Source organism: Bacillus cereus group sp. BfR-BA-01310, assembly GCF_022664325.1.
Lineage (GTDB): Bacteria > Bacillota > Bacilli > Bacillales > Bacillaceae_G > Bacillus_A > Bacillus_A paramycoides.
Map to the genome: position 1 here is coordinate 56,998 of NZ_JAKUHD010000005.1, position 115,343 is coordinate 172,340.

Genomic DNA, 115,343 nt, shown 5'->3' on the forward strand with positions numbered 1-115,343 from the left:
GAGAAATTATGGAGAAAGACATTGCTTTGTAAGGGGCATATTTTATGATCATGAACAGAGAGGAGGATGCATAGCATATTGTGAGAATAGAGAAAAACAATGTAAAAGTGCTATGCAATTTAAAGAAATGAAGGGACGATTAAGGCCAGGTGATACGCTAGCAATTGGTTTAATGTTATTTGCATTATTTTTAGGAGCAGGAAATTTAATTTTTCCACCAGTTTTAGGGCAACAAGCTGGAGAAAATGTTTGGATTGCTACAATTGGATTCCTTGTAACGGGAGTCGGACTTCCCCTACTAGCTGTCACAGCTGTCGCGTTTGTAGAGGGGGACTTGAAAGCGTTATCTTCAAGAGTTCACCCTATATTTGCGTTTGTTTTTCCACTCGTTAGTTATTTAGCAATTGGACCATTCTTTGCAATCCCACGTACGGGGGCTGTTTCGTTTGAAATGGGGATGAAGCCGTTTTTATCAGAAGCAATGGTTTCAGAATGGTACATGCTATTTTTATTCACTATAGTTTTCTTCGGAATAACGTGGTATTTATCATTAAATCCATCTAAATTAGTTGATTGGTTTGGAAAGTTTCTTACACCATTATTAGTATTAATAGTTGCAGTTATTGTCGGAAAGGCAATTATTGATCCGATTGGAACTCCGGCTGCACCGTTAGCTGCTTATAAAGAAAATGCTTTCTTTGGTGGGTTTATTCAAGGGTATTTAACGATGGATGCAATTAGTGCTCTTGTTTTTGGAATTGTTGTTGTACAAGTTATTCGCTCTAAAGGGATAAAAGAGAGTGGACAAATTGCAAAAATAACAGTCGTATCAGGTATTATTGCTGTATTAGGCTTAACGTTAATATATTTATCACTTGCGTATCTCGGTTCTACAAGCACATCACTTGGTGTTTCAGAGAACGGTGGTCTTATTTTAACGAATGTTGTAAATGAGTTATATGGAACAAGTGGTAAAATTTTATTAGGTCTTGTTATTATACTCGCTTGTTTAACAACTTCTGTTGGATTAACATCTGCCTGTGCGGGCTTCTTTACAAACTTGTTCCCAAAACTTTCGCATAAAACGATTGTAACGATGGTATGTGTGTTTAGTTTAGTTGTATCTAACCTAGGATTAACACAATTAATCGCAGTAACTTTACCAGTGTTAATGATCATTTATCCAGTTGCAATTGTATTAATCGTACTTTCGTATTTCCATACATGGATTGGAAAGCGTAATACAATTTACATTGGAGCAATTTTAGGGGCATTATCAATTAGCTTGTTTAATGGTTTAGAAAGTGCAAATATAAAAATTGACGCAATTTCAAATGTACTGCAAATGCTACCTTTATATAAAGAAGGAATAGGATGGTTAATCCCATCATGTATTGGCGGGGTACTCGGTTACTTCTTCTATAAATCAAATGAATCAAGTGAATTACAAAAGAAAGGTGCTTAGGCGCCTTTCTTTTTTTGAAGGGGATTTTTGTATTTTGTCTAAGTAATAATTGGGAGGAATGATAAAATGGCTAATTTTGAAGATTTTTTGACTTTGGATATACGGGTTGGGACGGTGAGAATGGCTGAAGAATTTAAAGAGGCGAGGGTTCCTGCAATTAAGCTAGAAATTGATTTTGGCGAGCTAGGGATTAAGCAATCAAGCGCTCAAATTACTAAGAGATATAATCCAGAAGAGTTAATTGGTCAGCAAGTTGTTGCTGTTGTAAATTTCCCGCCAAAGCGTGTGGCAGGATTTAAATCCGAAGTACTTGTACTGGGTGGTGTTCCTGAAGCTGGCGATGTTGTTTTACTTCAGCCAAATATGGAACTACCGAATGGAACGAAAATTAGTTAGTGTGAAGGTAGGGGTTAATTTGGATATCGGACGAGAATATTTGCAATGTGCAATTTCGAATTTCAAAGCAACAAAGAAGCAAGGAGAACGGGCACTTTCTCAATTATCATATGAACAAATCATGTGGTCTTCTCATGAGGAGACGAATAGTATTGCTATTATTATTAAGCATCTACATGGTAATATGCGTTCCAGATGGACGGATTTTTTAACGTCGGATGGTGAAAAAACCGATCGTAATCGAGATGGTGAATTTGAGGGCGGCTACAATTCAAAACAAGAAGCTCTTGCTGCGTGGCAGGAAGGATGGGAATATGTTTTTAAAGCGATGGATAATTTAACACCGGATCAGATTTTGCAGAGAGTATACATTCGTGGAGAAGAACATACTGTCATGCAAGCGATTGAAAGGCAAATTTCACATTATGCTTTACATATTGGACAAATCATTTACATTGGTAAAATGTTAAAAGAAACCGATTGGGCGTGTTTAAGTATTCCTAGGGGGCAGTCTACCAGTTATTTAGAGAAATAACGCTCTACGTAAAAATAAGAAAGAAGCCGATATAATATAGGAATCAAAAAAATAAGCCAAATTATAGATGGCTCTGTGAACATTAGGATGCTGCCAGCGATAAGTCCATATATAATAAGAAAGAAACTAAAGAGTGTATTAATAGGGATAAAGCGAGAGGTAAATAGTTTCTGCTGCTTAAAACAAATATTGTGAAATAAATAAAAGCGGAAGTACCATGTAGCAGTAATAAGATCTTGCTTTCTCACTATTCTTTTTTTGCATGTATGACAGATGAACGGTGGCTGCATTTTATTACTCTCCATTTTCTATTTTCAGTAGTTTCGTAATAATTTGAGACAATATAAGGGACAAAGTGTATATTCCTACATATGCTCCGGAAATAAGGAATAATGGATTTAGTAAAATACCATGAATGCTCGTCATGAAAACAAGATGTTGTATTAAAACATCATATATATTAATAGAAATAATTGTCCCGAGTACATACAATGCTATGTACGCAAAAATATGAAGTGCAATACGAATTTTACGGTGTATAGCAAGTAAATAAAAAATAAATGATAGAACGATTGGTAATGTTCCTATTAATAGCTTCAATTCATTTCACCTCGTTAACAATATAGCCGAAATTTAAGCGGTCTATTCTCTAGAGCTTGTACATAACTTGAAATAGAGAGGGTGATAGTATGAATCGAGGTTTTTTTTATGTGAAATTAACGAGCGTACGCAAGTTAATTTTATTTATTATTACTACGGTATTAGCGACTTTTTTTCTTATTAGTATGATGGTAACTTCTATGAAAGAGACGAAGTCAACGTATTTATATAATTGGTTAAATGAGTTATCAATGAATGGTTACATGTATGTTCTTGGAAAAGAGAATCATTACTTTACACAAGAGTATCGGAATTTGAATCAAGACTTTTCTATTTCCTCATTCCTCTTTTCGATGGCAACGAATATACGTTTTGATGATGTACGTAGTTTTGTTGGAAAGGAACTTCCGGGATTTGGAAAGTATGATACGGAAATCGTTATAGCAGGTGAAGGAACAAATTACTCCAACTTACCAATAGAGTCGAGCGTTCCTCTTGAAGAAGTAGTGAAGGAACGGACTGGAGAAACTGGACAAGTTCCTAAGTCTGATCCGAATAAAGAGAAGAAACAGCCAGCTCAAACAACGGGGAAAAGGCAAGTTGCATTTATTTATCATACACATAGTTGGGAATCTTATTTGCCGTTACTGAACTTAACGAATGACCCAGATCCGAATAAAGCAACGAGTTCTGTAACGAATATTTCAATAGTCGGTGATCGTTTTCGGGAACAACTGGAAAGTGAAGGTATAGGTGCTACTAACGATAAGACTGATGTCGGCCAAAAGTTAATAAGTAAAGGGTTAAACAGTAATAGTTCTTACAAAATGTCACGAGAAATTGTACAACAAGCTATGACTGGAAATAAAGAACTTCAATACTTTTTTGATTTACACCGTGATAGTGCCCGGAAAAACGTCACGACAAAAACAATTGGAGATAAATCATATGCGAAGCTTGCTTTTGTAATTGGGAAAGGTAACAAAAACTATGAAAAAAACTTACAATTAGCAACGGCTTTACATGAGACGATTAGTAAGAAATATCCGGGAGTGAGCCGAGGTGTTATTCAAAAAGGTTTCCAAACAGGTAATGGTGTTTATAATCAAGACTTATCAGGACAGGCGATTTTAATTGAAGTTGGTGGCGTAGATAATACGGATGAAGAATTGAATAGATCAATTGATGTTCTTGCTAAAGCATTTGGAGAATATTTTTGGCAAGCTGAAAAAGTGAATGGATAAACGTAAGTGAGAAGCTTACGTTTTTTCTTTTTGAGTATAAGTTATGGTTAAAAAGATATGTCACATTATAGACATAATTTCCTATCATTATAGCAATATCGAAATTTGTCTATTTATAGTAAGGAATTTAGAAAGGGATTTTCGGAATAGTGGAGAAAATCTTTTTACAAGGAAAATTTTTAACTAACAGAATGGGTAGGGTGATCAAGGTGATCCGGGAGATTAAAGTAGAAGATGCAGCATCATTTTTACAATTAAGTAAGCAATTAGACGAAGAAACGAAATTTATGTTATATGAACCAGGAGAACGAAAAACTACAGTAGAGCAACAAGAAAAGATGGTCCACCGTTTTATAGAAAGTGAATATGCAAAAATATTTGTAGCAGTTGAAAATGGTAGATTAGTTGGATTTATTTTAGCTAATGGTAATGATGTTCAAAGAAAGAGACATGTTGCGACAATTGTCATTGGTATTTTACAAGAGTATAGTGGCCGAGGTATTGGAACAAGTTTGTTTAAAGAAGTAGAGAAGTGGGCAAGATTACATGATGTATGGCGTTTAGAATTAACGGTAATGGCCCACAATACAAGAGCTCAGGCACTATATAGTAAAATTGGATTTGAACAAGAAGGTGTCAAAAAATCTGCTCTTATCATCGATGGAAATGGTGTCGATGAGTATGAAATGGCCAAATTATTAAAATAAGAGGTCGTTATATGAAAAAAAGATGGACATTACTTGGTATCGTAGCAGTGATACTGATTGTTGGAGTAGCAGGGATAAATTATAAAATGTATAAGGATCAAGAGGCGCGGGAAGTAAATGTAAACAATATATTTCCAAAAGCAAAAGAAACGATTGCTAATATGGATGGGGATATCGCAGTCATTAATAATCCAAATTCGATGCTTGTACTTGTAAATAAAAGTAGGCGTTTACCAGATGGGTATAAGCCACCAGATTTAGTTATTCCAAAAGTACGTTACTCTAGTGAAGGTGATCAAGAGAAGAAAAAAATGAGGAAAGAGGCAGCGATGGCGCTAGAGCAAATGTTCCAGCAAGCTGATAAGGAGCGTATTTTCCTTTTTGCAGTCTCTGGATTTAGATCTTTTGATCGACAAAAAGCATTAAATACGATGTATAAAAAACAAGATGGTGAAGCAAAAACAGCGATGTCCAGTGCAGTTCCTGGTACGAGTGAACATCAAACAGGGTTAGCTATGGATATTACATCTCAATCTGCTAAATTTCAATTAGAAACAGTTTTTGGAGAGACGAAAGAAGGAAAGTGGCTTTCTGAAAATGCACATAAGTTTGGTTTCGTTATTCGGTATACGAAACAGAAAGAAGGGATTACCGGTTATCGATATGAACCGTGGCACGTACGATATGTGGGGAATCCGCAAGCTACATATTTATATGAAAACCAACTTACGCTTGAAGAAGTAACGAAGTAAATAATTGGGGGGAGAGGGCTAAGATGACGATGTTATATAAGAAAAAGGTACATGCATATGTTACAAGAGAAAAAGAAGGGATTATGCAATTACTCGTTTTTAAACATCGTGATATACCTGAAGCTGGTATCCAAGTACCAGGTGGGACAGTTGATGAAGGAGAAACGTTAACAGCAGCGATTTTACGTGAAGTACAAGAAGAATCGGGACTATGTCATTTATACATTGAGCGATTCCTTGCTGATTATATTATTTATGTGAAAGAAAAAAAGGAATATCAAAAACGTCATTTTTTCCATGTTTCATTAGTAACAGATGTGAAAGATACGTGGGAACATATAGTAAGTGATGGTGAAGAAGATAAAGGTTTAGCATTTTGTTATGAATGGGTTGATATTGCAAAATGTCCTGAATTAGCAGGTAAACAAGGAGAGTTTTTACATTTACTAGATGAGATATATGTAAAGTAATAACAGAGTCTGAAGCGGAAGTCGATTCGTTTCAGACTCTTTTTATTTTTCGGGAAATTAAAGGTTTTTAAATAGGTGAGTTGAATTTCTTTTAAGGGATAGTAGTTGTTTATACGAGGAGCGAAGAAAATGAAAAATTAATAGATACACTTCATAAAGAAAAGGGCTTATAAAAGGAGAATGAAAATGGAAATTCAGTTTAATACATTATTGCAAAAAGAATTAACAATTCATGATATACAAACTGCAATGGAAGAAGGAAAATTAACGTCGAAAGAATTAGTCATGTATTATCTTTATAGGATCGCAAAGTATGACCAAGATGGTCCGAAAATCAATTCTATTTTAGAAATAAATCCAGATGCTATCTTTATTGCAGAAGCGTTAGATCATGAAAGAAAGACAAAAGGTGTGAGAGGTCCATTACATGGTATACCAGTTTTACTGAAGGACAATATTGAAACGAATGATTCTATGCATACAAGTGCAGGGACAATTGCTCTTGAGCATAATATTAGTAGTCAAGACGCATTTCTTGTTACAAAACTGCGAGAAGCAGGTGCAATTATAATAGGGAAAGCAAATATGACAGAGTTGGCAAACGGAATGTCTTTTGAAATGTGGGCTGGATATAGCGCTAGGGGAGGTCAAACAATAAACCCTTACGGAACAGGAAAAGATGATATGTTTGTTGGAGGATCGAGTACAGGGTCTGCCGTGGCAGTTGCCGCTAACTTAACAGTACTATCTGTTGGAACAGAAACAGATGCTTCTATTTTAAGCCCAGCTGTTCAAAACTCTGTAGTTGGCATTAAACCGACAGTTGGTTTAATTAGCCGAAGAGGAATTATTCCTTTCACATATTCTCAAGATACAGCTGGGCCATTTGCTAGAACGGTAACAGATGCCGCTATTTTATTAGGGAACTTAACCGGAGTGGATGAGCTGGATGTAGCGACTCACAAAAGTGAAGGAAGGGCACAGCAGGATTATACGAAATATCTTAATATTAATGGCTTACATGGAGCTAAAATTGGGGTGTTTGACAAAGCGCCAGAAGATTATTATGAATCTGGCGAGTACGATGAACAATTGTTTAAAGAAACAATTCAAGTGTTACGTAGTGAAGGAGCGACAGTAATAGAAGATATCGATATTCCATCCTTTCATAGGGAATGGAGTTGGGGAGTACCTCTTTATGAACTGAAGCATAGCTTGGATAACTATCTTTCTAAATTACCTTCCAATATTCCAGTGCATTCGATTTCAGAACTAATCGATTTTAATAATCATATAGAAGAAAGGGCATTGAAATATGGACAAAATAAATTAGAAATAAGAAAAGATTTTCCTAATACGTTAAGAAATTCGGAATATTTAAATGCAAGATTAGAAGATATATACTTTTCACAAGAACAAGGAATTGATTTTGCATTAAAAAAATACAATCTTGATGCGATACTGTTCCCCTCCTATATAGGATCTACAATTTGTGCCAAAGCTGGTTATCCATCTATAGCAATGCCGGCTGGATATATGAAAAGCGGGAGGCCTTTTGGGATCACACTTGCAAGTACTGCTTTTAGTGAAGGGGTATTAATTAAACTAGCATACGCTTTTGAACAGGCGACAAAGCATAGAAAGATTCCCAATTTATCGTAAATGGAAAAAGAGAAGGCTGCTCAAAATGGATTTTTTGGGAGCAGCCTTCTCTTATTTTAATAGCTAAAAGTATTGTCGAATCGTTGATATATTGTAAGTTACGATAGATATATTTTAAAAATCGTTCATATAATTTCATGTACTATGGTGTAATGTAGTTGGAAGCTCCAATTACGGAAAACATTATATTTATGATATATATTAAATAGAAATCTCTTTCTTTTGTGACCTCTGATGTTTTAATAAACGAAAAGACAAACAAGCTGAACATAAAATAAGAAAAGAAGCAATGATATAAATAGTACGAACACCGAAAGTATCAGTAATTATGCCAACACTTAGCATAGAAAGACCAGAAGCGGTTGAGAGAAGAGCACCGTGAGCTGTGTACATCTTTGATAATAAAGAAGGAGCGACGCTTGATTGTAAAACTGTCGTTTGAGAAATATCTCTAATTTGATAACATGGTCCCATTAGAACGCAGAGGAATAGGGCAATAAATCCGCTGCTCGTAACACCGTATAAAAATGTAAGAATACTAAACAAAAGAGATCCTATCGCCATAGAGCGTATTAAATTATTTTGAATATATGTACTCATTTTCCATGCTAATATCCCGCCAATTAACGTTCCGACATAATAACTTGTATTAATATATCCCCACCATTCTTCGCCTTTATGTAAAGCGGTAGTTACATATGCCATCGTAATGGCACCGATCCATATCGTCCCTGCGAAAGTTTCAATTAAATCCATAAATGTAACGGTGCGTAGAGACGGGTGCTGAAATAATAGTTTCCAGCCCTCTAATAAAGCAATAGTTTTTGAAGAGGAGGGTTCTGCTACTCGTTCAGCTTGTATAGATTGTAATGAAAGGTGTAATGTAATACATCCGAAAATCATCAATATGTTATTAATCATGAGTGTCGAAGTAACACCAATGAGAAGAACAATTATACTTGTAAATGAGTAAGCAGCTGCTTGCACAATTTGTGTTGAAAAGGAAAAGATACTATTTACTTTTACTAACTTTTCTTTTGGCGTTAGGTGTGGAAGAATACTGTATAATAATGGAGCGCTCCAGCCGCTACATAATGAAATGAAGATGATGAAAGTTAAAAGAGAAATGATGTTTGTGGATAGCATAGGAAATAATATCATTAATAATAGTAAAAGAACTGTTTTAATCCATTGTAGAGTATATAGCAATGCATAAGATGGAAAACGATTCATTATAAGTGGTGCAGATGTGTTCGCGATAAGATTTGTGATTACTTGTAATAATGGAAAAAGAGCAGTAATTGTAGCTGATTTAGTTGTGATATAGATGTGAGTCGTAATAATCATTAAGTATACAATGTCAGCGAGGGTAATACACATTTTGGAGACTAAATAGTAAGCTAGTGAACGTTTTGGCAATAAGAATACCACCTTCCCAAAAAAATAATGCTTTTTTAGTTAGAATAATTATAATCTGAAAATTACGTTTTTGGAAGAATTAAATATTTTGTCATTTTTTGAAAGGGATTTTCATGTATAATGAAGAATATATTGATATAGTATTTTATTAATACTTGTTGTAACAGCGAATATGTATAATAACTTGTAGCAAACGCCCTCTGTGTGAGATAGGGCGGATAAACCATTCTTTTCTTCATATACATATAGAAATTGAGAAAGAAAGTGAGGGTTGCATATGGCTGGATGGGTGATTTGGTTTATAATAGCGGGTATTTTATTTATCGCAGAAATGTTGTCGATTACTTTTTACATGCTTTGGCTTGGAATTGGAGCTGTTGTCGGAGGTCTTATTGCCTTATTTGCTCCTGATGCACTATTTTTACAAGTTGTCGCTGGTGCGATTGTAAGTTTAACATTGACTTTCTTTACGAAAAGAATTTCAAAAAATTTTCGAGAAGCAAAAGGTTTTACTGATACAGTAGATAAACTTGTCGGTAAAAAGGGGATTGTTATGCAAGCGATTACAAGTGAAGTGAACGGTATTGTGAAAGTGGATGGAGATACTTGGACAGCTATTTCGGATGCTCCTATTGATACTGGAGAAAAAGTCGTTGTTATAAAGAGGCATAGTACTATTTTACAAGTAAAAAGGGAGAGTGAATAAATATGGTAGCATTAACGTTAACGATTATTTTCGCACTAATTGTAGTTACATTTGTTGCATTAACAATTAAAATTATTCCTCAGCAAAAAGTTGGGGTCGTTGAAAGATTTGGTAAGTTTCAGCGTATTATGCAGCCAGGATTAAATTTATTAATACCGATTGTAGATCGAGTTCGCGTATATCACGACTTACGTATTCAACAAACGAATGTACCGCCACAAAAGGTAATTACGAAAGATAATGTACAAGTAGAAATTGATACAATTATTTTCTATCAAATTGTTGAACCAGAACTTGCGACATACGGTATTTCCAATTATGAATATGGTGTTCGTAACATTACTTCTGCAACGATGCGTCAAATTATTGGTAAAATGGAACTGGATGAAACATTATCTGGTCGTGAAAAGATTTCAACAGAAATTCGCTTAGCGCTTGACGAAGCAACAGAAAAATGGGGCGTTCGTATTGAGCGTGTTGAAGTAGTAGATATTAACCCGCCAAAAGATGTGCAAGCATCAATGGAAAAACAAATGAAAGCAGAACGTAATAAACGTGCAATCATTTTAGAGGCTGAAGCAGCAAAACAAGATAAGGTCCTTCGTGCTGAAGGGGAAAAACAAAGTAAAATTTTAATGGCTGAAGGGGATAAAGAAGCGCGCATTCGTGAAGCAGAAGGTATTAAAGAAGCAAAAGAATTAGAAGCGCAAGGGGAAGCAAGAGCGATCGAGGAAATCGCAAAAGCAGAACAAAACCGAATTGAATTACTTCGTGAAGCGAATTTAGATGAACGTATACTTGCTTATAAATCATTTGAATCATTGATTGAGGTTGCGAAAGGGCCAGCAAATAAAGTCTTTATTCCGTCTAATGCAATTGAAACACTTGGTACTCTTGGTGCAATTGGTGAAATCTTTAAAGAAAAACAAGCGAAGAAGTTACCTTCGTCAGATGCAGAAAAAGAGAAATAAGCGTGAGAAAGAGAAATGGGATGCCATTTCTCTTTTTTGTGTGTATATTACATAAAGCTTGTACATATTCATGTATAAAGAAGGTGATACATTGAAAAAGTATCCAACTCGTATACATGGAAAGAGATTAATATATTTATTGTTTACATATGCATTTGTAGTGATTGTAATCGCATCTATTGTAACTTCTCTTTTACATACAATGAAATCTTATTACGCGAATCAATGGTTCGGAAAAGTATCGATGCAAGGTTTTGTTCAAATGATAGAAAGTGAGAATCATTATTTCGGAACAGATTATTTTAAAATAAATAAACGGGAGTCAGTTGGAAGTTTATTATTCTCTATCGCGACGGATTTGAAAATTAAAGACTTAAGAACGTTTGTCGGGAAAGAAGTACCAGGTATGTCGAAGTATTATTCTAACATTATCGTAGCTGGTGAAGGGACGAACTATACGAATATACCTAATGAATCTAGTGTACCAATTGAAGAAGTAACGAAAGAGCGAGAAGTAGCAAAAGATAAAGTCACAGAAGCGGAAAAGAAAAATCCAGTACAGAAAAGAAATGGAACGAAACAGGGTGAAAGTGCAGTATACATTTATCATACGCATAGTTGGGAATCGTTCTTTCCATTATTACCAGGAGCTACCGACCCATCGAGCCCGGACGTAAATGTGTCCTTACTAGGGGAACGTTTGAAGGAGCAGCTTGAAGGGCAAGGAATACCAGTAATTCATGATAAAACGAATATGGGGGATTTATTAGCGAGTAAAAAGTGGAAATGGTATCAAGCGTATAAAGCGTCTCATGGATATGTAAAAGAAACATTGGCGCAAAATAATAAAATTGCGTTTCCAATTGATATACATCGTGATGATCAGCGGAAAAAGGTAACAACAAAAGTAATTAACGGGAAATCGTATGCAAGATTATATTTTATAATTGGAATGGAAAATGGGAATCATACAGAGAATGAAAAAATTGCAAGGGCAATCAATAGTTATTTAGATGAAAATTATTACGGGTTAAGTAGAGGGATTTTTCCGAAGTATAAAAAGGACGGGGATGGAGTGTATAATCAAGATTTATCTAAAAATGCGATGCTAATCGAAGTTGGTGGTGTAGATAATACTTTAGATGAACTATATAATACCATTGATGTGTTAACGGAAGCGTTTAGTAAGTATTATTGGAATAATGCGGAGAAAGTGAATGGGTGAGGAACGGGAGACCGTTCCTTTTTCGTATTGCTTAAAAAAATATTAAGATTTCATAATGTGAAATAAGGGAGAAATTATACGAAATAAAATTGATATAATAATTGAAAATTCAGTCTTCTAATGAGGTTTCTAAACTTTTTAGTATATTATTATGGGAAATTGGAGGGGAAAGAATGGCAATTAGAACAGGGGAACAGTATATTGAAGGATTGCGAAAAAGAAATCCTGAAATTTGGATGGGTGGAAGAAAAGTAACAGATGTAGTAAATGAAGATGTTTTTCGCGAACCTATTTTACAAATTGCTAACTTATATGATATGCAGCACAATCCAGAATATCAGGATAAGATTACTCATATATGCGAAGAGACAGGAGAAAGGGTCTCAAATGCATTTTTAGTACCCAAAAATTATGAGGACTTAAAAGCGCGTCGTGAATTATTTGAAATATGGGCAAAAGCTACCTTTGGTTTAATGGGAAGAACACCTGATTTTTTAAATGTAACAGTTACTTCAATGGCAAGTAATGCGTGGTTTTTTGAGAAGTTCAATCCAGAATGGGGAGCGAATATAAAGAACTATTATAAACATATACGAGATAATGATTTATTTTTAACACATGCGATTATTAATCCGCAAAATGATCGGAGCAAGGCTTCTCATCAACAAGAAGATGAAACAATGCATTTAGGTGTAGTAAGTGAAACAGAGGAAGGGATGTATGTTAGTGGTGCTAAAATGTTAGCGACACTTGCCCCGATTACAGATGAGGTAATTATATACTCCTATCCAAGTTTTAAACCAGGTGATGAACGTCATGCAATTTCTTTTGCCGTTCCAATTGATGCACCGGGACTAAGGATTCTTTGTCGTGAGCCAATGCAAGATGGAAAACGTTCTCTATTTGATCATCCACTTGCATCAAGGTTTGAGGAAATGGATGCATTACTAGTATTTCATAATGTGTTTATCCCATGGGATAAAGTATTTATTTATCAAAGTGTAGAAGCTGGGAATCAATTGTATCCTAAAACGGGAATTGGTCATCAACCAGCGCATCAATCTGGAGTAAGAGGGTTAGTTAAGCTATCTTTCGCCGCTGAAGTAGCTATGAAATTAGCAGATTCGATAGGAGTAGACGGTTTTTTAAATGTACAAAACCAGTTAGCAGAGCTTATGCAAGATGTAGAAACGATACGTGCTCTCTTGCAAGTAGCTGAATATGAATATGAAACGAATCCATATGGAGAAGTTGTTCCTGCGAGGTTGCCGCTTGATACGATACGTAGTTTATTACCTAAAATGTATCCGCGGGCTATTGAAATCATTCAAACCATTGGTGCTGGTGGGCTATTGATGTCACCGACAGGCGCTGATTTTATGAACCCTGAGATTCAAGATGATATGCATAAATATTATATCGGGCGTGAAGGAGTCTCTTCTGAGGAACGTGTTCGCTTGTTTAAATTAGCTTGGGATTTATGTGGTGAAGCTTTTGGACAACGATTATTACAATATGAGCGTTACTATTCTGGGGATCCGGTGCGTAAAATGGGAATGTTTTATAGTGCGTACAAAAAACAACAATCGCTTTCTCTAGTGAAGAAAGCTTTGCAATCGAGTTCATCCGAAGGCGCTTTAAGCTAAATAAAAATGTTTACGCTTACATTTTTATTTGGAAAAGGAAGGAGCAACAGATGATAACAAGAATTTTACTGTTAGGATGTAAATCTTCTTATATTATTAACAACACGTAAAATAGAGAACTGTAACTGAAATAGGGGAGGTAAATGATTTGATCGCTTCTATCAGTAAAATTTGTAAAATTCTAAATTGTTTTACGAGTGATGAACCTGTACTAGGAAATTCTGAAATAGCGGAAAAACTAAATATGAATGCTAGTACGGTTCATCACCTTGTTCGTACGTTGTGTGAAGAAGGAATGCTCATTCAAGATGAGCAAAGAAAATATAGATTAGGTTGGAAATTGTTAGAGTGGGGAAATCAAGTAATGTTTCAGCAAGAGATTTATAGTGGAGCAATTCCGCTTGTAGAAGAGCTTGTAAGGAATTTTAATGGAACTGTGCATATTGGCATGTTTGATCGTGGTGATGTTGTATTTATTTTGAAAGTTTCATCAAAGGATTCCGTTCAAATTTCAACACATGTTGGATCAAGAGAGCCTGCGTATTGTACAAGTACAGGGAAAGTGTTGCTTTCATTTAATTCATCTCCCTTAGAATTTACTTCAGAAAAAAGGCTTTTACCACGAGCACCCAATACAATTACTTGCGTGAAACAATTCCAGACAGAGTTACAGACGATTCGTAAGCAAGGTTATTCAATTAGTGATAATGAAAATGAGCATGGATTGTATGGAATTGCAGCTCCCATTCGATCTTACACTGGGAGAACAATTGCAGCGCTTAATATTGTTGGACCTATATCGTATATGCAGGGAAGTAATCGTGAAATCATAATTCAAAGTGTGATGAATACGGCGAATTTAATTTCGAAGGAGTTTGGTTTTTTGGAAATTTAATTCCAAAAAAGAGAGGTGAGACTCATTTATATACATGATAACTGTATACCGGTATTAAAGAGATCAATTGTCTCAATTGGTGCTTTTGATGGCGTACATAAAGGTCATCAAGTTGTTATTAAAAACGCGATTCATAGAGCGAAAGAATTAAAGATTACAAATGTTGTGTATACATTTGATCCACCACCACGTTCTTATTTTCAAGGCGCTCGAATATTAACGCCAATTGATGAGAAGGTGAAACGTCTTCAGAATCTTGGTGTTGAACATATAGTTGCAATTCGTTTTGATGAGTCCTATGTAACAAAAAGGGCGAGTTATTTTGTTAAAGAGCTACAAAGGTTATGTCCTGTAGAAATTTATATTGGCCAAGATTTTAGATTTGGAAAAAATCGAGAGGGTGATATAGAGCTTCTACGAGAACACTTCAATATTTCTATAGTTGAAGATGTGTGTTGTGAAGAAGGTGAGCGGATCTCTTCAACAAGAATTAGAAATCATGTATGTCAAGGAGAGTTACAAAAGTCTAGCTCTTTACTCGGATGGTCTTTCAAAACGATATAAGTAGAAGGAATAATGAGGAGGAAGAAATATGTCAAAAACATTACAATCTTTTAATTTACTAAAATGGATTGATGAGAATAAAGATTTGTTGAAGCCGCCGGTAAATAATAAGGTTATTTGGCAGGACTCGGAATTTATCGCCATGATATTAGGTGGTCCAAATAGAAGACGTGATTTCCATGTAGATCCCTCAGATGAGTTTTTTTATCAAATTAAAGGTGACTGTTATGTGGAATGTATTACAGAGGAAGGTAAGCGTGAAGTCGTTACAGTAAAAGAAGGCGATGTATTTATGCTACCAGCTATGGTACCTCATTCACCACATCGCGTTGCTAACACATATGGGCTAGTAATTGAAAGAAAACGTAACCAAGGAGAACTCGAGGATTTCGTTTGGTTCTGTGACGAGTGTAATCATGAAATGCATCGTGTACGTGTTCAATTAAATGATATTGAGAAACAAGTAAAAGAAGCGATTCATAGTTTTAATTCAAATAAAGAAATTCGTGCATGTAAAAACTGTGGTTACATTATGCCGGAAGAAGTGGAGGAATGGAAGTGCGAATAGATTTTCATACACATATTATTCCTGAAACTTTTCCGGATTTTGAAGAGAAGTTTGGTGGCGGTCGTTGGCCAATATTAAATCGGACTTGTACATGTGGTGCAAGTATTATGGTTGGAGGCAAAAATTTTCGCGACGTGACAGATCAAGTATGGTGTCCTGAGAAAAGGATTGAAGATATGAACCGTGAAGGTGTCGATATTCAAGTTTTATCACCAATCCCTGTCACATTTTCGTATTGGGCAAAACCAGAGGAAGCTGAAAGTATGGCACGTATTCAAAATGATTTTATTGCAGAAACAGTTTTAGCATATCCAGATCGTTTTGTCGGATTAGGAACGGTTCCGATGCAAGATGGGGAAACTGCGGTTCGTGAAATGGAGCGGTGTATTACGGAATTAAATTTACATGGTATTGAAATTGGTACAAACGTAAATGGGAAAAATTTAGATGATCCATCATTTATTGAATTCTTTCGAATGGCCGAAAAGTGGCAAGTTCCAATTTTTATTCATCCATGGGAAACATTAGGGCGCGATAGAATGCCGCATCATAATTTTATGTATACAGTCGGGATGCCAAGTGAAACGGCTCTAGCGGCAGCTACACTTATATGGAGTGGGATTATGGAGAAGTTTCCACGGTTGAAGGTTTGTTTTGCGCATGGTGGAGGGTCTTTCCCATATATTTTGCCAAGATTAGATCAGGGGTGGAAAGTATGGCCACATTTGCGGTTGACTACACACCCTCCTAGTTATTATGCAAAGAAATTTTATTTTGATTCTTTAAATTACGATCCTATTAATTTGAAATATATGATTGAAAGATTTGGACATGAAAAAATTTTCATGGGTTCGGATTATCCATTTTTATTGCGAGAAATTGATCCAGGAAAAGTGATTGACGAGACATCCAGTTTATCTGAGGAACAAAAGGCAGCAATGCTTGGGGGAAATGCTGCGGAATTTTTAAATATTGATATAAAAAAACGAGGTGAAGCATATGCAGAGAGTACAAACACCTGAGAATAAATTAAGTGAGTTAGGTATCACACTACCAGCTATTCGTCCAGCAGTCGGAAATTATGTTAGTTGTGTAAAAGTGGGTAACTTATTGTTTACTGCTGGACAAGGTGTAGATGAGTATCATGGGAAATTAGGAAAGGATATACCAATTGATGAGGGATATAAAGCAGCAAGACAATCAATGTTGAATTTGTTAAGTGTTGTGAGAAACGAACTTGGTGATTTAAATAAGGTAAAACGAGTTGTAAAGATGCTTGGTTTTGTAAATTGTACAGAAGATTTTATCGATCAGCCAAAGGTAATGAATGGAGCATCGGATTTATTAGTTGATATTTTTGGGGAAAAGGGAAAACACGCCCGCTCTGCTGTCGGAATGGCTCAATTACCTAATAACACAACAATTGAAATTGAGATGGTTTTAGAAATTGAGGAATAGGAGGTAAGGAAGGTGAACAAAGAATTATTAGCTGAAAAACTGAAAGTAAAAGATGCGAAGTTGTTTATTGATGGACAATATGTGGATTCTATATCCGGCGAAACGTTTGATACGTTCAATCCAGCGACGAATAGAAAGCTTGCTTCTATAGCAAAGGCAAATGAAGAGGACACAAAAAGAGCAATTGATGTGGCAGAACGAACATTTAAAAGTGGTATTTGGAGTAAAATGCCTGTGGAAGAACGATCGAATATTTTATGCAAAATGTCGGATTTGATTATGGAAAGAGTGGATGAACTAGCGTATTTAGAAACTCTTGATGTTGGAAAACCAATTAAAGAAAGTAAAGGGTTCGATATACCACGCTCGGCTCATAATTTTCGCTTCTTTGCTGAAATGGCTAAATATATGGTGCATGAGCATTATGACAAACATAACTTTATGTCATATGCAAAGTATGCTCCAGCGGGAGTGACTAGTTTAATCATTCCTTGGAACTTGCCATTTATGCAAATGACGTGGAAAGCATCAGCTGCACTTGCTTCTGGTAATACTGTTGTTGTCAAACCAGCCTCGTATACCCCTTTAAGTGCAGTTATGCTCGGTGAAATTGCAAATGATGCTGGGCTACCTCCAGGTGTACTTAATATTATTACAGGTCCAGGAAATACTGTTGGGACAACAATGACAACACATCCGGCTGTAAGAAGAATTTCATTTGTTGGAGAAAGTAACACAGGAAAAACAATTATGCGTAATGCATCAGAAAACTTAATTCCGGTTTCATTAGAGTTAGGAGGTAAATCAGCAAATATCGTATTTGAAGATGCGGATTTAGATGAAGCAGTACAGGGATCCATTGAAGCTATTTATCGGAACCAAGGAGAAATTTGTTTAGCTGGTTCAAGATTACTTGTGCAAGAAAGTGTATATGAACAGTTTTTAGAGAAATTTGTAGCGGCTGTAAAAAGAATAAAAGTAGGAGATCCTCTTTCTGAAGATACCGATATGGGAGCGCTTGTATCAAAATCTCATTTAGAAACAGTTGATCGTTACGTAGAAATAGGGATTTCGGAAGGCGCAAAATTAGCCTATGGTGGAAAAAGAGTTAAAAGTTTAGTAGAAGGGAATTTTTATGAACCTACTATTCTATATGATGTTGATAACAGTATGCGTGTAGCGCAAGAAGAGATATTTGGCCCAGTTCTAGTTGTTATCCCATTTAAAACGGAGGAGGATGCAATTCGCATTGCGAACGATTCCGTTTATGGACTAGCTGGAGTTGTTTGGACGAACGATCTTAGACGAGCACAACGAGTTGTTTCACAAATTGATTCAGGCTTACTATGGATTAATTGTTGGTATGTCCGAGATTTACGTACTCCATTTGGAGGTTCGAAGGCTAGCGGGATTGGTAGAGAAGGTGGACGTCATAGTTTTGAATTTTATACAGAAGCTAAGACAGTTACGATGAAATTATAAAGTCAATGCTGCATCAGTGGAGTTTTATCCGACTATTTGTGAACAGTAAAGCTCCCACCTCAAAATTATGTGGAAACAAAGGAGCTAGGTGGGGGCTAATTAAAGTTTCGTTGATGTGCGATAAGTATAAAATTGAAAAATGGGGTGAGATGAGTGCAGTTATTAATTAAAGAATTAGCAGATGAACTAATACAAGCTGAAAATTCGTGTGTAGGGATTACTCCTTTTACAGAGAGGTATTCTAATTTATCAGTTTTGGATGCTTATAATATTCAACTTGAGGTTATAGAGAGGAAATTAGAGAGTGGGCGTAGCATAATTGGGAAGAAAATTGGTCTTACGAGTGTTGCAATGCAACAAATGCTTGGAGTAGATGAACCTGACTATGGACATTTACTAGATGATATGAAAATAGAAAATGGTAGTGAAATTTCAATAGACTCCTTTGTATCTCCAAAGATAGAAGCAGAAATAGGTTTTGTTTTAGCAGAAGACTTAAGCGGTCCTAACATTACATATGTTGATGTTCTAATGGCGACGAAATATGTCGTGCCTACACTTGAAATTATTGATAGTAGAATTGCCGATTGGAAGATTCAGCTTGCTGATACAGTGGCGGATAATGGGTCATCGGCAAAAGTTATAGTTGGTGATACATTCTCTAGCATTGATAAAGTAGATTTACGTACAACAGGAATGACACTTTATAAGAATAATTGTTTAATTGCTACAGGAGCTGGCGCAGCAGCATTAGGGCATCCTGCGCAAGCTGTTGCTTGGTTAGCTAATAAACTTCATGAATTTAATATTGGATTAAAAGCAGGTGAGTTAATTTTACCAGGTGCGTTATCTGGTGCAGTCGCAGTGAATAGTAAAGATAGTATTCAAGCTGATTTCGGTTCACTAGGATCGGTTTCTGTTAAATTCAAATAGATTAAAGCGGTGAAAAAGGGGGGATAGATGTGGAAAAAGTAAAGGCAGCTATTATTGGATCAGGTAATATTGGCACGGATTTAATGTATAAGTTAAGAAAAAGTGAAGTCATAGAGCTGAATGCCATGATTGGAATAGATTCAGAATCGGATGGTTTAAAGCGAGCAAAAGAAGAGGGATATGTGGTTTTTGATAACGGGATACAAGCAATTATTGATAAGCCGAGTATAGCTGATATTGTATTTGATGCAACTTCAGCTAAAGCACATAATTATCATGCAAAAGTATTAGGAGAGCTTGGGAAAAAAGTAATCGACTTAACACCTGCTGCATGTGGACCGTTCGTTTGCCCTGCTTTACAAAATAATGATTTTGTAGATAAGCAAAACGTTAATATGATTACGTGCGGGGGGCAAGCAACGATTCCGATTGTGCATGCTATTAATGAGGTGGCAAATGTTACATATGCAGAGATAGTTGCTACAATTTCAAGTTTAAGTGCAGGTCCAGGTACAAGGGCGAATATTGATGAATTCACAATTACGACAAGGCGTGGAATTGAAGAAATTGGCGGGGCAGATCAGGGGAAAGCACTCATTATATTAAATCCTGCGGACCCTCCTATTTTAATGAGAGATACAGTATATTGTGAAGTTAAGTATATGGATAAGGTTGCTATCCGAGAGGCGATTCAAAAGATGGTTGAAGTAGTTAGGACGTATGTTCCAGGTTATGCGTTAAAACAAGAGCCAATGTTTGATGGGAATCGTGTGACTGTATTTTTAGAGGTTGAAGGAGCTGGAGATTATTTTCCTCCTTATGCCGGTAATTTAGATATTATGACAGCAGCGGCATTAAAAGTTGGTGAAGAGTTTGCAGCGCAGATCATTTCAGAAATGAAAAGAGGTGTAATGAATGAGGCGAAATAGTAAAATGCCAATTAAAATAACGGAAGTTTGTTTACGTGATGGAAGTCATGTAATGAAACATCAATTTACAGAAGAACAAGTTCGTTCTGTAACAAGGGCATTAGATGAAGCTGGTATGCATTATATCGAAGTGAGTCATGGAGATGGTTTAGGAGGCTCCACATTACAATATGGAAAGTCGCTAATTAATGAAATGAAGCTGATTGAAGCAGCTGTAGATGAGTGCAAGCAAGCTAAAGTAGCTGTTTTGTTAATTCCTGGTATTGGAACTATCCATGAACTAAAACAAGCTGCAAATATTGGTGCGAAACTTGTTCGTGTAGCAACGCATGTAACAGAAGCGGATGTTTCAGCTCAGCATATTCAATTTGCACGTGAGTTAGGTATGGAAGTGTGCGGTTTTTTAATGATGGCACATTCTGCACCGGTTGAAAAGTTAGTAGAACAAGCAAAGCTGATGGAGGCCTATGGTGCAGAAGCGATTTATGTAACTGATTCAGCTGGTGCTTTATTGCCTCATGAAGTACGTGAACGTATTCGTGCATTACGTCAATCTTTAAATGTTGAAATTGGCTTCCATGGCCATAACAACCTTTCTGTTGCAGTAGCGAATACAGTGGCGGCAATTGAAGAAGGTGCGACACGTATTGATGGAAGTGTACGGTGTCTTGGAGCGGGGGCTGGAAATGCACAAACAGAAGTATTGCTCGCCGTTTTAGATCGTATGGGATATGAACTAGATATAGATCTGTATAAGATGATGGACTTAGCAGAGGACGTAGTCGCTCCGTTATTACCGGGACCGCAAGAAATTCAAAAAGGTAGTCTTGTAATGGGGTATGCTGGTGTATACTCTAGCTTTTTATTACATGCTGAAAGAGCGGCAAAGCGTTTTGGTGTAGACGCTCGTGATATTTTAATAGAACTTGGGAAAAGAAAAGTAGTTGGTGGACAAGAGGATATGATTTTAGATGTAGCGGCAGAATTAGCAAAGATAAAAACGGGGGTGTAAAAAGTGGCTTTAGTGAAAGGGGCAGATTTAGAAATTGTTGACTATTTACTTCAGGCTGAAAAGGAAAGGAAAGAAGTAGTGAAAGTAACGGATAAGCATCCTGATTTAACGGTGGATGATGCTTATAGATTACAAAAATGTTTAATTGAACAAAAAGTGAAGGAAGGTTCTAAAAGAGTTGGTGTAAAACTTGGATTAACGAGTAGGGCAAAACAACAAATGATGGGGATTGATGAAGCGATTTACGGGTATTTGTTACATGATATGATAGCGTTCGAATGGGAGCCGTTGCGATATGAAACATTAATTCATCCAAAAGTAGAACCAGAGGTTGCATTTTTAATAGGAGAGGATTTACAAGGTACAAATGTTACAGCCGATGATGTATTAAAGGCAACAAAATATGTCGCTCCAGCTTTAGAGATTATTGATAGCAGGTATTTAAATTTTAAATTTACATTACCTGATGTAATAGCAGATAATTGTTCATCTTCAAAGTTTTTATTAGGAAGTAGATGGATTGATGCTAAAAAAATAGATTTAGCTAGTATAGGGATGGTTATGTCGAAAAACGGAAAGATTGCTACAACTGGAACAGGGGCAGCTGTACTGGGGCATCCAGCAGAGGCGATTGCTTGGGCGGTAAATAAACTTGGTTTACAAAATGAAGGATTTAAAAAAGGTGATATCGTATTAAGTGGAGCATTGTCAGAAGCGATTGCATTCAAAGCAGGAGATTCTATTATTGCACAGTTTGATGACTTAGGAAGTGTAGCAATGTTTTGTGAATAAATAGTAAAGAGAGAGAGAAATGCCAATTATACAAATTCAAATAATAGAAGGTAGAGGACGAGAGCAAATTCAAAATCTTATTTCAGATGTTACAGAGGCGGTTGCAAAAAATTTAGATGTAGATGCTGGGCGTGTACGTGTTTTAGTAAATGAAATCCCTAGTTCACATTGGGGAGTAGGAGGAAAGTCGAAAGCTAGTTTAGAAAAAAGTTAGTTGGTAATAAAAGCAATTTTCATTCTTTTAGGAATGGGGATTGCTTTTATTATTTTGAAAAATCTTAATAATATGTTAAAATTTAACCTTGTTTAAAAGGAGATAAAGGGGAAATAGACATGCAAATACTACTAATACGCCACGGAGAATCAGAAGCTGATATTTTAAATGTACATGAAGGACGAGCTGATTTTGAATTAACAGAAAAGGGAAGACAGCAAGTGCAAAAACTTATCCAGAAAGTGAAAGCGGAATTTCCGCCAGATTTCATATGGGCAAGTACATTAAAACGTGCTCGTGAAACTGCTGAAACATTAGCGGAAGCAATGGGATGCCCAATTCAATTAGAAGAGGAATTAATGGAGTTTAATAATGGGGTACAAGCAGGTTTGTCATTTGAAGAAGCGAAGAAATATCCAGAGCCAAAGTATCTTCACGATCGTTTTGAAAACGGGGAATCATTTATTGAATTTAGAATGAGAATAGAAGGAATCTTTTCTAAAATCGTGACAGAGAATACATATGACCGGATTGCAATTGTTGCACATGGTGGTGTAATAAATAGTATATTACGTGCATTTTTCCAAATGCCAATTTCAATGGACTATTATTTTAAAATGGGAGATACAGGAATTAGTTTGATTGAACTTACGGATAAACAGAAAATAGTTCATTTTATAAATGATACAAACCATTTGGATGGAATGTAAGGGGCTATGTACAAAGTTGTATTTTTTGATGTGGACGGTACGTTGTTAAGTGAGATTGATAGAAGTATGCATGAAAGCACAAAAGAAGCGATACAAAGATTAATAGAAACGGGAATTCATGTAGTTGTTACAACAGGGAGACCATATAGTTTGTGCACACAATTTAAAGAACTAGGCATAAATACGTTTATTTCTGCAAATGGCGCACATATAAAGTGTGATGAAGAGGTTATACATAAAACGGTACTTTCTAGTGAAATTGTTCATGATATTTCAAATTTCGCTGAATTACATGGTCACAGTGTTTCTTATTTTACAGAGGAATTTGCAATGAATGGTATTGCCTCGAAAGATGAACGTGTAATACGAGCACTAAACGAAACGTTAAATTTAGAACAGTATCCTGACAAAGTCAGAAACTTGTTAGAAGAGGTTTATTGTGTATGTCTGTATGCTGATGAAACAGAAGCCCAAAAATTTTTAAAAAGATATCCAACGCTTACGTTTGAACGTTTTCATGGTTACGTTATGAATGTATTGGAAGATAGTAAAGTATCGAAGCTAACTGCAATTCAAAAGGTATTGGAACATCTGAAGATTTGTAAATCAGAAGCAATTGCTTTTGGTGACGGTGGAAATGATGTTGAGATGTTACAATATGTAGGATTAGGAATTGCGATGGGGAATGGTGGGGAAGAGTTAAAGAAAAGAGCGGATTTTGTTACAAAGAAGGCGAGCGAAGGTGGTATTGCTTTTGCTTTGAAGGAGTTTAAGATTATGTGAACTACTCACCACTTAGCAAAGCTTGAAGTGGGAGCTTCTCAGTTCCATGACGAAAGTAACCTTTCGTCTCCCTGAGCGTTACTTCGGGGTGTTCCACCCCTAGATGTCCAACGCTTGGATGCTCTCTTGGTACGGTTGATATTTTACGCAGGAACCGAATGGCTTGGTTTTCGCACTCTATTTTCTTCCTGCAACCTCATATATCAAGTTATCAAAGAACTTCATATAGCTAGTTTATCAAAAGTTTTTGGCTATGCCAAACCGAAAGAATTCTCCCACCTACCGTTGGGTTATCGCCCTTCACATGTTTGAGGAGGGAGAGTTCTTTCGGTAAATTCGTTAAAAAGATATCTTTATTCGAATAAAGATATCTTAGGATCATGAATATGCTCACATAATAAAATATGAATTTGCCCACGGTGATGATAAAAGTGTGCAATAATTTCAAGTAACCATTCAAATCGAGAATAAGAAATACCCCAATAGGCGGTCATAACTTCAGCTAATTCTTCATTGGAATAGGATAGAAAAGTTTTAGAAAGAAGATTGTACCCTTGTATCAATGTTTGCTGCATTTGAGTAATTGTTTTAGGTGTATGCTCTTTATAAAAAGTATGTAGCTCTTTTTCCTTAATACCATTTAAGATGAGAGAATCAGCATGACAAATAAGTGAAAGATGTGTACACATTTCAAATAGTGAACGCTTTGATTGAATCGGTGTTATTTGCAAATTGTTATCATTATATTGGTTGAGCATATGAATAAAACTATCAACAGCAACTTTAAGTTGATGCAACGCGGATTGGACAAACATTGTAATTTTCCTCGCCTCCGTATATAATAGTTTCTTAAGGGTATTATATCATACTCAAAATTCGGAAAATTCTAGTAGTTTGACTAGCATAGTGAAAAGTATTATATTGTAAAAGGTCATATGAAACGTGAAATAGAATGGAATGCAATTATTGAGTTAGGAGTTAGACCAATGAGTTTGAAATATGGAAGAGATACAATTGTTGAAGTTGACTTAAATGCTGTAAAACATAATGTAAAAGAATTTAAAAAACATGTAAACGATGAAAATATTGCGATGATGGCTGCTGTAAAAGCGAATGGGTATGGCCATGGGGCAGTTGAAGTTGCGAAAGCTACTATTGAAGCAGGAATAAACCAACTTGCTGTTGCATTTGTAGATGAAGCAATTGAATTAAGAGAAGCTGGAATCACTGTACCGATTTTAATTTTAGGCTATACACCAGTAGTGGCTGCAGAAGATGTAATTCAATATGACGTTATGATGACTGTTTATAGAGTAGAAGATTTACATGGTATAAATGAAATTGCAAATCGTCTTCAAAAGAAAGTGCGTATTCATGTGAAAATTGATACTGGAATGAGCCGTATCGGTTTACAAGAAGAAGAAGTTAAACCATTTTTTGAAGAGTTAAAACGTATGCGATATGTAGAAGTAGTAGGAATGTTTACACATTACTCTACCGCTGATGAAATAGATAAAACTTATACGAATATGCAAACAAGTTTGTTTGAGAAAGCTGTACATACAGCGGAAGCATTAGGAATTCATTTTCCATATATTCATAGTTCAAACAGTGCAGGATCAATGGAACTTAGTAACACATTTCAAAATATGGTTCGTGTCGGTATTGGAATTTACGGTATGTATCCTTCAAGAGAAGTGGATCATACAGTTGCTTCCTTACAGCCAGCGTTGTCTTTAAAATCAAAAGTAGCTCATGTTAAACATGCAAAGAAAAATCGTGGTGTTAGCTATGGGAATACGTATGTAACAACGGGTGGAGAATGGATTGCGACTGTACCGATTGGCTATGCAGATGGTTATAATCGTCAGTTATCTAATAAAGGGCAGGCGTTAATTAATGGAGTTCGAGTGCCGGTTATTGGTCGTGTTTGTATGGATCAGCTTATGCTAGATGTTACAAAAGCGATGCCAGTACAAGTAGGAGACGAAGTTGTATTCTACGGCAAACAAGGTGAAGAAGAGATTGCAGTAGAAGAAATAGCTGATATATTAGGTACTATTAACTATGAAGTTACATGTATGTTAGATAGAAGAATTCCGCGTGTATATAAAGAAAAGAATGAAACGACTACTGTTGTAAATATATTAAGAAAAAAATAATACAAAAAAACTGAATCGATATGATTCAGTTTTTTTATTTTTGACAAATGAAAAATGTTCTATTTGTACCGTGTAATTGTATATTGTTAAATCCTACAGATTTTAAAGAAGAAATTATTTCTTCTTTAGAGTAACAAGCTTCTTTAAAAGAAAAATCACTTCTTTTCCAAATATTATTTGTATCACGTTTAAATAATATAAAATTCATGTCCGCTCTTTTATTTTCACTATCATATGTAGAATCGATTATACAAACATATTCGCGTTCTGAAATATGAAAGGAAGCGCTCCAATTTTCAAGAAATCCTTTTTCCATATTCATATCAAATGCGAATGAGCCACCATCATATAGCGCAGAGTAAACGTTATGAAAAGTATTTTTTAGTTCATCTAATTTCATAATGTGGTTTAAGCTATCGCCGGCTGAGATGACATAGTGGAACTGCTCATCTACTTTGAAATGGCGCGCATCATCAACGATGAATGTTGCATCTGGTGCATTTTTGCGTGCATGTGCAATCATTTGAGCTGAACCGTCTATACCAGTTACAATGAAATTGTTATCAATGAATATTTTAGTAAGATGACCGGTTCCGCAGCAAAGATCTAATATGCGGGAGTCGGAACTGGCATATTGTAAAATAAATTTATGATAGGCTGGATAGGAGTGTTCGGCAAAATGCCCCCAATGCTTATTATAAATAGATGCGAAGATATCATAGTCCGAATAAATGATTTTATTAGCCATAATAAGTCTCCTCATTTTCCAACAATCCATAATAATCATACTTCGTCATAATCTCAAATCCACATTGTGTATAAAGTTTTAAAGCATTTTTATTTTTTGTTTCAACTTCTAATTCAATTGTTGAAACTCCTTTTGTAATGAGGGTATGCACCATATAGCTGAGGATTTCTTTGCCATATCCTTTGCCTTGATAAGATGGATGCACAGCAAATCCTGATAGTGTAGTAGAGTGTTTTTGCTCAGTAACAGTAATCGTTCCTATCACTTTTTCATCGATAAGAGCACGGTAAATTTGATGAGAAGATGAAGTCATCATCTTTTGTAGCCATGTGGACGTATTTTCTACTGAATCTCCAAAAGCTTTACTAGCGATTTCTATAAGATCAGGAAGTAATTCAGAAGGTGCAACGGTAAGGTTAATATTATTTTTCAGTGTTTTTTGTGTTTCGTTTGTTTTGAACTCCATACCGTACTCACTATATAAATAAGGCAAGTTCATTTGTTCTGCAAATGATTTCCCTGAAATAGAGTCACCATTAATTATAAGAAGGGCTTCATCTGTTTCTCTTTTTTGTATTTCGTTCATTGCAGTTTGTAAAAGGGTAGTGCCTATATGTTGTTTTCTATAGTTTGGATGAACAAATCCTATTAACTCCAGTTTAGTCGGTCTTTCAAAGTCATACATACTTAATGCACCAATTAATTGAGTATTATTATAAAATAGAAAATCATTTATCTCATCTTTATTACGAGCAGTTAAAAAGTTTACATGTAAATCTGACGAATAATCAATTTGATCGTGTTGTCCGCAAATATGAGCTAAATCTTTCATTTGCTGAATTTCGTTTGCTGTTAAAGATTTCTTTTTTTCAATATTCATTTCATAATCCCTCGCAATCGTTTTTAAAAATAGGATGGATGACGTAACCACTTTTCTAACTCCACACTCCCTTGAACAGATAATAAGCGATATATATATCGATAGGGTTGTCTACATTCTTCAAGACGAGGAATGGGCATAATGGTCTCATAACCTTGTTTAAAAGCACGTGCCTCTTTTTCTGTAAGTACATATTCTAATCCGATAAAATCGAACTCTCGTGGAGCAATTGCATAAGCTTCTGTATCTACTAAACCAGTAATGGATTGACCATCTGATAAAAACTGAGTAGGATCCATATCAATTAAAACGAGTGTAGATTCCTTTGGTATGGATAAGGAAGAGAGCTGTGATTCAAAAGTATGAAATGCGTTATGTATGCTCATGTTATCGGAATAAAACATATTCACAAGGTCGCTACTTACTTTTAAAATGTGAGACTTAAATTTTTCAAGTGGCACTTGGAAAGTACCAAAAGGGTTTCCTATGAAATTAGCTTTAAATGAATGAATCTCTGCTAGTCCTTTTCCAAGGCTGAATAAAATAGAATCAGGTTGTCCGATAAATGATTGCAGCGTACTTCCTGCTAGTTTTTCGGCGATAACATACTCTCGTCCATCTAAAACATGTTTTTGTAAAATAGTCGGGATGGGTAAGGTAGTATGCTTTTTCAATAATGTGTGTATCGTTTCTAAATGATGTACATTTCTTGGATCAATTCCAAATAGATTTTGGCATCCCCACCAAAAATCATCGTTTGGTTCCTCAGTCATTTTTGAAGAGCGAACGATGACTTCTTCAGTCTCTGTTTTTACGAGAAACACGTCGCTTGCATGGTCGTCATAGCCTGGATGTAGTGCTTGGGCGGATAGGATGGGGGAAGTGAATAGTTGTTGTAACATGCGAATTCTCCTTTTATTCTGTAAATTCGATAAACTAATTATATAACATAATGTAAGTATGAGGGGGATTTAGGATTGTAATTATTTCTGAATGAAAGCTAGCAATGCTACATAAGAATTACCAAAAAGGTGAAAAATATGTGTATATAAGCCGATTTCTTTGTATTTACAGAAAAACTACGTTAAAATAATACTAAGAAAATATATATGTTTTGGGGGTAATGAATGAAAAAAGTATTCGAATACATATTATTAACAATTGGATCTATTATTGTAGCTGGTTCACTAGAGCTTATTTTAGCGCCTAATGGACTAGTGGACGGAGGGGTAACTGCGATTGCTATTATGGCAAATAAGGTTGCAGGATTACCGCTTTACGGAGTGTTTTTAGGACTTAATATTCCTATTTTATTATTTACTGCAAAAGTAATGGGAAAGAAGTTCTTTATCCGTACGTCTTATGCAAATGTTGTTACAACACTCGGATTGATTTATTTAAAACCATTTCCAGCAATTACAACTTCGGAATTATTAATTGTACTTTACGGAGGAGTTCTATTTGGAGTGGGTGTTGGGATCGTTGTAAAAATGGGCGGAGCAATTGACGGATCAGAAATGTTAGCTGTTTGGATGAATAAGCATTTTAAAGTACCAATTAGTACATTTTTACTTGCTGTAAATGCAGTTATTTTTGTATTTGTTGCTATTTTATTTTCAATTGAGCAAGCGATGTTCTCATTAGCAATTTTCTATATTGTTACGAAAATGATAGATTTCATATTAGACGGTATTAATCAAGGAAAGAGCGTAATGATTATTTCGAATAAAAATAAAGAAATTGGCGAACTGCTTATGAAAGAATTACAACTGTCTGTTACGTATCTACATGGAGAAGGTGGTTTTTTAGGTGAGCATCAGAGAATCATTTATTGTATTACAAACCGTTTCATTTATCCAAAAATGAAAGATCTCGTTCTCTCTGTAGATCCAAGTGCTATAATTGAAGCTTCTTATTCAACAGAAACAACTGGTGTAAAGCGTCCAGGAAGGACAGCCCGATCAGGAGACGTATCAGAAAAATAGTGTGTAAAATAACTCCACATAAGTATAACTTATGTGGAGTTATTTTTAATTAGGGAACCAGGATTCTTTGAGTAATTTGACTACAGTTTCGATACTATCTTCGGGAATGCTGCCGAAACCGAGTAGTACATATGACGCCTTTCTTAAATTATGTACAGAATCATATGTAGAGAGTGGGTACAATTTGATTCGTTGCTTTGCAGCAGCATGAATAAGTTCTTGTTCGTTCATACCATTATGAACATGAAGTACGATATGTAGGCCGGATTGTTCGCCAAGTATTTGAACACGAGATCCCAGTTCATTTGTGACAGATTTAACTAGTAATGTGTGCTTTCTTTTATATAACGTACGACTACGGTTTAAATGACGCTCCCAATCACCATTTTGAATAAAGGTTGCAAAAGCAAGTTGCTGCATTGTGGAAACAGTTTGTTTAAACTTACCTCCGAGTTCATGATAGATTTTTAAAAGATGAGGGGGTAAAACGATATATCCCATTCGTAAAGAAGGTAAAAAAGATTTCGAGAAAGTCCCCATATAAATAACACGTTTATTTGAATCCAGCCCTTGTAAAGAGGGAATAGGTTTTCCTACATAGCGGAATTCTCCATCATAATCATCTTCAATAATATATCCTTTGCAATCATTGGCCCATCTTAATAATTCGAGTCTTCTAGATAACGGCATGATTATTCCAAGTGGAAATTGGTGAGATGGAGTGACGTATGCTACATTGGAACCCGATTCACGTAAAGCTGAAATATGAATCCCTTTATCATCTAAAGGAATAGGGTGAATAGGAAGGTCAGAACTTTGAATCATAGCAGTTATACGGTGGAATCCAGGGTTTTCGATACCATATTCTTTTTTAGAGCCGAGCAGTTGAAGTAGTAGCCAAAGAAGAGGTTGCGTACCGGCTCCGATAATAATTTGATCAGGTGAAGAATGTACCCCGCGGGCATGATATAAATATTTGGAAATATGCTCTCGAAGAACGAATTCACCTTGAGGGTCTTCTTTAGCAAATAAGTCATCTTCATACTGTAATAAGGTTTCATGTAAGGCCCTTTTCCAGTTTGTGATCGGAAAAGCTTTTTGATCAATAAGCCCTTGGCTACAATCATAGTCATATTGTTCTTCTATATTATTGTTAGTTTTGTATGCCTCAATTTGTTCACTTTTTGACATGATATTAATATCAACTTCGGCAACAAAAATACCTCGTTTCGGTTTACTTTCTACATATCCTTCAGCAATTAATTGTTGATAAGCAGATTCAACAGTAATACGGCTAACATTAAGTTGTAATGCTAAATTTCTATGAGAGGGAAGTCGTTTGCCGGCAGGGAGCGTTCCTTGAGAGATTTCTCGTTTTATATATTTGTAAATTTGTAAGTAAATTGGTGTTTTGCTTTTTAATTGTAATGGGATGGTAAAATCCATTTTATGAGTTCTCCTTTACATACTGGCCTTATAAAAAAGAATCGAACTGTCACTTAAGCAAGGGGCAGTTGCTTCCTATAATGATGATATAACATTTAGAAAATTTTATAAATAGTTAGGGGAGAGTCATAATGAATATTAGTGAAATAGTAACAGAAGCTGAGTTACACGATGTATTACCCGTTTTACAGCAATTACGAACGAAACTTTCAAAAGAAGAAGCAAGTTCTTTATTTCAAAAAATGAAAGAAGAAAATTATAAATTACTTTCGTTACGTAACGAAGAGGATGAGGTTGTTAGTCTCGCTGGTGTAGCGATTTGTACGAATTTTTATAATAAGAAGCACGTTTTCGTATATGATCTTGTCACAGCAGAAGCGCATCGATCAAAAGGGTATGGGAATGTTTTACTTTCTTATATAGAGGACTGGGGAATGGAAAATGGGTGTGAGTCTATCGATCTTACATCAGCGTTTCCTAGATTGGATGCCCACCGTTTTTATGAAAGAGAAGGGTATGATAAGGTGAGTTTTTCTTTTCATAAAAAATTATAAAGAAGGATAGGTTCTATATGACATAATATATAGAACCTATTTCATTTAGAAAGGTTTATAATTTGTTTTGTTGAATTGTTTCTATAAATGATAAAGAAAAGTTAGGAGCGCTTATACTTGGAAAAAATAAAGAAACTATCAATCCCTAATGATGTTAGAGTAATCGTAATATCTGATATTCATGGAGAATTACCTCTTTTAAAAGAATTACTACATAAAGTTAACTTTAAAGATGAAGATTATTTAATTATTAATGGAGATCTTTGTGAGAAAGGAAGAGATAGCAACGGCGTAGTAAACTATGTCATGAATCTCGTAAAGAGCAATTCAAATGTGCATGTTGTTGAAGGGAATTGTGAAGTTTTAGTTGATGCTCTTATTAATGAAAATCCTGGTCTCATGAATTATTTATGTACGAGAAAGCATTCGATTTTTAATGAATGGTTAGAGAAATTGCATTTTTCTATTCATGAAGATACTTCTATTGGAGAAGTGAAGGAAGTGTTAATGAGTCAATTTTCAAAAGAAATAAATTGGCTAACAGAGTTGCCAACAGCGATTGAAACAGAAGATTATATTTTTGTGCATGCTGGACTTGAAGATAGAGTAGATTGGAAAGAAACGGAGCGCAAAAATGCGATAGCAATGCCCGAATTTTTTAATCAATCACATAGAGCAAATAAGTATGTAGTAGTTGGTCATTGGCCTGTTGTAAACTATTCTGAAGAAGCACCGTCTAACAATCCGGTTATTGATAAGGAGAAAAAAATTATTGCAATTGACGGCGGAAATGCGATTAAAGAGGCGGGGCAATTAAATGCATTTATCATTCAGAGGGCAACTACAGGTGATACGTTTTCTTATACATATGTAGACTATTTTCCAGTGTATGAAGTAATTGCAGATTTTAATTCAGATTCAACAATGCAGGGCGGGGTTACATATCCGTATTATTACATTGAGCCTGTGGAGAAGATGCAAGATTACACAATATGCAGGCAAAAGAAAACGAATAAGTTACTCACTGTGAAAAATGAATACATTAAGCAACTTGAGTCAGGTGAATATACAGTGAAAACTGATATTTCTTGTGCGCAAATAAGTGTTAGAAAAGGGGATATTGTTTCACTTATTGATGGTAGCTGCGCGGGCTATGACTTAATAAAGAAAGATGGGATAGAAGGTTGGATAGAGAAAGGAATAATACTTGAAATGAATAAGAGTGAAAGTAAAATATTTAACTGAAATAGGAGGGATGTAACCTCCTATTTTTTATTCATCGTTTTACGATTTCGTATTTCAATTAACTTTTTTAATTAGTAGACTGCTTGCTGTCTTTTATAAGTAAATAAATCATACTCGATATAATGACAAGCGTCATTCCTAAAATAATTGCTAGTATTCCGTAACCTCTATACGGAGCAGGAACTATAAACGGAAGAATCGCTAAAAAAATACCTGCTATCATCATAGAAACACTACAAATATTGGAAGCTCTTTTTTCAAGATGTTTATGATTCCATTCCAATGAAACTGTTGATTTAGTTGTATCAATTTTGGAACTGAAATAGCCTATTAATATAAATAATAAACCTAAAGCTAAAAATATTAGATGATCAAGAGGAAGTGAGAAGCCAAGAGCAATGAGGGCAATTACAATATCAACAAAAAATAAGAATAGTAAAATTGTATTACCGGTCCATAGTAAAAATTTTTGATTACTCATTGCTTTAGATAATGCTAAAAATAGAAAGAATAAAAAAGAACATATAATTATATTTACGATAACAAAAGTGCTTTTATCCATTGTTGATGTGGGAGTTCCATTGAAGTCCCATTTCGTTACAATGCTTGATGGTAAGAAGAAGTAGAGAATAATATTTGTCGTAATAATAGTAATAAAAAGGCCGATGCTAAATCGATTATTCACTGCATCACCTGCTTTCTACATGAATAATTGGTATCTTATAACAAAATTATACAATATAATAAATGATATTTGTTTTGATTTTTCAGAAAAAATATTATAATTATATATGAAATAAAGAGGGATGTAGGAGGGAATTATGCAAAACGTTATATTAAAGGGGAACAAAGTTACAATTCGTACAATTGAAGAATCAGATATAAAAACATTATGGAGCCTCATATTTAAAGAAGAAAATCCAGAATGGAAAAAATGGGATGCGCCGTATTTTCCGTTTTCAATGCAAGAATACCCGTCTTATAAAGAGAAGATGCAAACTCGTTTAAAGGAAGAACCTCTATCAAATTTAATTATAGAAAATAACGGTCAAATTATAGGGACAGTCGGATTTTATTGGGAGCATAAACCAACGCGTTGGTTGGAGATGGGAATTGTTATTTATAATCCAACATACTGGAATGGTGGTTACGGTACAGAAGCATTAACATTATATAGGGACTTACTATTTGAAAATATGGAGATTGGTAGGGTGGGGCTTACAACTTGGTCTGGCAATGAACGAATGATGAAAGTAGCGGAGAAGATAGGAATGAGCTTAGAAGGTAGAATGCGAAAATGCCGATATTATAACGGAATATACTATGATTCTATTCGAATGGGAATGATTCGTGAAGAATGGGAATTGTTATGTGTAACTAAGGGGTGAGGAAGCATGTACGCAATTATTGCTACATTTGATAGTGTGTTTACTAATAAAATTACAGAACTGCAAAATGAATTAGCAAATTTAATTGGAATAAATCAACTAGCTGGAGTAGAACCCCATATTACTATTGCAGATTATAATGAGTTAGATGTTAATTTATATATTGAAAAATTAAAAGAGTTTGTAGCTATTCAAGAGAACATGGCTGCAGTAACTTTTCCTTCTGTTGGAACTTTTCCTACTAACGGAACGATCTTTCTAGCGCCGACCATTACCGATGAATTGTTAAGACTTCATCATTCCTATCATAATTATTTCAAAACTTTTCATGATAATCTAAATTCATATTACGTACCAGGAAAATGGGTTCCACATTGCACGATTGCTAATAAGTTAAATTCAAATCAGTTTATAAGTGTAATGGAGTATATATATGAAAAGTTTGATCTTACAACAACTTCGATTGAGAAGTTAAAATTAATTAAAGTAAGTTATGAAAATGGTTCTGCCGTTTCTTCTAGTATATTAGCAGAATATAATTTAAAGAGAATGGAGACATCAAGATGACATATGTAATTAGAGAAATGAAGCAAGAAGATATTCATGCTGTACAATCAGTAGCGAAAATAGCTTGGCATGATACATATGAAGGGATTATTCCGAGAGCGATTCAAGACAACTTTTTAAATGAAGCGTATTCCGATGAAAAAATGAAATATCGCCTTGAAAATACACATTTATTTGTTGCAGAAGAAGAGGGAGAAGTAATTGGCTTTGCGAATTTTTCACCCATTAGATTGCAAAATGAAGCAGAATTAGGCGCAATTTATTTGTTACCAGAGCAGCAAGGAAAAGGGATAGGAAGTGCTTTATTACAAAGAGGGCTTACGGAATTAAAAGGGATTCGTAAACTGTACATACATGTAGAAGCAGCAAATGAAAAAGGAAAACGTTTTTATGAAGCGAAAGGTTTTGCAGCTTTAGAACAATTTGAAGAGGATTTCGAAGGGCATATGCTGCAAACAGTGAGAATGGTTTTATACATATAAGGAGGGGCGAAATGAAAATATTTGATTTCAGTGAAAAAGTAGGGAAGCACATATCAGCATTTCAATCTAACTTTATAATGTCAAAAATATTAAAGCATCAAGGGAATATACATATCGGTGCCATGCATTTACAAGAGAATGGAATCATCGGATATCATGAAGCAGTTGTATCTCAACTGCTTCTTATTGTGGGCGGTGAAGGTTATGTATGCGGGGCAGATAAAGAAAAAGTGAAGGTGGAGGCTGGACAAGCTGTGTATTGGGAGAAGGGTGAGCTTCATGAGACGAGTACGGAAAAGGGCTTGATGGCAATTGTGATTGAGTCGGAGGACCTTGAACAAGCGATATTAATGCCTATTAATGAGGGGAGTTGTGAAAAATGATAGAAAAGGCGAATCGAGAAGAAACGAACGAAATATTACAGTATGCAGCTCAATCACTTTTTGAAGGGACAAGAGGAAGTTGTCAGTTAAGTACAGACAAAGCGATTGAAATTACAAAGCCAATAGTGGAAAAGGGAGCATATTATTTAGTCGTTAAAGAAGCGAATAAAGTAATGGGATGGATATTAATAGGGGAAAATGCAGACTATTTTTCTCGTGAAAAACTTGGATTTATATATGAGCTGTACATTTTCCCGGAATATCGCGGAAGAGGATTATCGCGAGAACTGATGGAAGCTGGTATTAAGGAGTTGAAGGATAAGTATTCAGAAATTCGTTTGAATGTATTTGCTGGGAATTTTGCAAAAGAGATGTACGAAGATTTTGGGTTTGTTGAAAGGCAGGTAATTATGACTTTGAAGTGAGGGAAGTATTTCAGGCTGGAATAGCACAATATGTTAAAAAGCCGATTTTAAATCGGCTTTTAATTATCGATACATCGTCCACATTCCAATATCCTTAAACCCTAATCGTTTATAAATTCGTCCAGCTGCTGGATTGTTATAAAATAAGCAAAGTGTGCTGCCTTCATTCGTAAAGTCTTGAATCATTTTTTGTAATATGAGCGAAGCATATCCGTAGCCGCGATAATTCGGGTGTGTACATACGCCAAAAACTATAACGGATAGACGGAAAGCTCAGCAGGTGATACTTGCGGAGATATACTAGGTGGATATGGTTATAGAATCCGTGCAGGTGAAGAATCAGGAATATCGGCAGCAACACCTATGGTTATGGTGGAGGATTTTCGTTTAAATTGACGAAGGAAGAGTGAGGATGGGATTAAGATGCGTAAATTAACACAAATAGTAATATGTACTTCAGCAGCACTATTAATTACACTAGCTATGATAAATGGAGAAACGTGGAAAGATAAAATTGTTATTTCGCTAGCTGTTCTTATATTTACTGGGGTTTCTCTAGTATGGAACTCTGTTGTTGTAAATCTTATGGAGAAATTCAATAGAAAAAGGAGTAAATAAATGCGACCTTTCAAGCAAATGAGAACTATATATTTAATAATGGTACCTATTATTGCTTTACTTTCATTATTTTTTCCGCAGTCATTAGGAGATCGTATTATCACTTTCTTTTATATACTTATTTTTGGTGGATTAGCTATTGGATTTACCTATTTGCTGAATTTTATTAGCAAAGCAAAAGATAAAAGAGAATAAATATGAAACTTTTACCAGTGGTAACAGTAGTAAAACTTAAAGGTGTAGATTTGTAAGGTTAGAGAAGACGGATAAGGAGTAATAAAACAATCTTTATAATTATTGGTAGAATGGTTGAATCGGCAGATAAATGTAATTTTGATATATGTAGACAGCCAAACTTGCAATAGAAGTTCCAATTAATAAGTAAGAAGTTGAATGAAATCTTTTCATATATTAGATTTCACTCTAGTTATAGGAGGCCATGATCTGATAGCAAAAGGAGAAGTTGGACTAGTTCATCTGGCTCTAGAGTGCAATTAGATGCTGAGACAGACGGTTACTTTGGAGAAGCATTTGGACTTAGAGGATTTATTAAAGTCGAAAAAACAAAGGAGGTAAGTTGAAATGGATCCAATTAAAATGGGAAAATATATTACATACGTTGCAGTCGCGATACTTCTTATATTTTCTATGTTATTGCCATATAGTCTACCTAAAAAGATTGCTCTTATTATTTTTATTTTAATTTTAGGAGCTATTTCATTGGGGGCGAATAAAGTGGTAGGACGAATACATAACAAATTTAAACAATAATAAAGCTTGAAAAAGGATAGGGATAATCCAATAATAATTAGGATAAGGAACGGGATTATACGTTAGAGATGATAATGGACTAGGTGATACCATTAAATTTGAGGATTAAGAGAGGAGCATATTAATATGCAACCATTTAAGGCTGGAAAATATATTACATATGTCGCAATTGCTATATTACTTGTAGTCGCTATTATGTCTCCTTATGAATTACCTAAAAAGATTGGCTTTATTATAGGTGTTCTTATTTTAGGAGCATGTGCACTTGGTACTAATAAATTTTACGAACGGATGTCTAGTAAATTTAATAATAAATAAGACTAATACAATAAGAAAAAATCATCATGATAATTTTATCCATTAAGAGTGATTTCAGGAGGAGTAGCCACACAGGTTGCTCTTTTCTTTGTGTACATATATCTAGGAAAAGAAAAATAGGAATTGTTTCCGTCTCGTTATCAGTTATCTGTGCATTTACTAGTATTGATTAAAATTACTTCCCTTGAGGATGAGGTAGTTTCCAGAGTTTTAAGAGTATAAAAAATATTCTTTTGTCTAGTAACTTTCCTGTGGTGAAATATTCTATATTAATATTTAAAAGGGGAAGGGCTTATGGGTTTAATAAAAATTTCCATATTAGGAAGTAGCAGCAGACCTTTAACACGATGTAGCACCTCTATACGTGTTCTACATATTTGTTACGTATTTGCAAATAAAAAAGAGCGCATAAAAACGCTCTTTGCTAGTCAATTATATTATCTGTTTGTTCAGTCTCATCAAATGGTTTATGCACGTATTGAAAACCGTATCCAGCTTCAACGAGAACCTCATCAACCTTTTCTAAAAATTCTTTACCCCATTCAGTAAAAAGATATTTCCCGAATATCTTAATAACAAAACCATACCCTTTTAATTCAGGATACCTTTCGTAAACCTCGCCACTTTCTATAAAGCCCAAATATAAATTGATTTTTTCTTGTAGTAATTCAATATGTTTTTCCTCATCTGTCCAGTCTAATTCATCAGCAATGACCAAATAGGCTATTTTTTCTTCTTTATTGTAGCCCATAAAATCAACTTTTTCTAATTCATATAAAGACATAAGTACACCTCTTATCAATTGTTTTCTTCTAATTTCAACTTTAGTTGGAGGTATTTCCGTACCGCCTACAAACGGTGGTTTCCCTTTACCTACAACTGTCGCGCCATATTCTTCAATTTCAGGAATCGCAATTTTTTGTTTTTTAGTAAGGGGAGCAGTTGGCGAACCTTTTGCTTCAACTATTCTTATATCTTCTAAATCTTTATTCGCTCCTAGAAAATCAAGTCTTGTCTTTGTCCCTGTTTTATTAGTCTTTAAAGTTATTTGTTCTACTACTGTATCTACCTCTTTTGAGAAGTCCTTATGTACTTCTTTTTCAAAGGCTTTCCCAGTTGCTTTATTTATTCCTATTTGCTTCGTTAAACATTTGATAGAAATGTTGGCTAGTTGCCCCTGTCCAGTTTGCAGCTATGTGTTCTGTTTGATTATATAAATCGTTATGTATCTGTTCTAAGGTGTACCGTACGCTCTTTACCGTCTTGGCTACTTGCTCTAGACGTTCAGGTGTTACTTTTATTTATACCATATCTACACATTAGGTGGTGTATGTTACACGAGCGCGCTATTGATATATAAACTGATAACCAGCGGAATATATCAGAGTGTATCGGAGTGTAGTAGTATTTATTAATGCGAAGTAATCAACGAATTATCGTTTGATGTTCGAGGGATAGTAGTACATAGCGGAATGTAGCTAAGTGTAGTTAGAGCAATTTAAAAGTATGAAACGAAAGTCTACGTGGTATTGATAGGAAAACTTTGGGAAAAAATAGAATAACTATTTATGAGAACTAAGAGGAGGAATTATAATGTTCGGATGGTTTAAGAAGTGGGTTAACTGGCACGACAACCTAGATCAGGCTGCTATTGAGTTCTATATAGGTGACGATAGAGTCGTCCTCATAGGTGCTGATGCAATGAACTTTGTAGCTAACTTTAATAAGAAATACAAAACTCTATATGTTGAAAATAAATTAACTGGAACGAATATACGATTTAGGTTGTCTCATGTAGGTAGCTATAAGAGAACAACTTATAAAGCAAGCACTGGAGAGGTAGGAAACTAATGGATATCATGGAGATAGTAATGAACAAGTGGTTTGCTGGAACAGTGGCCTTGTTAGTTGTAGCTATAGGGAGTTGGTTTTTCCTGTGGAGTGATGTACCTAAAAAGAAGTAGGCCATACTTTCTACAATATTTGACTTGCCAGAGAGTTTAAGCGGCTTATATGCGGAAAGAAGTGCCTCATAGTCAGCAACCACAAAATCTTCTTTACTATACGGTATAAACGCATCATGGAAGCGGAGTAAAATCGATTTTAATGTTCCGTTCTCTTCGAATGTTCCCCATAATTCTTGAAAATCTGTATCATAACCGAAAGCTTCAATATCTCCAATGATAAATAAGTTAAGAGCTGTTTCTTCTTTTAGAAAAGAAAATACTTGTTCATGATCTTTCTTTGTTAATTTTCGTATCATAACGAATCGAACTTTTTTATTTTTCTGAATATTATAACTTTTAGTTTTTGAAATCAATATAAAATTTTATGTTTAGTTCACAAACTTTCGGAAAAACTAGGAAAGATATGACAAAGGAGGTTATGAACGGTGGATCATCCAATTCAAGGTTTAATGAAAGCAGCAATGGAAAATTTAAAGGAAATGGTCGATGTTAATACGATTGTTGGAGAGCCTGTTCAAACGGCTGACGGTGGTGTAGTGTTAACGGTTTCTAAAGTAGCGTTCGGTTTTGGAGCAGGAGGTTCTGATTTCCAGACGAATGATGGACAAAGAGCGAACGGTAACCCTGCATTTGGGGGCGGTAGCGCGGGTGGTGTTTCAATTACACCGGTAGCATTTCTTGTGGTAAATAAAGATGGGGTAAATATTCTTCATTTACAAAATGCGACACATTTAGCAGAGAAAATGATTGAATTAGCTCCACAAACAATTGATAAAATTCAATCGATGTTCCAAAAAGATGAAAAGAAAGAGGGAAATCATCACCCTCAAAGCCCAGATGATATCCTTTAAAAACGCCTGCTTATGAGCAGGTGTTTTTTCTTGTAATCAGTATGTAATAAAACACATGAAATTGTAAATAGTTTTTGAAGTTTTTTCTATGTTTCTAAAATTTTTCATGTTAAAATATGCTATAGAATTGAAACATACAAAACGAAGGTGGCTAGGTGCTTTGTCTGGAGGATCTGACCAAGTAAAAAATATGATATATATTAATGGTAATCGTCGGGGTCATTGTTTTATTACATCTGGAATTACGTTTAAAGAGTTTGCAAGTAACATCCCTTCACCGCTTCACCAAGCATTGCTTTTAAAGCATAATTTTGAGTGGACAGATTTTCATTATCATACTTTATTTGAATATGTCGAGGAAGAAAATATACATAAACTCATTCAAGCAGAGATTGATGAATTTGATGAATTTTGTTGGGTAGATTTTGATGATGCAAGCGATTTAGATGAATTAGAGCCAAAAGAAATAGCAGAACTGCTTTATCTGGCTCACAAAAAAGAACCACTTGGAAGAACGTTCTTCCCGTTATTGAAAAATAGATTTGTTTATTTTTCACATGATGACGGTTGGTACAACAAAGTGTATTACCGTAGAATCGGTGATTTTGTAGGAATGCTAAGTAAAGTGATTCCATATAAACTCGGTTCGTTTGGAAAGAAACGTTTTACTTTCTTCCAAAAATCAAAGATTTTCCCAGCAATTTCTAAGGAAGTTATCCTTGGGCTTGTTCCGTTAATGGAAGATGGGTTATACATTGATTTAGCGGGGAAAATTGAGTCGAGAAGAGGCCTTGAAATTCCGGTATATGTAGTGGGCTCATTCGAAAGTACGGATGAGGTACTAGATAATATCGATGAATTGAAAGCAGAAGCAACAGAAACGGGTTGGCTCATTTTTGATAAGAAAGAACAAGAGTGGCAATGGGTTGTAGACTAAGAAAACTTGGCGCATGAAGTCAAGTTTTCTTGTCTTTTGAAAGGAGAACAAATGAAGAAATATTATACAATTGTGGGTATTGTAAGTATTATTCTCGTGGCGATATTACTTATAACTTGTCCGAAAGAATCAGATTTCAAATTGTATTTAGAGGATAAGTATACATTGAAATGTGACGAGAGTAGCTTTGAATGCACGCAAAATGTAGATGGAAAGAAAGAGAAATTACAGTTTGAAAGTATTAATGCACGAAACGGTGTATTCTTTATGACTGTAAAGCAAACGTATAAAACAGAAGCTGGTTTAACGAAAGAATACAGCGGAGTAGGTTTATTCGGTACATTTCTTTTTGTTTCAGAGAAGACTTTCTAGTAATAGAAGGTCTTTTTTTTATGCTTGTGTTCATATAGATGAAGTAAGACAGGCATAGGAGGGGTATTGATGAAGAAGGTATGTATCGTTTGCGGTGGTGAGGAGTTTTTTTCTTCAACATTATATGCACGTACGAAACAAGATTGGGCATACGCACCAAATATGTACCGATTTGAAAAGGTGTTTATTGAGCATAGGGATGAAGAAAATTATCCAGTTTTTCAAGAAATTACAGCGAAGCATTGTTGTGGATGCGGTCATATCATGTTGTATCATGAATGAACACACCAAGTAGTATAACTTGGTGTGTTTTTTTATAACGCTGATATAGCAAGCGGATAGAGTAAAGTAAATAAAACAGAAAAGCTTCCAAAACCAATTGCTGTATATCCAAGTGTTCTCGCTCCAAAGTTGACAGCTAATAAACCAACTAAAATAGCAAGGGAGCCAAGTGTAACCGGGTAAAAAGCAATTGAGAATAACGAAAGAAATAATGCGACATAGCCTATCATTGCTCCGGTATTTGTACCTTCTATTTCATTTGCAATTTCTTTACGCTCATGTCTAATCGGAATACCAGCTGGAGATATTTCAGCTGCATACTCTTCTTTTTTTTCACCACTTTTAAAATGTTTTTCACCACTTTTAAAATGATGATTTCTCTTTCTTCGCATGTACATCCCTCTCTTTCAATTGGGTGTATCTATAGTATCTTTCATAAAGAACAGAACATGAGTATGAGTTAAACCCAAGTAAAGCAAAAATTGGAGATAATAGCTTCCGGTGTTATCCTGTTCACATTCGTATGAAGATAAAACAGGAATTTTGGAAAATGATGTAGAATGAAATGAATGATAATACGTGAAGGTAGGGGAATGTATGACGAAGTTTAATTGGCATGAATCGGCAGAGAAAAAATGGGATAACAATGCAGAGTTTTGGAATCAAAATAGTCAAGAAATGTGGGATAGCGGGAGTAGGAGTACAATCATTCCATTTTTTGAGCAGTACGTGGAAAAAGAAGTACAAGTGTTAGATGTTGGCTGTGGTGATGGGTATGGTACATATAAACTAAGTCTTTCTGGGTATAAAGCAGTTGGGGTGGATTTATCAGAAGTTATGATTCAAAAGGGAAAGGAACGCGGAGAGAGCCCGAATTTATCCTTTATTAAAGGAGATCTTTCTTCATTACCTTTTGAAAATGAGCAATTTGAATCAATTATGGCAATTAATTCTTTAGAATGGACCGAGGAACCATTACAAGCATTAAATGAAATAAAGCGTGTTTTAAAGAAAGATGGATACGCATGTATTGCAATTTTAGGACCGACAGCAAAGCCGAGAGAGAACAGTTACCCTCGATTATATGGAAAAGATGTTGTTTGTAATACGATGATGCCTTGGGAATTCGAACGGTTAGCAAAAGAACAAGGATTTGAAGTTGTAGATGGTACCGGCGTATATAAGCGTGGAGTAAATGAGAAAATGCTAGGCCAACTACCTATAGAGTTACAACAAGCTTTAACATTCTTATGGGTATTTATGTTAAAAAACATATAACAAAATCGAAGGATTTTAGGAGGGAAATAAGTGCAGAAAATACAAAAAACTGATACAATATCATCAGAACCAATTAAAGGGGGACTAGGGTATATGACAACTACTACAACAGTTAAATCTGATATTGAAATCGCACAAGAAGCAAGTATGAAGAAAATTCAAGAAATTGCAGCTGAGTTGAATATTTTAGAAGAAGAATTAGAGCCATACGGACATTATAAAGGCAAGTTATCTCTTGAAATTTTTAAGCGCTTACAAGATGAGAAAGACGGTAAAGTTGTTTTAGTAACAGCGATTAACCCAACTCCAGCAGGAGAAGGTAAATCAACAGTAACAGTTGGTTTAGGTCAAGCTTTTAATAAAATTGGTAAGAAAACAGTAATTGCGCTTCGCGAACCATCTCTTGGACCAACAATGGGATTAAAGGGCGGAGCAGCAGGTGGTGGTTTTTCACAAGTAGTACCAATGGAAGATATTAACCTTCACTTTACTGGAGATATTCATGCGATTACAACTGCCAATAACGCATTAGCGGCGTTTATTGATAATCACATCCAACAAGGAAACGTACTTGGAATTGATACACGTAAGATTGTTTGGAAACGCTGTGTAGACTTAAATGACCGTGCCCTTCGTAACGTAGTAATCGGCCTTGGTGGACCGGTTCAAGGTGTACCACGTGAAGACGGTTTTGATATTACAGTAGCATCTGAAATCATGGCTGTATTCTGCCTTGCAACAGATATTCAAGATTTAAAAGCACGTCTATCTCGCATCGTGGTCGCTTATAATTTTGCAAATCAACCTGTAACAGTTAAAGATTTAGGCGTAGAAGGTGCGTTAACACTTCTATTAAAAGACGCATTAAAACCGAACTTAGTACAAACATTAGAAAATACACCAGCTATCATTCATGGCGGACCATTTGCGAATATTGCTCACGGTTGTAACAGTGTTATCGCTACGACAATGGCAGCAAAATTGGGTGATTATGTTATTACAGAAGCTGGATTTGGTGCTGATTTAGGTGCTGAGAAGTTTTTAGACATTAAAGCACGTGCAGCTGGTATTAAGCCAGAAGCGGTAGTTATTGTTGCGACTATTCGTGCGCTTAAAATGCATGGTGGTGTGGCGAAAGATCAATTAAAAGAAGAAAATGTAGATGCGTTAGCAAAAGGAATGGAAAACTTACAGAAACATGTTGAAACAATTCAAAGCTTCGGTGTTCCATTCGTAATTGCAATTAACAAGTTCATTACAGATACAGATGCAGAAGTTGCATACTTACAAGAGTGGTGCAATGAGCGTGGCTATGCAGTATCCTTAACAGAAGTTTGGGAGAAGGGTGGCCAAGGCGGAGTTGACCTTGCTGAGAAAGTGTTAAAAGAGATTGAAAAAGGTGAGAATAACTACGCACCACTTTATGAATTAGAATTACCACTAGAAGAAAAAATTCGTACAATTGCTCAAAAAGTGTACGGCGCAAAAGATATTGAATTTGCTCCGAAAGCGCGCAAGCAATTAGCTCAATTTGAAGGAGAAGGTTGGAGTAACCTACCGATATGTATGGCGAAAACACAATACTCTCTTTCTGATGATGCAACAAAATTAGGTCGCCCATCTGATTTTATCGTTACAATTCGTGAATTGAAACCATCTATCGGTGCAGGGTTCATCGTTGCGTTAACAGGAACAATGTTAACAATGCCAGGACTTCCTAAACAGCCAGCTGCGCTTCAAATGGATGTAAACGAAGATGGAAAAGCAGTAGGTTTATTCTAAAAGGTTGTAATTCATCTCGTTTATCTGTAAACTATATATACATCAAGTGGCGCCTTTCCATAGAAAGGCGCCTGTTTTTTGGAGGAAATTATGTTTGATCCAACTGCTTTTGAAAATTTAAAGGTAATCGTGGAAGGAGCTGTCTATGATTTCGATTTACACGGTGATATTCTCGTAACAGATCGAAAAGATGTGATGGACCTTGCTTCACTAAGTCGTATGTATAGTATTTCATTTCAACTAACTGAAACATGTAAAACGATGGTAGAATCGACATTTTCACTATCTGTTGATGCAAAGAACTTATCGGGTGAAATATTAGAAGTACCTCAGTTTATACCAGGTTGTGAAATGAAGCTGGAATTCTCGTTCGAAATGGAGCACCCTGAGATAGGATGCAAAGAAATTGAAAAATTATTACATTCTATATGGGGAAAAGAGCGAATGATTACGCAGAAAATTTCATACGAATATAATAAGCAAGCGATTTCATATCATAATAAGGTAGAGGTTCTATTTCAAAAAGCGATTACAGAAGACCATGTTGATGATTTAATAGCTGTTATTTCACACATGATAGAAACGGTGCGAACAATACAACATTTTCTTCAAAAATAGAGATAAAGGAGAAAAACGAATGATAAAAGATATGCAACCATTTTTACAACAAGCTTGGGAGAAGGCTGGTTTTAAAGAGTTTACTGAAATTCAAAAACAAGCGATTCCAACTATTTTAGAAGGACAAGACGTTATAGCTGAATCTCCAACTGGAACAGGAAAAACATTAGCGTACTTATTACCCCTTTTACATAAAATTAATCCTGAAGTTAAACAACCCCAAGTTGTAATTTTAGCGCCAACTCGTGAACTTGTTATGCAAATTCATGAAGAAGTTCAAAAGTTTACAGCGGGAACTGATATTTCAGGTGCATCTTTAATTGGTGGTGCAGACATTAAGCGCCAAGTGGAAAAATTAAAGAAACATCCGAGAGTTATTGTCGGTTCACCAGGACGTATTTTAGAATTAATTCGTATGAAAAAGCTAAAAATGCATGAAGTGAAAACGATTGTATTTGATGAGTTTGATCAAATTGTAAAACAAAAGATGATGGGCGCTGTACAGGATGTAATTAAATCAACGATGCGCGATCGTCAATTAGTATTCTTCTCGGCGACAATGACAAAAGCAGCAGAAGACGCGGCACGTGATTTAGCAGTTGAACCACAATTAGTACGTGTAACACGTTCAGAGTCAAAAAGCGTAGTTGAGCATACGTATATCATTTGTGAGCGACGCGAAAAAAATGATTACGTAAGAAGAATTATGCATATGGGCGATGTAAAAGCAGTTGCTTTCTTAAATGACCCATTCCGTTTAGATGAAATTACTCAGAAATTGAAATTCCGTAAAATGAAAGCAGCAGCTCTTCATGCAGAGGCAAGTAAGCAAGAGCGTGAAGCAACGATGCGTGCGTTCCGCGGCGGGAAATTAGAAATTTTACTTGCTACTGATATTGCAGCACGTGGAATAGATATCGATGATTTAACACATGTAATTCATTTAGAGTTACCAGACACAGTAGACCAATATATTCACCGCTCAGGACGTACTGGACGTATGGGGAAAGAAGGAACGGTTGTTTCTCTTGTAACAGCACAAGAAGAGCGTAAATTACTACAATTTGCGAAAAAATTAGGTATCGTGTTTACGAAACAAGAAATGTTCAAAGGGGCATTTGTAGAATCTAAACCACCAGCACCAAAGAAAAAGAAGCCAGCTTTTACTGGTAAGAAAAAGCCTAGATAAATGATTGGAAAGACGTAACTATGTATAGTTACGTCTTTTTTGTTGTGGAAAAATCGATGAAATTTTATTAACGATTCTACAGGAAATATTGATAAAGGTGTAGCATTTCTAGTTTAGTTTGTACAAGGAAGTAACATAAAAAGAGTCGAATATTAACATGATACGAAATAATAAAAAGAAGGTACATTTATGAACAGGAAATTAGGAATGTTTTTAAATACAAAACATATTGAAGTAAATGAAGGAATAAAAAAGGCGAGAGAATGGGGGTTAAGCTATATTCAACTATATGCTATGAATACGAATTTTAACTTAGCTAATATTTCAAAGGTAGAATGGGCCAATTTAAAGAAAAGCTTATTTTTTAATGGAATTAAAGTTCCGTCATTAGCAATTAGTTTTGGAGAAAGTGGAATTGTAGGGGCGGAAGTTGAAAGTGTAATAGAGCCATTGAAACGTGTTGCTGATAAGGGATTAGAATTAGGAGCAAATATAATAACGGCTCACATTGGGAAAATTCCAGATGATGAAAAGAGCGAGCGATATGATAAGATGCAAAGGACTTGTTATGAGATAGGGAATTTATCATTAAGATTAGGGGGAGTCTTTGCTATTGAGACGGGATCTGAAAAAGCAATAGTGTTAAAAAGATTTTTAGAAAATATAAGCTCAAATGGACTAGCTGTTAACTTTGACCCAGCAAATATAATAAGTGAAGTAAATGAAAATCCGATAGAGAGTTTATTTCTGTTAAAAGAGTATATAGTACAAACGCACATTAAAGATTGTAAGGAAGTAAAAAGAAATGGTTTAAGTGAGTATATAGAAGTCGCGGCAGGAAATGGTGAAGTGGATTTTGATACATTCTTCAAGGCATTAAATAAAATCGGATTCGACGGGTATAACATAATTGAAAGAAATAATTATATTGACCAGCTTGATGGAATGAGTAAGTCGATAAATTTTGTGAAGAAGTACATATGAATGAAAAAGGATTAATAATAGTAACTGTAGAAAGCTACATAGAATATAAAAACCATTAGGGGGGTAACAAATGATTCATAAAGTTGGACAAATTATGTTATATGTAAATAATCAAGATGAGGCAGTAAATTTTTGGACTGAAAAAGTAGGGTTTCATGTAATTGCAGAGGAAGATAACAAGCAAGGAATGAGATGGATTGAAATTGCTCCAACTAACGATGCAGAAACGAGCATTATACTACATAATAAAGAAGTTATTTCTAAAATGAGTCCGGAATTGAATCTTGGTACACCGTCTTTAATGTTCTTCTCAGAAAACCTTGATCAACTATATAAAGATCTAACAAATAAAAATGTTACAGTTGGAGAAATGGTAACCATGCCTTCTGGTAAAGTGTTTAACTTTGCAGATAGTGAAGGGAATTACTTTGCAGTAATGGAAAAGAAAAAATAATGGCATTGCTATGTCAAAATCCCCCTCATATATAATGAGGGGGATTAAATATTTGAAGTGAATTTTTCATTAGAGAGTTGTTTGATAAAAAATGCCCCTTTTTCAATAGCTGTCTCAATATAACCAACGATTTGATCAAATGTAAACACTTGTAAGTTTTCGTGCAAGTGTTGCTCAGGATATAGCATATCCTCAAAAATATATTGCCGAAAAGCTAAAACGTTCTCTTCTGACACTTCCTCGATATTCACAATGTGAGCCTCTTGATTAAGAAGGGAGAAGAGCTGTTGTTCTTTATCATAATGATGCAACAACTTTGCGTTCAATAATTTAAAATCGTTATAGTACATAGGTGCGATGGCTTCGTCGTTCTCAATTCTGTTTTTGAGCCAAGGTAGAAAAAATCCATTTAGCCAATTATCATCGGCAATGAGATGGGTATAATAGCCTAAAAGAAAAGGGGAGTCCATATGCTTTTCGTATTTATGAATAAATGATTCGTAATCTATTCTTCTCGTATAGTTCTTCGTTGTACCAGAGTAAAAATGTGAAGTTCCTTTTTCGTCTTTTGAATGAACAGCATCAGGAGCTACACCTCCAAGTAAGAAAGAAGTTTTATCTTGAATAGATAGTTTCTCGGCAATACCGTTAGCGATAATAACATGCATAATTCGTGATCCCATGAATGACACCTCGATTTCATGTATTCATTTTAGGGAGCTGTCTGAACGTTTAGTATTACTTTCCCTGTACTTTGTCTACTTTCGACCCATTCATGTGCTTTCCCTGCATCTTGAATAGGAAAAGATTTCGTAGCATTAATTTGTAAACTTCCATCACGTAAATAACGGAAAACTTGATTTGCAGTTTCTTTGAGAGATTCGGGACGTTTTTTCCGTGTAGTGCCAAAGCTAAAACCGAGTATAGAACGGCAACTTGCATGTAAATCTTTCGTTCGAAAATTACCAACTTCTCCACTAGCATTACCGAAGTGGACAAGACGACCATAATAAGCAAGGCAATCTAAACTTCTCTCTGACACAGTACCAGAAATAGAATCTAAAATAACATTAACACCTTCTCCGTTTGTAAGATCATTAACTTTCTCTACGAAATCCTCATTTTGATTGCATATAACATAATCAGCGCCAGCGTCTAAAGCAATTTTTCTTTTCGCTTCACTTCCGACAGTACCGATAACCTTTCCAGCTCCTAATAGTTTTGCAAGTTGAATTGCTGTAGTACCAATTCCACCAGCAGCTGCATGGATTAGAACTGCTTCATCTTTTTGCAGTCTGGCCACATTTGCGAGTAAATTATAGCTTGTAAAAGATACGATCGGACAAGCAGCAGCAGTTTGGAAATCGACTTCATCAGGTAAAACGAAAGTGAGATTTTCGTTTGCGACAACGTATTCAGCGTAAGAGCCATTTTGAGGAAAAGCAATGACACGCTGTCCAGGATAAATATTTTTCACATGAGAACCGACTCGTTCTACAACACCAGCTGCATCTATCCCTGGAATAAAGGGGAATGCTTTGTTTCCTTTTTTGCCATAGCGTGATTTAATATCGGCGAAATTAACACTAGTAGCAACAATGCGAATTAATACTTGATTTTCTGAAATAGTCGGAATGCCCACATCTGTATATTTCATCACTTCAGGACCACCGAACGAAGTTACAACGATAGCTTTCATCATATATCCCCCTAAATTTTGCTATATAAATCATTTTAAATCTTCATTAGGAATTGGGAAATTATATAATTGTTATGCACGGTTATAAGTGAAACTTATGAAGGCATTGCATTATTATATTAATTTATCCCGCATTAACGTGTAGTAAGACTCCCGCCTAAAAGCCAGATTGGTGTGGGCTAATAATCAGTGGGGGATGGACAATCCCCCACTGATTAAAGTTTCACCTTATATAAAAACCTTTGAAAAAAATCGAACGAAATATCATTTACTTGCCAATATATAGTATAAGACAAAGGAGGGGTGTTACATGAAGGATGAAATAGATTATGCAGATTTAATTCAATTAACTCTATCAGGCAATAAAGAAGCGTATGGCGAATTGTATGATAAAACGATTCAAGAAGTATATAAGACAGCACATTTTTTAATAGAAGACAAGACGGATGTAGATGACGTCGTTCAAGAAATATACATACAGCTATATGAATCGCTTCGTAAATATGATAGCGAGAAGCCATTTCGTCCTTGGCTAATTGGACTTGCGATTAAACAAATTCATTCTTATAGAAGAAAGAGGTGGATGCGGCTACGGATTGTAAAAAAAGCAGAAGAGCAAAGAAAACCAGTACAAATTGATTTTTCTAACGATATTGTAAGTAAAATATCAAATCAAAAACTAATCGAGCTCATACATAAATTACCGTATAAATTGAAACAAGTTATTATTTTAAGATATTTACACGATTACTCACAAGAAGAAGTAGCACATATATTACATATTCCAATCGGTACCGTGAAATCTAGAATTCATGCGGCTTTAAAGAAACTACGCCAGAAAGAGCAAGTAGAAGATATCTTTTTAGGAGAGGTAGGGAATGTGAAATGAGTTTAGATTGTAGAGTTAGAGAATCTATACAAGAAGAAGCGAAGGGAATTGTAGCCCCGCCGGAGTTAAAAGAAAAAGTAATCGTTCAAATTAAAATGAAGCGCGGGGGGAGTAAAAGGAAGAAACGCCTTATAGCAGGAGTGCTTGCAGCAGCATTTTTAATTCCGACAACGGGTTTTGCTTATCAATCTATTATGGCAGATGGTATATACGGATCTTTTGAGAATTTAAAGAAGCATGCTGGAGCTATGACATTAGAAGGATATATGCGCTTTAGTGCAAAATTATCACAAGCGAAAGATGATATGGGTACAAAGGAATATGAAGAGTTTACAAAAGAACTAAAGAAATTAACAAATGCAAAGCTTGAGTATGGAGATTCAAACGGTAATATTGATTATGATCAGTTATCACCGAAGAAAAGGGAAGAAATGAAAAAGATAAGTATGGGACTTCAACCATACTTTGATAAATTAAACGGTCATAAATCTAGTGAAGAAGTATTAACACCAGAAGAGTTTGATCGCTATGTGGAAGCTTTAATGACATATGAAATAGTACAAGTAAAAACAAAATCAACGGGTGGAATGAAAGTAGAAGAAGTACCTGAGGCATACAAAGAAAGATTTATTAAAGCGGAGCAGTTTATGGAGTATGTAAATGAAAAGGTGAGATAACAAAAAAAGGAGAGCCTTTATTATCAGGTTCTCCTTTTTTGTTTACTTGAACTTTCTCACCGCATGTATAGCAACTCTCACAAGGAGTATTGCACTAATAAATAAACCACCATAATCAACTACACTTAAAATTGATTATTTGGTTCTTTTGCATTATTAGCAAAATGTAATACTCCTACTGAAATTCCTCCAAATATTATTCGATAGCTGTATTATTATTCTTTCCTACAGAAACAAAAAACAAGTCAGGAGAGAACTACCCTTGACTTGCATAATAAAGTGAAAGTGGGATATCACTTAGTCGTATTCCTTACTAATTGTCTTGTCCCTTTGTATAAAGCAATCTAAGAGTGAGTAACCAGCTATTAAACTAATAATGGTAACGAAAGTTGTATTCACAAGAATAATATTAACTAAATACGGTAGGTATTCGCCAAGTGGTGAAAAGAGTAGGGCTGGGGAAAAGGAAATTAATATTGTAGGTACTGTAATAGCAATAAATTTATCCGGCTGAAAGCTCCAGTTTTGTTTACTCGTTTCGCGATTAATGGATTGAAGGAATCGTAATAGAATGCCGACCAAAAGAGGGAAGAGTGTAAAGTAGAATAATCTTGGGTAAACGTTAAAATTCACTTGCGCGTCTGTATCTAAATAAAATTGAATTTTTACTCCAACAAATAATAATAAAATGATAAATAATGTAAAGCAGAGGTATAATATCACTTTTTGCATTCCATTCCACCATCCTTTATTAAAAAATATATTCAAGGAAAGAAGATATATACGATAACTGCGTTGTATATATCTTCTTTTTCCATTAGTTAATAGTGGAACTTGCTTTCTTTTGCTTCGTTAAATAATCAATAATTCCCATCGCACTAATTTCTAAATCTAGATGTAAAATGTTATAAACAGTATGATTTGATGGGACGCCTAGCTTTGTAAGGTGAGAGGAGACTTTCTCCATTAATAAAGATTTTAATGTCTTAGTAGCTTCATCGAAATCTTTATTTTTTTTAAAGACATCCTTACCAGTCTCGACGAAAATAGGCAACCAATGTTCCAGTTGGTTATATACTTCTGTAACATGAGATGATGCCCCGTAATGACCGAAATAAATAGTATCTACATTCATACTTTGAATATGATTTTTAGAAGCAATCATCGCATCTGGCTGGAATTGCGAAGGGGAAGTTGATGGTAGATATAACTCTACACCAAGATCAGCTAGCTCTCGATAGTAAATTCCAATCGTGTCACCAGTGAAAATACCGTTTGTTTTTGAATCGTGAATACTAATATGGTGCTTCGCATGTCCTGGTGTATCATAAAATGTAAGGATGCGGTCTTCTGAAATCTTTAATGTATCACTATTTTGTACAATATGAACACGTTCTTCTTCAATTGGAAGAATTGGATCAAAGAGCTTATCGAAATCTTCTTTGTATACTGCTTTTGCACCTAGAATAAGTTTTGTTGGATCAATCATATGACGAGCTCCGCGTGGATGCACAAATAGAGTAGCATTTGGGCATTTCTCCATCATTAAACCTGCTGCACCTGCGTGATCTAAATGAACATGTGTAACGATAATGTTTTTTACATCGTGTAAATCAATATGTAATTGTTGTAAGCCGTCTAAAATATAGGGAAAAGAAGGGGCTGCACAAGTTTCAATTAAAGTAATATCGTCACCTAATAAAACGTACGTACCTGTTCGTTCATTATGTTGTAAGTCGTAATCATCAATAAGATATAGATGGGAAGATAATTGCTCTACTTTTTTCATACTTACCACTCCTTATATACTTGTAGATTTTTACCGCTATTTGTGGAAGTCTTACTGCCCGTAAAATCCCCACTGATTAAAGTTTCACTTTATATTATACGCTAAAAAAAGAAAAAGGCAGAAAACGAAAATTCGTCTTCTGCCTTTATGTAATGTCGTTATTTCGTTTGTTGTTTATTAATAGACATAACGAACAGTCCAACAATACCGCCAACTAATGGAAGTGTAATCTCTCCTGCTAAATTAAAGTAGGAACTTAGGAATAAGCCATTTACATCGATTACCCAACCAGTAACATACAATAACATCATATATAGTACGAAATAAAACTCGCGATTTGAAATCATTTCACGCTGTGCAGTTTTCATAATCAACACCATCCTTTTCTTTTATAATGGAATTGAAAATGTCACAATTTATAATGTAAACTGTCACATTTTGTTCACAATTCAATTGTAAAACTTTCCATCATAAAAGTCTAGTAGTTTGTGTCGAATTTTTGAACAAAAATAAAGCGCTATCATTTCGGGCATATAAGTATGTAAAAAGGGCTGCATGTTCACTTATGTAGTATAGTATAAACATAGAATGATAGAGAAGAGAGGGATAGGAACAATGACAGTTCATGATTTTTCAGCTAAAACAATAACAGGTGAAGAAAAATCGTTAAAAGATTACGAAGGAAAAGCACTTCTTATTGTAAATGTAGCTAGTAAATGTGGATTTACACCACAGTATAAAGGATTACAAGAAGTATATGATAAATATAAAGAGCAAGGACTAGAAATACTAGGTTTCCCTTGTAATCAATTCGGGGGACAAGAACCTGGTACAGAAGCCGATATTACAAGTTTTTGTGAATTAAACTACGGTGTAAACTTCCCAATGTTTGCAAAGATTGATGTGAAAGGTGATGCGGCACACCCACTATATACATACATGACAGAACAAGCGCCAGGTTTACTAGGTATGAAGGCAGTAAAGTGGAATTTTACGAAGTTTCTAATTGGAAGAGACGGGAAAGTAGTAGGGCGTTTTGCACCGCAGACGAAGCCGGTGGATTTAGAGGTTGAGATTGAAAAGGTACTTGGCTAATAATTAGGAGTCACTACTTTGGTCACTTCCGCTAAGTAGCTCGTTTAACTTTTCCGCTACCGATTTTTGCATACTTGGTAGTACGTGACTATACGTATTTAGTGTTGTACCGATATCCGTATGTGGTAGTTCAAGAGATGGCGGAGACGATTAGGAGTTAGCTATCTTTTATTATGTTTATTAAAAAACACCTCAAAGAACAAAGTAGTTCTTTGAGGTGTTTTCTTTAAACTCACATTATCAAGATTAAATCACTGAATGGAATTCATTTGATTTAGGCAGAGAAGCTGCTTTTTTCATAAGCACTTCCCATAAGTGTACGGATTTCTTCCATTCTGCTGCGGCCTGTCCCTTTTGATACATAGCGTTCTCATAACTGAAAGTAAGTTGTTGCATATCAGTCGAGTTGTAAAGTGTATCGATGCGGAGAGCGTATTCTCGGAATGTTTGACTTTCCCCTCGTGGTATACCGATTCTCGCAAATTGTTTTAAAAGTGCATCGTAAGCTTTTCTATAAACAACATCATCTTTTCGGTATTTATAGAAAAGAATGATAAAAAATGTAATCCATTTCATTCTAGTGGTGAAGAGAATGTATCCTATGATACTAATCGGTATCGTAGAGAGGAATACGTACCACCAAGAAAATCCATTTTTAGAATTTGTAATCTTTTTAGTAGGAGCTTCTTCTGTATTTTCTATTAAATTTTTGAGCTTTGCTTCATTGTTTCGTTGGTGTATTTGCTCGTTGTTAGAATTATTTTCTTCGCTATTTTGTGAAGTAGAAGCAGGAGTATTATTTATAAAATTATAGGGATTGGTAAATCCTTTTGTTGGTTCGAATGGAATCCATCCGTATCCTGGAAAATATACTTCGACCCAAGAGTGTGCGTTATTGTTCGCGATTTTATAAACATTCTCACCTTCTGTACCAACAAGTGTATTCTCAAGAGTTCCTTCTGTATAGCCTTTTACCCAGCGAGCAGGAATTCCGGCAGAACGAAGTAACACGATCATAGACGTCGAAAAATTATTACAGTAGCCGCTTTTTGTATCGAAAAGGAATTGATCTACATAATCTTGGTTATTGGCAGGGAACAAGACATTCATTGTTTCGTATACAAAAGAATTGTCTGTGAAGTAATTTTCAATAGCTAATACTTTATCATATCGGTTGTCTTTATCATTTGTAAGATTAACAGCTAAGTCTCTTACTCGCTGCGGTAATGATTCGGGAAGTTGTGTGTACTTTGTCATGAAATAAGGACTTGTTTCATGACCTTCATTCGTTTTTACAGCTTTCAAGTTTTCTATGGAAAACTCCGGGATCTCATATCTTACTTTATACGAATTTAAAGTAGTAAAAGAGTCTCCGTGCATCGTATAGATTTTTTCTGAAAATGGGTCAACGCTGTATGATACATCAGAAGAAGCCTCAACTGATACTAATCCTGCTGGATAGGTAAGGTGAGGATCACTTTTTTGCATAGTGATTGTTGCTTCGGTTGTCTCCGTTTTTGTATTTTGTTCGTACCATCTCAAGACGTCGTTTTTATTTTTAAAAGAAACCTTTTTTTGATTTTCAGAAACCTCCCAGCCTTTTCCTGTATAAAAATCTTTTGTTTCTACTCTCCAATATTGTTTGTTTTGGGCTTGTGCTGTGAAAACAATTGTATTATCCGGTTTAAAAGGACCGCCTAATTGTGAGTCATCTAAACCATACCCAATTTTAGAAACTTCTTGTTTTTTACTTGCTTCGGATGTGTTGAATTTTAAAAAATCCATTGGGTTTGGCCACTGAGGACCAAATTTTGGAGCAAAGTATGCGATGGTTGCTGACAATACAATAAATATTGTAAGAGGTCTAAGTAATTTTGAGATTTCTCTAGCATAATTTTGTAAGTGTTCAATCTCTTTTATTCGTTCTATTTGAAGAAGACTAAGCATAAAAAAGCCGATGACAACAGTACGAATAATAGTGTAGTTTGCATTGTATAAATGTAAGTTATGAAAAGTTGTGATATAAATAATAGTCAATAAAAGAAATAACAACCCACGTTTTTTATGAATCATCCAAAAAGAGACGAAAGAGCTCAAAAACCAAAATGATAGAAAAAATAAAAATGTTGGAAAAACTGGAGAAATATCCAGCAAATTCCCCTGGAAAAACAGGGAGGAATTTCGAGAAATATCAGAAAAAAATGTTGTTAGCCAAAATGGATTTATAAAAGCATTTTTATAATACAGGGAATGAATGATGAATAAGATCGTGACGATTTTTATTGGAATCTGCCACCTTGTTTGAAAAAAAGAGAGAGTGAAGCAAATTCCTATAAATATTACAAAAATATCTAATCTACCTACGTTTGTAATACCTATAAGGGGTCTTAGCCATTCTAGTAAAAGAAGAAGTGCACATACATGCATGAAGAATCTGCTCATATCCCATTGGTATTTTGTTTGTAATGTTATCATTTGCTCACCTCAAAAAACACGTTTGTATACCGGTTTTCATAAACCGCGTTTACAAATATTTTTCGTTTTTGTAGAGTTTCTAGTATACTTAGTTCTCGATGTGAGAGTTGATTCGCTTTTTCTTTCACGACAAACACCATTAATTTTCTATTTTTTATAGCAGCACAGTCAGCCGCCTTTTGAATATCGGGAGAAAGATCGCTTGTCACGAGTATAATCGTTACGGGCTGATAAATTTTTCTTAATTCCATTTCTACACTTCGAGAGAGCGGGAATACACTGTCCGCTTGTAATTTCGCTAAATGACAAAAGATTTGTTGCAACTGAGTATCTCCATTGTCTAAAGGGAAAATAGTTCGTTCTTTTCCGACAGACACGAATGACGCTGGTGAATTTTGCTTCAAGACAGCCCTCACAATAGAGGCAGTAAACGTTACGACTGATTCGAATAGAGGGGAGTGGGTTCTGTCCATGAATATCATGATATTATGGCTGCGCTGTTGTTCAAATTCTTTCGTCATAATATTGTTTGTTCGTGCAGTTGCTTTCCAATCAATCCATGAAAAGCGGTCACCAGGTTTATAGTCTCTGACACCGACAGAGACTGTAGAGTCTTTTGCTGAATTTATATTTGCTGAAAGCGCTCCTTGTTCGAAATGATTTTCCAATTGTCGATACGTTATATCTACATACTGGGGATAGACTAAAAATGTATCTGGAACTGAAAAAGTTACTTCTTTCTCTATCATACCGAATAGATCGCCAGTTTTGACACGTACGCTTGAAAAAGTGTGCTCTCCTCTAGGGATTGCGTCAATAACATATTGAAACGAAATATTTCGTTTTAATCCAGGAAAGAGTATTACCTTATTCATCTTTGTTTGTCTACAACTTGTAAATTGTGGTGGCAGTTCATCTTCTATAACTAAATAAAGTAAGGGAAAAGGAAATTTTCTTTTTATTGTAATAGTGCTTAAAAATTGTTCTCCTGCTACATATTCGTTTTGGTTTGTTATTCGTTTTACTTCAGCGTCCCGTAAAGCGTAGAAGGGGAGTATTAGTGAATAAAGGCCAATAGGAATCGTACTGTAAAACAAAAACCAACTTACAAATCCTCCTTGAAGCATAGCGTATACAAATGTTAAGACTAGGCATAAAGGGATTAGCAATAACTTGGTAACGTGATATAGTGCTCGTAGTAGTCGTTTCATCAAAGGTTCATCGTCCTTTGAGTCGGCACGGTAGTTCGTGCAACGATTTTGGCGATAACTTGTTCTCCTGTTATACCTTCAAATCTTGCTTCCATTTTTAGAATGAGTCTGTGAGCTAACACGTAAGGAGCTAAAAATTTAACATCGTCTGGAATAACATAATTTCTGCCATGGATGAATGCATAAGCCTGTGAAGCTTTCATTAAAGCAATTGAGCCGCGTGGACTTGCACCTAGCTGTATAGAACTATAAGAACGAGTCTGATTAACAAGCTTTACAATGTAATGCTTGATTGCTTTGTCCATGCTTACTTCCCGTACGCTTTGTTGTAAATAAAGTAATTCTTCTATTGTAGTAATAGCTTGTAAATGGGAGAGTGGATTTGTTTTTTCCATCCGGTTTAAAATTTCAAATTCTTCTTCTGGTGTAGGATATCCCATTTTTAGCTTCAACAAGAAACGATCGAGCTGAGCTTCTGGTAAAGGATATGTTCCCTCATATTCGACCGGATTTTGTGTAGCCATTACAAAGAAAGGTTTTGGTAACGGTCTTGTAATGCCATCTATTGTGATATTGCCTTCTTCCATACTTTCAAGTAAGGCAGATTGTGTCTTTGGAGATGTACGATTAATTTCATCAGCAAGTACAAAATTCCCCATAATTGGTCCAGGCTTGAACTCAAATTGGAGCTCTTTTGGATTGTAAATAGAAACACCTGTTACATCTGATGGCAGTAAATCAGGTGTGAATTGAATTCGCTTGTAATCGGCATCAATTGATTTAGAAAGAGCACGTACTAGCATTGTTTTCCCGACACCGGGAACATCTTCTAATAGTACATGACCTTCAGCTAAGAGAGCTGTCAAGGCTAAGATCGTTTCTTTTCGTTTTCCGACCATTAATTTTTCAATATTGTTGATTATTTTTTCTACAATGGGATGTAATGAATCAAGCTGGGGCATCGTAATCCTCCTAATTTTATTATCGTTTTCTAATTCATTTAGTGGAAAATAGAATTTAGGTTAAAGAAAAGTAGTTCTTTCATTTTATTGCAGTATGATAGTAATCTAAGAGGTAATTCGTAATGGTATTATATAAGTTCATATTGAGAACTCATATTAGTAGGAAGAAACTTATAAGTTAAAAAATAGCGGTCATATACTTTATAATGTCTATGTCCTTAAAGGGAATCCTGCTTGTAATTTTATGAATATTCAGATTATATACAGATTACATTTAGTATAATTGTTTCCGTAACTAAGAGCAATACAGTAAATAATGATTTGTAGTTTTATATAAAATATGTCTTGATATAAAATAGTATTATCGTTAAAAATAAGGGAGGGGAAGGAAAGAGTGACCTCGGTGACCAAAATAAATAGCGTAGGAATTCCTACGCGTAAAGGTTGGAAACATATATCATACGTCTTGTGATTAAAAATTATATGAAATAATAAATAAAGCCGACTTCATGTAGAGGCTAGCCACTTAAAGTATTACAATTCTTTATATTTTTCTTTTTTGAATTTTTTTCGTTTATCTAACCAAATACGAATTAATTCTACCAATTCCATTGTTTCAATCTCACAAAATTCTCCTTTACCATCTTCGGCTAAATTGTCTAACACAGTAGTTGTGTCGATTCGAATTTCTAAACCACAAATGTTGCCATTTACTACTCCGTAATTTTTTTCTCCGTTTAAAACACTATGTATTTCTTCTAAAATCCAATCTCCAAAAGCAGAAACTTCAACTCCTAAAAAAGTTTCAAAAAGTTTAATTTCTTGAGGAAGTCTCATAACTAAATCTCTATTGTTAAGTACTTCAAAACTATATGGGTATTTAATTACTATTCAACTCCTTTATACTAGCATCACTCTTGTCATATTTAAATTATTGTAAAAGTAGATTATTATGAAACTCATCTATCCAATAGTTCTCTGATTCAGGTATGAATTCAGTGAAACTTTCATATTTACCTATCCAATCTTTTGGTACATATTCTTCATATGATGCTGGTTCCGGAAACATCGAATATAGTATTTTATTATCAAAGTTAATTAATAAGACTGGACTCAAATCTAATAGATCGTCTCCTGCATTTTTACTTTTAATATTTTTAAGTAGTAAATAATTTAATTCCTCTTTAGTTGTTTTATATTTATTAATCCTTGGTAAAAATACTTCTATATTTTTATTATCTAATACTTCTATTCCATTTCTTTCTTCAGTTTCGTCATTATCTTGAATGCGTACACCTAAATTTTTATATGCATTATCTAATTTATTATAATCTAAAAACCATAGTTCTTTGTCTGTTACATACCATTTGAATTCATTATTATATATAACTGCTACTATTATATTTTCAGCATAAAGTGGCTCTAATACCATAATATCCTCCTTTTATTATTACTTTATACTTCTGCCATTCTTGGCGTATTCTTCTATCCATTCAATCTAATATGTTGGCAATTCATAAGAATTTCCTGACGTTGTTGAGTCAATTGTTTTCGGACAATTCCTCCTTGAGGTATTGCATTTTAATTTATAAGCTCATCTAACTATTTAGGTATATAAAATTCAACTAGTTCTGCATTGCTTCCTCTATTATATAAGAAATATGTTGCGTGCTCATTATTATCTGTACTTCATCTTAAACTTTGGTAGAAGCGAGGAAGTAATTTAACATTCAGTGAAGGATGTGCCCCCCACAATGATTAGATTTTCACTTTTTCATATTTTCTCCGGAATTTTTGACAATCTCTTGAACTGTGCGAAATGTCACATCTGTATTTTACAACCTCTCTTATAGTAAGGGTATGTAAGAGAGACGTATTAGAGGAGTGAACATTATGAAGAAGAAACCTTCAGCACTAATGAGACGTTTAAAATATTTTTCACCAATAGATCGTTATAACGATAATCATACACAAGAAACATATGAAGATCGTGAATGGGAAAATGTGTACAGAAAGCGTTGGCAACATGATAAAGTAATCCGTTCTACACACGGTGTGAACTGTACTGGTTCTTGTAGCTGGAACATTTATGTGAAAGATGGAATTGTAACATGGGAAGGACAAGAGCTTAACTATCCAACAACAGGTCCTGATATGCCTGACTTTGAACCACGAGGATGTCCGCGTGGAGCGAGTTTTTCTTGGTACATTTATAGTCCACTTCGTGTGAAATATCCATATGTACGTGGTGTTCTTTGGAATATGTGGCAAGAGGAATTACAAAATCATAAATCACCACTAGATGCTTGGAAAAGCATTGTGGAAAACCCTGAAAAAGCACGTGCTTATAAGCAGGCGCGTGGTAAAGGGGGATTCATTCGCGCGAATTGGGATGAAGTATTACAACTCGTTTCTGCTTCATTACTCTATACAGTAATTAAATATGGTCCAGACCGAAATGTTGGTTTCTCACCAATTCCAGCTATGTCGATGTTAAGTCATGCAGCTGGTAGCCGTTTTATGCAACTTATGGGTGGGCCAATGCTTAGTTTCTATGATTGGTACGCTGATTTACCACCAGCTTCTCCGCAAATTTGGGGCGATCAAACAGATGTACCAGAAAGTAGTGACTGGTATAACTCTGGCTACATTATGACATGGGGTTCAAATGTACCGATGACGAGAACACCAGATGCCCACTTTTTAGCAGAAGTTCGTTATAAAGGAACGAAAGTCGTTTCTGTAAGTCCTGACTTCGCTGAGTCTACAAAGTTTGCTGATGATTGGATTAGTGTGAAGCAAGGTACAGACGGTGCACTTGCGATGGCAATGGGGCACGTGATCTTACAAGAATTCTACGTAAATAATCAAGTGGAATACTTCACAAAGTATGCGAAGCAATATACTGATTTTCCTTTCTTCGTCACATTGAAACAAAAAGGAGATCAATTCGTTGCTGATCGTTTCTTAAATGCTTCTGATATTGGACGCGAAACGAAATTAGGAGAATGGAAACCTGTGCTTTGGAACGAGAACACGAATGATTTTGCAACACCTCATGGCACAATGGGGTCACGTTGGGATAACGAAAAGAAATGGAACTTACGTTTAGAAGATGAACAAACAGGTGAAAAGATTGAACCACGTCTTTCTTTACTTGGAATGGAAGATAGTGTTGGAACGGTGCAAATTCCGTACTTCTCTGATGATGGAAATACAATATTAGAACGTACAATTCCAGTGAAAAAAGTTATGACAGAAGAAGGCGAAGTGTTCGTTACAACTGTATATGACTTAACGTTAGCGAATTACGGTGTAAACCGAGGACTTGGTGGGCAAGAACCGAAAGACTTCAATGATGATGTGCCGTTTACACCTGCATGGCAAGAGAAAATGACAGGAGTAAAACGAGAGCTTATTATTCAAATCGCTCGTGAGTTCGCACAAAATGCTGTTGATACAAATGGTCGTTCGATGATTATTGTCGGGGCCGGTATTAACCATTGGTTTAACTCTGATACGATTTATCGTGCAGTTCTAAATCTTGTTCTTCTCGTTGGAGCACAAGGTGTAAACGGCGGCGGTTGGGCACATTATGTTGGTCAAGAAAAATTACGACCAGCAGAAGGATGGCAAACAATTGCGATGGCAAAAGATTGGCAAGGGCCACCGAAATTACAAAACGGTACATCTTTCTTCTATTTTGTAACAGATCAATGGCGTTATGAAGATACACCTGTAGGACATTTAGCATCACCAGTTGAGGGCAACTCCCGTTATCAACATCACGGTGATTACAACGTATTAGCAGCACGACTTGGCTGGTTACCTTCATATCCAACATTCGAGAAGAATGGGATTGAATTATATAAAGAAGCTGTTGCTTCTGGTGCAACAACGCAAGAAGAAATCGGAAAATACGTTGCGCAAAAACTAAAAGAAAAAGAACTGAAATTTGCAATTGAAGATCCAGATAATAAAAACAACTTCCCGCGCAACTTATTCGTATGGCGTGCAAACTTAATTTCAAGTTCCGGTAAAGGTCACGAATATTTCTTAAAACATTTATTAGGTACAACAAATGGATTAATGAATGACGATAGTGATTCATTACGACCAGAAGAAATTAAGTGGCATGAAGAAGCACCTGAAGGGAAGTTAGATTTACTCATTAATTTAGATTTCCGTATGGCTGGAACAGCGCTTTATTCTGATATCGTCTTACCTGCTTCAACTTGGTATGAAAAACACGATTTAAGCAGTACAGATATGCATCCATTTGTGCATCCATTTAATCCAGCAATCGGTTCACCGTGGGAAGCACGCTCTGACTGGGATATTTTCACCTCTCTTTCTAAAGCTGTGTCAGATTTAGCGAAGAAAATCGATCTTGAACCAATGAAAGAAGTCGTTGCAACACCACTTCTGCACGATACGCCGCAAGAATTAGCGCAACCACTTGGCAAGATTAAAGACTGGAGTAAAGGTGAGTGTGAACCGATCCCAGGTAAAACAATGCCGCAAATTCATGTTGTCGAAAGGGATTATAAAACGATTTATGACAAAATGACAGCGCTTGGACCAAATGCTGGAAAACAACCGATTGGTACGAAAGGGATTTCTTGGTCTGCAGAAACAGAATATGAGCAATTAAAGAGTCGCTTAGGAGTTGTTCGAACGGATTCCATTGCGAAAGGGTGCCCAGACATAAAAGAAGCAATAAATGCTGCCGAGGCGGTATTAACACTTTCTTCTACAACAAACGGTCATATGGCTGTAAAAGCATGGGAAGCACTTGAAAAACAAACCGATTTAAAACTGCGTGATTTAGCAGAAGAACGTGAAGAAGAATGCTTCACATTTGAACAAATTACAGCACAGCCTAAAACAGTAATTACTTCTCCGGCCTTTACGGGTTCTGAAAAAGGTGGACGCCGTTACTCGCCATTTACAACAAATGTTGAACGTCTTATCCCTTGGAGAACGATAACTGGTCGACAATCTTTCTACTTAGATCATGACATGATGAAAGAATTTGGTGAAACGATGGCAACATTTAAACCAATTCTGCAACATAAACCGTTCCGCAAATCACGACCTGAAGTAGAAGGGAAAGAGATTACACTAAACTATTTAACACCGCATAATAAGTGGTCGATTCATAGTATGTATTTCGATTCATTACCGATGTTAACGCTGTTTAGAGGTGGTCCAACTGTTTGGATGAATAAAGAGGATGCTGCTGAAGCTGGCGTTGCTGATAATGATTGGATCGAGTGCTTTAACCGTAACGGTGTTGTTGTAGCGCGTGCTGTTGTAACGCACCGTATACCGAGAGGAATGGCATTTATGCACCATGCGCAAGATCGCCACATTAACGTACCTGGTACGAAATTAACAAGTAACCGCGGAGGAACCCATAATAGTCCAACTCGAATTCACGTTAAACCGACACATATGATTGGTGGATACGGCCAATTAAGCTATGGATTTAACTATTATGGTCCGACTGGGAATCAACGCGACTTAAACGTTGTAATTCGCAAACTGAAGGAGGTAGATTGGCTTGAAGATTAAAGCACAAGTCGGAATGGTAATGAACCTAGATAAATGCATCGGCTGCCATACTTGTAGCGTAACATGCAAAAACACCTGGACAAATCGTCCAGGTGCTGAATATATGTATTTCAATAACGTAGAAACGAAACCTGGAATTGGTTATCCGAAACAATGGGAAGATCAGGAGAAATACAAAGGCGGCTGGGAATTGAAAAATGGTGAAATTCAGCTGAAATCCGGTTCGAAAATGAAGCGTCTTATGAATATTTTCCACAATCCAGATCAACCAACAATTGATGATTACTTTGAACCTTGGAACTATGATTATGAAACATTAACAAATAGCCCACAGCGTAAGCATCAACCAGTTGCTCGTCCGAAATCAGCAATTACAGGCGAATTTATCGACAAAATTGAATGGGGTCCAAACTGGGAAGATGATTTAGCAGGCGGACATATTACAGGATTACAAGATCCAAACGTAAAGAAAATGGAAGAAGAAATTAAAACGGATTTTGAAAATGTCTTTATGATGTATTTACCACGCATATGCGAACATTGTATGAATCCATCTTGCGTATCGTCTTGTCCATCTGGTGCGATGTATAAACGTGAAGAAGATGGGATTGTTCTTGTGGATCAAAATGCATGTCGTGCATGGAGATTTTGTGTATCATCTTGTCCGTATAAAAAAGTGTATTTTAACTGGCAAACAAATAAAGCTGAAAAATGCACAATGTGTTTCCCTCGTATTGAAGCTGGTATGCCAACAATTTGTTCTGAAACATGTGTAGGACGTATTCGATATATTGGAGTAATGCTATATGACGCTGACAAAGTAAAAGAAGCGGCTTCTGTTGAAAATGAAAAAGATTTATATGAATCTCAGCTTACTGTTTTCCTAGATCCAAATGATCCAGAAGTAGCAGCTGAAGCAAAAAAACAAGGCATTCCTGAAGAATGGATGAAAGCGGCACAAGAGTCACCAATCTATAAAATGATTATCGATTGGAAAATTGCTCTTCCTCTTCATCCAGAATACCGTACAATGCCAATGGTTTGGTATATCCCACCGCTTAGCCCAATTATGAATATGGTGGAAGGAAAAGGTAGTAACTGGCAAACAGAAGAGATTTTCCCTGCTATTGATAATATGCGTATTCCAATTCAATATTTAGCGAATTTACTCACTGCAGGAGATGAATCACATATTCGTCTTACATTGAAAAAAATGGCTGTCATGCGAACACATATGAGAGCATTGCAAATTAATAAAGAACCAAATGAAGCTGTATTAAAAGAACTTGGTTTAACGAAAGAAGATGTAGAAGATATGTATCGTCTTCTTGCTATCGCGAAATATAAAGATCGCTTCGTCATCCCGACGTCTCACCGCGAACAAGTTGCAGATTTATATAGTGAACAAGGAAGCTGTGGTCTTTCCTTCGCGGGTGGCCCAGGCTCTTGTACGACAATTTCATAAATAAAGGGGGCAGAAAATTATGAAACAAAGTTTACAAACTGCTTTTTCTTGTTCTTCTTTTCTTCTTTCCTACCCGGAACTTGGGTGGGGAGAAGCTTTAACTGAATTACAAGAAGAGATTGAAGCAATTGAACAGGAAGATGTTAAAGCATCACTTACAGCATTTATAAAACAAGCACTGGATAAAACGAACGATCAATTAATTGATTCTTACGTATATACATTCGACTTTGGTAAAAAGACAAATATGTATTTAACTTATATGAACACTGGTGAACAAAGAGAAAGAGGTATTGAATTATTAGAGTTAAAACAGCATTATAAAAAATCTGGTTTTAGCGTAACAGATAAAGAACTCCCTGATTATTTACCGCTTTTGCTTGAGTTTTTTGCAAATGCAAATGAGCAAGATAGTGAACCAATCATGAGCAAATACAAGGAGAATATACAAGCATTGCACGGGCAGTTAAAAGAAGCAGACTGTATGTACGAACCAATTCTTGCAGCCGTACTCCTAGCTATCGACGCCTGGGGAGTACAAATGAATTAGAAAGGAGAGTTGTCAAAATGATGGATCAATTTCTATGGGTGTTATTTCCCTATATCATTTTTGCAATCTTTATCGGTGGACATATTTTCAGATACAACTATGATCAATTTGGATGGACATCAAAATCTAGTGAACTATTAGAGAAGAAAATGCTCCGAATCGGAAGTCTATTATTCCACTTTGGGATAATGTTTGTAATTGGCGGTCATGTTATGGGGATATTAATTCCAGAGTCCGTATACCGCTCAATAGGGATTTCTGAGCATATGTACCATATAGTTGCAATTAGTTTCGGACTTCCGGCAGGTGTTGCTTCTATCATCGGTTTAATTATATTAACGTATCGCCGTTTAACAGTAAAACGCATCATTGCAACGAGTACAAAGGGAGATTATATTGCGCTTATTTTATTACTTATTGTAATGCTGGCAGGACTTTCCTCAACGTTTTTAAATATCGACTCAAAAGGGTTTGATTACCGTACAACGATCGGTCCTTGGTTCCGAAGTCTATTTATTTTCCAACCGAAAGTTGAATATATGATGGAAGTACCTGTATGGTTTAAAATTCATATTATTGCAGGGATGGGGCTTTTCGCAGTATGGCCATTTACAAGACTTGTACATGTATTTAGTGCCCCAATTAAATATTTAAGCCGTAGTTATGTAATTTACAGAAGACGTATTCCTAATGAATTGAAAAAATAATTTTGTTATATATGTTTAGTAATTTATAAGGAAAGCCGAGGTCTAATTGGAGGCCTTGGCTTTCCTTATAGGTGCGAGTAACTGTATGTGTGAAGTAGCTAAATATGAAAAAAAGAGTAGCATCTAAATAAGATGCTACTCAATGCTACAAACAGAGGCAGAGCAATCTTCACAAGCAATTTCACATTTTAAAAATTGTAAATCATGAATTGTAATCTTTCCTTTATAAATGGAAATCGTACCTTGTTTTTTTAAATCATTTAACATTCGATTTACACTTTCACGCGAAGTTGCACAGAAATTTGCAAGTTCTTGATTTGTTAATGGTAAATCGATGAGAATTCCATTTTCTTTTAAGACACCATAACTATTTGTCATTCGAATGAGAGTAGAATATAGGGCACCTTTTTTGCCATGTAATACTAAATCTCGGAATTTCGTTTGCATTCTTCTTAAATGTTCACTAATCCATTTCATAAATTCAAATACAAGAGCGGGCTTTTGGAGTAATGCTTTTTCTAAGGCTTCACGCTTTATAACTCCTACTTCAACATCTTCAAGGCATTTTGAATTTAATAAATACTTCGCATTGTCCGTGAACAATGTTAATTCGCCAATAATGTCGTATTCTGAACAAATACGAAGTGTTAATTCTTGCCCGTCAGCACTTAGTTTACTAATTTGTACTTTTCCGGAGTGGATGATATAGAGTTCTGTTGCTTCCATACCTTCTTGAAAAATAAAACTTCCTTTTTTAATTTGCATTTTATATTCAACAGATGCAAGTAATTCTTTTAAATCTTGAGATAATGTCATACTGTTTGCCACAGCGATCACCTTTCTTCTTATAAGCAATACATTTCCTATTTTGAGTGTAAGTATGATGAAAATGCAAGAGCTATTTTTAAAAAAAAAGTAAAATTTCAATGACCGTAAGGGAAAACAGCATTAAATTTTAAAAAAGCTACTTGTAGTAAGGAATTATATAACTCTAAGTTTTTTATTTTGAAAAAGAGAATGAGGCTAGAGATGTGAACAAAATTCGAACGGATTTGTGAAGAATTTTTGAATGGGGAAAGTAATGTGAGAAAAGTCACATTGAATATGTAGCTTCTTTTTTATAATGAAGGCAAATAAAAAATTTGAAAGCTTACTAAGGATTTGAGTAGAAAAGAAGGGATATAGATGCACGAGAAGATGAGAGATTCTTTAGAACGGCCACTTCAAGATTTACGTATTTCAGTTATTGACCGTTGTAATTTTAGGTGCACGTACTGTATGCCGGCGGAAGTGTTCGGACCTGATTACGCCTTTTTACAGGAAGAGTTTTTATTAACGTTCGATGAAATAGAAAGATTAGCGAGATTATTTATAAGTATGGGAGCCCATAAAATTAGGCTTACTGGCGGTGAACCATTATTGCGTAAAGACTTACCGAAGTTAATTGCAAGGCTTGCAAAGCTAGAAGGTTTAACTGATATTGGACTCACAACAAACGGTATTCATTTAGCAAAACAAGCGAAGGCATTAAAAGAAGCGGGATTAAAACGTGTAAATATTAGTTTAGATGCGATAGAGGATCATGTCTTCCAAAAAATTAATGGACGAAATGTAAGTACAAAACCTGTATTGAAAGGAATTGAAGCAGCAAAGGCAGCTGGATTAGAAGTAAAGGTAAATATGGTCGTAAAAAAAGGGATGAATGATAGTCAAATTCTTCTTATGGCTCGTTATTTTAAAGAACAAGAAATTCAGCTTCGTTTTATCGAGTTTATGGATGTGGGCAGTACGAACGGTTGGAACTTTGAACAAGTTATTACGAAGGAACAATTAATAGAGAAAATTAATCGTGTATATCCGATTGAGCCCGTTAACCCTCGTTACTTTGGAGAAGTAGCAAAATTGTATCGATATGTAGGGAGCGATGCAGAAGTTGGATTTATTACTTCTGTTTCTGAGTCATTTTGTTCTTCTTGTACGAGAGCACGTATTTCGGCAGACGGTAAGTTTTTTACGTGCTTATTCGCAACCCAAGGAACGGACTTACGAACGCTTCTTCGAGAAAATATTTCCGATGCATCACTATTAAAAATTCTACAACATACATGGGAGTCTAGAAAAGATCAGTATTCAGATGAACGAACGGCAGAAAGTACAAAAAAACGTCCAAAAGTTGAAATGTCTTATATTGGTGGATAACGAAAGGAGGATTCCGCATGGGAGAGCGTTATTCAAGGCAAGTATTGTTTTCTGGAATTGGTGAAATGGGACAAGGAAAAATAAGAGAAAAACATGTGCTCCTAATTGGTGCGGGTGCGCTAGGAGCTGCAAATGCGGAAGCGCTCGTTAGGATGGGAATTGGGAAATTGACAATTGCTGACCGCGATTACGTCGAATGGAGTAATTTACAGCGGCAGCAGTTATATACAGAAGAAGATGCGCAGCAGTGTAAACCAAAAGCAATTGCATCGGCAGAACATTTAAGAAAGATTAATTCTGAAGTAGAAATTGTGCCTGTTGTAACGGATGTTACAATGCAAGAAATGGAAGAGTTAACAAAAGAAGTGGATCTCATATTAGATGCGACTGATAATTTTGATACGCGACTACTTATAAATGATATTTCACAAAAAGAAAATATACCTTGGATATACGGTGGATGCATTGGAGGTTACGGTGTAACGTATACAATTCTTCCAGGGGAAACACCGTGTTTTCGCTGCTTAATGGATCATCCTATGGGTGGTGCAACATGTGATACAGCAGGAATCATTCAGCCAGCTGTACAAATGGTCGTTGCTCACCAAGTGACAGAAGCGATGAAAATATTGGTGGATGATTTTCAGTCGTTGCGAGGAACAATGTTATCATTTGATATTTGGAACAATCAATATCTCTCATTAAAAGTAAATAGGCAGAAAAAAAGTACATGTCCATCTTGTGGAAATGTACGCACGTACCCAAGTTTAGCATTTGAATCACAGATGAAAACTGAAGTGTTATGCGGGCGGAATACCGTTCAAATCCGTCCAGGAATAGAGAAAACTCTTAATTTAGAAGAAATTCAAAATCGCTTACAAAAAAGTGTGAATGTCCAAAAAACTCCGTATTTACTATCGTTTCTAATTGATGAATATCGTTTTGTTTTATTTACAGACGGTAGGGCATTTATTCATGGGACAAATGATATGAAAATAGCAAAACGATTATACGCAAAATATATAGGATGAACAGAAAGAAAGTTTCTCCTTATCAAAATGAGGTGAAAAAAGAATGGTAGAAAAACGTATACCAATTCCAGTGGCAGAAGCAGTCGCACGTGTAATGGAGTACGCTCATCGAGGTGAAACTGAAAAGGTTTCACTTATAGAAAGCTATGGAAGAATTCTTGGAGAAGATGTTGTTGCGGATCATGATGTCCCGCATTTTGATCGCTCTCCATACGACGGTTTTGCGATTCGAGCGGAAGATACAAAAGAAGCAAGTAGCAGTAATCCGATTCAGTTCGAAGTTATTGGTGAAATTGGGGCTGGTTTTGTTTTTACAAAAGAGGTGAAAGCATTTCAAGCTGTACGTATTATGACAGGAGCCGCAATTCCAGTGGGCTGTGATGCCGTTGTTATGTTAGAGCTAACGGAAGGGTTTGAAGAAAACGAAAAAACATATATGAAGTTAAAACGCCCTTTCGCCTCTGGTGATAACATTTCTTTTAAAGGAGAAGATGTAAAACAAAACGCCCTACTTGTGAAAAAAGGGACTGCTATTAATCCTGGAGTAGCAGCGCTTCTTGCTACATTTGGTTATAGTTCAGTAAATGTTGTAAGACAGCCGGTTATTGGGATCGTAACAACAGGAAGTGAACTTTTGGAAGTACAAGAGCAACTGAAACAAGGGAAGATTCGAAATAGTAACTCCTATATGATAGCCGCTCAAGTTGAACGAGCAGGTGGAATTGTACGGTATTATGGACAATTCGTTGACGATTTAGAGACGTGTTATAACACTGTAAAAAAGGCGATGAAAGAAGTTGATATTTTAATTACAACTGGTGGTGTTTCAGTAGGAGACTACGATTATTTACCTGCTATTTATGAGAGATTACAAGCTAATGTACTTTTCAATAAAATAGCGATGCGACCAGGAAGTGTGACAACTGTAGCTGAGCTAGAAGGAAAACTATTATTTGGTCTATCTGGTAATCCTTCTGCTTGTTATGTCGGATGTGAATTATATGTTCGACCAGTCATTCAAACATATTTGCATAGGAAAGATCCGCATGTATATCGTGCAGAAGCAATTTTACAAAAAGACTTTCCGAAAGCAAACCCATTTACTCGTTTTGTAAGAGGAAAAGTGGAAATTGTAGATGGTCAATTGCAAGTTATACCAGTTGGTTTAGATAAATCTAGTGCAATTTCTTCACTTGCGGATGCGAATGCATGTATCGTTTTACCGGGAGGAACGAGAGGATTTGAAGCAGGAATAACTGTTTCTGTACTGTTATTAGAATCAAACGTAGGAAGCGAGTGGCCATGGGAAGAACCACTTCGATCATACAAATAGTAGAAAAATAGATTGATGGATTTTCCACAGATTAGGATCCCATTTAATGATCTATGTAAAAAATGTTTTAGACAAAGATAAGAGGTGCAAGATGACACATACGTATTATGAAGTAATTGATACACCTATTTCAATTGAAGATGTTACAAGTAAAGTAATTCGGCGTGAGTGTGGTGCTGTTACTACTTTTATTGGTACTGTCAGAGAATTTACGAAAGGACGTCGTACGCTATATTTAGAGTATGTGGCTTATAAGAATATGGCGGAAAAACAGCTCGAGAAAATTGGTATCGAAGTAGAAGAGAAGTGGCCTGGGACATATGTGGCAATTACACATCGCATTGGTACATTGCAAATTTCTGATCTTGCCGTTGTTGTCGCCGTTTCTACACCACATCGGAAAGCAGCTTATGAGGCGAATGAATATATTATGGAACGTATTAAACAAATTGTTCCGATTTGGAAAAAGGAGTTTTGGGAAGATGGTGAGTCATGGATAGGTGATCAGTTAGAGAAAGTAGCATATGTAAATGGTGAGCCTGAAAAGGAGATGAGAAGATGATTGATGTACTATTATTTGCAAATTTGCAAGAAGAAGCAAGTAAGTCAACGTTGCAAATAGATTGTGAAAATATTACGGTTGCTGAGGTAAAAGATATTCTTATAAAGAAATACAACGTAGTAATTTCAAACGAAATTATGGTCGCTATAAATGAAGAATATGCAAATGAAGACGACATAATTCAAACTGGTGATGTTGTAGCAATGATTCCGCCAGTAAGTGGTGGTTGATTCTTTTCAGTCTAATCATGTTAGTACGTGATTAGACTGGAGGGAATTAATATAACTATGCATACATAGGAGGGAACAGGATGAAAAGTCCTAATTTTCAATTAAGCTTACAAACTTCTAATCTAGTTATCGGTTTTATGGTATGGGTCATTTTATCATCATTAATGCCTTATATTAAAGTGGATATTCCATTAACTGCAGGACAAATTTCTATGGTCACAGCAGTACCCGTTATTTTAGGTTCTATTCTTCGCATTCCAATTGGTTATTGGACAAATCGTTACGGAGCAAGAAAATTATTCTTTATTAGTTTTATTCTCTTATTATTCCCTGTCTTTTATATTAGTGTTGCCAATTCTATGATGGATTTAATTATTGGTGGCTTATTTGTAGGGATCGGTGGTGCTGTTTTCTCGGTAGGGGTAACTTCTTTACCAAAATACTTTCCGAAAGAGAGTCACGGTTTTGTAAATGGTATTTACGGTGTCGGTAACGCAGGAACAGCAATTACTTCCTTCTTAGCACCTGTTATTGCAACTTCAGTTGGCTGGAGAACAACTGTACAGTGTTATTTAGTTTTACTTGCAGCATTTGCACTTATGAACTTTTTATTAGGCGATCGTAAGGAGAAAAAGGTGAATACACCATTAATAGAACAAATAAAAGGTGTATATAAAAATGAAAAACTTTGGTTTTTATGTATCTTTTACTTTTTAACATTCGGATCATTTGTAGCATTCACAGTATATTTACCAAACTTTTTAGTATCTCACTTCGGATTAGAGAAAGTAGATGCAGGTATGCGGACAGCAGGATTCATCGTATTAGCAACAATGATGCGCCCAATTGGTGGTTGGCTTGGTGATAAGTTTAATCCATTTAAAATATTAATCTTCGTATTTATCGGCTTAACACTATCTGGTATTATTTTATCATTTATGCCTAGTATGCATGTGTATACATTTGGTTGCTTACTAGTTGCATTTTGTGCAGGTATTGGAAATGGTACAATCTTTAAACTCGTTCCAATGTATTTCTCTGAACAAGCAGGGATTGTAAATGGACTAGTTTCAGCTTTAGGCGGACTAGGAGGGTTCTTCCCGCCATTAATTTTAACATTGCTATTCCAACTAACAGGTCATTATGCAATTGGATTTATGGCATTATCAGAAGTAGCACTTGCTTGTTTAATCATTACAGTGTGGATGTATAGCCAAGAGAAGCTGTTAGTGATGTTAAAGAATAATTAATAAGAAAAAAAGGATGTCTAGTAGAGGCATCCTTTTTTTACTTGAACAAAAGAGAATGAATTGTTTTATTAATAACAAGGCTCTTTTCGTAAATAATGTTGCTTTATTGCATAAGAATTTTATCCTTATTGATTTTATGAGATTTTTACGCATAATTGTAACTAAGGGAGATGATTCCAAGTTGAGTAAACAGAATATCAGCACAACAGTTTCAGGAGATTTAATTGTTACCCATCTAATTGGCAAGATAAAAACAGATGATGTTTATGAATGGTTTAATGGCTTTGAGCAGGTTTGTCAGCAATTCATTTCCGAGGGTCGGAAATACAAATTGTTGGTGAATAGAAAAGGATACACGCCAAATCATTTTTCTGTTCAAAAAGCATGGAAAGATAAGTTCTTCAATGAAACCATTTTGAATCACAGTAAGGCAATTGCGTTTCTTCTTGAAGAAGGGGAGATAATGAATTATTTACAACAATCCAATACAAAAGAATCTGTAAAATTTTTTGATGATTATGAACAAGCGCTAATTTGGTTGAATGAATATCCAATAAAAAACCTTTATTGAACCAGTTGCTCTCAATAAAGGTTTTTTATGCCGTAATGTTGCAGTTGTCATAAAATTCACTTGCTTACAAGTTTCCAACACCATTATTATTCTTCGCAGATTCTTGTCCAATTGCTTGTGCGATTCTAAAAAACGAAACCAAAACAAAAAGAACAAACGCCTCTAAAAAACGTTTGTCCAAAGTTAATTACTATTTTAGCTAAGAAATAGATTACAATTTGTGAGTACGAGAAAGTCTTTTTATAAGATTAGGAAGGACAGAAGTTAATTCTTGTTTCATACGCTTCGTAAACGATGGATCTTTACCTGAAGTTGAAATAGTTACAACATATTCATCATTTCGTATGACGCCAGGTGTGTGAAATGAGGATGCTGTACCATCACTTACAACGTTAACCCATTGGAAATCATGGGCGGCCTGTTTGACCATCAAATTTACAGTATGTTGATTTGTTGCCGCATAAATAAGGTGGGCACCTTTAATGTCATCATTAGTAAAAGTTTTTTGCTTCCATGTAATATAAGGAAGCTCCTTCATTTCCTCACAAATCTCTGGGCTAATAACTGTGACAAAAGCACCTGTATCTTTTAATCCAGCCGCTTTTCGATATGCAATTTTACCACCACCAATTATCACAACTACTTTTTGATCTAGATTAAACATAAGAGGGTACATGCTATACATACACACATTCCTCCATTCGTTCTAATAATGCTAACTTCATATATGTATCAAACTGAAGACAATTACAAGTTGTAACGTGATCATATTTTTTTGTGTGCAATTTAATTTTTTGAAGCAACAATCCAGTAAAGAGAAGGTACGGCATAACATATACATGGGAAGTATACGATGTTATATTTTTGAGCTCAGCGGTAAAAGAGGGAGTTCCTTTTGTTAAAAAGGAACAAGATACTGGCATACCGAGTTTTCTTTCGACAGCTGATCCAATTTGTTGTAACTCATATATGGGCTGAGGATCACTACTACCTCGTCCCACGAGCAGAACGCTACTACCTTGCATTGGCATAGTTTCACGTATGCGTTTTACTACAAGTTCAACCATACGTGGATGTGTACTAAAAGGTGGTGCAACTGAAAATGTTATATGTGGATATTCCTTTTGTATTTGCTCTATCTCAAAAGGAATATCGCGTTTATAATGAGCAGCTGCAAATAATAAAACAGGTACAATCATTATTTCAGTTGCTCCCTCTATTACCGCTTCTGTAACTGCATCTTGAATGGTAGGAGTTGTGAGTTCAAGAAAAGCTATTTTTTGAATCCTTTCGTTATGTTCTTTCATAACAGAGTGAATAAAGTGAATGAATTGTTCGTTACCTTTTTGTAATCGGCTACCGTGTCCAACATATACAATTCCTTTCATTGTGCCACCATATCCTTCTTCGTAATAATGTCTTGTAATTGATGATCTACATTATGAAACCCGACTTTATTCGCGTAGTGTAAAGTTGGAACGTCTGTATACGAGAAGGGAAGAGTAAGAATATGCATAAAGCCGAGACGTTTTACTTCTGCTAGAAACGTATCAATTGAAGCACGCCCTTCAAATACAATGCTATCCCATGAGAATTCAGAAAGCATACGTGAATGAATTTCATCGAAGCGATTATCAATTGTATACTCATGAGTCATCATATAAGAACCAGCACCAATTTTTTCTTGAATAAAAGCAATTCGGTTAATGTTTCGGCCTAAATAAATAGTAGAATGAGAAGAAAACTGTGCAGGTTTACTTAACAATCCATATTGCGTAAGCTTTTCTTGAACGGAAAGGTTCATATATTGAAGTTCCGCGTGTAAGGAACGAATATCTTTATGATGTTTACTGCATGATCGCATCAAGATTTCTATACTTTCAGCAGAACAAAATACAAGGCGATCAACGCTAAAAATCTCATTGATTTGTTCAGAGGTTAATGTGTATTCTTTCTTTTTGAAAGTTGGAATTTGATATATTTCTGCACCGCATTCTTGTAACATTTGTTTTATTGAACTTTCTTTATTTGTAGCAGCTGAAAATAATACTTTTTTACCGTGCAATGGTTTACGTTCTTTCCAAGCGATTTGATTACGTAAGGAAACGACATCACCAACAATCGTCATTGAAGGATTAGAAATATTTTCGTTTTTGACCACATGAACAATGGTTGAAAGTGTCCCTGTGACAACGCGTTGTTTGCCAGTTGTACCCCATTCAATGACTGCTACTGGCGTATCTTCTTTTTTTCCTGCTTGTAGTAAGTTTTCACAAATGGTAGGTAAGTTTTTTATACCCATGTAGTAGGCGATTGTGTCGCTATTGTGGGATGAATTATATTTTCCATGATCGGTTAAAGGACCTTTTGCATGTCCAGTTAGTAAAGTAACGCTATTACTGTAGTTACGGTGGGTGAGGGGGATACCTGCATAGCTACTAGCGGCGATGCTAGATGTAATACCTGGTACAATTTCATATGGAATGTTCGCTGCTGCTAAAGTTTCTGCTTCTTCACCAACACGACCAAAAATAGAGGGATCTCCGCCTTTTAAGCGTACAACGGTTTTTCCTTCTTTCGCAAATTGAAGGAGGTGGGCGTTAATCATTTCTTGTCGCATAATATGATTCTTTGGCATTTTTCCGCAATAAATAAGTTCACATGTTTCTTTTGTATAACTAAGAAAGGTAGGATTTAATAAGCGGTCATATAAGACGATATCTGCACGCTTTAAGTAATCTATCGCTTTTTTTGTAATAAGCCCTTCCTCACCTGGTCCTGCACCAACTAAATATACATATCCGTTCATATTCGCACCTCGTCTATTTTTATTTAATAAGGAAGCCAAGGGAGGCTTCCTTTTGTAAATTACATGTATATATAAATATCTCCGTCAATAACTTCTACATCATACGTTTGAATACAACCGTCATCAGGTTTTTGAACTTCACCTGTTATTAATGAAATTTTCCAATCATGTAGTGGACAAAAGACGAATTCACCGGAGACAATTCCTTCTGCTAATGGTCCATTTTTATGAGGGCAACGATTTTCTACAGCTCGAATATCACCATTTGAAAGGCGGAATAGGGCGATAGACATGTCTTTCATTTGCACCTCTTTACCGATTTGAATTGGAAGGTCTTCTGCACGCATAACTTTTATTTTTTCTTTCGTTTGTAACATATAATGCACGCTCCTTATTTTACAGTTTCTACTTCATACATCGCTTTTAATGATTTTGTTTCTAGTGCTTGTCCCCATGCTTCCTTATATGTGTTACGAGCTGTTTGGAAACGCTCATTTAACATAGTGACCATACTTGTATCTTGTAGTATTTCTTTAATGTGATCGAAGCCTAATCGTTCTGTCCAGTAGGCAGTGCGCTCCCCGTAAATACCAGTTTCACGATAATATTGTACGTAAGCTGTAGCGATGCGAAGGACATCGTCTTCGGTAGGGACAATCATTACAAAATCAGCTTCACGTACTTCCGTACCACCATTTCCTCCGATATAAAGTTGGAATCCATTTTCAACACACACAACGCCAAAATCTTTCGTAAGTACTTCAGCACAGTTACGTGGACAACCCGTTACACCCATTTTCATTTTATGAGGTGTATCTACCATTTCTAATGACTGCTCAAGGCGCATACCAAGTCCTAATGAATCTTTCGTACCGAAACGACAGAAGCGAGAACCAACACATGATTTTACATTACGAAGAGATTTTGAATACGCATATCCAGAAGTCATATTTAAATCAGCCCATACGTTAGGTAAATCTTGTTTCTTAACACCGTATAAGCCGATTCGACTTGCACCTGTAATTTTCACGAGAGGAACATCATATTTTTTCGCAACTTCAGCAATTTTCATTAAATCATCTGCTGTTGTAACGCCTCCGTACATGCGTGGAATAACAGAAAATGTACCATCATGCTGGATGTTACCATTCATTCTTTCATTAACGAAACGGGATGATTTATCATCTGCATACTCTTCCGGAATAGCCATACGTAAATAGTAATTTAAAGCAGGGCGACATTTTGAACATCCGTCTTCATGTGCAAAACCAAGTACATTTCGTACTTCTTTTGGAGATTTTAAACCTTTCTCATGAATTGTCGCTACGACTTCATCACGTGATAACGTTGTACATCCACACATACCAATAGATTGTGCAGAGGCATCAAAAGCATCTCCAAGTGTATGAGATAAAATTTGTTCAACAAGTGGACGACATTTACCACAAGATCCTGCGGCTTTCGTGCATCCTTTTACTTCTTCAAAAGTAGTTAATTCTTGTTCTAAAATGGCATGAACTATTGTGCCTTTCGTAACACCGTTACATCCGCAAACAGTGTCATCAGCACTCATAGTAGCAACGTTAAGTTCACTTTCTTCACCAGCTTTGTGAAGAAGGGAAGCTGCTGTATATTCTTGTATGTCTTCTTCTTTCTTTAACATGCTAAAGAGGCGTGTACCATCAGCGGTATCACCATATAAAACAATACCAACGACTTTATTGTCACGAATTAATACTTTTTTATAGGAACGTTTACATTCATCAAAGATTGATATTGCTTTCGTTTGATCATCTTCATAAATTTGGCCAGCAGAGAATAAGTCACAACCTGCAACTTTCAATTGTGTACCAACGATACTGCCCGCATATCCAGCAGTTTGTAAATGTGTTATATGTTTTGCTAATACTGCACCTTGGTCATAAAGTGGTGCAACAAGTCCATATGCAATACCGTCATGTTCTGCACATTCTCCAACCGCATAAATGGATTCATCATTCGTTTGCATATAGTCATTGACTACAATACCGCGATTTACAATTAAATCAGCATCTTTTGCTATTTGGGTATTCGGACGTATTCCAACAGCCATCACGATTAAATCACAATTTACAATTTCACCATCTTCAAATTGAATGCCCTCGACATGATCTGTTCCAAGAATCTTCACAGTTTTCTTTTCCATAAGAAATTTCATGCCTTGCGCTTCTAAATCTTCACGCAGTAAGGAAGCAGCTTTGGAATCTAGTTGTTGCTCCATTAAGCTCGGCATTAAATGAACAACATGTACATCCATCCCTAAGTCAATGAGGCCTCTTGCGGCTTCTAAACCAAGTAATCCACCGCCAATGACAACTGCTTTTTTATAGTCTTTAGCACTGTTTATCATAAATTGTGTATCTTCAATTGTTCGAAATCCTGTCACACCAGGAAGGGTGGAACCTTCAACAGGTAATATAAAAGCACTAGATCCTGTTGCAATAATGAGTTTGTCGTATGTAAGAGTACGATTTTTTTCTGTAACAATGACTTTTTCTTCTCGGTCAATACTTTGAACTCTTTCGTTTGTATATAAAGTTATTTCATTTTCTTTATACCAACTATATTCATTCATAATAATGTCATGCATATTTGTTTTGCCTTGAAGAACATGAGAGAGCATAATACGATTGTAGTTTGGATGCGGTTCATCTCCAAAAATAGTAATATCATATAAACTACTATCATGTTTTAATATTTCTTCCATACAGCGTATTCCAGCCATACCATTTCCGATCATAACCAAACGTTTTTTCATATTCATTTCCCCTTTTATGTGAAATGTTGAACAAATAATTATATTTCCATTATAGAAAATCAAAATATAGGGAGATGTGATATTTATCACATTTTTATAATGATTCACAAATTGTTAAAATTCGGATTTATATGAAGGAAGAAAAGAAAAGGATATTTGGTTATGTGGACAGATAGCCAGATTGAATTGGAAGTATAAAGGGGAGATGGATGCTTAATAGTCTATGGGGGACCACTGATTAGAAGTTTTATTTTATGAGAGAATACGTTTTTTAGTGGCATTAAAGAAGAGAGAAAGGAGGAATAATCAATTGGGAATGAAGAATCCTCCGTTGAGAAAGTTTCATTTTTTAAAGGATTTCTGCTTCTAAAGCATTAGGGTCAATTATGTAACAGCCATTTTCATCGAGAACAATTAATTTTCTTCGTTTTAATTGACTTATTGTACGACTAACTGTTTCTCTTGAGGATCCAATCATATTGGCGAGCTCTCGATTTGTAAATTGTGTTTTTAATGTATAAGTATCATTTATCTGTGTACCATTTGATTTACATAAACGAAGTAATAACATAATAATTTGTTCATACGTATCATGAAGAATTTGTTCTTCTAATCTGTTTTGAAGATCTACAATTTTTTCTCCCAAAACTTTAAATAATTTAATACATAATTCAGGATGCTGAATCAAAATTTTCTCAAAATCGGCGATTGGAGTAACGATTAATTGTGCAGTATCAATTATTTCGGCATGAGCTGGAAAGACACCTTGCCTAAAGAACCCAGCGTGTGGAAACATTTCGCCAGCTTGAAGTACAGCAACAATTTGTTCATTTCCAGTTGCATCTGTTTTTTGAATTTTAACTTTCCCTGAGTGGATAAAGAAAACACGGTCAAGTGGCTCACCTTGCATAAATACAAATGACTTAGATTTATATGTTCGTAAACTTGAAATATCTACAATAGGCAGTAGTTCTTCTTCTGAAAGTTCTTTAAAGAGGAAGACCTCTCGTAAATGTTTTTTAATCATTTCTTCATTCATAAATACAACTCCTTAATGCTAACTGATATATTTCTTCGATAAATTAAATTATATCAAGCTCTTCAGTGAAATAGTTGGGGGAAGTGTGAATGTTTTTTTACACAATGAAAAAGCAGGACATGAGTATTTATACTCATGTCCTGCGCTTTATTTATGCTATCGTAATTGCACGCGGAAATAAAATGTTATTTTCTAAATGAATATGCTCAAATAAATCAGATTCAAGAGCTTCAAGGCGCTGGTAAACAAGTCGATAAGTGCCGCAAGCTCCTTCTGGAGGTGTAAAGTCATTTGTCACTTTACGAAGTTCTTTAATAATATTGCCAGCATGATTATGTTCATTTTCCAACGCATCTACTACTTTACGTAATTTTGCATAGTTTTCATCAGTTGGATTTTGTTCGAATTCTAAAATTAATGGGAAATCTTCCGTTTCTTCTTTAATTAAATGCTGTTCTAATTCAATCTTTAGTTCATGAAATAGCTTATGAATTTGAGCTAAATGAGGCTGACCTGCCCCATGAACGCGTAATACTTTAGTCACATATGGACTTAACTGTGGCAACTCTTCATTTAAATAGCGATGATGCTTATTTATAACGTAATCAATCAATTCGCGATAAGAAGCAGTTTTCCAATCAATTTCAGATTCGTTTAATAGTTTCGTATTATGATAAAGAGTGTTTAACTCTGTGATAATCTCTGTTGCTGATAAATTCCGCTCATTAATAGCATCTATAAGTGGTCTATTACCACCGCAGCAAAAATCTATTCTATATGATTTAAAAAGATCACTAGCCTTTGGAAATTGTGTAACAATATCACCAATAATAGAAGTCTCAGTAAATGTATGCTCCATATGAATGCCTCCATAAAGTTTAAATTTAATATCTAAATGTAGAATAGCAGTAATTTAAAATCTATTTAGTGATATACATCACTTATTATGTGTTAATTACATCATTATTCGTTATGAAAGTAGTGAGCCGGAACTTTAAGAGGATTCTAATTCAAAAGGAGGGGGAAGTAATGGGACGTTTTGTACCAGAGACGAAGCCCGTGGATTTAGAAGTGGAAATTGAGGAAGTATAATAAAAAAGAAGCTCCTAATGAGCTTCTTTTTTATTATTATCTCTCACATGCGACTCCATCGCCATCACGATCAAGTTTAGAGCTATATCCTGGTTGACCTTTATATAAAGGAGCTTTTCCAGCATTTTTAACTTCAGTACAATTTTTGTAATATGTATTACTATTGCTTCCAGCAACTGGTTGTGTTTGACTTTGCTGTGCTTTTTGTTGTTCCTGTTGTACACGAGCTTGCTCAGCAGCCTGACGTTGTTGCTCTTCTTGTTGTTTACGGGCTTGCTCAGCAGCTTGACGTTGCTGCTCTTCTTGTTGTTTACGAGCTTGTTCTTCAGCTTGACGTTGCTGCTCTTCTTGTTGTTTACGAGCCTGTTCTTCAGCTTGACGTTGCTGCTCTTCTTGTTGTTTACGAGCCTGTTCTTCAGCTTGACGTTGTTGTTCTTCTTGCTGTTTATGAGCTTGTTCTTCAGCTTGACGTTGTTCTTCTTGCTTACGAGCTTGTTCCTCAGCTTGGCGTTTCTCATCTTCTTGTTTACGAGTTTTTTCGTCCGCCTCTTTCTTTTCTAATTCCTTTTTCCTTTCGGCATCTTTTTTCTCTTCATTATTAGAAGCGACTTGTTTATTACTTGTTGTCGTTTTTTCAGATGAAGGACCTGAAATACCTAATAGCGCAACGAAAATGACAAATAACACAGCGGTAATAATAAATTGTTTTTTTGCTACACCTGTTTTCTTAATAACAGATAATATGGCAAGAACAAGGAAGAATATAAATAGAACGAAACTTAAAATAGTAAAAAATTCGATGACTGGGTGATCAGATTTTGTTGTGCCGGTCACCATTAAGACAATTGAAATCATAAAAAGAATAACGGTAAAACGACCATATTTTATCGCCTTACCATTTTTCTTAAAGAATGAAATAATACATAAGATTAAAAGAATAAAAGCAATAAAAAATAAAGCTGTACCAATATTACTCAAAACTGCCATTTCAATACCTCCATTTGTAAGATTTGCCCTTTTGATTATATAAGAATTCATTGGGATTAACAGGGTTTCTAATAAAATAAAAAAATTTATATTATTTTTAATAGATAAACAAACAAAAAATAAATATTTTATATATAAGGAAAAATGAATTTAACTCCTATTATCTTTCGAAAAGATTTTCATAGATTATAGTATCTCGTCTGAAAGAAGGGGATTTGAATGGAATTTCAATTGTTAGTGAATTGCGTGTTGCAAGAAGGTAATGCTTACTTTTTAGTAACGAAAGTAGATGATGTTATTACGTTAAAAGTACCAATTACAGCAGGAGTATCAGGTTTATTTTTAGCTTTAGGTGTACCAAAATACTCTTAATTTAAATTTTAATAGTAAAAGGATGAGGGACAATCCTTACCCTTTTACTATCGCATAATTTTGTTATGTAAACTAATAAGGGGTATGCCGTCTTTTTTATACTAATTTTGCAATAGCACGTTTAAAACAGACATGCATATACTATAATGTTTCATTAGCTTTTTATAATGAAATATAGATTTAAAAAGTGTATTAAAAATAGAGGGGATACTCTTTATATTTATGAGAATAAATGAGGCGCTAGTATACTATGACATTCCAGTCGCATTGCGAAGAGAATGGTTTTTAATAGAGTTAGCGCACTTAACAAAAAAATATGGAATTGAAATTGCAACTAGTAATATAGAAGATGCACCATTTTTAAGAGATCAAGTTACAGAATTGAAAATCGGAGCTGGTTTACATTACGATAAATATGATGATGAGTACATCATCGAGTTTTAAACAAAGAAGCTGCGTATAAAAGGTTATTAAAGAGACCTTTTATACGCAGCTTTTTGTAAAGAGAAAGCTTTGTTGAGAAATATTTAATGCCCTTATTGCAAAAAGGAATGGATGATTATTTAGAGAATATCGTTGGATAAGAAAGGAATGTCGTTATTAATTTCTTATTCAAATGTATCACAAAAATAATTGATTAAATAGTTTTTTAACAATAGGTATTTACTGAAATGATAACGTTTTCTTTCGGGACGAAAAAAGGGGGATTTTAATGGGGATTATGAAAAGATGTATCGTATTACTTATTGTACTTTTTATTATGAGTCCGATGGTTATTGGTACAAATATACAGGCGGAGGTTGTAAAAGAGCTTAAGACCGGATTTCCAGATAAAGAAGTATTTACTCCTGGAGAATGGTTTTTAGGTCAGAAGCCAGCTAATTATGATGAGAATAAACCACCAATTCTCTTTGTGCAAGGAAGAAATGGTAATGCGGATAGTTGGTATGGAAAAACAGTGTATCATGATATAAATGATATGTACGATTATGCAGTAAAAGCAGGCTATCAAACTGTATTTATTCAATTGTATGATGCTGCAGGGAAAGGGTCAGCGAGTCAGTGGGACAATGGAAAATTGTTAGCGCAAAAACTTGAAGAGATTTATAATCATTTTGGTAAAAAAGTAAATATTGTAGCTCATAGTAAAGGTGGTATCGATACACAAGCTGCTTTAGTTGGATACGGAGCGAATCGATTTGTTGGAAATGTTATTACACTTGCCACTCCGCATTATGGATCAAATTTAGCGGATTTATCATATAGTTGGTGGGCAGGATGGCTTGCTTCTATATTAGGTCAAAAAGATGATGGTACGTATTCATTACAACTAGGTGAAATGGCAAAATTTCGATCTACAATAGATAATAATCCTGCAGTTAAGTTGAACCGCTACTTTACGGCTACTGGGACAAGTTGGGGACCTGTATTTTCAGCATTATCTATGGGCGGACTGTATTTAGCATCATACGGTTCTAATGATGGATTAGTGAACGAATGGAGTGCTAAGTTGCCGTATGGAACACATTTATTTACAGATTCAAGATTTGATCATGACAATATACGGAAAGGTTCGGCTGTTTTCGCAAGAATTGAACCATATTTACGTACAGCAAATGTAGCAGTACCAGCTTTATTAGCTCCGAGTTATAGTTCAGATGAAAAGGTAGAACAATTAAACACAACTTCTAATCAAAATATTTTAGGAGGAGAATTACAACAAAATCAGTGGATAGGGCAAACTGTTGTGGTAGACAAAAAAGCAGAAGGAACAGTCTCAGTTTTAACTGCCTCTTCAGATGTAGAAACACAACTTATATCTCCAAAAGGAAAAGTTTATACAAATAAAGATAGTGCTTTAGCAATTGGTGAAGGTGAATCTTTCTTTAAAGGAGCGACTATAAGAACATTTAAATTTGATAAAATGGACGTAGGAGAATGGCAAGTTAAAATGATGGCGAAGCAGCCGAAAGATGCATATTTAATTGTAACTGATTACAAAAAAGAAGCCCCGTTCGTCCTTCAAATGCCGGCAAAAGTCAAATTAGATAAAACAGATTATAAACTAAAAAAATCACCTACAGCTCCTGAAATGAAAGGTGACCTTTTAGTAACAGTAAGAGTAATTAATAAAGAAGGGGAGCTAGTATCTGAATCAAATGAATCGCAAAATATAAATACTAATACGTTTACAGGCGCTTTGAAAAACGTAAAGCAGCCAGGCGTATATAACATTACGATTGATATAAAAGGGATGAATAAGGAAGGACAGCCTTATAATCGTACGATTGTTAAGTCTGTTTATGTGGAGAAGTAAGAGAAATAAACATATAGAATTAAATAAAGTGAAACTTTAATCAATAAGATATATTAGTGTGAACCAGGAGATAATGAATAAAGCGGGGACTAAGTTTGAAATTTAGTCCTCGCTTTTTATTTATGTAGTTGAGCAGGAAGAAGACAAAAAGTATCGAATGAATGTAATTATACAGTACTGTTTGCTTTTGGTAGGAATAAAGATACGTTAACTATTTTTCAAACTGTAACGAAAAGCTAATAAATAATAGAGGGAGCAACTTACATGGAAAATATATTAAAGGTATCCTCAAAATCAAGTCCAAATTCAGTTGCCGGTGCAATTGCGGGTGTACTAAGAGCAAGTGGCAATGTAGAAATCCAAGTGATTGGAGCTGGTTCTTTAAATCAAGCGATTAAAGCAATTGCGATTGCAAGAGGTTTTGTAGCTCCAAGTGGCATTGACTTGGTTCTTGTTCCAGCATTTCAAGAGGTTTCTATCAATAATCAAGAAAGAACAGCAATCAAATTAATTGTAGGTCCTAGAAAAAAGAGGTCCTAATAGAAGGCGCTAGTATAAGCGGATTTGAAAAGTTTGATAGAATGAAGTGATCCAAAAAAGTTAGACACGTTATTTCATTTGGAAGTTCCTTGGGCATGGACCCGGTATTGTACCGGGCTTATGTCTTTTAAATGTGTTTCAGCTAGCCCCGAACATAGCACCAATAATGGAAAAGAAGGGGTGGGAAATACTTACAAGTATAAAAACAACAATAGTAAAGTTCCTTCCTATACCTTTTGGAGCAAAAATAATTAAAATCAGTGATACAAATATTAAATAAATTAAATTACTATCAGATATTTATACGTTAATTATTTATTGGGAATATAGTCTCGCCAGGTTTGGAAAATTTATATAATTTTCTTGCGAATTTTAACATTCCTTCTTCGCTTGCTGTTAAAGTCTTAATATCTTTCTCAAGGGATTTTCCAACCTTTTCTAGAGCATATAATCTTTGTTTTTCTTGACCTATTAGGGCTTGTTTTGCTTTTATTAATTTTTGTTGTTGGTAAATGGAATGTTGAGCAGACAAAGTTACAGACAATATAAAAGCTAAAGTTAACAACAAACGCCGTCTTAGTTTTTTCTTCGTTTGTTGTCGATTGTTAGGATTAAATTGTTTTTGGGGGACTAATTGTTGTGATAATTCTGGGGTACTGCTCATTTTAATGCCTCCATTACTAATTATAGAATTTTAAATTTTTTAAGAAATCATATAAACAAAATGGGAATTTTGAACTCATTTTTGTAAATGTGGGTTTTGTAAACTTTAAATAAAATCTCTATTCTTTATTAAAAACTGCCCTTATCGGAGGAGCAACAAGGGCAGAATATACATGGAGTTGCAAGGGGTAATCTGTAAAATCATATAAATTGTAACATGTACATATACCTATAGTAGTTACGAAAAAGTAACAAAATCGTTATTTTTGTCTGAGTTTGTATCTTTTGCACAAAAATTTCATTTTGTAGAAAACCTCCAGAAAAAAAGAGCACTTAATAAAGTGCTCTCGTGACGAGATCCATTTTGTAAAGACTACTTCATTTACCGTATTTATAATCATAAAATTTTGACGAAAGGGCAGCTGGTGCACAGTTGCCCTTTCATTATGCAAAAATTGTATAAGTCGTGTGTGAGTTGAAAAAATAGTATATTATCTTTCTCAATGTACAAATTAAGTAAAGTGTTTAATATCATACATAAAAGGCGGGGTAATATGAGTGAAAATAAGAAAAATGAAGAATTGAATAAGGTGAAGAAGTATTATTTTAATGAGGATAATCAACCAGTAGCTGGTATAGAGTTAACTTTGCCGCCTGATATAGGAAGCTTGTTAGACCCGAAATCAGTTAATGATGAAAGTAGAGATATTGATAATGAATAAGTTTAATTTAAGCATCCATTCGGGTGCTTTTTATTTTGGAGGATGATGAATGATGACAAACAAACATGATGTAAAAGAAATCTATTTTGCTGTACGTAATGAGGACGGAACATTTGATTACAAGAAATTCAAACGCAGCTATGATAAATACGTGAAGTTACTTGCTAAAATCCTTCGTGACCGTGGTTTATCTGTGGAAAAAGGATTATGGACTCACTATGATGTAACGAAAAGGATGGTTGGTTAAATCTTGGCGGTGAGCAATGGATTAAAAACGATCCATCTTATGTGAAGTTTAGTAAGAAAAGCACAGTGGATTCTTCTATTGTTGGAAAGCGTGTTGTTTATAAAGTTAGTAATCTACGATTCTATGATGCTCCATCTTGGCAAGATAAAGATTTTGCTGGATCTGTGGATGCAGGGCGGCATTCCCCATGTTTTCCCACGTCTCCCATTTACCAAGTGCCTTAAATCCTTCAACTGTATCTTCAACAGCTTGTCCCGTACCTTCTACAATACCGTCCCAAACCTTTTCTATTGTAGATTTTTCAGGGGGTTTACCACACATTGCCCCTTCTTGGATATTATCATCGGAAATCTTTCCGTCAACTATATTTCCATCATATGAAGTATCTGTGGTATAGAATATAATATAACAAATGAAAAAGTGTCACAAATGCTTGTATAACAGGCATTTGTGACACTTTTATAGTTTTATTTAACACAAAATGAATAAGATTAAAACTGCTCATTCTTCTCCCAAGATTCCACAATATAATGAGCAATCGTCGGGTTGAATCCTTTTCCAACTAAGAACATAATAGCAGCAACTTCCGTTAAAGCGTGTTGGTGTGATGTATGTTTTGCTTCATTTAAACCGTAATCTACCCAAGGTTTTACGAAATCTAGTACAGGTTTCTTTAAAGTTAAAAACTGTGTGCCGACAACTTGTTGGATTTGTTGTTGTGTTGGTTCTGTAATTGGTCCTGGAGGTAAAATTTGTGGCTGTGTAGTATCTAACGTTGGTCCTGGAGGTAAAATTTGTGGTTGCGTCGGATCAATTGTTGGTGGTGCAGGTGGTGAGACACGTGAATCGGAGTTTGGTTGATACATTTGTTGTTGGTATTGCGGTTGTTGTGGCTGAGATACGTATGGATTTTGTTGATATTGTTGCTCTTGTATATGCTGAGTTGCCTGTGGATTTTGTCGATATTGTTGTTCTTGAGTATGCTGAGTTTCATATGGATTTTGCTGATATTGTCGTTCTTGATTTTGTGGTGCTACATATGGATTTTGTGGATATTCATAATTTGGATGTGTTTCATATGGATTTTGTTGATATTGTTGTTCTTGATTTTGTGGTGCTACATATGGATTTTGTGGATATTCAGGGCTTAGATTTTGGCTTGTTTCATATGGGTTTTGTGGGTATTCTGTATTTGTACTTTGACGTGTGTCATAAGGATTTTGTTGATATTCAGCTTCTTGATTTTGCGGAGTTGCGTATGGATTTTGTTCGTATGGGGGTTCTTGATGTTGTGTTTCTTTCTCCCCATGTTGTTCTGCATATCTTTGATCCTGATGTTGAGGGGAAAATGGTTGTTGTGGGTAAGGCGGTTGATTATTATAGAACATTTTTATTCCTCCTTCATGATGATGCCTACCACCTAGTGTATGGGCGGACAAGAAAATATGTGATGAAAAAATGCGGGCGTGTTACAATAAGAAACTGGGTGAAGATAAAATGATAAAACAAGAAAAAATTCAAAAAACAATAACTTTCGTAAAACATATTTTAGAAAAAGATGCGAGTGGGCATGATTGGTATCATATTGAACGAGTACATAAATTGGCGATTTCTTTATCCGAGCAAGAAGGGGGAAATCGTTTTATAATTGAAATGGCGGCATTACTTCACGATGTAGCAGATGAGAAGTTAAATGAGAGTGAAGAGGCAGGAATGAAAAAAGTTTCTGATTGCTTAGAAGATTTACATGTTGAACAAGAGGAAAGTAAACATATTCTCCACATTATTGCGAATATGTCCTTTAAGGGTGGCCATGGTGGCAAAGTGGAATCAATTGAAGGGGAAATTGTTCAAGATGCGGATCGTTTAGACGCTCTTGGTGCAATTGGAATAGCTCGTACGTTTGCATACGGAGGAGCGAAAGGGAGATTAATGTATGATCCAAATATTCCTCCTCGTGAAGTGATGACGAAAGATGAATACCGAAAAAATAACGATCCATCTTTAAATCATTTTTATGAAAAACTTTTAAAACTAAAAGACTTAATGAACACGAACGCAGCAAAACGAGAGGCTGAAGTACGTCATCGTTATATGGAAGAGTTTATTGAACAATTTATGAAAGAGTGGAATGCACAAATATGAAAATGTTAACTGTGGAGAACTTATCGAAATCATACGGAGAAAAACCGTTATTTGATGGATTATCATGTAGTATTACAGAAGGACAACGTGTCGGAATTATTGGTGTAAACGGTACTGGTAAATCGACATTATTAAAAATTATTGCAGGGTTAGAAACTCCTGATACAGGTGATATGACGCATTCACGTGGTTATACAATTAGTTATTTATCACAGCAACCAGAGTTTGATGAAAAACTAACAGTATTAGAGCAAGTGTTCCATGGTGATACACCTTTAATTCGTCTTCTTCGTGATTATGAAAAAGCATTATTAAATATCGAAAAAGATCCAAGTAATGAAAAAGTACAGGAACAATTATTTGCAGTGCAGCAACGTATGGATGCAATGAGTGCATGGGAAGCAAATGCAAGTGCGAAATCTCTTCTAACGAAATTAGGAATTACAGATTTCACTGCAACTGTTGGAAATTTATCTGGTGGACAGAAAAAACGTATCGCAATGGCACAATGTTTTATTGAAACACCTGATCTATTAATTTTAGACGAGCCTACGAACCATCTTGACCATGAGACAGTTGAATGGTTAGAAGAATATCTAGCAAGATATACAGGTGCGGTATTACTTGTAACCCATGATCGTTATTTCTTAGATCGTGTGACAAACCGTATTTTTGAATTAGATAACGGTAAACTATATAGCTACGAAGGAAACTATAGTACATTTTTAGAAGCGAAAGCACTTCGTGAAGAGCAAGAATCGGCACAAGAATCAAAACGCCAAAATTTATATCGTCGTGAACTTGCTTGGATTCGCCGTGGTGCAAAAGCCCGTTCTACGAAACAAAAGGCGCGTATTCAGCGTTTTGATGAGCTAAAGGGACAAGAAGGACCAGCTGCAAAACAGTCAGTTGATATTGCACTAAGTGGAAGTCGTCTAGGAAAGAAAGTACTTGAGTTAAAAGATGTAACGAAAAAATTTGGCGATAAGACGGTACTACATAATTTTAATCATATTGTGAAACCAGGCGATCGTATCGGAATTATTGGGGCGAATGGAAGCGGGAAATCTTCTCTATTAAATATGCTTGCAGGCAAGTTATCTCCTGATAGTGGTGAAGTTGAAGTAGGACAAACTGTAAAAGTTGCTTATTATACGCAAGAAAATGAAGAGATGAATTTAAATCAGCGTATGATTGAATACATTAAAGAGATTGCAGAAGTTATTCATACAACAGATGGAAAAGTAATTGGTGCATCTCAAATGTTAGAACGTTTCTTATTCCCGACGCATTCACATGGTACACCGCTTGGTAAACTATCTGGTGGTGAAAGAAGACGTTTATATTTATTACGTATTTTAATGGGAGAACCAAACGTACTATTACTTGATGAACCTACGAATGATCTAGATACACAAACATTAACAGTACTGGAAGATTATTTAGAAGATTTCCCAGGTGTCGTTTTAACTGTATCGCATGACCGTTATTTCTTAGATAAAGTAGTAGATGAACTGTTCATCTTTACTGGTGGAGGCGAAGTGCGTGAGTTCCTAGGTAGTTATACAGATTATTTAGAAATGGAAAAAACGAAAGAACTTATTGAGAAAGCGGAAGTTCAAAAAGAGAAAAAAGTAGTAGAAGAAGCTCCAAAACAACAACGTAAACGTAAACTTTCATACAATGAACAACGTGAATGGGAAACAATTGAAGATACAATTGCCGAACTAGAAGAGAAAATTGAGTCAATTGGAGAAGAACTTGCGAAAGTTGGATCTGACTTTACAAAGGCACAAGAATTATCTGAAGCACAGCAGAAAACAGAAGAAGAGCTAGAAAAAACGATGGAAAGATGGAGTGAACTATCAGACATCGTTGAAGGATTAAAATAAAAACAAGCTGCATATATTGAAAAGTAAAGAGAAAAACTTTACACTATTGGTAGAACCTATTTTAGGAGGGGAAAAAATGAGAACATCTAATCCAATGTTGAAAAAAGAGGCATTCCGTAAAGAAGGAGCAAATGCTTCTGCGATGACTATTGGCGGAACAGTAGGCAAAACGTTTATCATGCTTATCTTGCTGCTTGCAACGTCTGTCTATTCATACATACAGATGACGCAAGGTACGATGAAGATGCCAGTATTAATTGGTGCTTTAGTTATTGCGGCAATCGTTGCGTTTGCGTCTATATTCTTCCCGCGCATATCACCTATCGGTGCGCCAATCTATGCAGCGGTAGAAGGGATAGTGTTAGGAAGTATTTCAGCGGTTTATACAATGAAATTTGGCGATACTATCGTTTTAAACGCTGTATTACTAACAATTTCTATTCTATTTGCGATGTTAGTTTTATATGCAACGCGCGTAGTAAAAGTAACTGATAAATTCCGTACAGGTGTAATTGCGGCGACAATGGGAATTATGGTTATGTATTTAATCGTATTCTTACTAAACATGTTCGGTGTAACTGTTCCGTATATTCACCAAGGTGGTACAATTGGTATTATCATTAGTGCAGTTGTTATCGTAGTTGCTGCATTAAATTTATTACTAGATTTCGATTTAATCGAAAGTGGTGCACGTAGCCAAGCTCCAAAATATATGGAATGGTACAGTGCAATGGGTCTAATGATGACGCTAGTATGGTTATACTTAGAAATTCTTCGTTTTGTTTCTTACTTTACGAAAAATGACTAGTAAAAAATCCTGCATGAAAAATGCAGGATTTTTTTATTTTCAAAGATAAAGTGAAACTTTAATCAGTGGGGGGGTCCATCCTCCATTGATTATTAGTTGAACCAATCGGGCTTTTACGGGCAGTTGATCTCCCACCTAACTCCCTCGCATTCGCCGAATTTTGAAGTGGGAGTCTTACTGCCCGTTAATGCGGGATAAATCGAAAATGTGGTATAATATGGAAGTTGACAACTTGAATTGAAGGGGGATGGAATATGATGAAAGAGAAAAAAGGGATTATGAAAAAACTATTTTCTAAAAGTTTTTTCATAGAACTAGATGACGCTTTAACGTATCCATCGACGGAAGTGATTTGTTCGGCTATTGATAGATACGCAACTGAGTGTAATGAACAACTAAAGTTTGAGAGTAAAGTAAAACCGATTATTTTTTATTTAGAAAATGTACTTTATCGTGCTGAAATTAAGTTGGCTCGTGGGGGATATTATATTTCTTGCAGCGAAGTGTAAAAAATTTTGAAACCCTATATGTTTGAAACATGTAAGGTTTCTTTTTTACTTTTATAAGGTATAAAATAAGTAATTTTATTTACAAACATACGATTTTGCAATTTTTACCCTTCACACATTTTTCTTTACAATGAAGAAAAATGTGTGAGGTGGTATAACTTATGATGAATCGAGTTGTATTAATCGGTAGATTGACAAAGGAGCCAGAATTATACTATACAAAACAAGGAGTGGCTTATGCACGAATATGTGTTGCGGTGAATAGGGGGTTTCGAAATAGTTTAGGTGAACAACAAGTGGATTTTATAAATTGTGTCGTTTGGCGAAAATCGGCTGAAAATGTAACTGAATATTGTACGAAGGGGTCCCTTGTTGGGATTACTGGGCGTATTCATACGAGTAATTACGATGATGAACAGGGAAAGAGAATATATAGAACTGAAGTTGTAATTGAGAGTATTACATTTTTAGAGAGAAGGAGGGAGGGGGCATCGCAATAAAATGGGACTTTAAACAATAGGTTCGGAAGAATTTGGTGAAAAGTATTTTTATTAGGTGTTGCTTCGTAATGTTTCTTAGCTTGAAATTTGTGGGAAACCTGTACGATTCCACAACCATAATGGAGTATGAACATCAATAGGGGCGAGGCCACTATCAGTCAGTACATTCTCCCATATCTTATCTACAGCCTGTCGGTCTTCAGCACTTCCATATGAATTATTTTGCAATCAGTAAACTTACGCGAATAGGATATAGTCCACTAAAAAAGATATATTCTTTTCTTTAAGCACTATAGAAACTTTATTATTCTATATAAAGAAAAAGAAAGAATGAAAAAGTATGATGGTGGGAAGAAAGTAGTAAAATTAAGCATCCGAGTAGGAGTATAGAGGGATAACATGTTACAATACAGCTAAGAACATGCAATAAAGGAGAGTTTATTTACGTGAAGATTAAAGCAATTGAACCGACGCCAAGTCCGAATACAATGAAAGTTATTTTGAATGAAGTATTACCATCAGGAGCACGTAATAATTATACAAATGAAAATAAAGAACAAGCACCCGTACAAGTACAAGAAATTTTGAAAATTGAAGGCATTAAAGGTGTGTATCATGTAGCAGACTTTTTAGCAGTAGAGAGAAATGCGAAGTATGACTGGAAAGTTTTATTACAACAAGTTCGTACCGTTTTCGGTGAAGAAATAGTGGAAGAAAGTGAAGAACAGCAACTTTCTCATTTTGGAGAAGTGAAAGTGTTTGTTCAAATGTTCTTTACTATTCCGATGCAAGTGAAGTTAACAGATGGAACGACAGAAGAGCGTGTTGGCTTACCTGATCGTTTTAAAGAATCAATTATGAAAGTGCAAATGTCTGCACCTAACGTTGTGAAAGAGCGTAAATGGGTAGAGCAAAGTACACGTTACGGTAATTTTGAAGAAATCGGGAAAGAAGTAGTAGAAGAACTTGTCGCTGCTTATTCAGAAGAACGTGTAAATCAAACGGTTAAAGAATTATTAGATCAAGCAGGTGCTATTGAAGTAACGATTCAAAAGCGTGAGCCATATAAAGTAACAGAAGAGATGATGGAAGATTCTGATTGGAAAAAACGTTTTGTAGCTTTAGAACAAATGGATCCTACTGAAGAAGATATTCCAGTATTGAAAAAGGCGTTAGATGATGAGAAAGTATCTATCCGCCGCTTAGCAACAGCATATTTAGGTATGGTAAAAGGTGATGAAGTATTGCCGTTATTATATAAGGCGTTATTAGATCGTTCTGTAAGTGTTCGCCGTACAGCAGGGGATTGCTTATCAGACGTAGGTGACCCAGCAGCGATGTTCGTTATGATTAAATCTCTGAAAGATTCAAGTAAATTAGTACGCTGGCGTGCAGCAATGTTCTTATTTGAACTTGGTGATGAAAGTGCAATTCCAGCACTAAAAGCAGCGCAAGATGATCCAGAGTTTGAAGTAGCGATGCAAGCGCGTTTAGCTTTAGAACGTATTGAAGGCGGCGAAGAAGCAAAAGGTTCTGTATGGAAGCAAATGACGGAGTCTCGTAAAGGAGAATAATTTATGATTGTTTTCTATGATAGTTGGTGTCCGATGTGCACAGCAGTGGCAGACCGTACGAAAAAAGTAGATAAAAAAGGCAAGATGAAATTTGTTTCATTTCGAGATAAAGAGGTAGTGGATCAATACGAACTTTCTGAAGAATTACAGAGCAAGATGGAACAAAGACTGTATATATTAAAAAACAATAAATGGTACGATGGCATTCATAGTATATACGTCTTAGCGAAGGCTGTCCCGTCTTTTTGGTTTGCAGTTCCTTTCATTAAGCTATCGATAGCTCTTGGATTTGGAAGTAAAGTATATGATTATATTGCTAATAATAGAAAACTTGTACCCGTAGGTCATTGCCGTGAAGGGGTTTGTGAAATCCCATTAAAAAAATAAAGACATCACTATCTTTCTTTTGCACCTATTAATAGAGCGTGATATGATAAATTTGGAATGAAAGTTGAAGGAGAGATTACAAGATGTCAAATGCATATGAAGAATACATGCGTCAAATGGTAATTCCAATGCGCCAAGAGCTAGTGCGTTCTGGATTTGAAGAGTTAACTACAGAAGAAGCTGTAACAGAATTTATGGAGAATGCATCAGGTACAACATTAGTAGTTGTAAACTCTGTTTGTGGTTGTGCAGCTGGTTTAGCACGTCCATCAGCAGGTCAAGCAGTTGTACGTGCTGAAAAACAACCTGATAATCTTGTAACTGTATTTGCAGGTCAAGATAAAGATGCTACCGCGAAAATGCGTGAATACTTCGGAGAAATTCCTCCATCTTCACCATCTATGGCATTACTAAAAGGAAAAGAAGTTGTTCACTTCATTCACCGTCATGAAATTGAAGGTGCAACAATGGACGAAATTATTACAAACTTAGAACAAGCTTTCGAAAAGAATTGCTAAAGAAGGGGGAGAGTAAATCTCCCTCTTTTCTTTATATAGAGGTGAAACAATGATAGTAACAACAGCAGGAAGAACAAATAAAGAAATGACAGCATATGCAAAAAAAGTAGCAGAAGAATTAAATAGTGCTTTCGTTATTCGGAATGATATACCTGTATATAAACTGCATGAGCAGTACGAACAAGATGTACTTGTCGTAGGTAAAAACCGATTAGCTATTTATCCAAAAGGTACGGAAGAGTCGTTTTTCTTTCATCCAAACTCAGCGATGTTTCGTGTGAAAAGGTTAATGCGAGGAGAGCATGATCCGTTGGTACAAGCTGCAAAGTTAGAGAGCGGAATGACAGTGTTAGATTGTACGCTCGGTATGGCATCAGATAGCATTGTAGCAAGTTATGCCGTTGGTGAGAACGGAAAAGTAACAGGGCTTGAAGGTAATGAATATATGGCTTACATCATGGAGAACGGTTTGCAAACATGGTCTTCATTAGTTGAAGAAATTGATGAGGCAATGCAAAGAATCGATGTAAAGCAAACGGAGCATTTCGCATTTTTAAAACAATGTGAAGATAATAGTTATGACGTCGTATATCTTGATCCGATGTTCGAAGAAACTGTCATCGAATCAGATGGAATTAGAGGATTAAAACACTTCGCTTTGTATCATGATATTACTGATGAAACAATTGCGGAAGCGAAGCGCGTGGCGAGAAAACGTGTCGTTTTGAAAGATCATTTCCGTAGTTCTAGATTTGAAAAACACAATTTTCATGTATACAAAAGAAAAAGTGCAAAGTTTCATTTTGGTGTAATTGACCCTTGCTAATTGTTTGAAAAGATGTATAATAAGCAATAATTAATTAAATATACTGTCTGTGATGAAGAGAGTAATCTTTTTCAGAAGGAAAGCGAGCTAGGGATGGTGGGAGCCTGGTGCAGAGAAAAAGATGAAGCGCACTTCGGAGATGCTTCTTGAACGAATAGTAGAGTAAGCCGGGGCCCCCTGTCCTCGTTACAAACGGGAAAGTGGTTCGAAATGAACAACAAGGGTGGTACCACGGGTTAAAACTCGTCTCTTTTTTAGAGACGAGTTTTTTGTGTTTTAAAAAATAAGGAGGTTGTAGTATGGAGTATAAAACGCAGTTTGCGAAAAGCCTATCAAGTATTATTACGAATGCATTAACGCAAAATCAAATTTTAGACTTAATTGAAACGCCAAAGCAAGATGACTTCGGAGATGCAGCGTTCCCGTGTTTTTCACTTGCGAAGCAATATAAGAAAGCACCAGCTATTATTGCAAAGGAAATCGCAGAGAAATTAAATGATCCGTTCTTAACGAAAGTAGAGGCTGTTGGTCCTTATGTAAACGTATTTTTTAATCGTCAAACAGTAAGCGATGAGGTATTAAAAACGATTTTAGCAGAAAAAGAAGAATACGGCCAAAATCATTTTGGACATGAAAAAACGGTAGTTATCGACTACTCCTCACCAAATATTGCGAAGCCTTTTTCAATGGGGCATTTACGTTCTACAATGATTGGTAACTCGTTAAAGCATATCGCCGAAAAATGTGGATATGAAGTTGTAGGAATTAATTATATTGGAGATTGGGGAACGCAGTTTGGAAAGTTAATTACTGCATATAAAAAATGGGGCAATGAAGCAGTTGTTAAAGAAGATCCAATTCGCGAATTATTTAAGCTATATGTTCAGTTTCATGAAGAAGTAAAAGAGAGCCCAGAACTAGAAGAAGAAGGACGTGCGTGGTTTAAAAAATTAGAAGAAGGTGATGAAGAAGCAGTCGAACTTTGGAATTGGTTCCGTCACGAGTCTTTAAAGGAGTTCTCTCGTATTTATGAACTTCTCGGTGTGGAATTTACAAATTTTCAGGGAGAAGCTTTTTATAACGATAAGATGGAAGACTTCGTTGGGATTTTAGAGGAACACAATTTACTTGAAGAATCAGAAGGCGCATTAGTCGTTAATTTAGAAGAAGAAGGTATGCCGCCTTGCTTAATTAGAAAATCTGATGGTGCGACTATTTATGCAACACGTGACTTAACGGCAGCTTTATATCGTCAAAACACATATGGATTTGATAAAGCGCTATATGTTGTGGGCCCAGAACAAAGTTTGCATTTCAATCAATTTTTCACTGTATTAAAAAAACTGGGCTACAACTGGGTTGATGGTATGGAGCATATACCGTTCGGATTCATTTTAAAAGACGGTAAGAAAATGTCCACACGTAAGGGCAGAATTATATTACTAGAAGAAGTACTTGAAGAAGCAGTTGCGCTTGCGAAACAAAATATTGAAGAGAAAAACCCTACTTTAAAACAAAAGGAAGAAGTAGCAAAACAAGTCGGTGTTGGAGCGGTCATCTTCCACGATTTAAAAAATGAGCGTATGCATAATATCGAATTCTCATTAGAAAATATGTTGAAATTTGAAGGAGAAACAGGACCGTACGCACAATACACACACGCGCGTGCTTGTTCGATTTTAAGAAAAGAAAGTGTGGAATTTGAAACGTGTAATTTTGAATTAAAAGACGATTACAGCTGGAGTGTAGTAAAATTACTCAACAAATTCCCGGAAGTAATTGAAGCAGCCTTCAACAAAAATGAGCCATCCGTTATTTCAAAATACGTATTAGATGTGGCACAAGCGTTCAATAAATATTATGGAAATGTTCGTATTTTAGAAGAGAGCGAAGAAAAAGACAGCAGACTCGCATTAGTTTATGCTGTGACGGTTGTATTAAAAGAAGGCTTACGTTTACTTGGTGTTGGGGCTCCTGAGGAGATGTAAAATAAAAATGTGTTTATGTGCAGTGACAAATATTCACAGTACTTTAGTAATGAACTGCAGATCAAATTAAAGCTAAATATAGTAACAAAAAGACAAATCGGGCGACCATTAACCTGATTTGTCTTTTTGTATTTTCTTGAATAAAACTCTTAACTATAAGGAGTTATATGCTACGAAGTGTAAGAACTCTATAATTTTGTTGTGAAATCAATTAAAATATTTTTAGAGAGGATGGTTCGTATTGATTCGAGGTTTCATTTTACATATTCCTTGTCATAGAATACCGGAAAGGAGTTTCCTTAAACTACAAAAATACATACCTTTATGTGCACGATGCACAGGTATGCTTATTGGTTTCTGTATGTTCCCAATTTACTTTTTAATAACGCCTTCGTTTAGTCTCTCATTAATGCTATCCTTTTTTGCTCAAATTCCATTATTAATCGATGGATTCACCCAAAAGTGGAGATTGCGAAGCAGTACAAATTTGCTAAGAGTAACTACCGGCTTATTAAGCGGTAATGGTATGGGACTATTTATTGCATCTAATATTATATGGATTCTTTCATAATCCATATAACAATGGAGGTAGCTACTTATATGTTTTGGATTTACATAATTCTAATTTTTATATCAGGAGGAAGTGGAATTGGTTTTATCATTCATGAAAAATATATAGAAGCAACAATAGCTTTTGTTATTTGCTTATTATTTATGATACTACTATATTTTTATTTAAAAAGAAGCAAAAAAAAGAGAAATTTAGATTGTGACGTAATAGATTGTACCGATTGCTCAGATTGTGATTGTACCAACTTAACTTCTATTTATTTCGATATTTTTATAAAAAGGATTATATATCGTTTCAGGTATGTAATCTTTTTTTATTTTTCTCAAAATTAGTTTGTCAAATAGGTGGAGAGTAAAGAACATGTATAATTTAACGCATTAATTAGAACTAAATATCTCTAAAATTTTTAGAAACATAGGAATACATTTATTAAATGGAGAACTATAGTTTTGTAAATAATAGGGGGTGCTAGACTTGGAAGAGTATGATTGGAATAGTAAGTTAGCGTATTTAAGAAATACGAGAGATTTATATTATAACGATGATTATTTAAGCTTTCTAGTTAATTCGGTTTGGAAGATTTCTGATCCAGTACATATTGTTGATTATGGTTGTGGATATGGTTATATAGGTTTGACCTTGTTGCCTTTACTTCCAGTTGGATCAAAGTATACAGGGATTGATAGAGGGGAAACGTTAATAGCTGAAGCGAGAGAGTTGTTTCGTGCACTCCCATATGAAACAGAATTTATTGAGGGGGATGCTACAGAAAATGAATTGAAAAATAAATACGATATAGCGGTCTGTCATGCTTTCTTATTACATATGAATTCACCTAAAACGATGTTACAAAAAATGATTAATTCAATTAAGGATGATGGGAAAATAATATGTTTTGAACCACATTGGATTTCTAATATGTCTTCATATGTACTCGGTGGAGTAAACCAATCGGAAATCATCCAGCTTGGTGTTTTACAGAGGTTATTCGAACGAGACGTGCAAAAAAGTGGTAAAGACGGCAATATTGGTATGAAAATACCGATTTATTTAAGTGAATTAGGTGTTAAAAATATTGAATGTAGAGTAAGTGATAAAGTGAATTTTTTAGATTCTAATATAAATCAAAGTGATAAACAAGGTTTATATAATTCTCTAAAAGAAGAGGGGATTGCTAGTAATCCAGGTGAAAAACAACCATTTATAGACCGTTTAATGAGTCGGGGCTTAACATATGATGAAGCGCTAGCTCAATATGAAGCAGAACTACGCTTTTTTGAAACGTGTCATATACACTCTTCTATAGTTTACGCCCCAAATATGAGGATTACATATGGTGAAATAAGGTGAAGAATCTAATTTTAGAAAAGTAGGGATATAATGAGAATTGCTACTTTAAATATTTGAAAATTCAACATTAACTTAATCATGCGTAGTTCAAAGTGATCATTACGGTGTTTTTGTAGATTTAAAATTTGATAAGTGAAACAAAAGAGAGATTGTCCTACAGGACACTCTCTCTTTAACGTATGAAATAGAAGTAGCTATTATTGTCAAAGTTTGCAGGTGAATCGATATTCCTTGTCGAATCGCTGATATATTTTAAGAGTCAGTCGATATAATTTAAAAATCGCCGATATAATTTCATTTACTGAAATAAGGTTCTACAAAAAAGGAGACAAAATCCTCTTTTTAAGGTTATAGGATATTTCATCAAATTAAACAAAATGCCGAGAAAAATCATCGTTTTTAAGATATTTAGTTACAAACTTGAATAATATTAAATAATATCGTTCATTATATGAGGTTTTAGTTGAATGCATACTATATGATGTGTAAAATCTAAGCAAGTAGGTTAGAATACTGCTTGCAAATGGCAGTATAAATAATTATTTGAGGTGAATGCATGCTAGATTTTAAGCAATTAGAAATTTGTTTGAAGGAAAAGAGATTTATAGATGGATTACAGGAGATAAATAATGAAATTGCACATATAAAAGAAACGAATAAATTATCATACGTGAAGAACTGGCTTTCTAACGTTTCATCACCTAAAGAGTTTGATATATTAATTCGCCTTGCTGATGAAGGGTTAATGCATCAATATAGCTCCTTTTTAATTCGTTACACTTATAAAAAGTTCCCAAATATGAGAACGCTCTCTTTGTATTGTGATGAGTTAATTGATGAGCGTAAAATCCTTGATGCAGAACAATTGTTAAAAAATTCTTTGGAAGAGGTAAATGAAGAAGAAACTGATGCTGATGTTTTAGCGAAAGCATATTTTACGTTAGTTAGATGTTTGTTAGATATGAAGCGAAATGAAGAGGCATATGCCTATATGCAAAAGGCAGAAAAGTATAGCACGCATGCAGTTTTTGATAAATGGGGTTACTTATATATACAGACCGGTGAGTGGGAGAAAGCAGAGGAACAACTTTTAGCTGGACAGCAGCATAAAGATTGTGAAGAGTTAGCTACATATTTACTAGCACAATTATATGCATATAAAGGAGAACAGCAGCGAGCATTACAACTCATTAACGATGCGATTGCAAAGTTTCCACAAATACCATACTTCCATTTTGAAAAGGTGAAATATTTATTAGATTTAGAGCGTTTTGAAGAAATGTTAGCGGTAATAGATAATATGAATCAAATGCTTTCGTATCACGCTTACACAACTTATTTCATACATTTACGTGCAGAAGCATTGTATAAAATGAATGAGATTAAAGAGTTACAAGCACTATTGAAAGTAGAATCGAGTTTGAAAAATTCTTTATATCATCATATAGAAAAAAATCCGGATGGAAAAAAGGTCCGGTTACCGTTAGTTCCAATTGTACAAAAGGATAACTATTGTGTTCCGACGAGTTTGGAAATGATGTTAGGATTATGGGGAGAAAACCGCACGCAAGACGAAATTGCAAAGCATATTTTTGATGTAACAGGTTCCAAGTTTTCAGATACAGTTACGTATTTAGAAGAATTAGGTTACGAGTATCGTTATTTTAAAGGGAATGAAGAGAATTATAAGAAGTTACTTGATCAAGGTATTCCCGTTTTATTAAGTATAGATATTGATCACGCTTCCCATGTACAAGTACTTTCTGGTTATGACAATGTGTTACAAGCTTTTTATATTCAAGATCCGAATTTCTTAGAACCGATTCTTGTAGAATATGATAAGTTGCAAGAAAAATATCGTTATACAGATTGTTTAGCTATTACGTTTACGCCAAAAGATAGAATAGGACAGCTTTCCTTTTTAAGTGTGGAAGAACATAATTATTTTAAATCAATTTTTTCTCTTACAGATCATTTAGATGAGCAAGATAAAGAGGGAATTGAAAAGTTGATACTATTTTTAAAAGAAACAAGTGAAAATCCAAACACTTGGTTATATACAATTAAACATTTAGATGCTGAAGTAGATAAAGAGTTTATTCAGTTTTGTATAGAAAAGTTAATGGAGAAGTTTCCGAGCTCTGACTTTGTGAAATTGCATAGTGCACAGTGTTTTATTCGCCTGCAAGATATGAAGAAAGCAGGACAAATGCTTCAAAGTGTGGAGAAGAAAAACAATCAAGCGTTATATCATTTTATAAATGGACGTTATTCTTTTGAACAAGATAATTATGCAGAAGCGATTGCTAGTTTTCGTTCATCATTACAATTGGATGCAGACCAACCAGTTGCGTGGAGTTTCTTAGCTTTATCATACATGTATATGGATCAATCTGAAAAGGGGCTAGAGTATTCTCTAACAGCTATAGAACGTAGTCCAGAAAGGTTTACGCTTGTAAATCACGGTTTAATATTAATAGATTTAGAACGATATGAAGAGGCATATGGATTCTTTAATGATTTATTAAAAGAATATAAATATGAAGCGCACATATGGTATGAACGTGCAAGATGTGCTCAGCATTTAGGAAAAGTGTATTTGGCGGTAAAAGGACTTAAAGTGGCGATTCAATTAGATAAAACGGCAGCGTATGTATATACGAAGCTTTCGGAAATCTATGAATCAGATTTGGATGATGGGAATAGTGCGAAGGAAATTTTATTACAAGGAATTCAAAATTGTGAAGATCAGGCGTCTTTATATGTTCGTTTAGGAGATGTTCATTTTCAAAACGATGAACTTGAAGAAGCAGAAACTATTTATAAGCGTTCTTTAGAAGAAAATAATGAAGATGTATATTCTCATTTCGGTTTAATTCAAGTTTATATGGCAAAAGAACAATATGAGGATGCCAAAAACTATCTTGTTAGTATCAATAAGCAATTTGAAGACAATCAAGATTTCCTTATGAATGCTGGCATGGTGCTATGGGATGCTGAAATTGCATTAGGCGGGGATGAAAAAGAATTAAAACTTGCACTTTCTAAATTAGAGAACGGTATACGAAGAGTATACGCTAATATATCCAGTGTGTTAGATGAGTATGTAAGTCGAATAAAAGACACAGCTTTTGTGCAACGAGGCATAGCTTTTTTAAGAACGTTAGAAAAAGAAAAAACGGAAGTAATTGAATACGGTTGTTACGCTGGTGTTTTATATGAATCTATTGGACAGTATGACCAGGCGATAAAACGATATAATGATGCACTTAAGAAAAAACAGGATTCATTGCCGTATTTCCGTATTGGTGAAACATTCATGGCGCTAGGGCAATTTCAAGAAGCGAAGCATGCATATGAAACATGTTTAGAAATAGATGAGAATTTCATAGGTGTACATTTACAGCTTGCTGAAATATATGAAAAAGAAGAGAATCGTTTCAAAGAACAAAGTCATATGGTACAGGCGATGAAAGAAGAGCCATTGCATATTAATATGGAATATTTGGCGCAGCTTTCCGTAGAAATGAATCTTCAAGAAGAATTGCTAATTGAATTAGAAAAATTAGCGGAAGAAGTTTCTGAAATATGGCGTTTAGATGCGATTGCATACGTGTTTGGTGCGATGAATGACATAGATAAAGAAAAAGAATATATCGAATACGCAATGAAGATAGATGAAGAGCATGTGGAAGTACTATATCATTATGCGAAAGTACTTGTTAAAAAGCAGAATGCAGAAGCAATCGAAGTTGCGTTGAAAGTAATGCATAAAGATTTGGAAAGTGAACGTATATTTGGTGTGTACGTAAAAGCAATGGAGCAACATAAAAAATTATCCCAAATAAGAGACACACTTCATACGTTAAAGGTGAGAAAAGCAGAAAGAAGTACAGCATTTGTTTATGCAGCTACTGCGGTTGCCGAAAGATTAGTAGAAAGGCAGCAAAATGAACAGCCGAAAAAATCTATATTTACAAGAGCATTTTATCGCATGAAAAATCGTGCGAAGGAAATTTCAATGATTACAGTTATTATTGATTTATTTGAGATTTCCTTAAAGTTAAACCCGAAAAATAGTATGGCAGCGCAGCGTTTCGCGATATTTTACGAGAATGCAGCGATGAATAAAGAAGCGATAGAGATATTACAAACGTCGTTAGAAAATAAGTGGGATTATGATGTAGCGAAGCAACTTGTAAGTCTTTTCATTGAGTGTGAGGAAGAAGATATGTTACGAGATGCTTTCGAATTAACGAAACAAATGGTTCGAGAGTTACCGGATGATTATGATACGCTTCTTTTACAAGCGAATGTATTATGTAAGACTGGAGAAGAAAGAAAAGCCGAAAAAATTTGCTTACAATTAATTGAGAAAACGCCATTCGTAAGTAGAGGATTCCTTGCTTTAGGAGAAATGTACCAAAGTCAAGAGAGGTTTGAGGATGCGATTCATTTATTAGAAGGTGCTACTATACATCATCCAAATGAAACGGCAATTCTTCTTACTTTAGCATCTTCATATCATAGAGCTGGACAAACGATAAAGGCAGAAAAGATAACAAGTGAAATATTAGATATTGATGTTACTAACTTGTTAGCAAGATATGATCATGCTTGTTACTTAGCTGTATTAAGCAGAAATGAAGAGGCAAGAGAAGAACTTAGAATTGTACTTCGTGAAGATGAAACCGGATTTTTTGCTGAACTTGCAGAGGAAGATGAAGATTTATCGGGATTGCGAGAATTTGAAAAATAAATGTATACGAATAGAGAAAAAGGATATAAATAAAAATATATTTTGAATTAGTTGACAATTAATTGTTAAATGGCATAAAATAACTTTTAATAAAGTATACAAATCTGAAGACGAGAAAGAGTAAAATAGTGAGCTGTTCCCCAGAGAGCCGGTGTATTGCTGAAAGCCGGTGTGCAGACGTTATTTGAAAATCATCTCCGAGGAGCCGTGGCTGAATAAAGTAAGCTCGGACGGATGTCTACCGTTACAAAGAACGCGTATGTTAGTACGTTGCTAAGTGCTATTAGTGAAAAGCTAATAGAATTAGGGTGGTAACGCGGGTAAACCCGTCCCTACTTCATAGGGACGGGTTTTTTGTGTGCTTTTAAAAAATTCAAAGGAGTGATTGTAGATGAAGAAAGTAGATGTAAAAGAGTCAGCTGTAGGGAGAGAAACACGTATTCGTAAGCAGTGGAATGAACAAAGTATTTTCGAGCAATCAATTCAGAATCGAGAAGGTGCACAATCTTTTGTGTTTTATGAAGGGCCACCAACAGCGAACGGATTACCACACGTCGGCCATGCACTTGGGCGGGCGATTAAAGATTTAGTAGCGAGATATAAAACGATGGCTGGATATAAAGTATTAAGAAAAGCCGGATGGGATACACATGGATTACCTGTAGAATTAGGCGTTGAAAAACAACTGGGCATTTCAGGTAAACATGAAATCGAAGAATACGGAATTGAACCGTTTATTCAAAAGTGTAAAGAGAGTGTATTCACATATGAGAAGCAGTGGCGTGAATTTACGGAGAGTATTGGATATTGGGTAGATATGGATGATCCGTACGTTACTTTAGAGAATCCATATATTGAAAGTGTATGGCATATTTTAGGGACAATTCATGAAAAAGGCTTGTTATATAAAGGGCATAGAGTTTCACCATACTGTCCAAGCTGTCAAACATCGCTTAGTTCACATGAAGTTGCACAAGGATACAAAACGGTTAAAGATTTAAGCGCAACGGTTAAGTTTAAAGTGAAAGATAGTGAAAATGAATATTTCCTTGGATGGACGACAACACCGTGGACGCTCCCAGCGAATGTTGCACTTGCCGTACATCCGAATATGGAATACGTAAAAGCAATACAAGAAGAATCAGTGTATATTGTTGCTAAAGACCGTGTGCAAGAAGTGCTAAAAGAAGATTATGAAGTAATGTCTGTTCATAAAGGAGAAGAATTATTAAATATTTCATATACAGCACCGTTTCCGATGAAAGAAGTTACAAATGGATACCGTGTTATTGCGGCAGACTTTGTTACTGCAGATAGTGGTACGGGACTCGTTCATATCGCTCCAGCATATGGAGAGGACGATTATAGAGTCGTTCAAAATGAAGGGTTATCATTTTTACATGTTGTAGATGAGAAGGGTGAGTATACAGAAGCAGTACCATTTCTAAAAGGTAAGTTTGTAAAAGAATGTGACGTTGATATTGTCCGTTATTTAGCTAAAGAAGGTTTGTTATATCATAAAGAAAAATATGAACATAGCTACCCACATTGTTGGCGCTGTGATTCGCCGTTACTTTATTATGCAGGAGAAAGTTGGTTAATTCGAACAACTGAGATTAAAGAGACGTTTTTACAAAATAATGATACTGTCACATGGTATCCAGATAATATGAAGCATGGACGCTTTGGGAAGTTTTTAGAAAATATGGTGGACTGGAATATTAGCCGAAATAGATATTGGGGAACACCGTTAAACGTATGGGAATGTGAAAGCTGCGATCATCAATTCGCACCGAAAAGTATTGATGAATTAAGAAAGCATAGTACAAAAGAAACACCTGAAGATTTAGAATTGCATAAGCCATATGTGGATGAAGTACAAGTATGCTGTGAGAAATGTGGAAGTTCAATGAATCGAACACCAGAAGTAATTGATGTTTGGTTTGATAGTGGTTCCATGCCTTTTGCGCAATATCATTACCCGTTTGAAAATAAAGAGTTGTTTGAAGAACAGTTTCCAGCAGATGTAATTGCAGAGGGAATTGATCAAACACGCGGCTGGTTTTATAGTTTATTAGCAGTATCAGCGCTATATACAGGGAAAGTACCATATAAACGAGTATTATCATTAGGGCATGTATTAGATGAAGAAGGACAGAAAATGTCTAAAAGTAAAGGTAACGCACTTGATCCTGTGGATTTAGTAGAGAAGTTTGGTGCCGACGCACTAAGGTGGGCTTTACTCGTTGACAGTGCTCCGTGGAATGCGAAACGATTTTCTGAAAGAACAGTACAAGAAGCGAAATCTAAATTTGTAGATACGTTAGTCAATGTGTATAGCTTCTATGTTTTATATGCAAATTTAGATGGATATAATCCGAAAGAAAAATATGAAGTTAAACGTACGAAATTAGATGAATGGGTGTTATCAAGATTGCACAGCACAACGAGAAAGGTAAGAACTGCACTAGATGATTATCAATTTACGAATGCAGCTCGTGAAATTGCTGCGCTCGTAGATGAAGTGAGTAACTGGTATGTAAGACGTTCACGCAATCGTTTTTGGGAGTCAGGAATGAATCCTGAAAAAGCAGCTGCTTATGCAACTCTACATGAAGTACTTGTTACAATTAGTAAACTAATCGCACCATTTACACCGTTTGTAGCTGAGGATATTCATCTAAATTTAGAAGGAAGCAGTGTTCATTTAGCAGATTATCCGGTTGTAAACGAATCACTTATTCAGTCAAAGTTAGAAGCAGAAATGGACGCTGTTTTACAAGTTGTTGAACTTGGGAGAAGTAATCGCAATCAACATTCATTGAAAGTAAAACAGCCGTTAGCAGAGCTTGTATTACTTGAGCATAAGGAAAATGATATCGATTGGGAATCTTATCGTGATATCGTAATGGATGAGCTAAATGTTAAAGCGTTCCATGTTGAACTGGATGAAACGAAATACACATCATATCAATTAAAGTTGAATTTTAAAACAGCGGGACCGAAGTTCGGTAAGAATGTGAATGCAGTAAATGGGTGGCTAAAACAATTATCGCAAGAAGAAGTACAGAACTTTGTTTCAACTGAAAGAGCAGCATATCAAGCAGCATCAGGGGAAGAAGTAGTTGTAACGTCTGAAGATGTATTAGTAGAAAAAGTAGCGAAATCAGGATTCTCAAATACGACTAATGGACAGTATACAGTAATGTTAGACACGAATGTAACGGAGGAATTGTTACAAGAAGGAGTGGCTCGTGAATTCATTCGAGCAGTGCAAGAATATCGTAAACAATTGAATTTACCGGTTAACTTACGAGTTGATGTTGTTCTTGATACAGAAGATGAATTGGAGCATACATTAACGAACCATAAAGGGCTATTAGAAGAAAATTTACTCGTAAAACAATTTACGTTTCGTGCATTAACGAAAGAAGATGATGAACTTTCATTAGGTGAGACAAAAGTTCGAATCAAACTGAGCCCAGCTAATTAAATAAAAAGGAAGTTGGAATGAACGATTCCAACTTCCTTTTTGTATGAAGAGAAATTATCCGGCTAATTTTCTCATAATCCATTCGATAGGGCCTCTAGAAAATTTCTTTCTCCATAAAGTGCTAAATAATACACTGAAAATGAAAAATCCAGTAGCAAATAATAAAACGAAAAGTAGTGTTTGATGTTCCATCTTATTTAATAGAATCAATGTCCCAATACCGATAAATACATGGCTTACATAATGAGTTAATGTGAGTTGGCCTGTTTGTACAATGGCCGTAATAAACCAATTCTTTTCATATTTTTCAGCAAGATGGAGGCAAATTATTAATATAGCAATAGCAGATCCTGTAGCTGATGCGACGTATAATATATTGGGTAAAATGGGTCCTGTGTTAAACAAAAATGTAGATGATTCTTCACCAATGTATGGGATAAATAGCTGTGTTAATACTTTGGATAATAGCTCTATAATTACGGTTGTTGTTATACCGAGTAAGAACAACCAATGTCTAATTTTTATATTATGAAGATCTAACCTGCCAATTATCATACCGATTAAGAAGAATGAAAACCATGGGAAAATAGGGTGATAGCCATTAAAGAATAAGTTGCGAAGGAATCCTTTTACTGTCCAAAAGTCTATATAGTTTATAAATGGAGTAGAGCCTCCCCATCCTTCGAAGGCATTGAAAGTAAGTTGGAGATATTGTGCAGTGAGTAGAATAATGATAGAAAGCCATATTAATATAGTTCTTCGTACAGTAATTAGTAATGCAGCAATGAAAAGATAAACGCCATAGTAGTGTAATATATCCCCCGTCCATTCCATTACGTACAATAATAGTCCTAAAATAAATAAGAATAGTGATCGTTTCCATATCATTTTTCGGCTATTACTAATTTTTATTTTCTCGTGGCTAGCAACAGATGACTTAGTCATTAAAGTTATGCCAATCCCAGCAAGTATAACAAACAAGGCAGAAGCTCTACCTTCAAAAAGTGACATAAAGGTTTTTAACAGAGGAGGACCATTTCCTTCCGCCCCTGTTATCACCATGAAATTAACTAGCAACATTCCAAACATCGCCCAAGCTCTAGCAAAATCTAAGCCGATAATTCGTTTTTTACTTTTCATAAGAATCACTTCTTTCAAATATGCTGTTAACAGCTTCAATCCATATTTGTTTATAATCCATATTTATATCAAACATCATATAACTTCCGATATTATCAAGTACTAACGCTAACATATGAGCTTTTGAAACTAGATTTTTATTTTGAATGAGTTGAAGTTCATTTGCTTTTATGAGGAGTGATTCAAATCCGTTTAAATATTCTGTTTGCACAGTTAGTAATCGATCTTTGTACATATCGTTTCTAGAAGAAAGTAAAACATATTCTTGCAACACACGATTAAAATAAGGATCGTTACGTTGTTCATCAATCATTTTGAATCCAATTTCAATACATTTCTCAATAAAATTTTCATGCGTAAACTCTTCTGTATGGAAAAAAGAAGAGAATTGCATTGCTTTGCATAATTCATTAAAAATACCTTCGATTAATGCGCCTTTAGATTTAAAGTAGTAATAAATAGATGGTTTGGCGATACCAACTTCTTCAGCAATCATCGTGTAAGTTGTTTTAGCGATACCATTCTCAGCGAATAAGCGGTAACTCGCCTCAATTATCGAAGAGAGTGTTTCTTCACTTTTGCTCATAATAAATCCTCCTAATAAAAAAGGTTACATAAATCGTATCATTCATTAATAATATTTTCAACCTACCGTTAGGTAAAAAACAGCCTGTTTTTTAATACATTAATTTAAAAAGTATATGGTTAAGGGAATTAATAAAGAAATATATTTCTACATTATTTTTCTCGTTTTACACATAAATATTGAGAAAATTTCACTCACCTTAAATGTAAAGGTAATATATTTGCTCATATAGAATTACTCGTAGATTCACTTTATTTCGTTACTTGTGGACAGTAATAGCCTTATAGGAATGGGGTAAAGGTTTCAATTTATTAGGGGGAGTGGTTTTATGTTAAACAAAAAAATGGTGGCAATGGCAATGACTGTGCCATTAGTAATGGGGACAATTTCTACTGTTTCAGCACTTGAAAAACAACAGGAAGTAAAGTTAGAAGCTTATTCACCACAGAAAAAGGCAATTGAATATTTAAAAGGGAATGCTGATCAGTATGGATTAAAGCCAGACCTTTCAGACTTACAATATATTTCTACAACAGAAACGTCAGTAGCTTCATACGTTAGGTTTCAACAAGTAGTCAATGGTGCTCCTGTATTTTCAAAACAAATAACAGTTACTCTTAATGGAGAGGGAAAAGGAGTGCTGGCAGTTTCTGATTATCAGTCTGTTAAAGGTGTGAAGGAAGTAACGAACAAGATTAGTGAAAAAGATGCGGAACAAAAATCAATGGCGTATGTTGGAGGAGAAAGTGAGCAAAATCTATGGGCTCCTACAGAGAAAGACTTCGGATATATTATTGAAGAGGGAATCGCTATCCCAGTATACAAAGTTGTAGTCCATTCTAATAATCCATTTGGTGCATGGGAAACATTTATTGATGCGGAAAACGGAAAGTTAATTAAAAAGGTTGATATAAACCGAAAAGCAGAAGGAACTGGGAAAGTATTTTTACCTAACCCTGTCGTATCAAGTGGTAGTTTAGCAGGGTTAAAGGATAATAATGATGCAGATTCTACAGCGTTAAATAATCAACTAAAAACAGTTACTTTAAAAGGTCTAGATGGTACAGGATTTTTAATTGGGGAGTATGTCACGATTTCTTCAAAAGCGAAGACGAAATCTACAAATCTACAATTTAACTATACACGTGCAAATGATAGTTTTGAAGATGTTATGTCATATTATCATATCGATACATTACAGCGTTACATTCAAGGATTAGGCTTTAAAAATATTAATAATCGTTCCATTAAAGTGAATGTAAATGGTACAACTGATGATAATTCATTCTATTCTCCATCAACGAAAGCTTTAACTTTCGGTACTGGCGGAGTAGATGATGCAGAAGATGCTGGCATTATCGCACATGAATACGGGCATTCGATTCAAGATAACCAAGTACCTGGATTCGGAAGTTCAGCAGAAGGCGGAGCGATGGGAGAAGGATTTGGTGATTTCTTAGGCGCAACGTATGAAGATGCGGTATCAACGACGGGTTACGGAAAAGCATGCATTGGAGAATGGGATGCGACTGCTTACTCTAGTTCAGATCCAACGTGCTTACGCCGATTAGATAATAATAAAGTATATCCAAAAGATATAACAAATGAAGTACACGATGATGGGGAAATTTGGGCTCAAGGTCAATACGAAATGGCACAAGCTTTTGGACGTGATGTAGCAACAAAAATTATTTTACAATCACATTGGTCATTAACACCAAATGCGAAATTCCGTGATGGAGCAAAAGCGATTAAGCAAGCAGATGCTCTTTTATACGGCGGACAACACGCAGCTGAAATTGATCGTATTTGGACTGCGAGAGGAATTAGTACGAATTAATATAAAACGTCGTGGCATTTATAAGCCACGACGTTTTTGATTTGTTTAAGGACCGGTACTAGAAAATTTATTTATATCGGCGATAATGTAAATATATCAACAAGTTTACTTTGTCGCTTCTTTAAAAACAAAATGCTCTTTAAACTTTCTAGCTTCAACTTTTTGACCGTTTCTCATAGAGCGGAAAGGATGTTCTTGCCACGTAATGATAACGTCAACCTTATCGGCTTTTGTAGCAACAGGGAAATTAGCGTGTTCAAATCCAGTTTTTCCGCTTGCTAGACGACTTTCTTTTAGGGAAAAGAGTTCATATTTTGTTTTCGTATTTGGTTCATTGCGGAAGACTTCAACTTGTACGTTATATACTTCGCTTTTCCCAAGATTTTTTACAGAGAAATGATATGTTTGAAATACACCTTTTTTAGGTTGCAAAAATTTTCCACCCGTTTTTTTCACTTCATCAATATTCACTTGCCATTGATTAGAGTTTTGAGAGACTGGTAAAGAGTTTGGGGAATAAGCATACGTTTCATTAACTGCAACTATGCATAACAATAGGAAAAAGAAACTAATCGTTTTTCTCATATGCACACCTCCGCTATGAAATTTATATTAATATGTGTAAAAAACTTAAATTTATGTAATAAAATAGAAAAGGTGATAGTATGATTCAAATTAGTTTGAAAGAACTTGAAGAAGTAGTAGATGGTGAAGGGCTACATGAGTTGTTTTATAAATTAGTTGCAGTGGGAGTGTCAATTGATTCTAAAAAAACTCAAGAGGAAAATTTGTTTGTACCAATTATACGTGTAAAAGATGGGCATGATTACGTACAAGAGGCAATGAGGAATGGGGCAGTTGCGTGCTTATGGAAAAAATCTCACGGTGATCCACCAAAAGGAATACCGATTATATTTGTAGATGACACGCTATTCGCGCTACAACAATTAGCACGATTTTACCGAAATGAACTTAATGTGAAAGTAATCGGAATTACTGGTAGTAATGGAAAGACAACAGTAAAAGATATAATAGGGACGATTTTAAGTACAACTTATAACGTACATAAAACGAAAGGTAATTTAAATAGTCAAATTGGATTGCCGTTAACGATTTTAGAAATGAAACGAGATACGGAGTTTTTAATACTAGAAATGGGAATGAGTGAAGAAGGACAAATTCGAAAGTTATCAAATATAGCGCAGCCGGATGTAGCGATAATTACAATGATTGGACAGTCTCACTTAGAAACGCTTGGATCAAGAGAAGGAATTGCGAATGCTAAATTAGAAATTATAGACGGATTCAAAGAAAAATGTTTATTTTTATATAATGGTGATGAGCCATTACTTTCTCAAAATAATAAAATGCTAGGTATAGAATATAAGTCATTTGGTGAAAAGGATACAAATGATCTTTATCCTACGAATGTACGATTAAATGAATATGGTAGTCATTTCAAATTAAATGAATCAAAAAAAGTACAGTATGACGTCTCTTTGCATGGGAAGCATAATATATTAAATGTAATCATCGGAATAGCTATAGGTCAATTTTATAATGTGCCCACAGAGAAAATAAAGCGGGCGTTAAGACAAATAAACATTACAGATATGCGCTTTCAATTTTTATCTGCAAAATCAGGTTTTACGATTATTAATGATGCATGGAATGCGAGTCCATCTTCAATGACAGCAGCAATTGAAACATTAGAGAAGTTAAATACTTATGAGAAAAAAATCATTGTAATTGGGGATATGTTGGAGTTAGGAAATG

General features: G+C 35.2%; 119 protein-coding genes, 7 pseudogenes and 2 other annotated features (1 of these 128 running past the window's edge). Of the genes and pseudogenes, 87 read left to right on the forward strand and 39 right to left on the reverse strand.

What is annotated here, in order from left to right; all coding sequences use genetic code 11:
• The first annotated feature begins 127 nt into the window (after positions 1 to 127).
• The 3 genes from brnQ4 (at position 128) to MR109_RS12780 (ending at position 2,396) form a co-directional block, all read left to right on the forward strand.
• Entirely contained in the window at positions 128 to 1,465 is a 1,338-nt protein-coding gene (gene brnQ4 / locus MR109_RS12770) for a branched-chain amino acid transport system II carrier protein BrnQ4 (protein ID WP_082147884.1), read from the forward strand.
• 66 nt (positions 1,466 to 1,531) lie between these two features.
• The gene (csaA, locus tag MR109_RS12775; protein WP_048372616.1) at positions 1,532 to 1,861 is read left to right on the forward strand and encodes a chaperone CsaA; all 330 of its coding nucleotides are present in this window, start codon (positions 1,532 to 1,534) and stop codon (positions 1,859 to 1,861) included.
• On the forward strand, positions 1,842 to 2,396 hold the full coding sequence (locus MR109_RS12780) for a DUF1572 domain-containing protein (RefSeq protein WP_141548867.1): 555 nt from the start codon (positions 1,842 to 1,844) through the stop codon (positions 2,394 to 2,396). Before csaA ends, MR109_RS12780 begins: the two co-directional genes overlap by 20 nt.
• Here MR109_RS12780 and MR109_RS12785 read toward each other — a convergent pair.
• Both MR109_RS12785 and MR109_RS12790 read right to left on the reverse strand, forming a co-directional pair.
• Positions 2,381 to 2,686 (reverse strand): permease, encoded by a 306-nt coding sequence (locus tag MR109_RS12785; protein WP_242272283.1) that lies wholly within the window; start codon positions 2,684 to 2,686, stop codon positions 2,381 to 2,383. The genes MR109_RS12780 and MR109_RS12785 overlap by 16 nt on opposite strands.
• Before the next feature lie 4 nt (positions 2,687 to 2,690).
• Positions 2,691 to 2,996 (reverse strand): hypothetical protein, encoded by a 306-nt coding sequence (locus MR109_RS12790; protein WP_002171547.1) that lies wholly within the window; start codon positions 2,994 to 2,996, stop codon positions 2,691 to 2,693.
• An 89-nt stretch (positions 2,997 to 3,085) separates the two neighbouring features.
• Between MR109_RS12790 and spoIIP (MR109_RS12795) the strand changes: the two genes are divergently transcribed.
• From spoIIP (MR109_RS12795) to MR109_RS12815, 5 genes are all read left to right on the forward strand, one after another.
• On the forward strand, positions 3,086 to 4,240 hold the full coding sequence (spoIIP, locus tag MR109_RS12795) for a stage II sporulation protein SpoIIP (RefSeq protein ID WP_002171548.1): 1,155 nt from the start codon (positions 3,086 to 3,088) through the stop codon (positions 4,238 to 4,240).
• A gap of 209 nt (positions 4,241 to 4,449) precedes the next feature.
• Complete coding sequence (locus tag MR109_RS12800) at positions 4,450 to 4,947, forward strand: GNAT family N-acetyltransferase (RefSeq protein ID WP_071720311.1); 498 nt, start codon at positions 4,450 to 4,452, stop codon at positions 4,945 to 4,947.
• Positions 4,948 to 4,958: 11 nt separating this feature from the next.
• A complete protein-coding gene (locus tag MR109_RS12805; RefSeq protein WP_048372612.1) occupies positions 4,959 to 5,699 on the forward strand; it encodes a M15 family metallopeptidase in 741 nt (246 codons plus the stop codon).
• Between the two features lie 23 nt (positions 5,700 to 5,722).
• A complete protein-coding gene (locus MR109_RS12810; RefSeq protein WP_098307239.1) occupies positions 5,723 to 6,169 on the forward strand; it encodes an NUDIX hydrolase in 447 nt (148 codons plus the stop codon).
• A gap of 186 nt (positions 6,170 to 6,355) precedes the next feature.
• On the forward strand, positions 6,356 to 7,831 hold the full coding sequence (locus tag MR109_RS12815; protein ID WP_242272284.1) for an amidase family protein: 1,476 nt from the start codon (positions 6,356 to 6,358) through the stop codon (positions 7,829 to 7,831).
• A 201-nt stretch (positions 7,832 to 8,032) separates the two neighbouring features.
• Here MR109_RS12815 and MR109_RS12820 read toward each other — a convergent pair whose 3' ends face one another.
• Complete coding sequence (locus MR109_RS12820; protein ID WP_048372606.1) at positions 8,033 to 9,250, reverse strand: MFS transporter; 1,218 nt, start codon at positions 9,248 to 9,250, stop codon at positions 8,033 to 8,035.
• 277 nt (positions 9,251 to 9,527) lie between these two features.
• Here MR109_RS12820 and MR109_RS12825 point away from each other — a divergent pair, with 277 nt between their 5' ends.
• The 17 genes from MR109_RS12825 to MR109_RS12905 all read left to right on the forward strand — a co-directional run bounded on the left by MR109_RS12825 (position 9,528) and on the right by MR109_RS12905 (position 24,138).
• On the forward strand, positions 9,528 to 9,956 hold the full coding sequence (locus tag MR109_RS12825; protein ID WP_002171554.1) for an NfeD family protein: 429 nt from the start codon (positions 9,528 to 9,530) through the stop codon (positions 9,954 to 9,956).
• A 2-nt stretch (positions 9,957 to 9,958) separates the two neighbouring features.
• A complete protein-coding gene (locus MR109_RS12830) occupies positions 9,959 to 10,927 on the forward strand; it encodes an SPFH domain-containing protein (RefSeq protein WP_178940179.1) in 969 nt (322 codons plus the stop codon).
• A 91-nt stretch (positions 10,928 to 11,018) separates the two neighbouring features.
• The gene (gene spoIIP, locus MR109_RS12835) at positions 11,019 to 12,152 is read left to right on the forward strand and encodes a stage II sporulation protein P (protein WP_327915435.1); all 1,134 of its coding nucleotides are present in this window, start codon (positions 11,019 to 11,021) and stop codon (positions 12,150 to 12,152) included.
• A 173-nt stretch (positions 12,153 to 12,325) separates the two neighbouring features.
• A complete protein-coding gene (locus MR109_RS12840) occupies positions 12,326 to 13,798 on the forward strand; it encodes a 4-hydroxyphenylacetate 3-hydroxylase family protein (protein WP_048372597.1) in 1,473 nt (490 codons plus the stop codon).
• 148 nt (positions 13,799 to 13,946) lie between these two features.
• On the forward strand, positions 13,947 to 14,693 hold the full coding sequence (locus MR109_RS12845; protein WP_002171558.1) for an IclR family transcriptional regulator: 747 nt from the start codon (positions 13,947 to 13,949) through the stop codon (positions 14,691 to 14,693).
• A 15-nt stretch (positions 14,694 to 14,708) separates the two neighbouring features.
• Entirely contained in the window at positions 14,709 to 15,257 is a 549-nt protein-coding gene (locus MR109_RS12850; protein WP_002171559.1) for an FAD synthetase family protein, read from the forward strand.
• Between the two features lie 28 nt (positions 15,258 to 15,285).
• Complete coding sequence (gene nbaC / locus MR109_RS12855; RefSeq protein WP_002171560.1) at positions 15,286 to 15,825, forward strand: 3-hydroxyanthranilate 3,4-dioxygenase; 540 nt, start codon at positions 15,286 to 15,288, stop codon at positions 15,823 to 15,825.
• Positions 15,810 to 16,847 carry an amidohydrolase family protein gene (locus tag MR109_RS12860; protein ID WP_029953043.1) on the forward strand — a complete coding sequence of 346 codons (1,038 nt, stop codon included), beginning with the start codon at positions 15,810 to 15,812 and terminating at the stop codon, positions 16,845 to 16,847. Before nbaC ends, MR109_RS12860 begins: the two co-directional genes overlap by 16 nt.
• Complete coding sequence (locus tag MR109_RS12865; RefSeq protein ID WP_002171562.1) at positions 16,825 to 17,283, forward strand: RidA family protein; 459 nt, start codon at positions 16,825 to 16,827, stop codon at positions 17,281 to 17,283. The genes MR109_RS12860 and MR109_RS12865 overlap by 23 nt, the downstream gene beginning before the upstream one ends.
• 12 nt (positions 17,284 to 17,295) lie before the next feature.
• Complete coding sequence (locus MR109_RS12870) at positions 17,296 to 18,765, forward strand: aldehyde dehydrogenase (protein WP_242272285.1); 1,470 nt, start codon at positions 17,296 to 17,298, stop codon at positions 18,763 to 18,765.
• Positions 18,766 to 18,918: 153 nt separating this feature from the next.
• On the forward strand, positions 18,919 to 19,698 hold the full coding sequence (locus MR109_RS12875) for a 2-keto-4-pentenoate hydratase (RefSeq protein WP_242272286.1): 780 nt from the start codon (positions 18,919 to 18,921) through the stop codon (positions 19,696 to 19,698).
• 29 nt (positions 19,699 to 19,727) lie between these two features.
• Positions 19,728 to 20,627, forward strand: coding sequence for an acetaldehyde dehydrogenase (acetylating) (locus MR109_RS12880; protein ID WP_242272287.1), 900 nt, complete (start codon positions 19,728 to 19,730; stop codon positions 20,625 to 20,627).
• On the forward strand, positions 20,614 to 21,639 hold the full coding sequence (gene dmpG, locus MR109_RS12885) for a 4-hydroxy-2-oxovalerate aldolase (RefSeq protein ID WP_025149912.1): 1,026 nt from the start codon (positions 20,614 to 20,616) through the stop codon (positions 21,637 to 21,639). The genes MR109_RS12880 and dmpG overlap by 14 nt, the downstream gene beginning before the upstream one ends.
• Before the next feature lie 3 nt (positions 21,640 to 21,642).
• Positions 21,643 to 22,431, forward strand: a complete 789-nt coding sequence (locus MR109_RS12890; protein ID WP_002171567.1) for a 2-keto-4-pentenoate hydratase — start codon at positions 21,643 to 21,645, stop codon at positions 22,429 to 22,431.
• Positions 22,432 to 22,450: 19 nt separating this feature from the next.
• The gene (locus MR109_RS12895; protein WP_025149910.1) at positions 22,451 to 22,645 is read left to right on the forward strand and encodes a 4-oxalocrotonate tautomerase; all 195 of its coding nucleotides are present in this window, start codon (positions 22,451 to 22,453) and stop codon (positions 22,643 to 22,645) included.
• 119 nt (positions 22,646 to 22,764) lie between these two features.
• Positions 22,765 to 23,355 carry a histidine phosphatase family protein gene (locus MR109_RS12900; RefSeq protein ID WP_242272288.1) on the forward strand — a complete coding sequence of 197 codons (591 nt, stop codon included), beginning with the start codon at positions 22,765 to 22,767 and terminating at the stop codon, positions 23,353 to 23,355.
• Positions 23,356 to 23,361: 6 nt separating this feature from the next.
• Positions 23,362 to 24,138 carry a Cof-type HAD-IIB family hydrolase gene (locus tag MR109_RS12905; RefSeq protein ID WP_048372582.1) on the forward strand — a complete coding sequence of 259 codons (777 nt, stop codon included), beginning with the start codon at positions 23,362 to 23,364 and terminating at the stop codon, positions 24,136 to 24,138.
• A 353-nt stretch (positions 24,139 to 24,491) separates the two neighbouring features.
• Here the strand turns inward: MR109_RS12905 and MR109_RS12910 are convergent, their stop codons facing one another.
• Positions 24,492 to 24,953, reverse strand: coding sequence for a DinB family protein (locus MR109_RS12910; RefSeq protein WP_098307265.1), 462 nt, complete (start codon positions 24,951 to 24,953; stop codon positions 24,492 to 24,494).
• Between the two features lie 171 nt (positions 24,954 to 25,124).
• Between MR109_RS12910 and alr the strand changes: the two genes are divergently transcribed.
• Positions 25,125 to 26,300, forward strand: a complete 1,176-nt coding sequence (alr, locus tag MR109_RS12915; protein ID WP_242272510.1) for an alanine racemase — start codon at positions 25,125 to 25,127, stop codon at positions 26,298 to 26,300.
• 34 nt (positions 26,301 to 26,334) lie between these two features.
• Here the strand turns inward: alr and MR109_RS12920 are convergent, their stop codons facing one another.
• From MR109_RS12920 to MR109_RS12930, 3 genes are read right to left on the reverse strand one after another with little or no spacing between them, the layout of a single operon-like run.
• On the reverse strand, positions 26,335 to 27,048 hold the full coding sequence (locus MR109_RS12920) for a class I SAM-dependent methyltransferase (protein ID WP_242272289.1): 714 nt from the start codon (positions 27,046 to 27,048) through the stop codon (positions 26,335 to 26,337).
• Positions 27,041 to 27,928 (reverse strand): GNAT family N-acetyltransferase, encoded by an 888-nt coding sequence (locus tag MR109_RS12925; protein WP_242272290.1) that lies wholly within the window; start codon positions 27,926 to 27,928, stop codon positions 27,041 to 27,043. The genes MR109_RS12920 and MR109_RS12925 overlap by 8 nt, the downstream gene beginning before the upstream one ends.
• 23 nt (positions 27,929 to 27,951) lie before the next feature.
• Positions 27,952 to 28,830, reverse strand: coding sequence for a protein kinase family protein (locus MR109_RS12930; protein ID WP_242272291.1), 879 nt, complete (start codon positions 28,828 to 28,830; stop codon positions 27,952 to 27,954).
• Between the two features lie 225 nt (positions 28,831 to 29,055).
• On the opposite strand from MR109_RS12930, the gene MR109_RS12935 reads away from it, so the two are divergent.
• Entirely contained in the window at positions 29,056 to 29,913 is an 858-nt protein-coding gene (locus MR109_RS12935; RefSeq protein ID WP_242272292.1) for a YitT family protein, read from the forward strand.
• A gap of 45 nt (positions 29,914 to 29,958) precedes the next feature.
• Here the strand turns inward: MR109_RS12935 and pdxR are convergent, their stop codons facing one another.
• On the reverse strand, positions 29,959 to 31,359 hold the full coding sequence (gene pdxR / locus MR109_RS12940; RefSeq protein WP_242272293.1) for a MocR-like pyridoxine biosynthesis transcription factor PdxR: 1,401 nt from the start codon (positions 31,357 to 31,359) through the stop codon (positions 29,959 to 29,961).
• A 131-nt stretch (positions 31,360 to 31,490) separates the two neighbouring features.
• On the opposite strand from pdxR, the gene MR109_RS12945 reads away from it, so the two are divergent.
• The gene (locus MR109_RS12945) at positions 31,491 to 31,913 is read left to right on the forward strand and encodes a GNAT family N-acetyltransferase (protein ID WP_098474672.1); all 423 of its coding nucleotides are present in this window, start codon (positions 31,491 to 31,493) and stop codon (positions 31,911 to 31,913) included.
• A 117-nt stretch (positions 31,914 to 32,030) separates the two neighbouring features.
• Positions 32,031 to 33,158 carry a metallophosphoesterase gene (locus MR109_RS12950; protein ID WP_178940164.1) on the forward strand — a complete coding sequence of 376 codons (1,128 nt, stop codon included), beginning with the start codon at positions 32,031 to 32,033 and terminating at the stop codon, positions 33,156 to 33,158.
• A 67-nt stretch (positions 33,159 to 33,225) separates the two neighbouring features.
• Here MR109_RS12950 and MR109_RS12955 read toward each other — a convergent pair whose 3' ends face one another.
• The gene (locus tag MR109_RS12955) at positions 33,226 to 33,843 is read right to left on the reverse strand and encodes a DUF1648 domain-containing protein (RefSeq protein ID WP_025149897.1); all 618 of its coding nucleotides are present in this window, start codon (positions 33,841 to 33,843) and stop codon (positions 33,226 to 33,228) included.
• Positions 33,844 to 33,979: 136 nt separating this feature from the next.
• Between MR109_RS12955 and MR109_RS12960 the strand changes: the two genes are divergently transcribed.
• From MR109_RS12960 to MR109_RS12980, 5 genes are read left to right on the forward strand one after another with little or no spacing between them, the layout of a single operon-like run.
• Positions 33,980 to 34,546, forward strand: a complete 567-nt coding sequence (locus MR109_RS12960; RefSeq protein WP_178940162.1) for a GNAT family N-acetyltransferase — start codon at positions 33,980 to 33,982, stop codon at positions 34,544 to 34,546.
• 6 nt (positions 34,547 to 34,552) lie between these two features.
• Positions 34,553 to 35,113, forward strand: coding sequence for a 2'-5' RNA ligase family protein (locus tag MR109_RS12965; protein WP_242272294.1), 561 nt, complete (start codon positions 34,553 to 34,555; stop codon positions 35,111 to 35,113).
• The gene (locus tag MR109_RS12970) at positions 35,110 to 35,595 is read left to right on the forward strand and encodes a GNAT family N-acetyltransferase (RefSeq protein WP_098474667.1); all 486 of its coding nucleotides are present in this window, start codon (positions 35,110 to 35,112) and stop codon (positions 35,593 to 35,595) included. Before MR109_RS12965 ends, MR109_RS12970 begins: the two co-directional genes overlap by 4 nt.
• An 11-nt stretch (positions 35,596 to 35,606) precedes the next feature.
• Complete coding sequence (locus tag MR109_RS12975; RefSeq protein WP_242272295.1) at positions 35,607 to 35,978, forward strand: cupin domain-containing protein; 372 nt, start codon at positions 35,607 to 35,609, stop codon at positions 35,976 to 35,978.
• Complete coding sequence (locus tag MR109_RS12980; protein ID WP_178940160.1) at positions 35,975 to 36,403, forward strand: GNAT family N-acetyltransferase; 429 nt, start codon at positions 35,975 to 35,977, stop codon at positions 36,401 to 36,403. The genes MR109_RS12975 and MR109_RS12980 overlap by 4 nt, the downstream gene beginning before the upstream one ends.
• A gap of 63 nt (positions 36,404 to 36,466) precedes the next feature.
• Here MR109_RS12980 and MR109_RS12985 read toward each other — a convergent pair.
• Positions 36,467 to 36,667, reverse strand: a pseudogene (locus tag MR109_RS12985) (GNAT family N-acetyltransferase); the annotation flags it as partial.
• A gap of 159 nt (positions 36,668 to 36,826) precedes the next feature.
• Here MR109_RS12985 and MR109_RS12990 point away from each other — a divergent pair.
• The 4 genes from MR109_RS12990 to MR109_RS13005 all read left to right on the forward strand — a co-directional run bounded on the left by MR109_RS12990 (position 36,827) and on the right by MR109_RS13005 (position 38,110).
• Positions 36,827 to 37,021, forward strand: a complete 195-nt coding sequence (locus tag MR109_RS12990; protein ID WP_025149890.1) for a hypothetical protein — start codon at positions 36,827 to 36,829, stop codon at positions 37,019 to 37,021.
• Entirely contained in the window at positions 37,022 to 37,216 is a 195-nt protein-coding gene (locus MR109_RS12995) for a hypothetical protein (RefSeq protein WP_025149889.1), read from the forward strand. It abuts the gene before it with no gap.
• Positions 37,217 to 37,603: 387 nt separating this feature from the next.
• Entirely contained in the window at positions 37,604 to 37,792 is a 189-nt protein-coding gene (locus MR109_RS13000; RefSeq protein WP_025149887.1) for a hypothetical protein, read from the forward strand.
• Positions 37,793 to 37,918: 126 nt separating this feature from the next.
• Positions 37,919 to 38,110 carry a hypothetical protein gene (locus MR109_RS13005; protein ID WP_002158117.1) on the forward strand — a complete coding sequence of 64 codons (192 nt, stop codon included), beginning with the start codon at positions 37,919 to 37,921 and terminating at the stop codon, positions 38,108 to 38,110.
• Between the two features lie 424 nt (positions 38,111 to 38,534).
• Here the strand turns inward: MR109_RS13005 and MR109_RS13010 are convergent, their stop codons facing one another.
• Positions 38,535 to 38,894 carry a DUF6572 domain-containing protein gene (locus tag MR109_RS13010; protein WP_071720266.1) on the reverse strand — a complete coding sequence of 120 codons (360 nt, stop codon included), beginning with the start codon at positions 38,892 to 38,894 and terminating at the stop codon, positions 38,535 to 38,537.
• A gap of 352 nt (positions 38,895 to 39,246) precedes the next feature.
• Positions 39,247 to 39,411: pseudogene (locus MR109_RS13015) on the reverse strand (WXG100 family type VII secretion target); the annotation flags it as partial.
• Positions 39,412 to 39,703: 292 nt separating this feature from the next.
• Here MR109_RS13015 and MR109_RS13020 point away from each other — a divergent pair.
• Entirely contained in the window at positions 39,704 to 39,961 is a 258-nt protein-coding gene (locus MR109_RS13020) for a hypothetical protein (RefSeq protein WP_025149882.1), read from the forward strand.
• Between the two features lie 121 nt (positions 39,962 to 40,082).
• On the opposite strand, the pseudogene MR109_RS13025 reads toward MR109_RS13020, so the two are convergent.
• A pseudogene (locus MR109_RS13025) lies at positions 40,083 to 40,373 on the reverse strand (GCN5 family acetyltransferase); the annotation flags it as partial.
• A 129-nt stretch (positions 40,374 to 40,502) separates the two neighbouring features.
• On the opposite strand from MR109_RS13025, the gene ytfJ reads away from it, so the two are divergent.
• The 4 genes from ytfJ (at position 40,503) to MR109_RS13045 (ending at position 42,519) form a co-directional block, all read left to right on the forward strand.
• Positions 40,503 to 40,928, forward strand: a complete 426-nt coding sequence (ytfJ, locus tag MR109_RS13030) for a GerW family sporulation protein (protein WP_002171594.1) — start codon at positions 40,503 to 40,505, stop codon at positions 40,926 to 40,928.
• Positions 40,929 to 41,088: 160 nt separating this feature from the next.
• The gene (locus MR109_RS13035) at positions 41,089 to 41,865 is read left to right on the forward strand and encodes a hypothetical protein (protein WP_002171595.1); all 777 of its coding nucleotides are present in this window, start codon (positions 41,089 to 41,091) and stop codon (positions 41,863 to 41,865) included.
• 51 nt (positions 41,866 to 41,916) lie between these two features.
• Positions 41,917 to 42,237 carry a hypothetical protein gene (locus tag MR109_RS13040; RefSeq protein WP_002171596.1) on the forward strand — a complete coding sequence of 107 codons (321 nt, stop codon included), beginning with the start codon at positions 41,917 to 41,919 and terminating at the stop codon, positions 42,235 to 42,237.
• Between the two features lie 69 nt (positions 42,238 to 42,306).
• Positions 42,307 to 42,519 (forward strand): hypothetical protein, encoded by a 213-nt coding sequence (locus tag MR109_RS13045; protein WP_242272297.1) that lies wholly within the window; start codon positions 42,307 to 42,309, stop codon positions 42,517 to 42,519.
• Positions 42,520 to 42,551: 32 nt separating this feature from the next.
• Here the strand turns inward: MR109_RS13045 and MR109_RS13050 are convergent, their stop codons facing one another.
• Complete coding sequence (locus tag MR109_RS13050) at positions 42,552 to 42,911, reverse strand: permease (protein WP_242272298.1); 360 nt, start codon at positions 42,909 to 42,911, stop codon at positions 42,552 to 42,554.
• 205 nt (positions 42,912 to 43,116) lie between these two features.
• Here MR109_RS13050 and MR109_RS13055 point away from each other — a divergent pair, with 205 nt between their 5' ends.
• The 6 genes from MR109_RS13055 (at position 43,117) to MR109_RS13080 (ending at position 48,824) form a co-directional block, all read left to right on the forward strand.
• Positions 43,117 to 43,797: a class I SAM-dependent methyltransferase gene (locus MR109_RS13055; protein WP_048372552.1), complete on the forward strand. Its 681-nt coding sequence runs from the start codon at positions 43,117 to 43,119 to the stop codon at positions 43,795 to 43,797.
• 93 nt (positions 43,798 to 43,890) lie between these two features.
• On the forward strand, positions 43,891 to 45,579 hold the full coding sequence (locus MR109_RS13060) for a formate--tetrahydrofolate ligase (protein WP_025149877.1): 1,689 nt from the start codon (positions 43,891 to 43,893) through the stop codon (positions 45,577 to 45,579).
• A gap of 90 nt (positions 45,580 to 45,669) precedes the next feature.
• Positions 45,670 to 46,197 carry a hypothetical protein gene (locus tag MR109_RS13065; protein WP_242272299.1) on the forward strand — a complete coding sequence of 176 codons (528 nt, stop codon included), beginning with the start codon at positions 45,670 to 45,672 and terminating at the stop codon, positions 46,195 to 46,197.
• 19 nt (positions 46,198 to 46,216) lie between these two features.
• Positions 46,217 to 47,386, forward strand: coding sequence for a DEAD/DEAH box helicase (locus MR109_RS13070; protein ID WP_048372546.1), 1,170 nt, complete (start codon positions 46,217 to 46,219; stop codon positions 47,384 to 47,386).
• 189 nt (positions 47,387 to 47,575) lie between these two features.
• Entirely contained in the window at positions 47,576 to 48,370 is a 795-nt protein-coding gene (locus MR109_RS13075) for a sugar phosphate isomerase/epimerase family protein (protein ID WP_242272300.1), read from the forward strand.
• A 70-nt stretch (positions 48,371 to 48,440) separates the two neighbouring features.
• Positions 48,441 to 48,824 carry a VOC family protein gene (locus tag MR109_RS13080; protein ID WP_025149873.1) on the forward strand — a complete coding sequence of 128 codons (384 nt, stop codon included), beginning with the start codon at positions 48,441 to 48,443 and terminating at the stop codon, positions 48,822 to 48,824.
• A gap of 44 nt (positions 48,825 to 48,868) precedes the next feature.
• On the opposite strand, the gene MR109_RS13085 is transcribed toward MR109_RS13080, so the two are convergent.
• Together MR109_RS13085 and MR109_RS13090 are read right to left on the reverse strand one after the other, a co-directional pair.
• Positions 48,869 to 49,507, reverse strand: a complete 639-nt coding sequence (locus MR109_RS13085) for a zinc dependent phospholipase C family protein (RefSeq protein WP_242272301.1) — start codon at positions 49,505 to 49,507, stop codon at positions 48,869 to 48,871.
• 29 nt (positions 49,508 to 49,536) lie between these two features.
• The gene (locus MR109_RS13090) at positions 49,537 to 50,523 is read right to left on the reverse strand and encodes a quinone oxidoreductase family protein (protein ID WP_242272302.1); all 987 of its coding nucleotides are present in this window, start codon (positions 50,521 to 50,523) and stop codon (positions 49,537 to 49,539) included.
• 310 nt (positions 50,524 to 50,833) lie between these two features.
• Between MR109_RS13090 and MR109_RS13095 the strand changes: the two genes are divergently transcribed.
• Together MR109_RS13095 and MR109_RS13100 are read left to right on the forward strand one after the other, a co-directional pair.
• Positions 50,834 to 51,412 carry a sigma-70 family RNA polymerase sigma factor gene (locus MR109_RS13095; protein WP_025149870.1) on the forward strand — a complete coding sequence of 193 codons (579 nt, stop codon included), beginning with the start codon at positions 50,834 to 50,836 and terminating at the stop codon, positions 51,410 to 51,412.
• On the forward strand, positions 51,409 to 52,089 hold the full coding sequence (locus MR109_RS13100; RefSeq protein ID WP_098307291.1) for a DUF3600 domain-containing protein: 681 nt from the start codon (positions 51,409 to 51,411) through the stop codon (positions 52,087 to 52,089). Before MR109_RS13095 ends, MR109_RS13100 begins: the two co-directional genes overlap by 4 nt.
• Positions 52,090 to 52,386: 297 nt before the next feature.
• Here the strand turns inward: MR109_RS13100 and MR109_RS13105 are convergent, their stop codons facing one another.
• From MR109_RS13105 to MR109_RS13115, 3 genes are all read right to left on the reverse strand, one after another.
• A complete protein-coding gene (locus tag MR109_RS13105; RefSeq protein ID WP_242272303.1) occupies positions 52,387 to 52,821 on the reverse strand; it encodes a hypothetical protein in 435 nt (144 codons plus the stop codon).
• An 85-nt stretch (positions 52,822 to 52,906) separates the two neighbouring features.
• Positions 52,907 to 53,878 carry an MBL fold metallo-hydrolase gene (locus MR109_RS13110; protein ID WP_242272304.1) on the reverse strand — a complete coding sequence of 324 codons (972 nt, stop codon included), beginning with the start codon at positions 53,876 to 53,878 and terminating at the stop codon, positions 52,907 to 52,909.
• Positions 53,879 to 54,036: 158 nt separating this feature from the next.
• Positions 54,037 to 54,246 (reverse strand): DUF3925 family protein, encoded by a 210-nt coding sequence (locus MR109_RS13115; RefSeq protein WP_048372529.1) that lies wholly within the window; start codon positions 54,244 to 54,246, stop codon positions 54,037 to 54,039.
• A 247-nt stretch (positions 54,247 to 54,493) separates the two neighbouring features.
• Between MR109_RS13115 and bsaA the strand changes: the two genes are divergently transcribed.
• Entirely contained in the window at positions 54,494 to 54,973 is a 480-nt protein-coding gene (gene bsaA / locus MR109_RS13120) for a glutathione peroxidase (RefSeq protein ID WP_242272305.1), read from the forward strand.
• A gap of 246 nt (positions 54,974 to 55,219) precedes the next feature.
• Here the strand turns inward: bsaA and MR109_RS13125 are convergent, their stop codons facing one another.
• The 5 genes from MR109_RS13125 to MR109_RS13145 form a co-directional block, all read right to left on the reverse strand.
• The gene (locus MR109_RS13125; protein ID WP_242272306.1) at positions 55,220 to 57,448 is read right to left on the reverse strand and encodes a transglutaminase TgpA family protein; all 2,229 of its coding nucleotides are present in this window, start codon (positions 57,446 to 57,448) and stop codon (positions 55,220 to 55,222) included.
• A complete protein-coding gene (locus MR109_RS13130) occupies positions 57,445 to 58,659 on the reverse strand; it encodes a DUF58 domain-containing protein (protein WP_242272512.1) in 1,215 nt (404 codons plus the stop codon). Before MR109_RS13130 ends, MR109_RS13125 begins: the two co-directional genes overlap by 4 nt.
• On the reverse strand, positions 58,659 to 59,621 hold the full coding sequence (locus MR109_RS13135) for an AAA family ATPase (RefSeq protein WP_025151142.1): 963 nt from the start codon (positions 59,619 to 59,621) through the stop codon (positions 58,659 to 58,661). Before MR109_RS13135 ends, MR109_RS13130 begins: the two co-directional genes overlap by 1 nt.
• Before the next feature lie 534 nt (positions 59,622 to 60,155).
• Positions 60,156 to 60,506: a hypothetical protein gene (locus MR109_RS13140; RefSeq protein ID WP_242272513.1), complete on the reverse strand. Its 351-nt coding sequence runs from the start codon at positions 60,504 to 60,506 to the stop codon at positions 60,156 to 60,158.
• 46 nt (positions 60,507 to 60,552) lie between these two features.
• Positions 60,553 to 61,053: a hypothetical protein gene (locus MR109_RS13145; protein ID WP_242272308.1), complete on the reverse strand. Its 501-nt coding sequence runs from the start codon at positions 61,051 to 61,053 to the stop codon at positions 60,553 to 60,555.
• A 461-nt stretch (positions 61,054 to 61,514) separates the two neighbouring features.
• Between MR109_RS13145 and MR109_RS13150 the strand changes: the two genes are divergently transcribed.
• The 4 genes from MR109_RS13150 to narI are packed head-to-tail and all read left to right on the forward strand — an operon-like array spanning position 61,515 to position 67,920.
• Positions 61,515 to 65,198, forward strand: coding sequence for a nitrate reductase subunit alpha (locus MR109_RS13150; protein WP_242272310.1), 3,684 nt, complete (start codon positions 61,515 to 61,517; stop codon positions 65,196 to 65,198).
• Positions 65,188 to 66,663, forward strand: a complete 1,476-nt coding sequence (gene narH, locus MR109_RS13155; protein ID WP_242272311.1) for a nitrate reductase subunit beta — start codon at positions 65,188 to 65,190, stop codon at positions 66,661 to 66,663. Before MR109_RS13150 ends, narH begins: the two co-directional genes overlap by 11 nt.
• A gap of 19 nt (positions 66,664 to 66,682) precedes the next feature.
• A complete protein-coding gene (gene narJ / locus MR109_RS13160) occupies positions 66,683 to 67,213 on the forward strand; it encodes a nitrate reductase molybdenum cofactor assembly chaperone (protein ID WP_025151139.1) in 531 nt (176 codons plus the stop codon).
• A gap of 17 nt (positions 67,214 to 67,230) precedes the next feature.
• A complete protein-coding gene (gene narI / locus MR109_RS13165) occupies positions 67,231 to 67,920 on the forward strand; it encodes a respiratory nitrate reductase subunit gamma (protein WP_025151138.1) in 690 nt (229 codons plus the stop codon).
• Positions 67,921 to 68,055: 135 nt separating this feature from the next.
• On the opposite strand, the gene MR109_RS13170 is transcribed toward narI, so the two are convergent.
• Positions 68,056 to 68,748 carry a Crp/Fnr family transcriptional regulator gene (locus tag MR109_RS13170; RefSeq protein WP_002171619.1) on the reverse strand — a complete coding sequence of 231 codons (693 nt, stop codon included), beginning with the start codon at positions 68,746 to 68,748 and terminating at the stop codon, positions 68,056 to 68,058.
• Positions 68,749 to 69,105: 357 nt separating this feature from the next.
• Here MR109_RS13170 and moaA point away from each other — a divergent pair, with 357 nt between their 5' ends.
• The 7 genes from moaA to MR109_RS13205 all read left to right on the forward strand — a co-directional run bounded on the left by moaA (position 69,106) and on the right by MR109_RS13205 (position 75,096).
• Complete coding sequence (gene moaA, locus MR109_RS13175) at positions 69,106 to 70,119, forward strand: GTP 3',8-cyclase MoaA (RefSeq protein WP_242272313.1); 1,014 nt, start codon at positions 69,106 to 69,108, stop codon at positions 70,117 to 70,119.
• Positions 70,120 to 70,136: 17 nt separating this feature from the next.
• Positions 70,137 to 71,150 carry a molybdopterin-synthase adenylyltransferase MoeB gene (locus MR109_RS13180; RefSeq protein ID WP_242272315.1) on the forward strand — a complete coding sequence of 338 codons (1,014 nt, stop codon included), beginning with the start codon at positions 70,137 to 70,139 and terminating at the stop codon, positions 71,148 to 71,150.
• 43 nt (positions 71,151 to 71,193) lie between these two features.
• Positions 71,194 to 72,483, forward strand: a complete 1,290-nt coding sequence (locus tag MR109_RS13185) for a molybdopterin molybdotransferase MoeA (RefSeq protein ID WP_242272316.1) — start codon at positions 71,194 to 71,196, stop codon at positions 72,481 to 72,483.
• A 91-nt stretch (positions 72,484 to 72,574) separates the two neighbouring features.
• Positions 72,575 to 73,045, forward strand: a complete 471-nt coding sequence (locus MR109_RS13190) for a molybdenum cofactor biosynthesis protein MoaE (RefSeq protein WP_002171623.1) — start codon at positions 72,575 to 72,577, stop codon at positions 73,043 to 73,045.
• On the forward strand, positions 73,042 to 73,275 hold the full coding sequence (gene moaD, locus MR109_RS13195) for a molybdopterin converting factor subunit 1 (protein ID WP_098474640.1): 234 nt from the start codon (positions 73,042 to 73,044) through the stop codon (positions 73,273 to 73,275). Before MR109_RS13190 ends, moaD begins: the two co-directional genes overlap by 4 nt.
• Before the next feature lie 80 nt (positions 73,276 to 73,355).
• The gene (gene narK / locus MR109_RS13200) at positions 73,356 to 74,525 is read left to right on the forward strand and encodes a nitrate transporter NarK (RefSeq protein WP_048372500.1); all 1,170 of its coding nucleotides are present in this window, start codon (positions 73,356 to 73,358) and stop codon (positions 74,523 to 74,525) included.
• A 55-nt stretch (positions 74,526 to 74,580) separates the two neighbouring features.
• Positions 74,581 to 75,096 carry a SpoIIAA family protein gene (locus MR109_RS13205; protein ID WP_033718908.1) on the forward strand — a complete coding sequence of 172 codons (516 nt, stop codon included), beginning with the start codon at positions 74,581 to 74,583 and terminating at the stop codon, positions 75,094 to 75,096.
• A 211-nt stretch (positions 75,097 to 75,307) separates the two neighbouring features.
• Here MR109_RS13205 and MR109_RS13210 read toward each other — a convergent pair whose 3' ends face one another.
• The 7 genes from MR109_RS13210 to ric all read right to left on the reverse strand — a co-directional run bounded on the left by MR109_RS13210 (position 75,308) and on the right by ric (position 82,600).
• Positions 75,308 to 75,781, reverse strand: coding sequence for a precorrin-2 dehydrogenase (locus MR109_RS13210; protein ID WP_002171627.1), 474 nt, complete (start codon positions 75,779 to 75,781; stop codon positions 75,308 to 75,310).
• Positions 75,774 to 76,484, reverse strand: a complete 711-nt coding sequence (locus MR109_RS13215; protein WP_242272318.1) for a sirohydrochlorin chelatase — start codon at positions 76,482 to 76,484, stop codon at positions 75,774 to 75,776. Before MR109_RS13215 ends, MR109_RS13210 begins: the two co-directional genes overlap by 8 nt.
• Positions 76,481 to 77,905, reverse strand: a complete 1,425-nt coding sequence (locus tag MR109_RS13220) for a uroporphyrin-III C-methyltransferase (protein WP_242272320.1) — start codon at positions 77,903 to 77,905, stop codon at positions 76,481 to 76,483. The genes MR109_RS13215 and MR109_RS13220 overlap by 4 nt, the downstream gene beginning before the upstream one ends.
• Before the next feature lie 59 nt (positions 77,906 to 77,964).
• Positions 77,965 to 78,282, reverse strand: coding sequence for a nitrite reductase small subunit NirD (gene nirD, locus MR109_RS13225; RefSeq protein ID WP_071720209.1), 318 nt, complete (start codon positions 78,280 to 78,282; stop codon positions 77,965 to 77,967).
• A 14-nt stretch (positions 78,283 to 78,296) separates the two neighbouring features.
• The gene (gene nirB / locus MR109_RS13230; protein ID WP_242272323.1) at positions 78,297 to 80,702 is read right to left on the reverse strand and encodes an NADPH-nitrite reductase large subunit; all 2,406 of its coding nucleotides are present in this window, start codon (positions 80,700 to 80,702) and stop codon (positions 78,297 to 78,299) included.
• Between the two features lie 349 nt (positions 80,703 to 81,051).
• Positions 81,052 to 81,741: a Crp/Fnr family transcriptional regulator gene (locus tag MR109_RS13235; RefSeq protein ID WP_242272325.1), complete on the reverse strand. Its 690-nt coding sequence runs from the start codon at positions 81,739 to 81,741 to the stop codon at positions 81,052 to 81,054.
• A 151-nt stretch (positions 81,742 to 81,892) separates the two neighbouring features.
• Positions 81,893 to 82,600 (reverse strand): iron-sulfur cluster repair di-iron protein, encoded by a 708-nt coding sequence (ric, locus tag MR109_RS13240; RefSeq protein WP_025151124.1) that lies wholly within the window; start codon positions 82,598 to 82,600, stop codon positions 81,893 to 81,895.
• 104 nt (positions 82,601 to 82,704) lie between these two features.
• On the opposite strand from ric, the pseudogene MR109_RS13245 reads away from it, so the two are divergent.
• Positions 82,705 to 82,833, forward strand: a pseudogene (locus MR109_RS13245) (glutathione peroxidase); the annotation flags it as partial.
• Positions 82,834 to 82,869: 36 nt separating this feature from the next.
• On the opposite strand, the gene MR109_RS13250 reads toward MR109_RS13245, so the two are convergent.
• Positions 82,870 to 83,820 carry an excalibur calcium-binding domain-containing protein gene (locus MR109_RS13250; protein ID WP_242272327.1) on the reverse strand — a complete coding sequence of 317 codons (951 nt, stop codon included), beginning with the start codon at positions 83,818 to 83,820 and terminating at the stop codon, positions 82,870 to 82,872.
• Positions 83,821 to 84,039: 219 nt separating this feature from the next.
• Between MR109_RS13250 and exsG the strand changes: the two genes are divergently transcribed.
• From exsG to MR109_RS13270, 4 genes are all read left to right on the forward strand, one after another.
• On the forward strand, positions 84,040 to 84,192 hold the full coding sequence (gene exsG / locus MR109_RS13255; protein WP_002171635.1) for an exosporium protein ExsG: 153 nt from the start codon (positions 84,040 to 84,042) through the stop codon (positions 84,190 to 84,192).
• A gap of 222 nt (positions 84,193 to 84,414) precedes the next feature.
• Positions 84,415 to 84,636: a hypothetical protein gene (locus tag MR109_RS13260; protein WP_242272329.1), complete on the forward strand. Its 222-nt coding sequence runs from the start codon at positions 84,415 to 84,417 to the stop codon at positions 84,634 to 84,636.
• 268 nt (positions 84,637 to 84,904) lie between these two features.
• The gene (locus MR109_RS13265) at positions 84,905 to 86,509 is read left to right on the forward strand and encodes an esterase/lipase family protein (protein ID WP_242272332.1); all 1,605 of its coding nucleotides are present in this window, start codon (positions 84,905 to 84,907) and stop codon (positions 86,507 to 86,509) included.
• 264 nt (positions 86,510 to 86,773) lie between these two features.
• Positions 86,774 to 87,049 (forward strand): stage V sporulation protein S, encoded by a 276-nt coding sequence (locus MR109_RS13270; protein WP_002171638.1) that lies wholly within the window; start codon positions 86,774 to 86,776, stop codon positions 87,047 to 87,049.
• A 307-nt stretch (positions 87,050 to 87,356) separates the two neighbouring features.
• Here MR109_RS13270 and MR109_RS13275 read toward each other — a convergent pair whose 3' ends face one another.
• The gene (locus MR109_RS13275; protein WP_048372479.1) at positions 87,357 to 87,713 is read right to left on the reverse strand and encodes a septum formation initiator family protein; all 357 of its coding nucleotides are present in this window, start codon (positions 87,711 to 87,713) and stop codon (positions 87,357 to 87,359) included.
• Positions 87,714 to 88,266: 553 nt separating this feature from the next.
• Between MR109_RS13275 and MR109_RS13280 the strand changes: the two genes are divergently transcribed.
• The gene (locus MR109_RS13280) at positions 88,267 to 88,434 is read left to right on the forward strand and encodes a hypothetical protein (protein WP_044441988.1); all 168 of its coding nucleotides are present in this window, start codon (positions 88,267 to 88,269) and stop codon (positions 88,432 to 88,434) included.
• 109 nt (positions 88,435 to 88,543) lie between these two features.
• Positions 88,544 to 88,857, forward strand: a pseudogene (locus MR109_RS13285) (hypothetical protein); the annotation flags it as partial.
• Here the strand turns inward: MR109_RS13285 and MR109_RS30410 are convergent.
• Together MR109_RS30410 and MR109_RS13295 are read right to left on the reverse strand one after the other, a co-directional pair.
• Positions 88,847 to 89,026 (reverse strand): annotated as a pseudogene (locus MR109_RS30410) (hypothetical protein); the annotation flags it as partial. The pseudogenes MR109_RS13285 and MR109_RS30410 sit on opposite strands and share 11 nt — an antisense overlap.
• Positions 89,027 to 89,172: 146 nt before the next feature.
• Positions 89,173 to 90,069 carry a hypothetical protein gene (locus tag MR109_RS13295; protein WP_242272334.1) on the reverse strand — a complete coding sequence of 299 codons (897 nt, stop codon included), beginning with the start codon at positions 90,067 to 90,069 and terminating at the stop codon, positions 89,173 to 89,175.
• Positions 90,070 to 90,178: 109 nt separating this feature from the next.
• Here MR109_RS13295 and MR109_RS13300 point away from each other — a divergent pair, with 109 nt between their 5' ends.
• The 15 genes and pseudogenes from MR109_RS13300 to ileS all read left to right on the forward strand — a co-directional run bounded on the left by MR109_RS13300 (position 90,179) and on the right by ileS (position 110,001).
• On the forward strand, positions 90,179 to 90,826 hold the full coding sequence (locus MR109_RS13300; protein WP_242272337.1) for an HD domain-containing protein: 648 nt from the start codon (positions 90,179 to 90,181) through the stop codon (positions 90,824 to 90,826).
• Positions 90,823 to 92,718 (forward strand): ABC-F family ATP-binding cassette domain-containing protein, encoded by a 1,896-nt coding sequence (locus MR109_RS13305; RefSeq protein ID WP_242272338.1) that lies wholly within the window; start codon positions 90,823 to 90,825, stop codon positions 92,716 to 92,718. Before MR109_RS13300 ends, MR109_RS13305 begins: the two co-directional genes overlap by 4 nt.
• Before the next feature lie 76 nt (positions 92,719 to 92,794).
• Positions 92,795 to 93,526 carry a Bax inhibitor-1/YccA family protein gene (locus tag MR109_RS13310; RefSeq protein ID WP_242272341.1) on the forward strand — a complete coding sequence of 244 codons (732 nt, stop codon included), beginning with the start codon at positions 92,795 to 92,797 and terminating at the stop codon, positions 93,524 to 93,526.
• A 254-nt stretch (positions 93,527 to 93,780) separates the two neighbouring features.
• On the forward strand, positions 93,781 to 94,035 hold the full coding sequence (locus tag MR109_RS13315; RefSeq protein WP_242272342.1) for a DUF4318 domain-containing protein: 255 nt from the start codon (positions 93,781 to 93,783) through the stop codon (positions 94,033 to 94,035).
• A 161-nt stretch (positions 94,036 to 94,196) separates the two neighbouring features.
• The gene (locus MR109_RS13320; protein WP_002171706.1) at positions 94,197 to 94,535 is read left to right on the forward strand and encodes a single-stranded DNA-binding protein; all 339 of its coding nucleotides are present in this window, start codon (positions 94,197 to 94,199) and stop codon (positions 94,533 to 94,535) included.
• 446 nt (positions 94,536 to 94,981) lie between these two features.
• Positions 94,982 to 96,109: a conserved virulence factor C family protein gene (locus MR109_RS13325; RefSeq protein WP_048372450.1), complete on the forward strand. Its 1,128-nt coding sequence runs from the start codon at positions 94,982 to 94,984 to the stop codon at positions 96,107 to 96,109.
• Between the two features lie 3 nt (positions 96,110 to 96,112).
• Positions 96,113 to 96,496 (forward strand): thiol-disulfide oxidoreductase DCC family protein, encoded by a 384-nt coding sequence (locus MR109_RS13330; RefSeq protein WP_048372448.1) that lies wholly within the window; start codon positions 96,113 to 96,115, stop codon positions 96,494 to 96,496.
• A gap of 83 nt (positions 96,497 to 96,579) precedes the next feature.
• Positions 96,580 to 97,014, forward strand: a complete 435-nt coding sequence (locus MR109_RS13335) for a BrxA/BrxB family bacilliredoxin (protein ID WP_048372447.1) — start codon at positions 96,580 to 96,582, stop codon at positions 97,012 to 97,014.
• Between the two features lie 49 nt (positions 97,015 to 97,063).
• Entirely contained in the window at positions 97,064 to 97,840 is a 777-nt protein-coding gene (locus MR109_RS13340; protein WP_242272345.1) for a class I SAM-dependent methyltransferase, read from the forward strand.
• Between the two features lie 40 nt (positions 97,841 to 97,880).
• Positions 97,881 to 98,094: a binding site (T-box leader), on the forward strand.
• 45 nt (positions 98,095 to 98,139) lie between these two features.
• On the forward strand, positions 98,140 to 99,828 hold the full coding sequence (gene argS, locus MR109_RS13345) for an arginine--tRNA ligase (RefSeq protein ID WP_242272347.1): 1,689 nt from the start codon (positions 98,140 to 98,142) through the stop codon (positions 99,826 to 99,828).
• Between the two features lie 241 nt (positions 99,829 to 100,069).
• On the forward strand, positions 100,070 to 100,399 hold the full coding sequence (locus MR109_RS13350; protein WP_071719993.1) for a DUF2085 domain-containing protein: 330 nt from the start codon (positions 100,070 to 100,072) through the stop codon (positions 100,397 to 100,399).
• Between the two features lie 29 nt (positions 100,400 to 100,428).
• Positions 100,429 to 100,641, forward strand: a pseudogene (locus tag MR109_RS13355) (hypothetical protein); the annotation flags it as partial.
• A 232-nt stretch (positions 100,642 to 100,873) separates the two neighbouring features.
• A complete protein-coding gene (locus MR109_RS13360) occupies positions 100,874 to 101,749 on the forward strand; it encodes a class I SAM-dependent methyltransferase (RefSeq protein WP_242272349.1) in 876 nt (291 codons plus the stop codon).
• A gap of 556 nt (positions 101,750 to 102,305) precedes the next feature.
• A complete protein-coding gene (locus MR109_RS13365; protein ID WP_242272351.1) occupies positions 102,306 to 106,508 on the forward strand; it encodes a bacteriocin-processing peptidase family protein in 4,203 nt (1,400 codons plus the stop codon).
• Positions 106,509 to 106,606: 98 nt separating this feature from the next.
• Positions 106,607 to 106,845, forward strand: a binding site (T-box leader).
• 54 nt (positions 106,846 to 106,899) lie between these two features.
• Positions 106,900 to 110,001 carry an isoleucine--tRNA ligase gene (gene ileS / locus MR109_RS13370; protein ID WP_242272354.1) on the forward strand — a complete coding sequence of 1,034 codons (3,102 nt, stop codon included), beginning with the start codon at positions 106,900 to 106,902 and terminating at the stop codon, positions 109,999 to 110,001.
• Positions 110,002 to 110,055: 54 nt separating this feature from the next.
• Here the strand turns inward: ileS and MR109_RS13375 are convergent, their stop codons facing one another.
• Complete coding sequence (locus MR109_RS13375; RefSeq protein WP_142322881.1) at positions 110,056 to 111,141, reverse strand: DUF418 domain-containing protein; 1,086 nt, start codon at positions 111,139 to 111,141, stop codon at positions 110,056 to 110,058.
• Complete coding sequence (locus MR109_RS13380) at positions 111,131 to 111,727, reverse strand: TetR/AcrR family transcriptional regulator (RefSeq protein ID WP_242272356.1); 597 nt, start codon at positions 111,725 to 111,727, stop codon at positions 111,131 to 111,133. Before MR109_RS13380 ends, MR109_RS13375 begins: the two co-directional genes overlap by 11 nt.
• 328 nt (positions 111,728 to 112,055) lie before the next feature.
• On the opposite strand from MR109_RS13380, the gene MR109_RS13385 reads away from it, so the two are divergent.
• The gene (locus MR109_RS13385; RefSeq protein ID WP_071719987.1) at positions 112,056 to 113,567 is read left to right on the forward strand and encodes a M36 family metallopeptidase; all 1,512 of its coding nucleotides are present in this window, start codon (positions 112,056 to 112,058) and stop codon (positions 113,565 to 113,567) included.
• A 105-nt stretch (positions 113,568 to 113,672) separates the two neighbouring features.
• On the opposite strand, the gene MR109_RS13390 is transcribed toward MR109_RS13385, so the two are convergent.
• Positions 113,673 to 114,152 carry a hypothetical protein gene (locus MR109_RS13390; RefSeq protein WP_242272357.1) on the reverse strand — a complete coding sequence of 160 codons (480 nt, stop codon included), beginning with the start codon at positions 114,150 to 114,152 and terminating at the stop codon, positions 113,673 to 113,675.
• Between the two features lie 80 nt (positions 114,153 to 114,232).
• Here MR109_RS13390 and MR109_RS13395 point away from each other — a divergent pair, with 80 nt between their 5' ends.
• On the forward strand, positions 114,233 to 115,343 hold the 5' portion of the coding sequence (locus MR109_RS13395) for a UDP-N-acetylmuramoyl-tripeptide--D-alanyl-D-alanine ligase (RefSeq protein ID WP_242272360.1). The gene runs 257 nt beyond the window's last position; 1,111 of the gene's 1,368 nt are visible here — the first part of the coding sequence; the start codon lies at positions 114,233 to 114,235; its stop codon lies off the right edge, out of view.

Excerpts from the sequence above, each read along its gene's own strand:
- MR109_RS13235 (WP_242272325.1), bottom strand. The coding sequence starts at position 81,741 with ATGAATGAAGAAATGATTAAAAAACATTTACGAGAGGTCTTCCTCTTT.
- ric (WP_025151124.1), bottom strand. The coding sequence starts at position 82,600 with ATGGAGCATACATTTACTGAGACTTCTATTATTGGTGATATTGTTACA.
- MR109_RS12865 (WP_002171562.1), top strand. The coding sequence starts at position 16,825 with ATGCAGAGAGTACAAACACCTGAGAATAAATTAAGTGAGTTAGGTATC.
- MR109_RS12900 (WP_242272288.1), top strand. The coding sequence starts at position 22,765 with ATGCAAATACTACTAATACGCCACGGAGAATCAGAAGCTGATATTTTA.
- MR109_RS12785 (WP_242272283.1), bottom strand. The coding sequence starts at position 2,686 with ATGCAGCCACCGTTCATCTGTCATACATGCAAAAAAAGAATAGTGAGA.
- MR109_RS12780 (WP_141548867.1), top strand. The coding sequence starts at position 1,842 with ATGGAACGAAAATTAGTTAGTGTGAAGGTAGGGGTTAATTTGGATATC.
- MR109_RS12805 (WP_048372612.1), top strand. The coding sequence starts at position 4,959 with ATGAAAAAAAGATGGACATTACTTGGTATCGTAGCAGTGATACTGATT.
- MR109_RS12925 (WP_242272290.1), bottom strand. The coding sequence starts at position 27,928 with ATGAATATTGAAAAAAAGAAATCTTTAACAGCAAACGAAATTCAGCAA.
- MR109_RS13070 (WP_048372546.1), top strand. The coding sequence starts at position 46,217 with ATGATAAAAGATATGCAACCATTTTTACAACAAGCTTGGGAGAAGGCT.
- MR109_RS13055 (WP_048372552.1), top strand. The coding sequence starts at position 43,117 with ATGACGAAGTTTAATTGGCATGAATCGGCAGAGAAAAAATGGGATAAC.
- MR109_RS13000 (WP_025149887.1), top strand. The coding sequence starts at position 37,604 with ATGGATCCAATTAAAATGGGAAAATATATTACATACGTTGCAGTCGCG.
- MR109_RS13150 (WP_242272310.1), top strand. The coding sequence starts at position 61,515 with ATGAAGAAGAAACCTTCAGCACTAATGAGACGTTTAAAATATTTTTCA.
- MR109_RS13385 (WP_071719987.1), top strand. The coding sequence starts at position 112,056 with ATGTTAAACAAAAAAATGGTGGCAATGGCAATGACTGTGCCATTAGTA.
- ileS (WP_242272354.1), top strand. The coding sequence starts at position 106,900 with ATGAAGAAAGTAGATGTAAAAGAGTCAGCTGTAGGGAGAGAAACACGT.
- narJ (WP_025151139.1), top strand. The coding sequence starts at position 66,683 with ATGAAACAAAGTTTACAAACTGCTTTTTCTTGTTCTTCTTTTCTTCTT.
- MR109_RS13275 (WP_048372479.1), bottom strand. The coding sequence starts at position 87,713 with ATGAGCAGTACCCCAGAATTATCACAACAATTAGTCCCCCAAAAACAA.
- MR109_RS13020 (WP_025149882.1), top strand. The coding sequence starts at position 39,704 with ATGTTCGGATGGTTTAAGAAGTGGGTTAACTGGCACGACAACCTAGAT.
- narK (WP_048372500.1), top strand. The coding sequence starts at position 73,356 with ATGAAAAGTCCTAATTTTCAATTAAGCTTACAAACTTCTAATCTAGTT.
- MR109_RS12930 (WP_242272291.1), bottom strand. The coding sequence starts at position 28,830 with ATGTTACAACAACTATTCACTTCCCCCATCCTATCCGCCCAAGCACTA.
- MR109_RS13090 (WP_242272302.1), bottom strand. The coding sequence starts at position 50,523 with ATGAAAGCTATCGTTGTAACTTCGTTCGGTGGTCCTGAAGTGATGAAA.
- MR109_RS13380 (WP_242272356.1), bottom strand. The coding sequence starts at position 111,727 with ATGAGCAAAAGTGAAGAAACACTCTCTTCGATAATTGAGGCGAGTTAC.
- MR109_RS13330 (WP_048372448.1), top strand. The coding sequence starts at position 96,113 with ATGATTGTTTTCTATGATAGTTGGTGTCCGATGTGCACAGCAGTGGCA.
- MR109_RS13315 (WP_242272342.1), top strand. The coding sequence starts at position 93,781 with ATGATGAAAGAGAAAAAAGGGATTATGAAAAAACTATTTTCTAAAAGT.
- MR109_RS13080 (WP_025149873.1), top strand. The coding sequence starts at position 48,441 with ATGATTCATAAAGTTGGACAAATTATGTTATATGTAAATAATCAAGAT.
- MR109_RS13110 (WP_242272304.1), bottom strand. The coding sequence starts at position 53,878 with ATGAAAAAAGTAGAGCAATTATCTTCCCATCTATATCTTATTGATGAT.
- MR109_RS13375 (WP_142322881.1), bottom strand. The coding sequence starts at position 111,141 with ATGAAAAGTAAAAAACGAATTATCGGCTTAGATTTTGCTAGAGCTTGG.
- MR109_RS13085 (WP_242272301.1), bottom strand. The coding sequence starts at position 49,507 with ATGGGATCACGAATTATGCATGTTATTATCGCTAACGGTATTGCCGAG.
- MR109_RS13295 (WP_242272334.1), bottom strand. The coding sequence starts at position 90,069 with ATGTTCTATAATAATCAACCGCCTTACCCACAACAACCATTTTCCCCT.
- MR109_RS12995 (WP_025149889.1), top strand. The coding sequence starts at position 37,022 with ATGCGACCTTTCAAGCAAATGAGAACTATATATTTAATAATGGTACCT.
- MR109_RS13310 (WP_242272341.1), top strand. The coding sequence starts at position 92,795 with ATGAGAACATCTAATCCAATGTTGAAAAAAGAGGCATTCCGTAAAGAA.
- alr (WP_242272510.1), top strand. The coding sequence starts at position 25,125 with ATGAGTTTGAAATATGGAAGAGATACAATTGTTGAAGTTGACTTAAAT.
- MR109_RS12990 (WP_025149890.1), top strand. The coding sequence starts at position 36,827 with ATGCGTAAATTAACACAAATAGTAATATGTACTTCAGCAGCACTATTA.
- MR109_RS13265 (WP_242272332.1), top strand. The coding sequence starts at position 84,905 with ATGGGGATTATGAAAAGATGTATCGTATTACTTATTGTACTTTTTATT.
- MR109_RS13115 (WP_048372529.1), bottom strand. The coding sequence starts at position 54,246 with ATGAAAACTGCACAGCGTGAAATGATTTCAAATCGCGAGTTTTATTTC.
- MR109_RS13190 (WP_002171623.1), top strand. The coding sequence starts at position 72,575 with ATGACACATACGTATTATGAAGTAATTGATACACCTATTTCAATTGAA.
- MR109_RS13320 (WP_002171706.1), top strand. The coding sequence starts at position 94,197 with ATGATGAATCGAGTTGTATTAATCGGTAGATTGACAAAGGAGCCAGAA.
- MR109_RS13060 (WP_025149877.1), top strand. The coding sequence starts at position 43,891 with ATGACAACTACTACAACAGTTAAATCTGATATTGAAATCGCACAAGAA.
- MR109_RS12840 (WP_048372597.1), top strand. The coding sequence starts at position 12,326 with ATGGCAATTAGAACAGGGGAACAGTATATTGAAGGATTGCGAAAAAGA.
- MR109_RS13340 (WP_242272345.1), top strand. The coding sequence starts at position 97,064 with ATGATAGTAACAACAGCAGGAAGAACAAATAAAGAAATGACAGCATAT.
- MR109_RS12815 (WP_242272284.1), top strand. The coding sequence starts at position 6,356 with ATGGAAATTCAGTTTAATACATTATTGCAAAAAGAATTAACAATTCAT.
- MR109_RS12910 (WP_098307265.1), bottom strand. The coding sequence starts at position 24,953 with ATGTTTGTCCAATCCGCGTTGCATCAACTTAAAGTTGCTGTTGATAGT.
- dmpG (WP_025149912.1), top strand. The coding sequence starts at position 20,614 with ATGAGGCGAAATAGTAAAATGCCAATTAAAATAACGGAAGTTTGTTTA.
- MR109_RS13280 (WP_044441988.1), top strand. The coding sequence starts at position 88,267 with ATGAGTGAAAATAAGAAAAATGAAGAATTGAATAAGGTGAAGAAGTAT.
- exsG (WP_002171635.1), top strand. The coding sequence starts at position 84,040 with ATGGAATTTCAATTGTTAGTGAATTGCGTGTTGCAAGAAGGTAATGCT.
- MR109_RS12920 (WP_242272289.1), bottom strand. The coding sequence starts at position 27,048 with ATGGCTAATAAAATCATTTATTCGGACTATGATATCTTCGCATCTATT.
- MR109_RS13135 (WP_025151142.1), bottom strand. The coding sequence starts at position 59,621 with ATGCCCCAGCTTGATTCATTACATCCCATTGTAGAAAAAATAATCAAC.
- MR109_RS13180 (WP_242272315.1), top strand. The coding sequence starts at position 70,137 with ATGGGAGAGCGTTATTCAAGGCAAGTATTGTTTTCTGGAATTGGTGAA.
- bsaA (WP_242272305.1), top strand. The coding sequence starts at position 54,494 with ATGACAGTTCATGATTTTTCAGCTAAAACAATAACAGGTGAAGAAAAA.
- MR109_RS12980 (WP_178940160.1), top strand. The coding sequence starts at position 35,975 with ATGATAGAAAAGGCGAATCGAGAAGAAACGAACGAAATATTACAGTAT.
- MR109_RS13050 (WP_242272298.1), bottom strand. The coding sequence starts at position 42,911 with ATGCGAAGAAAGAGAAATCATCATTTTAAAAGTGGTGAAAAACATTTT.
- MR109_RS13305 (WP_242272338.1), top strand. The coding sequence starts at position 90,823 with ATGAAAATGTTAACTGTGGAGAACTTATCGAAATCATACGGAGAAAAA.
- MR109_RS12970 (WP_098474667.1), top strand. The coding sequence starts at position 35,110 with ATGACATATGTAATTAGAGAAATGAAGCAAGAAGATATTCATGCTGTA.
- MR109_RS13390 (WP_242272357.1), bottom strand. The coding sequence starts at position 114,152 with ATGAGAAAAACGATTAGTTTCTTTTTCCTATTGTTATGCATAGTTGCA.
- MR109_RS13210 (WP_002171627.1), bottom strand. The coding sequence starts at position 75,781 with ATGTATAGCATGTACCCTCTTATGTTTAATCTAGATCAAAAAGTAGTT.
- MR109_RS13105 (WP_242272303.1), bottom strand. The coding sequence starts at position 52,821 with ATGCAAAAAGTGATATTATACCTCTGCTTTACATTATTTATCATTTTA.
- moaA (WP_242272313.1), top strand. The coding sequence starts at position 69,106 with ATGCACGAGAAGATGAGAGATTCTTTAGAACGGCCACTTCAAGATTTA.
- MR109_RS13010 (WP_071720266.1), bottom strand. The coding sequence starts at position 38,894 with ATGTCTTTATATGAATTAGAAAAAGTTGATTTTATGGGCTACAATAAA.
- spoIIP (WP_002171548.1), top strand. The coding sequence starts at position 3,086 with ATGAATCGAGGTTTTTTTTATGTGAAATTAACGAGCGTACGCAAGTTA.
- MR109_RS13100 (WP_098307291.1), top strand. The coding sequence starts at position 51,409 with ATGAGTTTAGATTGTAGAGTTAGAGAATCTATACAAGAAGAAGCGAAG.
- brnQ4 (WP_082147884.1), top strand. The coding sequence starts at position 128 with ATGAAGGGACGATTAAGGCCAGGTGATACGCTAGCAATTGGTTTAATG.
- MR109_RS13125 (WP_242272306.1), bottom strand. The coding sequence starts at position 57,448 with ATGATAACATTACAAACAAAATACCAATGGGATATGAGCAGATTCTTC.
- MR109_RS13040 (WP_002171596.1), top strand. The coding sequence starts at position 41,917 with ATGAAGAAATATTATACAATTGTGGGTATTGTAAGTATTATTCTCGTG.
- MR109_RS12965 (WP_242272294.1), top strand. The coding sequence starts at position 34,553 with ATGTACGCAATTATTGCTACATTTGATAGTGTGTTTACTAATAAAATT.
- pdxR (WP_242272293.1), bottom strand. The coding sequence starts at position 31,359 with ATGGATTTTACCATCCCATTACAATTAAAAAGCAAAACACCAATTTAC.
- csaA (WP_048372616.1), top strand. The coding sequence starts at position 1,532 with ATGGCTAATTTTGAAGATTTTTTGACTTTGGATATACGGGTTGGGACG.
- MR109_RS12830 (WP_178940179.1), top strand. The coding sequence starts at position 9,959 with ATGGTAGCATTAACGTTAACGATTATTTTCGCACTAATTGTAGTTACA.
- argS (WP_242272347.1), top strand. The coding sequence starts at position 98,140 with ATGGAGTATAAAACGCAGTTTGCGAAAAGCCTATCAAGTATTATTACG.
- nirD (WP_071720209.1), bottom strand. The coding sequence starts at position 78,282 with ATGTTACAAACGAAAGAAAAAATAAAAGTTATGCGTGCAGAAGACCTT.
- MR109_RS12860 (WP_029953043.1), top strand. The coding sequence starts at position 15,810 with ATGGAAGTGCGAATAGATTTTCATACACATATTATTCCTGAAACTTTT.
- MR109_RS12945 (WP_098474672.1), top strand. The coding sequence starts at position 31,491 with ATGAATATTAGTGAAATAGTAACAGAAGCTGAGTTACACGATGTATTA.
- MR109_RS13300 (WP_242272337.1), top strand. The coding sequence starts at position 90,179 with ATGATAAAACAAGAAAAAATTCAAAAAACAATAACTTTCGTAAAACAT.
- MR109_RS13185 (WP_242272316.1), top strand. The coding sequence starts at position 71,194 with ATGGTAGAAAAACGTATACCAATTCCAGTGGCAGAAGCAGTCGCACGT.
- MR109_RS13095 (WP_025149870.1), top strand. The coding sequence starts at position 50,834 with ATGAAGGATGAAATAGATTATGCAGATTTAATTCAATTAACTCTATCA.
- MR109_RS13205 (WP_033718908.1), top strand. The coding sequence starts at position 74,581 with ATGAATTGTTTTATTAATAACAAGGCTCTTTTCGTAAATAATGTTGCT.
- nirB (WP_242272323.1), bottom strand. The coding sequence starts at position 80,702 with ATGAAAAAACGTTTGGTTATGATCGGAAATGGTATGGCTGGAATACGC.
- MR109_RS13130 (WP_242272512.1), bottom strand. The coding sequence starts at position 58,659 with ATGAAACGACTACTACGAGCACTATATCACGTTACCAAGTTATTGCTA.
- MR109_RS13065 (WP_242272299.1), top strand. The coding sequence starts at position 45,670 with ATGTTTGATCCAACTGCTTTTGAAAATTTAAAGGTAATCGTGGAAGGA.
- MR109_RS13045 (WP_242272297.1), top strand. The coding sequence starts at position 42,307 with ATGAAGAAGGTATGTATCGTTTGCGGTGGTGAGGAGTTTTTTTCTTCA.
- MR109_RS13270 (WP_002171638.1), top strand. The coding sequence starts at position 86,774 with ATGGAAAATATATTAAAGGTATCCTCAAAATCAAGTCCAAATTCAGTT.
- MR109_RS13250 (WP_242272327.1), bottom strand. The coding sequence starts at position 83,820 with ATGGCAGTTTTGAGTAATATTGGTACAGCTTTATTTTTTATTGCTTTT.
- moaD (WP_098474640.1), top strand. The coding sequence starts at position 73,042 with ATGATTGATGTACTATTATTTGCAAATTTGCAAGAAGAAGCAAGTAAG.
- narI (WP_025151138.1), top strand. The coding sequence starts at position 67,231 with ATGATGGATCAATTTCTATGGGTGTTATTTCCCTATATCATTTTTGCA.
- MR109_RS13220 (WP_242272320.1), bottom strand. The coding sequence starts at position 77,905 with ATGAACGGATATGTATATTTAGTTGGTGCAGGACCAGGTGAGGAAGGG.
- MR109_RS12895 (WP_025149910.1), top strand. The coding sequence starts at position 22,451 with ATGCCAATTATACAAATTCAAATAATAGAAGGTAGAGGACGAGAGCAA.
- MR109_RS12905 (WP_048372582.1), top strand. The coding sequence starts at position 23,362 with ATGTACAAAGTTGTATTTTTTGATGTGGACGGTACGTTGTTAAGTGAG.
- MR109_RS12935 (WP_242272292.1), top strand. The coding sequence starts at position 29,056 with ATGAAAAAAGTATTCGAATACATATTATTAACAATTGGATCTATTATT.
- MR109_RS13145 (WP_242272308.1), bottom strand. The coding sequence starts at position 61,053 with ATGGTATTAGAGCCACTTTATGCTGAAAATATAATAGTAGCAGTTATA.
- MR109_RS12975 (WP_242272295.1), top strand. The coding sequence starts at position 35,607 with ATGAAAATATTTGATTTCAGTGAAAAAGTAGGGAAGCACATATCAGCA.
- MR109_RS13005 (WP_002158117.1), top strand. The coding sequence starts at position 37,919 with ATGCAACCATTTAAGGCTGGAAAATATATTACATATGTCGCAATTGCT.
- MR109_RS13335 (WP_048372447.1), top strand. The coding sequence starts at position 96,580 with ATGTCAAATGCATATGAAGAATACATGCGTCAAATGGTAATTCCAATG.
- MR109_RS13075 (WP_242272300.1), top strand. The coding sequence starts at position 47,576 with ATGAACAGGAAATTAGGAATGTTTTTAAATACAAAACATATTGAAGTA.
- MR109_RS13260 (WP_242272329.1), top strand. The coding sequence starts at position 84,415 with ATGAGAATAAATGAGGCGCTAGTATACTATGACATTCCAGTCGCATTG.
- MR109_RS12825 (WP_002171554.1), top strand. The coding sequence starts at position 9,528 with ATGGCTGGATGGGTGATTTGGTTTATAATAGCGGGTATTTTATTTATC.
- MR109_RS12810 (WP_098307239.1), top strand. The coding sequence starts at position 5,723 with ATGACGATGTTATATAAGAAAAAGGTACATGCATATGTTACAAGAGAA.
- MR109_RS12960 (WP_178940162.1), top strand. The coding sequence starts at position 33,980 with ATGCAAAACGTTATATTAAAGGGGAACAAAGTTACAATTCGTACAATT.
- MR109_RS13365 (WP_242272351.1), top strand. The coding sequence starts at position 102,306 with ATGCTAGATTTTAAGCAATTAGAAATTTGTTTGAAGGAAAAGAGATTT.
- MR109_RS13215 (WP_242272318.1), bottom strand. The coding sequence starts at position 76,484 with ATGAAAGGAATTGTATATGTTGGACACGGTAGCCGATTACAAAAAGGT.
- nbaC (WP_002171560.1), top strand. The coding sequence starts at position 15,286 with ATGTCAAAAACATTACAATCTTTTAATTTACTAAAATGGATTGATGAG.